Genomic DNA, 111,513 nt, shown 5'->3' with positions numbered 1-111,513 from the left:
ATCTCCAGGTTCATCTGCTCACGCGTCAATGCGTCCAGCGCGCCGAACGGCTCGTCCATCAGGATCAGCTTCGGATCGTGGATGAAGGCGCGCGCGATCGCGGTGCGCTGCTGCATGCCGCCGGACAGTTGCTGCGGGTATTTTTGTTCGTTTCCGGAAAGCCCGACCAGGTTGATCAGGTCGCGCGCCCGCTCGCGCGCCGCCTTGATCGGCAGGCCGACAATCTCGGCCGGCAGCATCACGTTGTCCAGGATCGTTCGCCACTTCAGCAGCAGCGCCTGCTGGAACACCATGCCGATGTCGCGGGTCGGATCGAACGGGCTGTTGGCGTTGCCGATTGTCACGGTGCCGCCGTCAGCGCCATGCAGGCCGGCCAAGATCTTCATCACCGTGGTCTTGCCGCAGCCGGACGGACCGACCAGCGACACCAGCTCACCCTCCTGCACGTCCATGGTGACGTCGGACACCGCAAGAAATTCTGCGCCGCCGGAGCGATAGACCTTGCGGACGCCGCGCAGGCTGATGAAGGGCTCCGCTGTCATGCCAGCCATTTGTTCAAGTTAGCCGCCACAAAAGCATCGTCGCTGAGATCGGCATGCTCGCGGCAGACGCGATCGATCTCGTCTTGCTGGCCGGGGCTCAGGCCTTCGTCCGGATCGAGGCACCACAGGCCCTGCATCAGGCCCTGACGCCGCAGCACCTCATGGCAGCCGGCGATGCAGCCGTGGAAATTGTTGGCGACGTCGAAGAAGGCACTGTTGCAGTCGGTGACGCGGGCATCAAGCGCGAGCAGGTCGGCCGGCACGCTGTCCTTGTGCCGCGCCGCCTTGCAGCGCTCGAACTGCTTGATGGCGCTCGCGGTCCACACCGACCAGTGGCCGAGCAGGCCGCCCTTGAAATAGGTCCGCGTGGTGACGCCGTTGTCACGCAGGTCGAACGGCAGCATGAGGTCGAGCAGGATGTGATCGTCATTGCCGGTATAGAGCGCGACGCGGTCGAGCGCGCCGGCCGCCGCGACGCCGCGCAGCACGTCGAGCGTCCGGTAGCGGTTGAACGGCGCGATCTTGATCGCGATGACATTGTCGATCGAGGCAAAGCGCTGCCAGAATTGGCTCGACAGGATGACGCCGCCGACGGCCGGCTGGAGATAGAATCCGATCAGCGGAATCTCGGCAGCAACTGCCGCGCAGTGCGCGATGATCTCATCCTCAGAGGCACTCTTCATCGCGGCGAGGCTGAGCAGCCCGGCATGATAGCCGATGTCGCGCGCGGTGCGGGCCTCGGCGGCAGCCTGCCGCGTTGGCCCTGCGAGCCCAGCAACCAAGGCCAGCGGCCGCCTGGTCCAGATCGCGGCGGTCTCGGCGGCGAGTTCGAGCACGGGACGGTAGAGGCCGACGTCGCGGATCGCGAACTGCGTCGTGTGCACGCCGACCGCGAGGCCGCCGGCGCCGGCGTCGATATAATAGCGCGTCAGCGCGCGCTGGTACTTCTTGTCGAGCGTGCGCGCGGCCGTGAGCGCGAGGGGATGGGCCGGCAGCACGGTGCCGTCGGCGATCAGCTTGCGGATCTCGCTGTTGATCTGGCTGTGGTGCATGATGTCCTATCCGAATTCAGGGCCGGCGACGGCGAATGGCAATTCCGCGCTCGCGGCAGGGGCGAGACCGAGCCGCATACGCTGGAACGGCCGTTCGATGGTCCAGCCGGCTTTGGTCAATCCCGCCAGGAACGCATCGTGCGAGGCGACGGCGTCAAGCAGAATCGGGCCGCTCTCCGACCGCGTGATGGCATCGACCAAGGCCAGCGCGCCGGTCGCGTCATTCGCAAACAACGGGCCGATGTGGCGCGCGGTTCTGCCGTCGCGGATCAGCGCAATGGCTCCGTTCGTCGAGACGATGCGCGAGCCCGGGCGCTGTGCGAAGGCGGAGAGGAGCGCAGTCCGATCGAAGCCTGCGGCCCTCCGGTCGCGGGCGCAGAGCGCGTCAAGCGGCGCCGCCAAAGGCGCCGGCGCAAAGCCCTGACCGGATGTCTCCAGCCGCAGCCGGCGCAATTGCAGCGTGGGCGAGAATCCGAGCGGACCGTAGACGGCAGCACCGGCCGGTGTCGCGTCGAGCCAGCTCGTCAGCCCGCGCTTGCGTGCCGTCTGAAGGCAGGCGTCGACGAGACGCGTCGCGAGACCGCGGCGGTGATGGCTTGTGGTCACCAGCACCATACTGATCCAGGCGTTGTCGTCGGAGTAGGGCAGCAGCGCGGCCGTCGCGACCAGTTGCGAGCCGTCGCGGATGCCAAGCACGACGCCCTCACGCAGGAAGAAGCGCCAGTCCTCTTCGCTCTGGTTCCAGTGTGCCTCGGTTGATAGCAGCAGGCAGGCTGGTGCGTCACCGAGGCCGAGCTGGACAACGCGCGGTCCGTCAGTAGCGTCCATCGCGTACCTCGTATTTGGTCGGCTTGCCGAGGCTCGGCATGGCGCGGGACACCCAATCCGCGGTCCAGGCGATCAACTGCTCGGTATCGACGACTGGCAGGCCGAACAGCGCGACCGCCTGCGACGTGTCGGTCAGCCACGCCGTCGGCTCCTCCTTGCCTGTTAGCACCGGCGCGCGGCCGAACCTTGCGCCGAATTTCGCGGCGAGATCGCGCACGCTGAGGATCTCATGGCCGCTGACATTGATCGGCGAGGTCGGCGTCGTGCAATGGGCAAGACAGCGCAGCGCCTGGGACGACGCATCACCCTGCCAGATGAAATTGACGTGGCCAAGGCTGACGTCGATCGGCGTGCCCGTGAGCACCTTGCTCGCGATATCGTGCAGCACGCCATAGCGCATGTCGATCGCATAGTTGAGCCTGAACAGCCGCCCTGGTGTTGCCAACTTGCGCGAAAAATATTCAAACATGCGCTCGCGGCCGACGCAGGACTGGGCATATTCGCCGGGCGGGTTCGGCGCCATCTCCTCGCTCGAGCCTTTGCCGTCGACGGGGACGAAGGGATAGATGCAGCCGGTCGAGAACGCCACGATGCGCGAGGACGGGAACGCCTGCGCGACCAGCGCCGGGACATGGGCGTTCATCGCCCAGGTCAGCGACAGATCGCCCTCGGCGCCGAATTTTCGCCCGGCCATGAAGACGATGTTGGGCGCCTTTGGCAGTGCGCGGATGGCATTCTCGTCCATCAGGTCGCAGTTGACGGTTTCGACGTCGCGCGCGTGCAGCCAGTCCTTGACGCTTGCGTCGCTGAACCGGGCGACGCCGATGACGCGGCGATCCGGTGCGGCGGCTTTCGCAAGACCGGCCAGCGTCGGGCCCATCTTGCCGGCGACGCCAAGGATCATGATGTCGCCCTCGACCTTTTGGAGGTCGTCGATCAGCGCCTGGGTCGGCCGGCACAGGAGATCGTCGAGCGCAGCGATGTCCGGGATCGTCTTCGGCAGCGTCTGGCGGGTGAGGAGCATCGGTCGTTCCTTGGTCAATTAAGTCTGCCGTTTTCAGCTTTGTCTGGCGTCGCCGACCACGAACATGCGTTCGAGGGCGAGGACCAGGCCGTAGAGAGCGACCCCGAGCAGCGTCAGCAGCACCACAGCCATCACCATCGCAGGCGTGTCGAGCGACGACTGCACCTGGATCATGAGGTAGCCGAGCCCGCGCTCGGAGGCGATGAACTCGCCGACGATGGCGCCGGCGACCGCGAGGATGGCGCCGACCTTCATGCCGGAGAACACGTAAGGCAGCGACCCCGGCAGCTGGATCTTGCGGAACAGCGTCCAGCGCGAGCCGCGCAGCGATTTGACGAGATCGAGCAGGTCGGGCTCGACCTCGCGCAGGCCGCGCGCGGTGGTGAGCAGGATCGGGAAGAAGCAGATGCTGAACGCGATCAGGATGTTCGACACGATGCCGTAGGAGAACCAGACGATCAGGAGCGGACCGAGCGCCACCTTCGGGATCATGTTCAGCGTGACGAACAGCGGCAGCAGCAGCAGGCTGACCAGCGGCGCCCAGCTGAAGATCACAGCCAGCGACACGCCGACGATGGCGCCGAGCGCGAAGCCGCCGAGGATCTCGATCGCAGTGACCAGCGTGTTGGCGCCCCAGGAATAGCTTGCGGTTCCCAACGTCTGCACGGTGGCCAGCGGCGAGGGCAGGATGAATCTCGGTACGTGGAAGGCGTCGACCGACACCTGCCAGAGCACGAGCACGGCAAGATGCACGACCAGGATGATCGCAAAGCTGCGCGCGGTGCGTGCTCCGTCACCTTCCACCGGTTGCTCCCTGTTGCTGTGGCCTCTCTACCGCGACCAACAGCCTAGCCGCCCTCGAGGAAAGTTTCAACCAGCTGGTTGATTAGGGCCGGAGCGACTGGAGCACGAGGTCGACGACGTGCCTGCGGCGGGCGCGGCGCTGGGCACGGCTCGACAGGTCCTTGCCGAAGATCGCCGACAGCGTCGATGTGTTGGAGAAGAAGAAATAGCTCAGCCCCGCGATGGAGATATAGAGCTGCACGGCGTCGATCCCCTTGCGGAAAACCCCGCTGCGCACCCCCTCGTGCAGGATGTGGGAGACGCTTTTCACCAGCGGCGAATGCATCGCCTCCAGCCGCGTCGAGCCGCGGACGTGGCGCGCGCCGCCGCGGTTCTCGTCGTTCAAAAGCACGATGAAATCAGGGTTCGCGGCCAGATGGTCGAACGAGGCCTCGATCAGCTTGCGGATCGCCTTGTCCGGTGCCAGGCCTTCGAGATTGAGCCTGCGCTCCTGCTCGCGGATGTCTTCATAGACCCATTCGAGCACGGCGAGGTAGAGCGCATCCTTGTCGCCGAAATAGTGATAGACCAGCTGCTTGTTGACGCCAGCGCGCTCCGCGATCTCGTCGACGCGGGCACCCGCAAAACCGTGCCGGGCGAACTCCAGGCGCGCCGCGGTGAGCAGTTTCCGGCGGGTGGCGACGGGGTCGCGCCGCTGCGGCACGGTGTCGCCAGATCGTTTTGCGGGCATTTCCAACCAAACAGTTGACAATCGGAGGAGGGGCTTGTTGCATTGGTAGCCTCACATGGGGAGAGCGACAAGCCGGGTCGCGGCAACGAGGAGAGATGCGATGAAGCGTTTGCAGGCGGCGGGCTTGGTTTTAGCCCTGATGCTCAGTCAGACAGCGGTGCCCGCGAGTGCCGGCGATGCGGTCAATCTGATCCTGAACTGGACGCCGACGGCCGACCATTCGCCGTTCTATTTCGCCAAGGCGCAAGGCTGGTACGAGAAGGCCGGGATCGACCTGACCATCGAAGTCGGCAAAGGCTCCGGCGTCTCCGCCGCCAAGGTTGGGTCGGGCGGCTCGCCGTTCGGCATCGCCGATCTCGCCACCATGCTGGTCGCGAAGAGCAAGGGCGCCGACGACGTCGCCGTCATGAGCATCTATGCCAATACCGGCCAAACCTTCTACTGGCTGAAGAGTTACGGCGTGAACGGAGTGAAGGATTTCGCGGGCCACAAGATAGGCAATCCCCCCGGCGATGCCTCGCGCGTGATGTGGCCGGCCTTCGCCAAGGCCGCCGGCCTCGCGCCCGACGCCGTCAGCTTCGTCAATATCGGCCCGACCGCGAAGATCGCCGCGCTGAAAAGCCACACCGTCGATATCATCAGCGATTTCTACAACGAGCACGATCTGAAGGCGATCGAGTTCGGCGCCGACCTCGGCTACGTCAACTGGAAGGACATCGGGCTCAACCCCTACGGCAATTCGCTGATCGTCAATGGCGCTTATCTCCAGAAGAACCCGAAGCTCGTCGAGGAGTTCGTCCGCATCTCGCAGAAGGCCTTCGCCGCCTGCGTCGCCGACGTCGCGCCATGCCTCAAAGCGCTGCTCGACCAGGTCTCCGGGCTCGACAAGGAGAACCAGGAGCGCCAATGGGAGCGCATCAAGTTTCTGATGACCGACGAGTTCACGACGACGAAGTCACTCGGCTGGATCGACGGCGAACGGATGAAGAAGGACTACGAGCTGGTGCAGACCTATCTCGGCATGGAAAAGCCGTTCGACGTCACCGCCGCTTTCACGACGAAGATGCTCGATCCCGCCATCAAGATGGATGCGAGCAAGGTGAAGAAGGAGGGGGCCCGGTAGTCGCCCCATCCACCGTCATTGCGAGCGTAGCGAGGCAATCCAGAATCTTGCGGCGGAGGCAGTCTGGATTGCTTCGCTGCGCTCGCAATGACGGTGTTGGGGGCAGTTGTGCCCCGCGTTGTCCGAATGCTGTCCCGGCGAGAGCGCCCTCCCTATCCACGTAACCCCACGGAGAAATTAACCGGCCGTTAACCATATCCGCCGCATCGTTAACCATTCAATAACAAGGACGAGTCGGCAGGCCATGGAGGCAGCAGCGAGACCTCAACGTCAATTGGTGCGCTTGCGCGGGCGCTCCTACGTGGCCTTCGTGTTCGTCCCGACGGTCCCGGTCCAGGACTGGCTCGCGGAGATCGATGCCACGATCGCGCGCTCGCCGGGATTCTTTGCCGGCCGCCCCGTGGTGATCGACCTGTCCTCGGTCGATCTCAGCCAGTCCGGCATCAGCCATCTGCTCGCCAGTCTCCAGGACCGTAACATCCGCGTGCTCGGCATCGAGGGGGTGGAGGTGGCGCGGCTGACGGCGGCGATGCCGCCGCTGCTCTCGGGCGGGCGCAGCTGCGTCGTCGAGCCGAGCGCCCCCAAGAAGGCCGAGACGAAGACTGGTGCCAAGCCGACCTCGTTGCTGCTCGAAAGCCCTGTGCGCTCCGGCCAGACCATCATCTTCCCCGAGGGCGACGTCACCATTCTCGGCTCGGTCGGTTCCGGCGCCGAAGTCGTCGCCGGTGGTTCCATCCACGTCTACGGCGCGCTGCGCGGCCGCGCCATGGCGGGCGTCAACGGGCACGCGAGCGCACGCATCTATTGTCAGAAGATCGAGGCCGAACTGCTTGCAATCGATGGGTTTTATCAGACTGCCGACGATATCGACGACGCCTTGCGTGGCCGGCCCGCCCAGGCCTGGCTGCAGGGCAACACCATGCGAATTACAGCGCTGAACTGACCAGCTAAGGAGGATAATTTAATGGCCAAGGTTCTGGTCGTGACATCAGGCAAAGGCGGCGTCGGCAAGACCACGACGACCGCCGCGCTGGGAGCCGCGCTCGCGCAACGCGGCGACAAGGTCGTCGTCGTCGATTTCGACGTCGGCCTGCGCAACCTCGACCTCGTGATGGGCGCCGAGCGCCGCGTCGTGTTCGATCTCATCAACGTGGTACAGGGCGTGGCAAAACTGCCGCAGGCGCTGATCCGCGACAAGCGGCTGGAGAATCTCTGGCTGCTGCCGGCTTCGCAGACCCGCGACAAGGACGCGCTGACGGAGGAGGGCGTCGGCAAGGTCATCGAGGACCTGCGCGGCCGCTTCGACTGGGTGATCTGCGACAGCCCGGCCGGTATCGAGCGCGGCGCCTCCATGGCGATGCGCTTTGCGGACGAGGCCGTGATCGTCACCAATCCGGAGGTCTCCTCGGTGCGCGATTCCGACCGCATCATCGGCATGCTCGATTCCAAGACGGTGCGGGCCGAGAAGGGTGAGCGCGTCGAGAAGCACATTCTCATCACGCGCTATGATCCCTCCCGCGCCGCGCGCGGCGAGATGCTGACCATCGACGACATCCTCGAAATCCTGGCAACGCCCTTGCTCGGCATCATCCCGGAGAGCCAGGACGTGTTGAAGGCCTCCAATGTTGGCACACCGGTGACGCTGTCGAACGCGGACGGCGCGCCCGCGCGGGCCTATATCGATGCGGCGCGGCGGCTGTGCGGTGACACCGTACCGATGCAGGTGCCGTCCGAACGCAAGGGTTTCATGGATCGTCTGCTGCGACGGAGGGCTGCATGAGCATGGGTCTGCTTCGTCTTCTCCGCGGCAAAAAGGCCTCTGCACCCGTCGCACGCGAACGGTTGCAGATCCTGCTTGCGCATGAGCGCGGACTGCGCGGCCAGCCCGATCTACTCGGTGTGCTGCGCGAGGAAATTCTCGCCGTTGTCTCCAGGCACGTCACGCTGGATCCGACCAAAGTGATCGTGCGGCTCGATCGCGGCGATGAGGTGTCGACCCTCGAGGTCGACATCGAGGTGCCAAACGACTTCGAGCGCAAGCGCGTGGCGGTTGCCTAGGAGATCGCGCCGAGAACGTCCGATTTGGGGTGGGTGAGAAGGCGGTCCGCTGGCAACAGCGGGCCGCCTTTGTCGTATGAACTCGGCTTCAAGCCACGCGCGATATCGGCCGATGTCATCGGCAGCAGAGGGAACCGGAGCTGCGGCGAGATGGTTGTAACGGCTCTTGGGGCAGTCAAGCGATTGGGACTGTAAAGCGATGCACAGCGGTTTCCGCCAAATGGGAGAGCGCCCATGATGTCCGAGGTCCAGGTCCACACCGTTGCGCGGCAGATGCTGGAACGGCATGGTTTCGCTGCGATTGCGAAGGCCGCCGAACAGGCGCAGGCCTGTGAAGGCCGCGGCGAGGCCGAGGAGGCCAAGGAGTGGCGTCATATCGCGGACGCCATGAAGATCATCCGCGGTCCGCACCAGAGCTGACGCGCCCGAAGCGGAAGCGTTTTTTTTAGCGCTCGTCGCGATCCGTTCCGTGCGCCGGCGGTCGATGCTGCGTTTGCGGTTGGTTCCGCTCACCTGTTTCCTTGCAGGGAAGCTGCGCCCAGGATCCATCCGGCGTCTGTTGATAGGCGCTGCATGATGATGAACTGGTTTTATCCTCGCCCTTCTGGGCGTCGGAATTCCTCGCCTGCGCAGGCGCAGTCAGCATCGCGGCGGCCGCGAGTGCACCGGCGAAAACGACATTGATTATCCGCATGGGGCTCCCTCGTTCGCGTTCGAGAAGGCCCGCATGCTGTCGAGGATTGTGACGATAATTAGCCATCGCGGTTCGGCCGCGGCTTGCTTAGCGCCGCGAAAAACCGGCTAGCCGCCCTTGCTGCGGATCAGGCCGGCAAGGTTCGTCTTCTGGGTTTCGCACCAGGTGGGCATGCCGAGACGGCGCTGGTCGAGATCGGTCGCCTGCGTTGCCACCGCGACCTCGGCCATCAAATCGTCGTCCTGCTTCTCGCCCATCTTGCCGCCGGTGTGCATCCAGGCGATCGCCTTGCGCACCTTCTCGGTGGTGCCGTCAGGCAGCTGCATCTGCTGCGCCTTCTGGACCAGATCCTGATAGATGACGTCGGTGTTGGGACATTCGACCTTGGCGGCGAAGGCCTGCAGGACCATCGTCACATAGCGTGACCGCGTCTCAGCGGCCTGGGCCGGTGCGGCCAACACCAGCAATCCAGCAATCAGAAAACCGTAGCGCATTCCTTCGACCTCCCCATTTTTCGGGAAGGCTAGCGGCTGCAGCGCTGCTCCGCAATGGGCGTGCGGCCGGGAAGGTGAACGACGGTCTAGCCGGTCCGTCGCCAGGCCGGCACGGGATCGAGCGGCGTGCGATAGAGCTCGTTGTGATCGCGATCGGTGACGCGCACCGCGCAACCCTTCTGCTGGAGCTCCGGCTTCACCTGCGACAGCTCGCTCGCAAGTTGATGGGCGCGATCGGATGCGACCTCGAGGTCTTCGAGGATAATGCCGCCCTGGTTCTTGAACTCTTCACCGACCACGAGATCGAAGTAGTAGTAAGGCATCGGAATTCCCCGGTGTGACGATCCAAGCTTGAACACGAGTCTCAACACGTGCGGATGGTACCACTGAGTCGATCTTTATCGAATGAACAGGCCGCGCAATCTCTGTGCTTATGGCGCAAAAATCATGTGCAGCACGTGCGTGTGTTAGGATTTTATTAAACATGTCGGCGCGATCATTAAGCATGGAATTGCAGCAGAACCGGGCTCCGGGAACCGGCAGCTGCAAGAGAAGGCCGGCGGCTTAGATCCCGACGGCCTTTTCTCTTTTCGTAACGCTGCTCAAACATCGCTCCCCGTAATCGCCCGGACTCAACGCCTCAAATCGACTCGGACAGCCTGCACCGCGCGCAGCGAGCAATGATGCTGCGTCTTGGTGTGGTGATCGTTCAGTGCACCGGCATCGGCGGTCGCACGACAGGTCCGTCGTCATCGGCGACGGCCTGCGTCGTGACCGCGGGCGGCGGCGGTGCGGCAACGACCTGTGGCGGAGGAGGTGCGATCGACGTCGGCGCATATGTCGGCGAGTAGGCCTGCGTCACCGGCTTCGGCTTGCGAACCGGCGGAGCGGTCGGCGGCCGCGGCGGCAACGCAGAGACTCGCGGACGCGGATCGGCCGGCTTTGCCTCGGCCACCGGCTTCGGCGCCGGTGTCTTCGCCATCTCGCGCGCCATCTGCTCCTGTCCGGCCTTCAGCTGGGCGATGTTGGCCTTGAGCTGTTCGATCTGCTGCGCCATCGCCGCAAGGTCGCGCGTCATTGATTGCACCGATTGCGCGGCATCGGGCGCGGCAGCGATGTCCTGAGCTGCAGGCGGCATGGCTGACGGGTCGGCGGGCTGATCAGGTGTCGCTTGTGAAACGGGCGCGGCGGCGGCTTGCTCGACCGCGACCGGCGTTGCCTGCGACGTCGAAGACGTGAGCGACGAAGACGTGAGCGACGCTAACGCCGGCCTCCATTCTGCAAGCATCTGCCAGGCGGTATCGCCGTGCTTCTCCCAGGCGATCGTTGCGGCGGCGCTGCCTCCGGCAAACAGCATCGTGACGAACGCGCCGCGAAGCCATTTGCCGACGGATGATCGCTTCTGCCGACCGCGAAGATCGCCGGCCGTGACGCGCACGGCGGTGTCGACCGACGGCGCCGCGGGCTGCGTCGCGGAGATGGCAGAGATCTTGCGCTCCGGCGCGAACTTCGGCTCGGGCGCGAACTTCGGTTCGAGCACGAACTTGGGCTCGGGTGCGCTCCTGGGCTCCGGTCGGCTCGCGATCTCCGGCGCCAGAGCGGGCGCAACGTTGTTCGGGCGTGAGGCCAGCACGATGTCGGGCGAAATCTGAACCGCATCGTGCGGGTCGTTGTCCCTGACCGCGTCCTTCACGATCTCATCGACGATTTGCTTGCTGTTCAGCGTCGCGAGCATTGCAGCTCCTTTGAAGCCTTGGTCGTTGAAGCCTTGGTCGTCCGCATTGGCGCGAGCCGATCGGTTGAAGTGAGCCCATCCCCAAGCCCGTGACGCACGAGTCCAGCCGGGTTTGACCAAAGCAAGGCGAGGAGATGGAGACTATGCGACGGTCTTTTGCCGTTTGTGGTGATGGAACCAGGCCTTTCCGAACACGGCCACGTGTTCCCTTTTGCCTTGTTTTGAGCACGATTTTGGCGGCATCTGGCGTTGCTGGGGGCGCTGTTGTTCCGCTATCGGGGGGGCCGGCGGTGCCAAGATCTGTTCGCGCTTTTCTCATTGTTGCGCTGCTTCCGCTCGGCGGCTGCATGCAGACGACGCTTTCGCCGGCGACCGACGCGAGCATGACGCCGCGCGACCGGCAGTTGCTGGCGCATACGCCTTACGCGCAGGCGAACGTGCCCGAGCAATATCTCCGTCACATCGTCGATTATCCGCGCAAGGAGCAGCCGGGCACGATCCTGGTCGATACCGACGCCCGCTATCTCTATTACGTGCTGCCGGAGGGCAAGGCGATCCGCTACGGCGTTGCGGTCGGCGAGGAAGCCATGGCGTTCTCCGGCGTGGCCCGGGTCGGCCGCCTGGCGGAGTGGCCGGACTGGGTTCCGACCGCGGACATCCAGGCGCGGCTCGGTCCTTATCCGGCGCGCGTGGCCGGCGGTCCCGCCAACCCGCTGGGGGCGCGGGGTATCTATCTCTACTCCGGCAACAAGGACACGCTCTACCGCATCCATGGCACCAACCAGCCCGAGTATATCGGGCAGGCAATCTCGTCGGGCTGCATTCGGATGCGCAATGAGGACGTGATCGATCTCTACGACCGGGTGAAGCTCAACGCGACCGTCGTGGTGCTGCCGCCCGGGCAGAGCACGCAGGCCGGGGCGGGGCCGAGCTGGCGCGGATGAGGGAAGCGATCCTGCTCGCCATCGCGCTCACTCAAGCGTGAAGGCGCGCACGATGCTCGGCCTTGCAAGGGTGAACTGCTTCACAGCCGATCCGCGCCGATTGCGCTATGCCTCGATGGCTCGTTGCCATTGGAGGCATCATGCAGAAATTCTTTTATCAATTGAATGAGTGCGACCGCCGCATTGTGCGGAAATGGCGGCTGGCCACGTTGGGCTTCTACGGATCCATCCTGGCCGGGATGCTCCTGTATGTGGCGCTGCATCTGAATCCGGAGGTGAACTATGCTTCGGCGGGTTCTCCGGCGCACGCGAAAGTCGTGAATTCGCAGAAGCATTGACCGCTACGCAGCGCCGCGCGCTATTCCTCAGGCCGTGCCACCCGCCATTGCATCGTCGTCGCAATACCATTGGCATCGCCAGGCGCCTTGTCAGCCGCTGAGGTGTAGAGCGGGCGATAGCGAAACGCCCACATCTTGGTGCCGTCCTTGCGGGTAATCGGCGTGAAATCGCCGACCGCCTTGGCATCCGCGGGAGCGGCCAGCGGAATCCAGCTCTCCGCGCATTTGCCGTCACAGCTCGATGTCTTGCCGCTGGTGTCTCGCTCATAGAAATAGAGCGTCATGCCCTTGAGATCGACAAGCTTGGAGCCCTGTTTGGTCAGAACGGCGCGAGCCGGCGAGGTCGTGGCGTCCGGCTTCGGCGGGGGAGGGGTGTCGCCGCCGCCATGTCCGTTCGCAACCGCTTGGCCGGTCGAGAGCGCGACCGCAGCGGCAAAAATGACGAACCTGGACATCCGAACCCCCCAACCGGCAAAGTTAATCACGCGTTAAAGCGCCGAATGAGGCCGACGGTAGCAGCCGAAGGTTAGCTCCAGGTTTCGCGGCGCTGCGGCAGTTTCGGGTATAATACGGCCTAGGTGGTGATATGCGGTCAGACGGCTTGCCAGGTCCGCCATGGCCTGACAGCGGATGAAAATTGCGCATCGCGCAGGGAAAGCTCTGCCGTCGTGACACACGGATGAGCCCGTCCGGGTAAATCTAGGTCCTCTCCCTACGAACTGTCGCTAGAAATCTGTTGAGGGCCTCGGATCGATTACTCTTTAGAAAAGCCATCCCCAAAAATGCTTTTGGCTGATGCGGGCCCTTTACGTTGCGGTAGACGACGCCGTCCATCTTCAATGACTTGAGGCTCTCGGGGACCAGAACCACGCCCATCTCCGCTGCGACGAGGCCGAGGGCTGATGTAATGCGGGGTGCCTGTTGGCCGATACGCGGGCTGTAGCCGGCGCCGCGACATGCCGCGATAGTTTCGTCATGAAGCCCGGTGCCGGGAGGCCCAATGAAGATAAAGGGCTCGTCCCGCAGCTGCGCGAGAGCGACCGACTGGCTTGAGGTTGTCGCTTTGGCGATTGCATGGTGGCTCGCTAGAGCCAAGACCATTGGCTCCTTGAGCAGCGGGATCGTGGTCAGATCGTCCGCATGAATGTCTGAGTTTCTGACGAATGCGACATCTATTCGCTGATTGATAAGGCCCGCTACAACCTCGTTGCTCAGTCCTTCATCGAGCGTCAACGTGACGAGCGGAAATGCTTTCCGGAAATTGCGGATCGCGCGCGGGACCAGTTTGTGAAACGGTGCGGTCGGGGCAATCGCCACGCAGAGATTGCCTATCTCGCCCCGGGCCGTTCGCCGCGTCCGATGTAGAGCTCGCTCGACGCGGGCCAGTATGTCGCGTCCTTCTCTCAGCAGCTCCCGGCCCGCTTCGGTTAACTCAACACCGCGCGGTTTTCGCTTGAACAGCTGGACCTGAAGTCCGGATTCGATCGCCTTGATCTGCGCGCTGAGCGGTGGCTGCTGCATGCCAAGGCGCTCCGCCGCCCGTGTAATGTGGCCTTCCTCGGCGACTGCGACGAAATATCGAAATTGCTTCAGTTCCATGGCATACGCCCTGCGTATGGATTTTGCGGTTTAGACAGTATGGCTCTTATGTGCGCCCAGCGCTACTAGGGTATGTCTGCATACCGGAGGCGAAGATGAAACGCCGCGATTTTCTGCTTTTAACCGCGGGGGCTGGCATTGCGCCCGTCGGATTTTCACCCACGATGGCCGCCGTTGATTATCCGGCGAAGCCGGTGCGGGTTATGGTTGGGTTTCCGGCCAACGGACCGGTTGATATCGCCGGGCGGGTGATCAGTGAATGGCTTACCGAGCGTCTTGGGCAACACTTTGCCGTTGAGAACAAGCCCGGAGAAAGCGGCAACACAGCCACACGCGAGGTGGTCCGGGCGGCTGCCGACGGCTACACGCTTCTGATCTTCGGCCCCGTCAATACGATCAATACGACGCTCTTCGGTGATCTCGATTTTGATTTCGGGCGAGACATCCTGCCAATTGCGGGCCTTTACCGGGTACCTTTGGTGGTCGAGGTCAATCCGTCCGTGCCGGTTAATAGCGCCGCGGACTTGCTTACTTATGCCCGCCAGAACCCCGGCAAGCTGAAGGTCGGGTATGGCGGAAAAGGAACCCCTCAACACATCGGTATCGAACTGTTCAAATGGATGGCTAAGGTGGACATGAAGCTAATGGCGTTCACTGGGTCGGCGCCGGCCCTACAGGCGCTGCAAGCAGGCGAGGTGGACGTGATGTTCGATCCGCTGCCGTCGTCGATCGGTCTCATTCGGGACAACAAGCTTCGGCCACTAGCAGTGACGACGCCCGTACGCTCACCCGTGCTGCCTGATATACCATCGATGAGTGAGCATGTGCCGGGTTACGAGGCTGGCTCCTGGTTCGGGCTTGGAGCGCCGCGCGAGACCCCTGTCGAGGTGGTTGCCAAGTTGGACGCGGCGGTTGGGGAGGGTCTTGCCGCTACAAAGATCAGGCTGAGGATCGAATCTCTCGGCGGTACGCCACTTTTGCTATCACAACGGAAACTAGCGCAGTTTGTGACGGCGGAAACGGAACGGTTCAGTTTGGTGATCAAGGCGGCCGGCATTGGCCGCTGATGTTCGCTGGCGGATGATTGGAAGATTTAAGTCGCGGCCTAGACCTGCACGTCGCGCAGCGGCGCGCGGCTGAGCTCGTTGCCGGCGGCGATCGCCTTGCGCAACAGCCGCATCAGTTCTTCGCCTTCCTTCGCGCTGAGGCCGCCCAGCATGATGCGCTGTGCGGACTCCACGGCCGGCGTAATCTTGCGTAGCGTGCGGCGGCCTTCGTCTGTGATCTCGAGCTCGCGGGCGCGGCGGTCGCGGCTCGAGGCGCGGCGCTCCGCAAGCCCTTTCTGCACGAGGCGATCGATCACGCCGGTGATGGTGGTGCGGTCGTAGGCGATCAGTCCGGCGAGGGTCACCTGGTCGAGCCCGGGATTGGCCTTGATGGTCGCGAGCGCGGCATATTGCACCGGCGTGAGATCGAACCCGGCATCCGCGACCTCGGCCAGAAACACCGCCACCGCAATCTGCTGGAACCGGCGCGCCAGATGCCCGGGCATGTCGTTGTTGTCTTTCACCGAATTCTCCTCAAGGGCCGCGAGGGCAGGCTCGTTGACAAGCATACTGATAGTCAGCATACTGAGCAATATCCAAACGAAACGTTGGCGGGAGAGGTGCTCATGCAATTCCATCTCAATGGATTCCAGCCGGGCGATCCTGAAATCTCCGATCCCGCCGAGCGCATTCAGGTCTCGGGCGCGCCGGGCACGGTGCCTGAACAGGTTGATGTCCTCATCGTCGGCTGCGGCCCCGCCGGCCTGACGCTCGCAACCCAGCTTGCGCAGTTCTCCGACATTAAGACCTGCATCGTCGAGCAGAAGCCGGAGCGGCTGCTGGTTGGCCAGGCCGATGGCATCGCCTGCCGCACCATGGAAATGTTCCACGCCTACGGATTCAGCGAGCGCGTCCTGAAGGAAGCCTATTGGGTCAATGAGACGACGTTCTGGAGGCCTGATGACCTCGCCCCCGGGAAGATCGTCCGCAGCGGCCGGGTGCAGGACGTCGAGGACGGCCTGTCGGAATTCCCGCATGTGATTCTCAATCAGGCGCGCATCCATGACGGCTTTCTCGACGTGATGCGCAAATCGCCGGCCAGGCTCGAGCCCTATTACAGTCGCCGGCTGCTCGACCTCGAGGTCGATCCGGCCGCGGGTCCGGCCGACCATGCGGTGACCGTCCGCCTCGAACGGATCGACGCCGCGAATGAGGGCAAGGTCGAGACGATCAAGGCGCGCTACGTCGTCGGCTGCGACGGTGCGCGCAGCACGGTGCGCAAATCGATCGGCCGCGAGCTGCACGGCGATTCCGCCAACCACGCCTGGGGCGTGATGGACGTCCTGGCGGTGACCGATTTCCCGGACATCCGCTTCAAGGCCCTGATCCAATCCGCGAAGGACGGCAGCCTGCTCATCATTCCACGGGAGGGCGGCTACATGGTCCGCATCTATGTCGAGCTCGCCAAGCTCGACGTGGGCGAGCGTGTCGCCAACCGCAACATCACAGCCGACGACGTGATCGCCAAGGCGCGGCGCATCCTGAAGCCGCATACGCTGGAGGTGAAGGAGATCGCCTGGTGGTCGGTCTACGAGATCGGCCAACGCCTGACCGACAAATTCGACGACGTGCCGGAGGCCGAGATCGCGACCCGCCTGCCGCGCATCTTCATCGCCGGCGACGCCTGCCACACTCACAGCCCCAAGGCGGGGCAGGGCATGAATGTCTCGATGCAGGATGCCTTCAACCTCGGCTGGAAGCTCGCCGTCGTCATCGGGAAGCGATGTGCACCGAGCCTGCTGCATTCCTATTCGGCGGAACGCCAGGCGGTCGCGAAAGAGCTGATCGATTTTGATCGCGAATGGGCGGGAATTCTAGCTTCCGCGGCCAAGGCCGGCGGCGCCGACGCGGCGAGGACACAGGACTATTTTGTCAGGCACGGACGTTATACCGCGGGCACCGCGACGCACTATCGTCCGTCGGTCCTCACTGGTGCGGCATCGCATCAGCATCTGGCGCAAGGTTTCGTCATCGGCACGCGCTTCCATTCCGCACCCGTGATCCGGCTGGCTGATGCCAAGCCGGTCCATCTCGGCCACGCCGCGCAGGCCGACGGCCGTTTCCGCATCTACGCGTTTTCGCGCGCCGAAGATCCCGCTGCCGCCGGCTCCGCCATTCGCGCGCTGTGCGACTTCCTCACCGAAGCAAGGGAATCTCCGGTGAAGCGATACACGCCGGCAGGCGCCGACATCGACAGTGTGATCGATCTGCGCGCCGTGTTTCAGCAGGATCATCGCGAGCTCGCCCTTGCGGCGATGCCACCGCTGCTTCTGCCGCGCAAGGGCCGTTACGACCTGATCGACTACGAGAAGATGTTCTGTTCTGACTTGAAGAGCGGCCACGACGTCTTCGCCATGCGCGGCATCGACCGCGAAGCCGGCTGCATGGTCGTGGTGCGGCCGGACCAATATATCGCGCAGGTGCTGCCGCTCGACGGCTTTGCCGGACTTGCGTCGTACTTCGACGGGTTCATGCTGCAAGCAAGGTGAGCGCCGAACATTCGCTTCGCCGATGAACGGCGGATGAATATCGAACCCGGCGTACGGCGCACATGCCGTACGTCTCAATCTTTCGACGGATGCGGCGACAGTGTGCGGAACGCTCGTTCCGCTCGGGCGTTCCGACCTGCAGAGGAGGAACACGCCATGAGACTCAGAAGCATTTTGGTTGCCGCATTACTGCTCGCCCCGACGGCTGCACTGGCTGCTCCGGGCATCGTCACCGTCTCGACTGGCTTGCGCGCCGGGCCGGGGTCGGGCTTTCCCCTGGTCGATCGCATCCCCGGGGGCGCCCGCGTCAACATCCATGGCTGCCTGCGCGGCAATGCCTGGTGTGACGTCAGCTTCGCCGACGATCGCGGTTGGGTGTCGTCGCAATATCTCGAATATCTCTACCGCAATCACTACGTCTATCTCCCCGACTATGTCGACGAGGTCGATGTGCCCGTCGTGCCCTTCGTGCTGACCTCGTACTGGTCGCGTTACTATGAAGGGCGGCCGTGGTATCGGCGGCACGCCTATTGGAATAACTACTGGACCTCGCATGAGCGCTTCGCGACGCGGATGACTCTCGATCCGCGCGCAGCCCGCATCGGCCGCGCAGCGACGCGCGATGCTGCGGTCGCGCTGGGGCGCAGCGGCGCGAACGTCCAGGGCCGTGCCGCAGTTGTCGGGCGCGACGCCGCGACGGCACGGCATGACGCCGCCATCGCAAAGCGCGACGCTGCGATCGCAAAGCGCGACGCTGCGATCGCGAACGACCGCACCCGCGCCGGGCGGAGCGAGCGTTTCGTACGCGAGCAGACTTCCGTGCAGAGCCGCAACCCGCGCGATGCGCAGGCGCGTGTGATGCATGACCATGCTGCGAACCGTGCAGCAGTGCGGACGCAACCGATGGCGCGTGCACATGAAGCCCCGCGTGTGTCGGCAGCGCCGGCGGCCCGGTCAGCGGCGCCGCATATAGCACAGCCCCATACGGCGCAGCCCCGTACGGCCCAGCCCAATGTTAGCCATGGTTCGCCGATGAATGCGCATGCCCAGATGCCGGCGCCGCGCGCGGCCGCGCCTGCCATGCCGCACCAAGGCGGCGGTGCCCCGCATATCAACGCTGCTCCGCATGGCGGCGGTGGTGGTGCGCCGGCCGGCGGCCCAGGCGGCCACCAGAAGCACTAGGTCTTGCGAGAGCCCGGCCTTCGAGCCGGGCTCTTTCTTTTGGCGGGCGCAAGTTCTTTCGGCGGGCGCAAGTCGCCTAAAGTTTGAAGCAGTTCTTCGCACGCAGATTTCATCGATCGTAATATCTATACCGAAAGGTGTAAGCATCCACTCGGGGCAGCGGGGCACGGGAGGATGACGATGAGACCGAGCCAGACGGAGACGCGTCGCCATAATGTCGCGAAGCGTTCGATGACCAAGGAGGCCAAGCAGCTGACCGGCCTGATTGCGGGTCTGCGCAAATCGCTCGACGGCATCCACAAGGAGCGGGCGAACCCAAAGCTGTCGGGCGCCGAGATGGGTTTGCTCGACGAACGGCGCAACAATCTGTTGCTTACTATCGCGGCCCTCGACGATCGCCTCTCGGCGGTGCAGGGGCTGATTGATCTTGGCCGTCCACACATCATCCGCGTTCACTAAGGAGCGCGCGCGTCGCGCCCTGTCGGTTCCGTCGCGGCGGCGATGGGCCCAGGCTCGGACGGCGGCACAATGCTGCCGCGGACGGCACCAAATTGCCATGCTCCCGGCGAATTGCCGCCAAAGCCCGCTGTCACGAGGGACGGGGCAGGGCAACGCAAGGGGATGCGCATTGGCCTACAAAATGATCGCAGAACGCGATAATGCGAAGTACAGTTTCGCCCGCGAGAGCCGGTTGCTCATCGTAGCGAAGGCCAAGGTTTGGGCGAGCGAGGGTTGGCGGGTCGTCATTACCGATCAAGACGGCAAGGCCTACGCGCCGCCGGAGTTCGATCAGTTGCTGGCGGCGTGATTGCAGGACGGGGCTAGGGGACGACAGTGACATCGTTATTTCGACCGGGGCGCGATCGGATCGCGTCTTCGGTGATTCTTGCAGTCGTTGCCGTGCTGACGACGACGTTCGCATCCGCGCAAAATCTCGACGCCGGCAAACCCGCCGCAAAGCTGTTCGCCGATGGCTGCTCGAGCTGCCATCGCAGCCCGCGCGGCCTTGCGAAGGGTCGCTTCAGCCTGACGCTGACCTGGTTCTTGAAAGATCACTACGCCACCAGCTCCGACTCGGCCAAAGCGCTTGCTGCGTATCTGGAGTCGGTCGATAGCGTCCCGCGTGCTGCGGAGAAGTCCGCCCCGCGTAAGCCGCGTCCGCCCCGGGCGGTTCAGGGCCAATAACCACGCTGCCCGGTGGGCGGAGGCGGTGGTGCCGATCAATGCACCGCTGTCTCCGAGAACAGGTTGATGACCACGACCCCGGATACAATCAGCGCGATGCCGACGAAGGCCGCGGCGTCCAGCATCTGCCGAAACAGCACGAACGAGACGGTCGCGGTCAGGATGATGCCGACGCCGCCCCAGATCGCGTAAGCGATACTCAGGGGAATCACACGGATCGCGACCGACAGCGCGTAGAATGAAGCCGCATAGAACGCCACCATCGCCAGCGTCGGCCAGGGCCGCGTGAACTGCGCGGACTGCTGCAGGAAGGCGGACGCCGTGACCTCGAAGACAATGGCCAGGGCGAGCGCTGTGTAGGCATTGAAGGGGGCAGTCATGACCGTCTCGGGATCGGGGCGCCGGGAAGATATCGCGCGGTAGGTACGTTCAGCACACACGCCGGACAGGGTTTTTCCCAGGAGCAGGTATCACGTGTGAGTGACGAGTCTGCGACACGTGGCGGATCGCAGCCTGGCCGCGGTGACGCGGACGCGCCGGGGTTCGCGGTTCTGTCGCCGAGAACGGGGAGCCGTCGCGCGATGAATCGTGCGGCGGCTCCGACGTGTTGCAGTAGGTCGATGCCCTAATTGATCCGCACGGAGAGTTCGACGTCTTCGGCGAAGGGCGTGGACATATATCCGCTTCGCGGCGTGCGTACGCGCGCCAGATAGTCGGGGCTGAAGTCGGCGTTGTCGGCGACAATGATGGCGCCCGGCCCGAGATGGCCTGCGACCAGGTCCAGGATCTCCGGGTAGAGCGCCTTGGCGCCGTCGAGCAGCACGAGATCGATCGGATCGGGTAGATCGGCGCTGAGCGTCCTCAGCGCATCGCCCTCGCGGATTTCGACGAGATCGATCAGCCCGCCGGCCGAGAGATTGTCCCGCGCTCGTGCCGCCTTGGACGGCTCGAACTCGGTGGTGATGAGGCGACCGCCGCCATTGTCGCGCAAGCCTGCGGCAAGGTGCAGCGTCGAGATGCCGAACGAGGTACCGAACTCGACGATTGTTCTGGCGCGGGAGCTGCGCGTCAGCATGTAGAGCAGCGCGCCGGTCTCGCGGGAGACCGCGAGCGGGGCGTCCTTCAGGCGTCCGTAGAGATCGCGGTAATCGGTCTTGCTGCGCATCATGCGGGCCCGGTCGGCATCGGACAAATCGGCGACGGCAGCGTGCGTTGTGCCTTGTGCTGCCTCGGCTTCGTCGAACAGACGATCGAGCAGAGGCGCAAGCGATACGATGGTCGGGATGTTCATTTGAGGGCTCCGGTTCGGGAGAAAGCGCGTGCTTGCGCGGAGGCTGAAATACGACTAATTCGTCGCGTTTCCTATTCGCATTGCCCGGGCGCGCCATGGCCGATCGTCGAAGTCGTTCAGTTTCCTCACGAAAACAGCCACAACAGGCCCGTTCCACCGGGCTTGTCGCGGCCATTCTGGATGCCGCTGTTCAGGTTCTGGCGAAGGAGGGTGCGCAGCGATTCACCACGGCGCGGGTGGCGGAGAGGGCAGGAGTGAGTGTCGGATCGCTCTATCAATATTTCCCGAACAAGGCGGCGATCCTGTTCCGCCTTCAAAGTGACGAGTGGCGGCGTACCAGCGAACTCCTGCGCAGCATCCTCGCCGATGGGACGAAGCCGCCATTGGCGCGGCTGCGCGCGCTGGTCCATGCCTTCATCCGCTCGGAATGCGAGGAGGCTGCGATCCGCACAGCCCTCAGTGACGCCGCGCCGCTCTATCGCGATGCGCCCGAGGCGCACGACGCGCGAGCCGCCGGCGAGGGTATTGTCGCAGCCTTCATGCGGGAGGCGCTGCCAAAAGCCTCCGATGCGACGCGCAACCTCGCCGGCGAGCTGATCACGACGACGCTGAGCGAGGTCGGCAAACGGTTCTCGGAGACGCCGCACGGCGAGGCGGAGATCGCGCGCCATGCCGACGGGTTGGCCGACATGTTCTGTGCCTATCTCGGGGAGCTTGCACGACGCCGAATTCAGTCCTGACATCTGCATTTGCGACCCGATGGCGCGAAGCGAAATCCGGGCTATCCTTGCCTCGTCCAGCGATTGACCTTACGGACCTCTGCATGCTCGTCATCTCCATTCAAAGCCAGGTGGTCCACGGCCATGTCGGCAACAGTGCGGCCGCCTACGCCATGCAGGCGGAGGGCGTCAATGTCGCGGCGGTGCCGACGACGCTGTTGTCCAACCACCCGCGCTATCCGACGTTGCGTGGGCGCGTGCTGGACGCCGAGCTGGTGGCGGATCTGCTCAGGGGCGTGGAGGAGCGCGACCTGGTCGACGAGGCCGCCGTGCTCGTCACCGGCTATCTCGGTTCGCCGGACAATGCCGTCGTGATCGCCGATTTCGTCGAGCGGGCGCTGACGCGCAATTCAAAGCTGCTCTATGTTTGCGACCCCGTGATCGGCGACGATGGCCGCATCTATGTCGTCGACGGCATCCTAGACGTGGTCCGGCACCGCCTGTTGCCGGCCGCGAGCCTGATCACGCCAAATCAGTTTGAGCTCGAGCTGCTCTCGGGCGTCAAAATCGCGGATGCGCAAGGCCTTCGCGCGGCGTGCGCGGCGATTGCGGGGAAGGGCCGGATCGACGTCGTCGCCACCGGCTGCACGCTCACCGACACGCCGACGGAGCAGGTCGAGACGATTTTGTGCGCGGCCGGCCAATTGTCGCGCTTTGCGACGCCGCGCCTGCCGATCCGTCCCTATGGCACCGGGGATCTGCTTACCGGCCTGATCGCGGCACATCTGGCCAAGGGCACGGCGATGGAGGCGGCGGTGCAGCTTGCGGTCGAGACCATCTTTGCCGTGCTCGTTCGCACCCAGGAGGCTGGCACGGCCGAGATGCGCCTCGTGCCGCTGCCCGTGCGAGGCGCGTAACGCCTCAGGTCGCCCGCTTCGCGGCGGATTGCGCCGACTTCTGCCGCTTGGCCGGGCTCTTCTGCTCGCGTGCGGCCTGCGTTTTCTGTGTCTTCGCGTTCGATGCCGCCTGCACCTTCTTCGGCTTGACGTTGGCGGCTTCCTTGCGGTCCGCGCTGCCGCGGCGCGAGATGTATTCCGGGCCGTCGACGGGACCGACATGCGGCGGATCGCGGCCGAGATAGGGCCGGCCGATGCCGAGTGCTTTGCCATTGGCATCGACCCATTTCCACAGCACTTCCGTCGAGACCCAGCGCTGCGCGCGGTTGTCACCCTTGGTGCTGACGATGTCGGCCGCCATGCCGTGTCCGTAGCCGCCGCGCGTGCTGCCGCCGTGATACGAGCGGTCCGAGGCCGCCTTCAGGCCGCTGGCGATCGACTGGCGATAGTCGTCGCGGAACGCGCTGGTGATGCCGGGCGACAGGCCCGCGGCTTCCGCCGCGAGCAGTGTGCGAAACAGCTTTCGCTTGAAGCTGCGGTCCATGCCGCCAATGACGTAATCCATCAGGGGCATGCCGGCGTGCTCGGCCGCCTTCGGATCCTTCCAGCCGAAATCCTCGTCGACCAGTTTGGTGAAGCTGCGCATCACCGTGACCGTCCTGCCCTTGCGCTTGACGGTGACGGCGCGGCGTTCCTGCACCTTGATCGAGTCTTCCTTCGCGGTGCGCTGATAGAGTGCCCAGAGATAGCGATCGATGCAGGCATCCATCACGAAGCATTCGTCGAGCACGGCAACGGTGTCCGCAGGCGGCGAAGCCTTGTCGGTGGCAACCACGGGTCCGCCCGCAATTGCCGCAGGCGACAGCGACTCGGTCGGCACGATGTCGCTGGGATCGGCGGATGCGAGTTTGATGGGAGCGTCCTGCGCGGGGGCGGCTTCGCTCGTGATGGGAGCGGGCTCAGGCGGAATCACCGATGGTGGCGCTTCCGCCGGCAACATCTGGGCGGGATCGGCGGAGGCGAGCTTGACGGCAGGTTCGGGCGTCACCGTGGCCTCGGTCGGCGGGCTCTGCGCCAGTGCCACGGCGGCGGCGATCTCCGCATTCTCGGCCAATTGATCTTCGAGGGTTACAGCGCGGGGAATTTCTGCGCGTTCGACGCGAGCGGCGTCTTTCGCGCTGGAGAGGACAGCCGCGTTGGCGCTGCTGTTTTCGACCAGGGCCGGGACATAGGCTGACAGGGAGATCGCCAGCCAGCCGACCAGAACGGCCGAGGGGCACGAGACCGCCACGATAAGAGACCGCTGATCGTTCATGATCCCTGCCTCCAAAAGGTTCTGGTCGAACCGATGTTGCACAGCCAAGCACGCGGTGCGTCAATTGTTCGGAGGATGGTGTGGCGGCGCAATGGCGCAATTTCGGGATGACGGGCTTTTCAGGCCGGTGTTGCCCGGCGGCAACGCTGGTTCCATTGCGGTTCCATGGGCCCCCGGAACCTGCAAATCGAAGCGTGGATTGTCGTCAAATTGAGCGACCCATATTTACTCAATCGTGGATTGTGGAGGTGCATGTCTCTCGCGCCGGCAACGTACGGCAGACTTGGGAAGGACACGATCTTGAAATTGAAATGCCTAATGGTCGAATTTGCCGCCGATGAATCTGGCGCCACGGCGATCGAATATGGCCTGATCGCAGCGGGCATCGCGCTCGCCATTATCGAAGTCATCTACGCGCTCGGCACCAACCTCGTTGCGAAGCTTGCGACTGCGCTGAAATAGCTGACATAGACACCCGTGTCCCGGATGCGCTGCAACGCTCTTCCGCGTTGCTGCGCAGCGCCGGACACGAGCGCAACCTTCCGGCCGGTGGTGCGTTTGATCGTCCATGACGCATTCCTCGCTTCGTCCGATGGACGCTTTCGATCCTACTGAACCCGCCATCCTGCACGATCGCGTCTCCGACACGATCATCACCTGGACCACCGACCAGGCCGACGACTATCGCCGCGCCAGCCGGCCGCGCGGGGATGGAACCGTGGCTTGGAAGGCCTACGTCTTCGACGGCTGGGGCAATGTGCTCGGCGGCTGATCCCCCACCCACAAGAGCTACGTCGTTTTAGGCGCGATTCGGCCAAGACATTGCGCGCGTTAAACATATCGCCATGCGCGGGGCGCGATATTGCAATGCAACAATGCGCATCGCAATGCAGCAAATCGCGCTTAAATGTGCTCCGAACTTTCCTTCCAGGAGCATCACCATGAACAAGAAGACTCTGTCGATCGCCGCCGCCATTTTGACGATCGCGGGCAGCACCGCCGCTTTCGCCGCCGAGCTGCCGAGCTATGAGGCCAATGGCTTCCCGGTCTCGCCGATGCAGGTGCGCGTGCTCGGTGCTGCGCATGTCCAGCAGCAGGAAGCGGCGCCTGCCGCGGTTGCCACCGTCCACCAGTCCAGCGTGCTGACGCCGCGCAAGGTGAATACCGCGAACGTCACGACGGGCGCTGCCCGCTAAGGCCTCCACGGCGTCATGGCCGGGCATAGCCGTCCGAGACGGCGTCGCTTCCGCTCGCCTATGTCCCGGCCATCCACGCGCGGCCACGCTGAACGAAGAACGTGGATGCCCGGGACAAGCCCGGGCATGACGACTTCATACTCGTAAGCGATTGCTCTGCACTCGCGATCGCGAGCGTTCATTCTCAAGCACGCGGCACTGTTCGCCGCCGCCGCGTTGTTCGTGTTCGTGCTGAGCCTGACCTACGGCCTCGATCTCAGCCCCGGTTTTTTCTGATAGCCGCGCTTCGCCGCGTGCCTGCCCTGCAACCGCGTGGGCGGGTCGGGGAACGATGGGTTTCGCAAGAGCTCTACCCATCCTGCGGTCCTACGCCTTTTTCACGAACTCCGATTTCAAGTTCATCGCGCCGATGCCGTCGATCTTGCAGGCGATGTTGTGGCCGTCGGTGGCGTCCTGGAGGCGAATGTTGCGGACCTTGGTGCCGCCCTTGACCACCGATGAGGAGCCCTTGACCTTGAGGTCCTTCATCACGATGACGCTGTCGCCGTCGGCCAGCGCATTGCCGTGGGCATCGCGCACGCCGGCCTCCTGCGGAGCCTCCGCCGCCGCGCCGGCCGCAGCGCTCCATTCATGGGCGCATTCCGGGCAGATCCAGAGATCGCGATCCTGATAGGCATGCTCCGAATTGCATTTCGGGCATTTGGTGGCGTCGGTCATGGCTGGTCTCGTCTCCGGTTCGTGCGCGGCGCACCGTAGGGGCGGGGAATGGGAATGCAAGGGAAAGCTGGGGACGCGACTGTCTGCCGGTGCGATATCACCGAAACAGCGCCACGAAGATCACGTAGAGCCAGCCCAGGATTCCGTGGATGATCGCCCACAGGATCGAATGGTTGTTGGTGTAGGAGATCGCAATCGCGAGCGCCGACCCGAAACCGACGCCGTATTTCGCGCCCTCGACGCGAACGCCGTAGTAGCGATTTCCGTTCATGCTGATCCTCCTGATCGTGAAATGGATCCCAGCGTATGCGATGTCGGCAACGCCGGCCATCGCGACTTGAGGCGCATCAACATCATCGCGCGCACCGCTCGATATCCTTTTTGAGGGGCCGATATGCAGAGGCGCGCGATGGACGATTCGATCAGACAAAAAATTCAGACCTTGCTGGATCAGCACCGCACCATGCGGATTGCGACCGTGCGGCCGGACGGCTGGCCGCAGGTCACGACCGTCGGCTATGCCAACGAAGGCTTCACCATCTATTTCCTGTGCGGCATCGACAGCCAGAAGGCGCAAAACCTGTCCCGGGACGATCGGGTCTCGCTCGCGATCGATGACGACCCGGAGCAGGTGATGGCGATCACCGGTCTCTCCATGGCGGCGCGTGCGCGAACCCTGACAGAGCCGGCCGAGATCGAGAAGGCGATCGGCCTGTTGATGTCACGCTATCCCGAGCAGAAGGCCGCCGGCCTGCCGATGCCAAATCCGTCCGAGGTGCGCCTGATCGGCCTGACGCCGACCGTGATCTCGCTGCTCGACTACTCCAAGGGATTTGGCCACACCGAGCTGGTGACTTGCTGAGCGCGGTTGGCTGGAGGACAAATCGCTTCACCCATCCTGTGGCTCTGCTGAGCTCTTGATACAGATCAATTTTGCCTGAGTGCGTCGGCCTACTTTCGCGCAGCACCGAAGCGAAGGGGAAGCATGGCGATGTCCCGCAGCGTTCGAATTTACGCCGGCCTCGCCATCCTGATGGCGTTGACGATGCTGTTTCTCGTCAGCGTCGTGCACAAGGCCGGCGGGGCATCCAGACCCGCCCAGCGCACCGCATCGGAGGGACATCGCCTCGCGCAAGCATGGTGCCAGACGTGTCACGCCGTCGAGCCGCATATGCCCGGACTGTTCGATCAGGCCCCGAGTTTCCAGGCCATCGCTGACCGGCACGGCACCACCGCGCTGTCACTCAAGGTGTTCTGGCGGACCAGCCACCAGACCATGCCAAATCTGGTGATCACACCAGAGCAGGCGGATGCGCTTGCGGCCTACATTCTGAGCTTGAGGAGTAATTAGAAGCGAAAATCCGGCCGCCGGCGCCGGGGCCCGAGGACGTCGACGCGACGTAGTGGAACCGCGCCAACATCAAAACATCGAAAACAACCCCATGCACAGTAGAAAACATCAGGGATTTCAAAGTTCTGCAATACCGAATCATTCGTGATCCGCCTTCGCTCTGCGAGCTACGGCGGACAAGTCGCTTCTCCGGGTTAAGCCTGCCCGGCCCGACTTCGGCGATACCGAAAGCCTTTTGACTTGTCGGGCAAAACAGGGGCATTATGGCATGGTGGCGAAGGTTGCGATGGCTGGGAGCCCCGCGCGTCGCCGGGCCGTGGGGCGACATGCCGAAGACACTGAAAAGTAAACCGACAAGAAAGCTGAAGACCTACCAGACCTCGCTCGGATTCTACGACCAGGCGGTCGCCGCGCCATCGATGAAGGCGGCGCTGGAGGCCTGGGGCGCCAGCTCCAATCTCTTCCATCAGGGCGCCGCGAAAGAGACCGACGACCCCGACATCGTTGCCGCGACCGTGGCGAGGCCGGGCGTCGTGCTCAGACGCCCGGTCGGATCGGACGGTCCGTTCACGGAGGACGCCGCGCTGCCGACCGATCTCGCCGGCGGCGAGGCCAAGCTCAAGTCGAAGAAGGCCAAGTCAAAAAAGCACGCGGCCAAAAGCGCGCCCAAACCGTCCCGCAAAATCGACGACCAAAAAGCCCGCAAGGCCGCCGCGGCGTTCGAGAAGGAAGAGCGGCGGCGAGAAGCCGAGCGCTGGAAGGAGGAGGCGGCACGGGCCAAGGAGCGCGCGCGTCGGGAGAAGGCGGTGGCCACAGCCCAGACCGCGCTGGACAAGGCAAGGCGCGAGCACGAGGCGCGGGCGGAGGAGATCGAAGCCGAACGCGTCGCGCTGGATGAACGGGCAGAGACCGAACAGAGCCGGTGGGACAAGCGGAGAATGAAGCTGGAGGACGCGGTGCGCCGGGCGCGCGAGTAGGGCTCCAGGAATCGGCAGGGATTCCTTTACCATGGCGTTGCAGTCTCGGCTGAGCTGCACGGCGTTTAGAAGTTACAGGACGTTTGTCCGGTATCTTCGCTCCATGACGGATGCGTCGGATACGCCGTTCGCCGCCGCAGGTCACGGGAGCTGTCATGAGCGATCATCGCGCCGCAGTCAGGCATCACACATTGCGGACCGGCATTGTCGAATTCGACAATGGCGCCGGCAGCATCATCCGCGTGCCCTGCACGATCCGCGATGTCTCCGGCACCGGCGCGCGCCTCGCCCTCAACTCGTCGCTCTGGGTCGCCGAGCAGTTTTCGCTGATCTTCCTGAGCGGTCTGCGCAAGGACTGCCGGGTCGCCTGGCGCAAGGGCAGGCTGCTCGGCAGCGCATTCACCGAGGGCTGCGCGAGCCCGGACGAGCAGGCGGTGATGATGACCGCGGACGAGCAGTCCCGCCACAGGCTCGGGATCGCTGCGCGCGTGAAAGCTGCGCGCGAGACCCGCGGTTACACCGAAGCCCAGCTGGCCGAGCGCATTGGCGTGGCGCCCGCCTTCGTGTCGCTGGCCGAAAACGGCGAGGCGGACATTCCGCTCTACCAGCTGATGCACATCGCCGATTTGCTGATGGTCAGTCTCGACGGGCTCGTTGCAGGTCCGGCGCCGAACGCCGAGGAATTCGACGCGGCGTAGGCGTGCGCCGGGCTTCGTGCTCCTTCTTCGTCATTGCGAGCGCAGCGAAGCAATCCAGACTGTCTCGGCGGAGAGACTCTGGATTGCTTCGCTGCGCTCGCAATGACGGTGGAGAGAGCCGACGGCTGTCATTCAAGCAAGTCGAGAGCGAATTGAGCTTGCCTTGCGTTGCGTCCTTTTGCACTCTGACGGGAAGGAGGCCATCGCATGAAGATGATGACGCTCGCGTGTACTCTCGGAACGGCCCTGGTGCTGTGCAGCCTTGGGATATCCGGCGCTGAAGCCCGGGCGCGGAAGGCCCAAGTCGTTCGTGAAGTGGTTCCTGAACCACGGCTGAGGGTGGACGTCCCGGTGATAAGGCCAACGCCGTGGGATTATAATATTGTTCCACGATATCGTTATCGCCCTGAAGACGACCGGGTCGATCCCTACGGCCCGCCGCTGGTGTCGTCGTTCGTCCGCTATGAGGGGTGGCGGTGGCCGTACTGGTGGTGAATAACGATCACGTTCTGGGGCATGTGATCGGCCATCGCCGGACGCAGAACTGACTGTCTCGCATTCTGCGCAAAGCGCCGCCCGATGTAAGGCGCCGCGCATCCGGGATGAACGTGCGGCACACCCCCTGATTTCACCACGCGCCACCGGGCTGCGCTCGCTCCACCGTGGGCTTGTTTGTCGCTCGACAGGTCGGGCTCTTGCGAAACCTACCATCTTCGCCAACCGCTACCAGGAGAGGTTGAACGCCGATAAGTCCATCGTTGCGTGCGGCATTGGCGGCTGTGAAAAAATGGCAAAGTTGAGACTGTCAAGGATACATGAGGGTAGAACGGGACTTATCCCCGTAATAAACCCAATGCTGTTTGGGGTTCTGGGTGCGTATTGGGAGGATCAATCATGGCAAGTGTTGAACAATTGCGCAGGCGGGAAGGAGTGAACTTGGTCCAACTCGAGGCGGACATTGCATCGGTACGCTCGGGAAGCTCTATTACTTCCATTGCTTTGCCCGATTACGTCGAGCACACCGCGGGCGTGACGCGCGTCGGCGCGCTCAGTGCAGAGGCGGTCGTTCGGGACTATGAGTCCGCTGCAAAAGAGATCGAGGCGATGGGCACCGAGTTGATCGACGCCGCGCAAAAATGCGAGGCGCTGACAGCCCAGGTCCATGATGCGATCGCCTTCATGCGAGAAACGGCGGCGGGGTATCGTGAAGAGGGACGGAAGATCTTCAAGCGCATCGAAGAATGCGCGCTGTTCACCGAAGACGTCCGCAAGACATGCGAACAGGTCAAGCGCAGGATGGTCGAAGTCTCGGTAGGCCCATCGTCCGAAGAGGAGTTTGCGTCGCAAGAGCCCGAGCTGAGCGGGATCGCCGCCAAGGTGTCGATGAGCGAGATACGGTGAGGCGGGCGTAGATCGTAGCTCGTAGGATGGGTTGAGCTCTTGCGAACCCGTCGTCGCGCGCAGCGTCGATGCGTATCGCTTCCGTCGAGCTACGGCGGACAAGTCGCTCCACTCATCCTACGGTCTGCGAATCCATCATCTAACCGCCGTCATCCGCCGCAAGGCGCAGAAATTGCCGCTTCATCGCGTTGACCCTGGCGATGTAGCTGGCGACGAGGTGATTGCCGCAGCGCTCGCCGGCCATCATCTGAAAGTGGCGGCGCGCGTAGGCTGTGGCGGGACCTGCGCCGCACAGATGAATGAAGGCGGCTAGATCCTGCTTTTGCTGCGCGGTGGCCTTCACATCGCCCGCGCGGGCGAGAACATCAGCCACATTGCGGTCCAGATACACCGATGCCAGCTCGATGGCGTGGCTCGGGATGGCGCGAACATAGAGGCTGGTAAACCCGCAAGCAGTCTCCGTGACCGCGTTGCCGCGGATACAGAACCGCGCGGCCTCGGTGATGGCCGGATCGGTCATCTGGAAGAGGCCGACGGCGCTGGAGGCGGGCCGGTAGATCGCGAGGGGATTGAGGCTCAATCGCCAGCGCCAATAGGTGCGCGCCACCGGATTGCCTGAACTCTCGACCTGCGCCAGCGCGGCCAGCAATTCGGGCGTGATCGCATCGGTGGAAAGCTTGCGGAACAGCGGCCCGTATTGCCGCCAAGTTCCGGCTGGTTCCTTGTCGAGCGCGTTGCCGACAAGGACAAACAGCTCGGTCGGCTTGCGGACCATTTGATAGACGATGTTCAGAAGCGCGATGGCCGCGAGCAGCATCGCCACGCCGCCCGCGATCCGAACCATTCGCGGCGCGCGGGCGAATGTGTTTCGCGCCCACCGGGCGCCCCGCCGGACACGGCGAAGGCGAGGGAGAGGGCGCTTGTGTTTTCCTGGCATGGGTCCTGGCGGAGTGGGCCGCGCGTCGGCGTCAACTTGGTCGAGGTCAAAATGTGAGTATTGTCAATAGCCTATCCAGCCACACCGTGACCCGAGTTAACGATGAAACGGACGCCGGTTGAGGCTTTCTCCGAATGGCACCATATTGCGGAGATGTTGAAAGATGCGTTCGAGAACCTGACTGCAGCCATTACGACGATCAACACGCCGATGCCTGACAGCATCGACGAAGGCACTCTACTGGCATGTCTGAAGGGGGAGATTTCCGAGCGAAAATGGCGCGTGTACGTGCAAGCATTGTTCGACGAGGTCGATGTTTCCGTCATCCACAATCTCGTCGTTGATCATATCGTGACGTTCGACGAGTTATTGAAGGCAATCGACGCCTGGCAGGTCACGGAGTCCGAGAATGAAAGATGGGTCAGGGAGATGGCTTCCTTCGAGGTGGGAAGATCTCCTGCAGAAGGCGCTGATCGCACTCGATAGTCTGGAGGGGGGCGCCGGACCGTGGACGTTCGGCGGTGGCACTGCCCTGGCGCAGATCCTGGGTCATCGGATCAGCTACGACGTCGATATTTTCCTGGATTCAAGCACCGCCTTGAGGAACCTCGCGCCAAACATGAACCCGGTGACGAAGTCGCTTTGTGATACGTGGCAATGGCCAGGCAAGTACCTGAAACTCATCCTGCGCGACGTCGGTGAAATCGATTTTCTGAACGCCCCGTCGTACACCGGCAATCCGACATATGAACTGAAACTTGGTGGGCGTTCTATTGCGGCGGAGCGGCCTGCAGAAATCGCGACCAAGAAACTGGTCTATCGCGCATCGACATACACGCCGCGCGACGCCTTCGATCTTGCTGCGATCCATTTGTATGATCGTTCAGCGCTAGGCGAGATCGCGCAATCTCCGGCAATCACCCATCAAGTCGTGTCGTCCGCGCTGAACCGGTTAAATCTCGCGAAGCACCAGTATCAATCGGACATGAGAAGCCTGATCAACGCGACTCCGCTGGGCGAGGAATTCATCGACAGATCCTGCGAAATGGCTTTGGAGGCCCTCGCGGAGATCAGGAATCTTATTCCCGAAAATGAAACCGAGCCAACTTCGAAGGATGGGTAGAGCGTAGCGAAACCCATCAATAGCCGTCATCGTAGGATGGATTTCGCTACGCTCTACCCATCCTACACGCTAGAAGCGACATCATGCATCGTGAAGCGTGCCGTTCCTGAGACGCGGATCGAGCTGCCCGCGGTCTCGCCGATCTCCGCGCGGATCAGCGATCTCATTCCCATGTCTTCGCCCTGGACGATGTCGATGGCGCCGCCATGCGGCCAGCCGATGTCGCGCAGATAGCCGGCGAACGCGGCGGCGGCGGCACCCGTCGCGGGATCCTCGACGACACCGCCGGCGGCAAACGCGTTGCGGACGTGGAAGAGTTGCGGCGTCTCCATGGTCACCAGCGCGACGGTGACCAGCCCTGCCTTTTCCATCAGGGCTCGGCCTCGTTCAAAATCATAGGTCATGCGTGCGAGCGCTTGGCGCGACTTCAGGGCGAGCACGACATGATCGGCACCACCGTGAATCCTGGCGGGCGGGATTTTTGGGTCGAGATCGTCAATGGTGTAGCCGAACAGATCGAGAAGCCCGTCACGGAGCGTCGGATCGACCGGCGCGCTGCGCGTCGGCGGCGATTGCAGCGCCGCCGCAATGGTGTTGGCGTCGCGGCGACCCGACACGGAAATGATCGCATCGTTCAAATGCAGCTCGAAGGTCCGATCGCCGTGCCGGTGTGCCAGCGCTGCCCCCAAAGCGATGGTCGCATGTCCGCAGAACGGCACTTCCATCAACGGCGAAAAGTACCGAACGCGCCACGCGCCACCCTGCGGCGCAGCAAAGGCGGTTTCCGAGAAGCCGACCTCGGCTGCAATCGCCTGCATCTGCGATGCATCGGGCAGCGCGTCGCCGATCCAGACGCCGGCGGGGTTGCCGCCTTTGTTGCCGTCTGAGAAGGCTGCGATACGGAGCACTGGGATCATGGGCGCGGCTGGCTCATTATGAACATTCGTTCAGGGGAACGGGGCTGGGCTCATTTCGTTGCATTGAGGGGGATATTGCGAGGAGGACGACATGAAGTCAAAGATCATCGCGCTCTCTGCTGCTATTCTCATGGCCACAGCACCAGCCGTGTTTGCTCAGGGCGTATCGAGCAAGACGCCGGGCCAAGAGATGCAGCAAATGGGTTCTAAGACGGGCGAGCCGGGCGCTTCCAGCTACGCTCCTGGACACAAGAAGCACCATGCGACGCACCACGCCAAGGCCTCGAAAAAGACCAGCGCCGGCGCGTCCACTTCCGCGCCCGGCCAAACCACCGGCACGAGCACAAAGTCTCAAACCACGGGCACGAGCACGACGCCAAAGTCGGGCACGAGCACGACGCCAAAGTACTGACGGGCACAACAGCAACCCGCCATTCGTGAGACCCGAATGGCGGGCTACGCCCTCGGCTAATTCCGGCTCTGCCAGATTGATGGGTATCGCTTCCACCTTCGCGCGTTGAGCGACGGCGGGCTACGCTTCCTGCAAAGGAGGATCCGATGAAATCGCTTTTGCTGCTCACGGCGAGCGGTCCGTTGCTCATTCTCACATCCCACGAGTCCCTGCACGACCAGAAGCTCCTTGAGGTGCTCAGACACAAGGGGATCCGCAAGTTCGTCGCGTTCGAGGTTCCCTTGTCGCTCGCCAAGGCGCGCTACGGCGGGCACTTTCAAGCCGTCGAAAGCAATCTGCAGGAGACCGATGATTTGAGAATCCTCGACTTCGACGGCCAGCGCATCTTTCAGCTCTTTCGTTTTGATGAGCTGGGTACACCAATCCTGAAAGAACCGTCGTGATTCGGTGATTGTCTTGCGGCAAGATCCGTTTTCGCGAAACCCATCATGCCGTTACAGCGGCGAAAGTGATCCAAATCGACAGGCCAGTTAAGTGCACTGTCACCGCAATCCACCGTAATCCGGAATAGCAGTTGTCGTTAGTGACGTGTTGCGCGGATTTCGAGCGTCGTCTGGGTGAGCCTGGCCACGAACCCCTCAAAATGCATGACCCTTTGTCTGGTCAATTGTTCATGCAACTCGGCGATCTTCTGAGATTCGGCGATCAACGATTCGCACACCTGTTTCGCGTACTCCATCTGAAGCTCAAAGGCCTCGACGGGTGAGCGCGCCGTCGCGAGCTTTCCCAGGAAGGTCCAGGCGTGCTCAAGCGACGTCCTCGTGTAGTCGCTATAAGCATCGGCAATCGCCTGCGTGCTGGCCTGGGAGGGTTCCACCGGTGCGACGGGCGCGCTTGCAGCGATCTCTATCCCGGAAGCCTCGCCCGGCAAGGCTGCAGCCGAGGGTATCTGCGCACTGATCTCTCGGCTCGTCTCTTGCCTTATCTCTTGCTCGGTCTCGTGCTCGGTTTCTTGCCTGTTCTCTTGGCTCATCTCCGCCGAGGCATCCGGCAATTGATGCGCTGCAGTTGCGTGTTGCTCGCCGGCCCCGGTCCGTTGCCCGCCCTTCTTCTTCCCGCCGCGCCGACCGGATTTTCCCGTTGGCTTATTTTCGATCGCACTCAACATTGCAAATGGCTCCTGAATATCGCTGAAGCCGCAAGCCTCCGTCGTGTTTGCGCTGAAATCGCGATTGTGGGTTGTCGCTTGCGTGGCGGCCATGTGGTGAGATTTTGCCGGGCATCGGCAAGGCCATCCATGCTCGCCCATCCGCGTCATCGATCTCGTCGTTGGCGAGATCGATGAGGGAGCGCTTGGTCGTTCTGTATGCAGTCCGCGCGAGCGCGGCAGTCAATTGAGCGGACTATCACCATAATTATCTACAAGTTGAATGCACTGTCACCGTAATTCCGTAATTCCAAATTGGTCAGCTAATTAAGTGCATTGTCACTTTAATAAATTAAGTGCACTGCCACTTTAATCGAAAACGTTATTTCTGGCGAAAACGGGCGGGGCCAGGTCCATCTTTGCCCGCACCTTGTTATATTTCGTGATTGAACTTGTGTAACATAATTTAATTAATTTAAATTTCAGCGACGATTTAATTTTAGGAATGATTTAATTTCAATGCTAGAACCATCAGGGGTCGCCGAGCCGGTTCCACCTTGGGGACGAAATCGCTGTGGTGAACGCGCAGCTCAATCGCCCGTTACGCCGGCATGTAGGCCGCCATATAGGGAGGGTCTAACCATGAGTGGCCTCCATAATACCCAGACTTTCCCGGCGGCCCCGCGATGGGCCGATCTCTTCAAATCAGGCAATGTCCCAGGGGCGGGCAGTTCATGCTGTGGAGCGGATGCTGCTGCTGTTGTTCTTCGCCACCGTTTAGAAGCGTTAGCTTCTCAGCTTGCCGAACTGGGGGCCCTTCGCGAACGAGTGCATCAGGCTGAGCAGAGGATCGGGCCAAAATGCACCCAACGAAACGAGACGATACCGGCCTCTGAAGAAGCGCGCGCGTTGGCACCTGCACGATTAATCGCGGATTGAGACGCGCGGATACACAAGCGAACTTCGCGCTGCCCGAAGCAATTGGAGGCAGATGTGCTCAGATCGGTGATCAAGTTTACTGTCGTAGCAACGTTGCTGATGACCCTGATTGCTCCTCCCGTAATCACCCAGGCCTTTGGCCACGGGAGCGGTGGGGGCGGGGGAGCTGGCGGTGGTGGTGCTGGTGGCGCTGGAGGTGCGGGAGCTGGTAGCGGTGGTGCCGGTGGTGGCGGTAGCGCGGGAGCTGGCAGCGGCGGTGCCGGTGGCGGCGGTGGTGCAGGAGCTGGCGGTGGTGGTGCTGGTGGCGCTGGTGCTGCGGGAGCTGGTAGCGGCGGTGCCGGTGGCGCGGGAACTGGTAGCGGTGGTGCCGGCGGCGGTGCGGGAGCTGCCAGCAGTGGTGCCGGTGGCGGTTATGGTGGGGGCGATCCTTATGCCGGTGAATACGGTTTGCCTTACCCGAACTGGCTGGGCACGCAGATCCAACGGAGCAAGGCTTGGTCTGTTGATGGCCGGCTTCGTGACGGTGCTTTTTATCCGTTCCGCGAACGCGCGCCCCGGCCTCGGTGGGATATGCGGAGACACGCGACGCCCGCTCCTTACCTCCACAAGGTTCACAAGGCTCAGCGGACGAAGCTCAAGCCGCACGAACCAATGCGGAAGATGCTGTCGGATCAGAAACCTGTGCGGCCGCTTGGAACCCCATTGGGCGCGCGTCCCCCGGGAAATGATGATGCGACGGCTGCCAGCCCACCGGTCAATCGCGCGCGGGATGAAGTTCAAGTCGCGCCACCATCCGACATCGAGCGCAAAGGCGAGCAAACGATCGGCGCGGCACCGGCAGATGCCTCGGCGGATGTCGTTCAGGTCACTCCGCCACTCGTAAGCGAGCGCAAAGCCGAGCAGACGATCGGCACGGCACTGGTAGGTGTCTCGGCGGATGTTGTTCAGGTCACGCCGCCGCGCATGATCGAACACAATGACGCGTCGATAACCAGATCACTCGACGGGTCGCTAGTGATGATGATGGTACTCGTGGCACTCGGCTTTATCACGTCATTGCTATTTCGCCGTAGCTATGCCGAACGCGTCTTAGCCTTTGCTGCCATGCGCAGCTCCGAAGCGCGAGCCGACGATGCTCGCCCAGTCAACTTACGGTCTCCACCGCAAATCGAAGCCGATCCCAATCCCTTATCTAGTCTAGAAGCGTCCGTGAAAAACGTCCTCAACACAATTAGGGAGGCTGAAGCCGAGATGGCTTCCTCACGACAGCTCCGAAAGCCCGCGTGAAGCCGAGCTAGCTCCCATCATGAACTCCGCAGGTCGCCTTGAGCTGAGGCAGGAACGCAATTACGGCGACAGGTGCATTCAAATTGATCAGCCAATTAAGTGCACTACCGTAATCTCCACTGTCCTGATGTGTCATAAAAGACGGATTGCTCATAGCCTGCGGCGTTCCAGGCTAAATTGGCTATCGGGAATGCGATAGACTCCGCCGTCGTGCCCAAATCCTCGATCAGGACGTCCGGGCACAGGATTTCCGGTGCGTCAAAAGGGACCTCACGTTCATATCCCCATTGCCTGCCACTCCCCATGAATCTGCCCTGCATGTTCAGCAGAGAGAGCATTGCAATGATCGGTGCATCTATTTGAAGTGTCTTATACAGTTTTACGGCGCCGCGTATCACACTCTGTATGCGTTCGTCGAAGTGTTGACCCGGCAAGAAGTTGTTGCCTTGTACATTCCATGGTGGAACGTGTTCAATTGCCTCGATCTTGCCGTCGCGGAAGAGTTGGACGTAGCTCGAAACCGCTCCTTTATCAACGTGAGCGGATGCAATGTATCCATCCAGGTTCACTGTAGTGCGCCCGCCTGACTCCAAGATCGACATCAAGGCAGCTGTGTCCCTCTTGAGTGGACTAAGATCGACTGCGGCTTCTGCTGCGAATGTTCTGGTAGGGACCAAGTGTAGAAGGATCTTCGATCCGGCCGGTAACTTGGCAGAACCTGTGTTGGAGATAATCTTCGCGAGGCGGTCCGCGCGAAAGGCTCTGACGCGATCAGTCAGCTCGGGCCCATAGCGAAATGCAAGGCGAAGAGCGTCAATATCTAACTGGTATTTTCCGTTTGAAGCGCGGCCAAAAAACCGAAATGAACCGGGTTGTCCGATCTGGTGGGGGCCGTTCCAACTCTTCGGAATTCGCATCGCAATGGCAGACTTGCCTGAACTTAGTGGAATAGCCCGTGTCGATATTCCAGTGATCGTGGGCCGCGCTCCGGTCCTGACGATTTGTTCAAGCCTCAGTATCTCCTGGTCCATATTGGATGCACTGACGCCGGGCAGCGCTGTCGGAATGCCGTTTGACTCCGCAATGCCAAACAAGATCTCGCCTCCAGCGGTGTTTGCAAAGGAAGATACGTCGGCCAGAAACTCGTACCGCTCTTTGTCGCCTGCACCGACAACGTCCTGCTTGTATTCTAGAATTGTATTTTTAGGGATTTTCTGCGCGATCAATGCGGCGAGATCGGATTCCGCAATAGCTTCAAATCTTAGGGCCAATAACGACATTGATGGATTCCGAGCGGTTAACTTTGCGAAAGCGCCCGATGACGAACGTTGATGTTGCCGGGCGCAGTTTAGTTCTTGGTTGAAGAGCCTGTCGGTGCGTCCGGAAGTGTAAAGGATTGTTGTAAAAAAGGAGCGGCCTTTCGGCCGCCCTTCGTGGATACCTGGGACAAGCCCCAGGCCTAATCATTGTCGCGATTTACCCCTCACGAACACCCCGTCGTGCTGCCGCACGTGTCGCACTTCATGCAGGTGCCATTCCGCACCAGCGTGAAGTTGCCGCACTCCGAGCACATCTCGCCTTCGTAGCCCTTGGCCTTGGCTTCCGCGCGGCGCTCGGCCTTGGAGGGCACTGCGGTTTGCGCGGTGCCGGCCTTGCTCCACTGCAACTGCTCGAGCTTCTCGGTGGGCGAGAGGTCGTGGCTCACTTCCTGCTTCAGCGCGACCGCGCCTTCCAGGACGTCGCCGGCACGGCTGGCGCCGTGCGAGGCCAGCGACGTCACCTTGGAGCCGCCGGCCGGCGCGCTGTCGTTGCCTTGGGCGACGGCGGTCGAGCCGCCGCGCATCACGACGAGATTGTCGGTGCGCGAGCGGGTGAGGCCGCGCGACACCAGCTTGGTGGCGCGGTGGTTCGCGTCTTCGTCCGGCTCCTTGCCTTCGTCGACGCCCTTGCCGAGCGCGTCGAAGCCGGTCTCGCTGGGATCGACATGGGCGAGGTCGAAGCGGGACAGGTAGCTCACCGCCAGCTCGCGGAACACGTAGTCCAGGATCGAGGTGGCGTACTTGATGCTGTCGTTGCCCTGCACGGGGCCCGCTGGCTCGAAGCGGGTGAAGGTGAAGGCGTCGACATATTCGTCGAGCGGCACGCCGTATTGCAGGCCGAGCGACACGGCTATGGCGAAGTTGTTGATGAAGGAGCGCAGCGCCGCGCCTTCCTTGTGCATGTCGATGAAGATCTCGCCGATGCGGCCATCGTCATACTCGCCTGTGCGGAGATAGACTTTATGCCCGCCGACCACCGCCTTCTGGGTGTAGCCCTTGCGGCGATCCGGCATCTTCTCGCGCTCGCGCATCACGATGATGCGCTCGACCAGCTTCTCGACGATCTTCTCCGAGACCTGGGCGGTGCGCGCGGCAAGCGGCTTGTCGTAGAGCTGCTCGACCGCATCGTCCTCGTCCTCATCATCGCTGATGAGCTGCGAGTTGAGCGGCTGCGACAGTTTCGAGCCATCGCGGTAGAGCGCGTTGGCCTTCAGCGCCAGCTTCCACGACAGCATGTAGGCGGACTTGCAATCCTCCACCGTGGCGTCGTTCGGCATGTTGATGGTCTTGGAGATCGCGCCCGAGATGAAAGGCTGCGCCGCCGCCATCATGCGGATGTGGCTCTCGACCGACAGATAGCGCTTGCCGATCTTGCCGCAGGGATTGGCGCAGTCGAACACCGGATAATGTTCTGCTTTGAGGTGGGGAGCTCCCTCCACCGTCATGGCGCCGCAGATGTGGACGTTGGCCGCCTCGATCTCGCGCTTGGTGAAGCCGACGGCCTGGAGCAGGTCGAAGCCGGGGGCGGCAATGGCTTCAGCGCCGATGCCGAGCTGGTCGCGGATGAAATCCTCGCCAAAAGTCCATTTGTTGAAGGCGAACTTGATGTCGAACGCGGTCGGCAGCGCCTTCTCGACCTTGGCGATGGCTTCATCGGTAAAACCCTTGGCCTTCAGCGTCGAGGCGTTGATCCCGGGCGCGTTGGAGAGCGAGCCGTGGCCGACGGCGTAGGCCTCGATCTCCGCGATATCGCTCTCGCGATAGCCGAGCGTGCGCAGCGCGGCGGGGACCGCGCGGTTGATGATCTTGAAGTAGCCGCCGCCGGCGAGCTTCTTGAATTTCACCAGCGCGAAGTCGGGCTCGATGCCGGTGGTGTCGCAATCCATCACAAGGCCGATCGTGCCGGTCGGCGCGATCACCGTGGTCTGGGCGTTGCGATAGCCGTGCTTCTCGCCGAGCTCGAGCGCGGCATCCCAGGCCGCCTGCGCGTGACCGACGAGATCGGGTTGCGGGCAGGAGACGAGGTCGAGCGGCACCGGGTTGACCGCGAGCGCCTCATAGCCGTTGGACTGGCCGTGGGCGGCGCGGCGGTGGTTGCGGATCACGCGCAGCATGTGCGCGGCGTTCTTCTTGTAGCCCGGGAAGGTGCCGAGCTCGGATGCGATCTCCGCCGAGGTCTTGTAGGTGATGCCGGTCATGATCGCGGTCAGCGCGCCGCACAGCGCGCGGCCTTCCTTACTGTCATAGGCAAGGCCCATGGTCATCAGGAGGCCGCCGATATTGGCGTAGCCGAGGCCGAGGGTGCGGAACTCGTAGGACAGCTCGGCGATCGCCTTGGACGGGAACTGCGCCATCATCACCGAGATTTCGAGCACGAGCGTCCACAAGCGGCAGAGGTGCTCGTAGCCCTCGACGTCGAAATGCTTCGTGCTGGCGTTGTAGAACGTCAGCAGGTTGGCGGAGGCAAGATTGCACGCCGTGTCGTCCAGGAACATGTATTCCGAGCACGGATTGGAGGCGCGGATGTCGCCGGACGCCTTGCAGGTGTGCCAGTCGTTCATGGTGGTGTTGAAGTGCAGGCCCGGGTCGGCCGACGCCCAGGCGGCGTAGCCGATCTTCTCCCAGAGGTCGCGCGCCTTCAGCGTCTTGGTGATCTTCTTGGTGGTGCGCCCGACCAGATTCCAGTCGCCGTCGGTTTCGACGGCGCGCAGGAAGTCATCCCGCAGCGAGACCGAGTTGTTGGAGTTCTGGCCGGAGACGGTGAGATAGGCCTCCGAATCCCAGTCGGTGTCGTAGACGTCGAACTGGATGTCCTTGTAGCCTTGCTTGGCAAACTGGATGACGCGCTTGATGTAGTTGTCGGGCACCAGGCTGCGGCGCGCGAGCTTGATCTCGCGGCGGAGCGCCGGGTTCTTCTCGGGGTCGAAACAGTCGTCGCCCGAACCTTCGCAGTTGACGCAGGCCTTCAGCACCGCCTTGAGGTGCTTCTGGTTGATCTTGGATCCGGTGACGAGAGCCGCGACCTTCTGCTCCTCCTTCACCTTCCAGTCGATATAGGTCTCGATATCGGGGTGATCGACGTCGACCACGACCATCTTGGCCGCGCGGCGGGTGGTGCCGCCCGACTTGATCGCGCCGGCAGCGCGGTCGCCGATCTTGAGGAAGCTCATCAGGCCGGATGAGCGGCCGCCGCCGGAAAGCTTTTCGCCTTCGCCGCGCAGGCGGGAGAAGTTGGAGCCGGTGCCGGAGCCGTATTTGAACAGGCGCGCCTCGCGGACCCAGAGGTCCATGATGCCGCCCTCGTTGACGAGGTCGTCGCCGACGCCCTGGATGAAGCAGGCGTGCGGCTGCGGATGCTCGTAGGCCGATTTCGACTTGGTCAGCTTGGCGGTGAAGGGGTCGACGTAATAATGGCCCTGGCCGGGACCGTCGATGCCATAGGCCCAGTGCAGCCCGGTGTTGAACCATTGCGGCGAGTTCGGCGCGACCATCTGCATGGTCAGCATGTAGCGCAGCTCGTCATAGAAGGTCTGGGCGTCTTCGTCGGAGGTGAAGTAGCCGCCCTTCCAGCCCCAATAGGTCCAGCAGCCGGCGAGGCGGTCGAACACCTGTTTTGCGCTGAGCTCGCTGACATAGCGCTCTTTCTCAGGGAGAGCGGCGAGGGCCTCGGTGTCCGGCACGGAGCGCCACAGGAAGGAGGGGACGGATTCCTCCTCGACCTTCTTCAGGCGCGCGGCGACGCCCGCTTTACGGAAATACTTCTGGGCCAGCACGTCGGAGGCGACCTGCGACCATTCGGTCGGCACCTCGACGTTCTCAAGCTTGAACACCACCGAGCCGTCGGGATTCCTGATCTCCGACGTGGTCAGCCGGAAATCGATTCCCGCGTAAGGTGACTGTCCCTGGGTGGTGTGGCGCCGCTCAATCCGCATGGTCTTGCCCCGTCCTAATTGTGACCGGACCGCCTCGGTTCAGGCGTGCCGGGTCGTCATTGCTCTTCGCGAGTCCTTGAACGGCCTTTGCCGGCCTTAAGGCTTCGCAGTTCAAGCCGGTGGATCCGGCCCAGTTTCTCCCGGCGCGATGGTTCGGTACGCGCACCTTGCATCCGCCGGCATGTCCACACCCATCCGCCCCCAAGGGGATGTGCGCGACATGCGTTCAACGCCCCAACGACACGTCTTCTTCCAACGTGGCGTCTTCTAACAATGCCATCCGAGCCTGTTGCCGGCCCGTTCTGGCGCCCGAAAAGTCCGCTTCCGAGGGCAGACAAGCCCTCATCCCGCTGCCTCTGTCTGGCGTGGCGGAGTGCCGTTTTGCGGACCCTTTGGGGAGTGCCGGCGGGACGCAAACACACTCGCGCCGAACGGACCGAAAGCTAGGACTCTCCGTTGCGCCCGTCAAGAACTAGTGCGAGTTCCTGAATCAAATACTAAATATGGTGGACAGCGGGGGAAAACAGGGGGCAAGCCCGCGCCTGTTGTGGAGGCAAGTATCAGTGAGTCCTCAGGGATTCCCAACCGAAAAAAATTGCATCCGGTGATGCTGCACGTGCTTCATCCCGCTGTTCACAGGGCAGGTATATTTTTAGGCAACGGGGTTGCCTAAGCGGGACTCACGTAGGGCTACGGAAGGTGAGGGCAGGCATGCCCGCGGAGGTGGTGGTCGGGGGTGCGAATCCGCGCCAGGCTGACCCCGTTTTCTGCCGGGTACCCCACATGCTTGATTCGACTCGGCCGGTGCTGCGGCCGCGCATCGCGCCGGCCGGCCTGATGTTCCTCGCCATCACCTCGGTCGGCTGGGGCTTCAACTGGCCCGTGACCAAGTTTCTGCTGGCCGAGCTGCCGCCGCTGACGCTGCGCGGGGTGACCGGCGTGCTCGGGGCGGTGCTGCTGGCGGCGCTCGCCCTGATCCGCCGCGACAGCCTGAAGGTTGCGCCACAGATCTGGCCGCGGCTCCTGGTCGCGGGGCTGCTCAATGTCACCGGCTGGATGGTGCTGATGGGGCTGGCGCTGCTCTGGCTGCCGGCCAGCGAAGCGGCGCTGATCGCCTACACCATGCCGGTCTGGGCCTCATTGATCGCCTGGCCCGTGCTCGGCGAGCGGCCGACGGTTCTGCGCACCATCGCGCTGATGATGGCCTTCGCGGGCCTTGCCTCGATCATGGGCGGCAACGGTTTTGCCGCCAGCGAAGAGAAGCTGCCGGGCATCGTCATGGCGCTGGCGGGCGCAGCCGGCTTTGCGCTCGGCACGGTGCTCCTGAAGAAATATCCGATCCGCCTGCCGCCGATCACGGCCGCGGCCTGGCAGATCGGCATCGGCTGCCTGCCGGTCGCGGTTGTGGGTCTCCTGGTCGAGACCTCGCATCTGGAGCTGGTGACGCCGATCGGCTGGTGGCTGCTGGTCTATTCGACAGTGGTGCAGTTCTGCATCGCCTATGTCAGCTGGTTCGCCGCGCTGTCGCGCCTGCCGGCCTCCGTCGCCGCGATCGGCACCATGGCGGTGCCGGTGATCGGCGTGGTGGCCTCGGCGATCGCGCTCGGCGAGCCGCTCGGTCCGGGCCAGATCGCAGCGCTGATCTTCACGCTGGCGGGCGTGGTGCTGGCGACGCGCTAGATTCCTGTTTGACTAACCCGCCACGCCGCCGCCGTTCAGCGCCTTGCGGATCATCTCGGCGAGCTGGTTGCGGCGGTAGGGTTTGGTCAGCAGCATCACGCCGTCGTCGAGCTTGCCGTGATGGACGATGGCATTGTCGGTGTAGCCGGAGGTGTAGAGCACCCTCACGCCAGGCCGCCGCTTTGCCACCTCTTCGGCGAGCTCGCGCCCGCTCATGCCGCCGGGGATGACGACGTCGGTGAAGAGCAGATCGAAGGCCTGGCCGGCTTCGATCAATTGCAGCGCGGCGCGGCCGTCGGGCGCGGCAACCGTCTTGTAGCCGAGGCTCTGCAGCTGCGCGGTGACGAAGTTGCGCACGAGATTGTCGTCCTCGACAACGAAAATGGTCTCGGCACCGCCTTCGGCCGGCAGCACGGCGGAGATGGCCGCCTCGGGCGCGCCTTCGCCGGGCGGCAGATAGAGCTTGATCGTGGTGCCGTGGCCTTCCTCGCTGTAGATCTTGATGTGGCCGCCGGACTGCTTGACGAAGCCGTAGACCATGGAGAGGCCGAGGCCGCTCCCCTTGCCGACCTCCTTGGTGGTGAAGAACGGCTCGAACGCCTTTTCCTGGACATCGGGCGGCATGCCGGTGCCGGTGTCGCTGACCGCAAGCATCACGTAGGGACCGGGCCGCACCTCCGCATTGGCCTGCGCATAGGCCTCGTCGAGCACGACCCGGTGGGTCTCCAGCAGCAGCTTGCCGCCGTTCGGCATGGCGTCGCGGGCGTTGATGGCCATGTTGAGCACGGCGTTGGTGAGCCTGGACGGATCGATGTGCGAGGTCATCGGCTCCTGCTCAAGCACGGTCTCGACCTGGATCTGCTCGCCGAGGGTCGGGCGCAGCAGCTTTGCGATGTCCGCTATCGCTGCGTTGATCTCGACATTGCGCGGCTCGAGCGGCTGCCTGCGCGCGAACGCCAGCAGGTGCTGGATCAGCTCGGCGCAGCGCTCGGCGGCATCGTCGATCAGGCGCGCCGTACGCTGGAGCTCGGGCTGCTCGTTCAGGCTCTCCACCAGCGTCTCGGTGTTGCCGGAGATCACGGTCAGCATGTTGTTGAAGTCATGCGCGACGCCGCCGGTCAGCTTGCCGATGGCATCCAGCTTCTGCGACTGCTGCAATTGCCGCTCGGTCTCTCGCGAGATGGTGGCGTCGTGATAGACCAGCACCGCGCCGGAGATCGCGCCTTGCCCGTCCCGCATCGGCCGGCCGCTGATCATGAGATGACGGGTCTGATTGCCGCTGTGGGGGCGGACGATCATCTCCAAATTCTCGAACTGCTCGCCGCGCAGCACGCGCGCCGACGGCAGCTCTTCGGGCTTGAGCGGCGTCGTTCCGTCGCCATGGAAGACGTCGGACAGCGCACGCAAATTGCGAAGGTTCATTCCGGTCCGATGCAGCAGCATGCGCTCCGCCGCCGGATTGGACAGCAACACGTTGCCTTCGGTGTCGATGACCAGCACCGCCTCCGCCATGCTGTGAAACGTGCTCTGGAGCACGTTGACCGACAGCCGCAGCTCGTCATGCGCGGTGACGAGATGCTCGGTGCGTTCGGCCACCGCCGCCTCGAGCATCTCCTTGGCGGCCGTGGTCTCGGTCAGCGTGCTCTGGAGCGCCACTTTTGTGCGCTGGCTTTCGCGCATCAAGAGCGCGACCAGGAGCAGGATCAGCATGGCACCGGCGACGTCGATGCCGAGCAGCACGATGCCGGTGCGGCGCGAATCCGACGTGCGCACAGTGAGCTGCCTCTCTTCTTCCGCGCTCAGATGGTCGAGATTGGCCATCACCGCTTCCATCAGGCCGCGGCCCTCGGCCTTGGCCTGGAGGGCGGCAATGCCGGCGTGGTCGTTCTCGGCGCGCAGCCGCATCGCTTCGGCGGCAATCTCCATCCGGCGCTGTGCGAGGGGTTCGGTGCCCTCCATCAGCGCGACATGATCGGGCTTGTCGCGGACGGCCTGCTTGAGGTCGGCCAGTGCGGGTGCGATCCGGGCGCGGGTCGCCTGGAATTCATCGCTGAAGCCCAGGGTGCGGTAGATCTCGTAGCCGCGCGCGGCGCCCTCGGCGCGGCGGAGCAGGACGCGCACGTCGGAGATCTTCTTCAGGACCTCGATTGTGTGATTGACGGAGGCCGCGTCGGACCGCGACTTGACGTCGAGTCCGATCGAGGCTGCGGTGATGATCAGGAGGATGGCAAGTCCAGCACCGAGAATGACGCGCTGCGTTGGAATCAAGGGGCTTCTTTCTTGTCCATCGGCTGTGCGCGCCCGCCGGGTCCGGCGATGCATTCCCGGATCGTGGTCAGCAGCGCATCCGGCGTGAACGGTTTGCGCAGGCAACGCGTCGCGCCGAGCTCCAGCGCCATGCGCAGAAAGTCGGGCGAGGGCGAGGCCGCCGCCGCGAAGGCGTAGCCGGACATCGCGATCAGGGGAATCGCGGGAGCACGTTCGTGAAAGATGCGGATGGATTCGAAGCCGCGCATATGCGGCATGAAGATGTCGACCAGCATGACGTCAAATGTCTGCGCCTCGAGCGCAGCAAGCCCAGTCTCTCCGCCGTCGGCAAGCGTGACGTCGAAGCCCTGACGTTGGAGGAGGACCTCGATGGTCGCGCCGACCATCGGATCGTCATCTACCACGAGGATACGCGGCATGACATTTCCCAGTAGATCGAAGTCCCCATACTGTTGGTGATATAGGCGAATCGTGTGCCGGGTCAATTTTGGAGTGGACAGGATTAGGTATGCACGATGAAGTGCATAGCTGAGGCTAGAAAGTTCCAGTCCGCACCGTGAACAGGCGCGCAGTTCGAGCCGGCGAATGGGTTCCAGTCTATTCCAGGCAGCGGCGCAATTGGGTCTTGATCGTTGACGATGCCACGCCGGGCATTGCAGGCATCTGCGCGCCGGAAACACGAAGTCGTCCATCCGCAAACCTCCGGCCAAAACGCATGGACGGCGCCGATGATTTCGGCGCCGCCCCGATCGATGGCGGATCGTTTGCTTCAGGCCGTGTTACGGGCAGGGATGACGCAGGCCGTCATAACCGAGATAGGTGCCTGACGCCGGGTCATACGATTTGTAGCGCTGGGCGCAGTAGGCCGCGGAATCGCCGCCGGTATCGGGCACGACTGCCACTGTCGGCTCGTCATAATAGGTGTCGCCATAGTAGTAGGGATCGTCGTAATAGCCGCCGCCATAATAGGCGTACGAGCCGAGGCCGCCGATCGCCGCACCCGCCGCGAAGCCTGGCCAGAAGCCGCCGCCGCGATGATGATGACGCCAGCCGCCGCCCCAATTGCCGCCACCCTGCCAGTTGCCCGCGGTTGCGACGCTGCGGGTACCGCCGAAGGACGGCGAGATCGCGGGTCGAGTCACCTGGCCAGCTGCGAAGCTGCCGCCGCTCGGACGTACCGCTGTGCCGGCTGCGAAGCTGCCGCCGCTCGGACGTACCGCTGCGCCGGCCGCGAAATTGCCGCCGCCACCGTGGAACGCCGCGCCGCCACCGCCCATCCGTGCGCCACCGCCGAAGCCGCCGCCACCCATGCGCGCGCCGCCGCCCCCGAAATGAGCGCCGCCGCCACCGCCGCCGACATGGGCACCGGCGCCTCCGCCCAAGGCGGGACGATTCTGTGCGAAGCTCGGGGTCGCCAAGGGAAGAACCAGCGCCACCGCCGCGGCGGCACTCAAAACCTTCAGACTTTTCATGATGAAACTCCTTTCCCGGAAGCCAAACCCCATCACAGCGTGGTGGTTCCTGGATCACGCTCGTTTGCGTGGGTGCAGCCAACCTCTCATCCGGCCGCTGTACCCAGCATGAACGGACCGCGTCCGATTTGCGGCGCCGCCATGCCGGTATCCCGCGTTTCGGCGCTGGGGCACAGCCGCGCCCGCCGAACTGGACATTTCGGTGCCCGGATGGCATCAGGACCTCACGAAGCAGGGCCCTTGCCGCATGAAACAGTTCTTCCTCAAGTTATTCACCTGGTGGAATGGCCAGACCTTTGGCACCCAACTCTGGACCAGGCGGTACGGAGAGCTGGTGGGCGAGGACGAGCAGGGCAACCGCTATTATCGCACCCGCGGCGGGGCGATCGATCCGACGCTCGGCTTCGAGCGGCGCTGGGTGATCTACAACGGCTACGCTGAAGCGAGCCGCATTCCGCCGTCCTGGCACGGCTGGATGCATCACACCGTCGACGTGCCACCGACGCAGGACAACTACCAGCCGCGCGAGTGGGAGAAGCCGCACCAGCCGAATCTAACCGGCACGGCCAAGGCGTACCGTCCGTCCGGTTCGACCCTCGCCAGCGGCAAGCGGCCGAAGGCGACCGGCGACTACCAGCCCTGGACGCCCGGCTAGACTCGCGCACGTCCCGACGTTTTGATCGCTTGCGTTGGATGCATTCGCATCCGACGGATGCCGCTGTGGACAACGGGAACAGCGGGGACGCCGTCTGCGCGACCATTGCGCCCACGCGAGCGATGCGGCTCAATGATCCCATCTTACGGAGATAGGAGACCATCGCGTTCGGTTCGGGCAACAGTTCGCGACTGTCCCGAAATGCAGCGGCCGCCGACCAGGACTCGATCGGGAGATAGGCCCCCGGTCTGGAAGCTCCGAAATCGCCCGATGAAATGTGCAGCCGCCGTAAGACAGGAAAGGCCGCTCGGAAAACCGAGTGGCCTTTTTCTGTTGTGGCGCGCCGCGTCAATTCCGCCGTGTCCCGGACGCGGTGCAGCGTGTAACGCTGCGCCGCTGAGCCGGGACCCAGGGGCTGCAATCCGACGTGCCACAATCTGGGTCCCGGCTCAGCGCAGCAGCGCAAAGAGCGCTGCAGCGCGTCCGGGACACCGGAGCGGAAGCTACATCACCCGTTCTGCCGCGCGCTTGACCGCTTCGAGGCGGCGAGCCTGGTTTTGCGCGCCGCGCTCCCTGAGCAAGGCCAGCACCTCGGCCGGCGCCGTCTCAGGCGAGCCTGAATTGAACGGCGGTGCCGGATTGTATTCGAGCTGAAGCTGGATCGCTTCCGCTGTGGTGCGGTCGACCAGGATCGATACCAGCGTCAGTGCGAAATCGATTCCTGCGGTGACGCCGCCGCCGGTGATGCGGTTGCGGTCGATGCAGACGCGGGACTTGGTCGGCGTCGCGCCGAATTGGCCAAGCATCTCCATGGCGCTCCAATGGGTGGCGGCGCGGTAGCCCTTCAACAGGCCGGCGGCGCCCAGCGCCAGCGATCCCGTGCAGACCGAGGTGACGTATTTTGCGCCTTCGGCCTGCCTGCGCAGGAAATCCAGCACCTCCTCGTCATTGAGCAGATCGTTGGTGCCGCCGCCGCCGCCGGGCACGCAGATCACGTCCAGCTGCGGGCAGTCGGCGAACGTCGTGGTCGGGGTCAGCGTCAGCACGGAATCGCTCGGCACCGGCTCGATCCGCTTCCAGATCAGGTGCAGTTTTGCGCCGGGCACGGAAGAGAACACCTGCAACGGACCCGTGAAGTCGAGCTGGGTGACGCGCGGAAACACCAAAAGACCGATCTGGAGCGGTGACGACATCGAAAGATCCCTCAATTCTGACCTTGACGCCGTCAGGGTGGCATGATGCCATTCCGTCCAAAATGGCGTAATTCCCTCAATTTCGGACATGACCATGATCGGCATCCTGATCTTCCCGGACTTCCAGTTGCTCGATGCGGCCGGCCCCATCTCGGTGTTCGAGATCGCGGCGCGCTATCTCGGCAAAACGCCGGCGATCCGCGTGCTGGCGCTGAACGCGGGGCCGGTGCGCAGCTCGTCCGGCGTCGAGATGATGGCGCGCGATTTCAAGTCGGCCAATGCGATCACCACGCTGGTGGTTGCGGGCGGCGCGGGCGTGACGGAGGCGGCGAGCTGCGAAGTCACGCGCGCCTTCGTGCAGCGGCTTGCGCGCCGCGGCGTGCGGGTCGCCAGCGTCTGTTCGGGAGCCTATGTGTTGGCCGAGGCCGGCCTGCTCGACGGCCGCCGCGCCACCACGCATTGGGGCCGCACGCGCGATTTCGTCGCGCGCTATCCGAAGGTGAAGTTCGAGCCGGACCAGATTTTCACCCGCGACGGCAATGTGTGGACGTCCGCGGGCATCACGGCCGGAATCGACCTCGCGCTCGCGATGGTCACCGAGGACCATGGTGAGGAGATCGCGCAGCAGACCGCGCGCCAGCTCGTGCTCTATCATCGCCGCAGCGGCGGCCAGTCGCAGTTCTCGTCACTGCTGGAATTGAAGGCGCCGAACGGCCGGTTCGGCGCGCTGCTGTCATGGGCGCGGGAAAATCTCGATGCACCGCTGACCGTGGAAGATCTCGCCGATCGCGCCGGCATGAGCGCACGGCATTTTGCCCGCGCCTTTGCCGCGGAGACCGGCACGACGCCGTCCAAGGCGATCGAGCGGCTGCGGATCGAGGTCGCGCGCGAGCGCGTGCAGTCCTCGCGCGAGGCGATCGAGCTCGTAGCCGAGGCGACCGGTTTCCGCGACCCCGAGCGAATGCGCCGCGCTTTCATCCGCGCCTTCGGTCAGCCGCCGCAGGCGCTGCGGCGCGCGGCGCGGGCGGGCTAGAGCTTGCTCATGCAGCTACGATATGAGCACTTGCTCACCAGAAATTCGTCCGGCTACGATGCCGGCATGGCTAAGGCGGAGACCCTCGAGAGCAAGAGCTGCCGTGCCGATGGAGTGAGCGAATGAACCGACGCGACTTCGTACGGATACTCGGCACCGGAGTCGCGGCGGTGATCTTCGCGAATTCGACGCCGGCCGTGAGCGGAGAGAAAGTTCCTCGGATCGCGGTGATCAGCCTACACGCGCCGGCGCTCGCCGCCGAAGTCGATGGTATTCGGGAAGAGCTGAAGAAGCTCGGCTATGCGGAAGGCAAGACGATCGCGATCGAATCCTACTTCACAAACGGCGACAAGCAGCACACCCGCGACATTCTCAGGACACTGATCGACAAGCAAGTCGACATCATCGTTCCCTGGACAACGGCGACCGTGCAGCTCTCGATGGAGATGACGCAAAGCATTCCCCTCGTGATGATCGCCTCCGACCCGGTACAGGCAAAGCTGGTGCATAGCCTGTCCCGTCCCGGTGCCAATGTGACCGGCGTGTCGATGTCGGGACCAGATTTGGCTGGCAAGCGGCTCGAATTGTTGCGCGAATTGGTGCCGGGCGTCCGAAAGGTGGCCTTCCTGAGCTTTGCGCCTAGTCCTGGCGCGACCGCCTTCATCCGCGAGAGCAAGGCGGCAGCCGACAAGATCGGCATAGAACTGGTCCTCCGGTCGGTCAACCAGCCCGACGAACTCGACGATACGTTGTTCTCCGACCTGAAAACGGAAGGCGCGCAGGCGCTAGTGGTGCAGCCCTTCTTCAGTGGCCATGCGGAAAAGCTTGCACAGCTCGGCTTGAGCTTCGGCATCCCCGTCATCTCCGACTATCCCACCTTCCCCGTCGCGGGCGCGCTTGCAAGCCTCGGTGTGGATCTGAGCAAGCGCGTGCGGCGGACGGCATATTTCATTGACCGGATTCTGAAGGGCGCGAAGCCCGCCGACCTGCCGGTCGAGGAGCCGACCGAGTTCGAACTGGTGGTCAATGTCAGGGCGGCGAAAGCCCTCGGCATCATCGTCCCAACAACATTGCTTGCCCGCGCGGACAAAGTGATCGAATAGATCAACCCAGTCCGCCCTCTGGCCTCTAGCCGACTCGCAAAAGCCATTTGAACTCGTCCGATTCCAAGCACCGAGCGGACAAAGCGTGCTTTGCGTGACGGTCAACGCGAGGAGGTCGTTCCGCGCGGAGCCGCCGCGCCTCCGGTTTGCGCGCGCGCCGTCAGCCGCCGCGCGATCGGCGTGAGGATGTATGGCGCAAGGTGAATCGGAAACTGCGTGAGCGCGAAATACAGCCACGTCGTGGCCGGCAGCGCGCCCGCGGTCGCCGCCAGCATCAGCCCGAGATTGCGCTGTGACACCATCAGGCCGATCGCGAAAGCGCGCTCATAGCCGACGCGGCGGAAGAGCAACGTCGTAACAGTGAGCAGCGTGAAGTAGACCGCGAAGGCCAGCAGCGCGACGCCGATCGTAAACACGGGATCGGCGATGAGGTCGCTCGCGACATCGCCCATCACCGCGGATGCGAACACCATGAGGATGACGATGTTGAAGCCGTCGATCGGCCGCTTGTGGCGCAGAATCGCCTCCGCGCCGAACAGGCGGCGGATGATTGTTGCTGTAAGCAGCGATGCGGCGAGGACGCCGAGCAGCTTGAGGCCAAGTGCGAGCGGCGAGATGCTGAGCATGCCGTCGAGAAACAGGTTTGCGAACAGCGACGCGGTGAAGGGCACGAGCGCGGTCGAGGCGACCAGCGTGACCAGCACCAGCGTGGCATCGAGGCCCATCAGTGCGGCGAGCGCGGGCGCAGCCATCATCGGCGAGGCCATGCCTTGCAGCATCAGCGCGAGGAACAGGCCGGGCCAGCGGTCGGTGAGACCGGTCGCATGGGCGATCAGTCCGACCATCAGCGGCACGCCGATCGTGGTCCAGGCCGTTGCGCTCGCAACCAGCGCCGGCCGGCGCAGATGTCCGTAGAGCGCGACCAGATCGACGCGCATGAAGGAGATACAGAGCAGCAGGAAGATCGCTTCGGTGACGTAAGGGCGCAGCAGCGCGCCAAGCGGGGGCACCGCCACCGCGATGAACGCGATCGCCGCCACCGCGCGGGTGCCCTGGTCGCCGAGCCAGGTCAGCCAGCGCAGGGGAAAGGCGAAGAGGGTTGGAAGGATGGAAGCCATGTGGAGCGGCGACTCAGCCCAAATCCTGATAGTCGCGCGCTTCCGGTACGGTCAGGGTTTCGCAGGCGAGGAGGCCGGCGTCCTGGAAAACCTTGTAGACGGCGTCGGTGTCGGGATCGAGCGCAACCGGCATGGGGGCGACCTCGGGGCTTTCTAGTTCTGATTGGACGCGTTTTCGGAGGCGATGCCGGCCCCGACCCCGGGAGGGGCCCGTTGACTATCCCATCCGGCCGCCGGTCTGGCCAGCAGGCAGCAGGCGGGGCAGGGATGCCGCCCTTCCCCCGCCGTATTCGCCGTGTTAACCGGTGCCCTGCGAGCGGCGGTACCCCTGTAGAATGTCCAGCAAGCCCGATTCGCTGTTGAAGCCGCGCGAGATGTTTCGAACCATTACCTTGACAGGTCTTGCGGCGCTTCTGGCCGCCACCGCGATGACGGTTGCGACGCCGGCACAGGCGCAGATCGGCACGATCTTCTCCGATCCGCCGCCGTTGCGGCCGCCCGGCAACATTCCGCGTGGCCAGCCACAGCCGCCGCCGCAGATCCCCGACGACGACGAAGAGGTGCCGGAGCTGCCGCCGCAGGGCCGCGTGCTGCCGTCGCGCCCGATGGCGCCGCCGCCGGGACGGCAGGGCAACGTCATGCCGGGGCCGGTCGAGACGCAGCCGCTGGCGCCGCCGCCCGGCAGCACCGTCGCTCCGCCGAACCAGCCGCCCTCCGTGGCGGTCGCGCCGCCCAATCCGCAAGGAGCGCCGCAGCCGGGTGCCAATCCAGCCGCGCCGGGCCAGCGCCCGCCCCAGCAGAAGGGGGCCGTGCCGCAGACGCCGGCGAGCCTTCAGCCGGGCGACGAGGTCGTCACCGAGCCGCCGGCGCAGAAGATCGTGAACAAGAAGGCGACCTTCTCGGGGCTCGACAAGATCACCGGCCGCATCATCAATTTCGACGAGGATATCGGCGAGACCGTGCAGTTTGGCGCGCTTCGGGTCAAAACCAACGCCTGCTACACGCGGCCGGCGACGGAAGCCGCCAACACCGACGCCTTCGTCGAGGTCGACGAGATCACGTTGCAGGGCGAGGTGAAGCGGATCTTCTCGGGCTGGATGTACGCCGCAAGCCCCGGCCTGCACGGCGTCGAGCATCCGATCTACGACATCTGGCTGACCGATTGCAAAGAGCCGCAGCAGACCATCGCGACCGCAGCACCGGATCCCGCGAACAAGCCCGCGCCGCCGCCCCCGGCGCAGAAGAAAACCGCGCCCAAGCAGGCCGTGCAGCAGCGTCCGCCGCAGCCATTGCCTCCACCGCAGCAGCCGCAGGCGGCTCCGCCGCCTTCGCCGCCACCGCAGCAGCCTGGCCTGTTCAATTTCCCCGGGTTCGGCCGCTAGTGCATGATCCGGACCCGAAGGGCCGCGTTAGCGCAAAGTGTGAAGCGGTTTTCCCTCGCGACAAACGCGGAACGCGTTGCGCGGAGATCATGCTCAAACAAATGAGCCAGCTCATCGACTATTGCCGTGAGGCGATGATCTCGAGCGCGCGTGCGCCCGGGACCGGCTGGTCCGCCGGCAGCTTCAGGAAATCGCCGGGCTCGCCGGCGAGCGCCTTGTCGAGCAGGGCCGTATAGCGCCGCCGGGAAACTTCGGCCGCGCCAAAGCTCTTCAGATGCTCGGTGACGTATTGCGTGTCGAGCAGCTCGAATCCGCCATGGATAAGCCGCGCGACCAGATGCACCAGCGCGACCTTGGAGGCATCGCGCGCGGTGTGAAACATGCTCTCGCCGAAGAAGGCACGCCCGAGGCTCACGCCATAGAGGCCGCCGACGAGATCGTCGCCCTGCCAAGCCTCGACGCTGTGGCAATGGCCGAGCTCGTACAGGCCGCCATAGAGATCGCGGATGCGCTTGTTGATCCAAGTGTCCTCGCGTCCGGCCGCGGGCGCGGCGCAGCCGGCAATCGTCGCCTTGAAGGCGGTGTTGACGGTGACGCGAAAAAAATCCGAACGCACGGTGCGCGCGAGCCGCGAGGCCACGCGAAAGCCGTCGAGCGGGATGACGCCGCGCATTTCCGGCTCGACCCAGAACAGCGTCGGGTCGTCCGCGCTCTCGGCCATCGGAAAGATGCCGCAGGCATAGGCACGCAACAGCACGGCCGGCGTGATTTCAGACGAGGCGGAATCGCGCGAAGTCATGGCTTGCGACAATAGCAGGATCGCGCCGCACTTGCGATGGGGCAGGCGAACTCGCGCCGATCAGCTTGCCGGGGCGCTGTTCGTCCTGCCCGGGGACGGGGCCGCGCGGCGGAACTTGAGGATGATGCGGGTTCCGGCATGGGCGGGATCACGCTCGACCGAGGCATCGAGCTTGGTGGCCATGGCCGCGACGATGCGCTGACCCATGCCGGTGGAGTGCGGATCGGCCTTGGCGTTGTCGCCGACGCCGTCGTCGGCGATCGACAGCATGAGATCCTCGCCCTGCGAGGTCAGCTCGACATGGATCGGGCCGGCACCGTCGGGATAGGCGTATTTCACCGCGTTCATCACCAGCTCATTGACGATGATGCCGACGGCGACGGCGCGGTCCGGATCGATCTCGATCGGCTCTGCCTTCAGCGTCAGGCGCGACATCCGGTTGCCTTCGGCCGAGCGGCGCAGGTCCTCGAGCAGGGAGTCCAGATACTGGTTCAGGACCACGCTCTTGAGATCCTGCGAGGTGTAGAGGCGTCGGTGCACCTGGGCGACCGCGGCGACACGGCCCATCGCATTGGTCAGCGCCGCCTTGACCTCCTCCTGCGCGGCGGAGCTTGCCTGGAGGTGCAGCAGCGAGGCGATGATCTGGAGCGAATTACCGACGCGGTGGTTGACCTCGCGCAGCAGAAGTTCGCGCTCTGCGGCAAGGGCGGCGTAGCGATCGCGCGAGGCATGGATTTCCGCCTCGGCCGCCTCGCGCGCCTTCTGCAATTCGGCCTGACGCAGCGCGCCGTCGGCGGCGACCTGCAGGAGCGGGATGAAGTCGCCCTTGACATCCTTGACCAGGTAATCCGAGGCTCCCGCCTTCAGCGCGGTCACCGCGATGTTGGAATCCTGCGATGCGGTGACGAACACCACGGGAGGCGCGTTCGGGATCGCCATGATCTGTTCGAGCGTCTCGAGGCCGTCGAGACCGGGCATGTACTGGTCGAGTGCCACCACGTCGATGCAGTCTTCGATACTTGCTTGGGCATCGGCATGGCGGATGCGCTCCAGGCCTTCCTCGCCGCTCGCGGCATGAACGACCTTGTAGCCCCGGCGCGTCAGGCCGCGTTCGACCAGCCGCGCGAGCGCAGCGTCGTCGTCGATATAGAGCAGTGTTGGTGTTCGCTGGTTCATGAGGCGGCGGGTGGGACCTGGATGACCGAGAAGAACAAGCCAAGCTGCCGGATGGCATTGGCGAAATTCTCGTAATTGACGGGCTTGGTGATGTACACGTTGCAGCCGAGTTCGTAGCAGCGCTTGATTTCCTGGGAGTCATCGGTGGTGGTCAGTACCACCACGGGCGAGGCCTTGAGATGATTGTTTTCCTTGATCCGCTTCAGAATGTCGATTCCGCTCATGTCGGGAAGGTTGAGGTCGAGCAGGATCAGGAGCGCACGGCCTTTGTGCACCAGGCCGCTTCCATCGGCGCCGAACAGATGCCTCATGGCGTCGGTCCCGTTCGCAAACGGGACGATCTCGTTGTTGACGCCGGAACGGCGGATGTTCCGCTCGATCAGGCGAGCATGTCCTTCGTCGTCCTCGATCATGATGATGGTGACGGGCTGGGTCATCGATGTTCTTCGTTCCGGTTGCTGGCGTTCCATTTGATTGGCAGCGTGATGGTGAATGTACTGCCGACATTGAGTTCCGACGATACCGACATTGTTCCCCCCAGTCGGCGCACCAGGGCGCGCACATGGGCAAGGCCGATGCCCTGGCCCGGCTTGTCCTGGGTTCCCGCGCGCCGGAACAGGTCGAAGATGCGCTGATGATCCTTCGGATCGATGCCGCGTCCATTGTCGGTAACTTCGAAGATCGCATAGCCGAATTTGGTCCGGCCGCGGACCGTGATCGCGCCGGGAACTCCGGTTTTGAGGTACTTGATGGCGTTGTCGATCAAATTGGAGAAGATCTGCTCCAGAGCAAGGCGGTCGCTGACAATATCAGGCACTTCGCCGACGTGAATCTCGGCCCGCGCCTCGGCCGCCTGGTGTGCGACCGTGGCGGCGATGGCTTCGATCAGCTCGCGCGTGTCGATGCGGACCGGCTCGAACTCGCGCCGTCCCTCGCGCGTCAGATCGAGGATGGCCGAGATCAGGCGATCCATCTTGCCGATCGATGATTTGATGAAGCCGAGTGCCTCGGAAAAATCCTCCGCGAGCTGCTTGTCGGCGCCGTCGAGCGCGACGTCGGCGCCCTCGACCTGAGGGCCGTCGGCCGGCGCACGCGCAAGGCTGCCGATGCGGCGGAAGATGTCGCGGCCCAGTTCCTCGAGCTCGCTCGTAAAGCCCATGATGTTGACCAGCGGCGAGCGCAGATCGTGGCTCACGATATAGGCGAAGCGCTGGATCTCGTTGTTGGCTTCGCGAAGATCAGCCGTGCGTTCGTCGACCGTGGCCTCGAGATTGGTATTGGCGTCGCGCAGGCGCGCCTCGGCGTCGTCACGGACGCCTGCAGAGCGGCGCACCAGCCAGGTCGAGAGCAGGGCGAGCACGACCACCAGGCCGGAGCCGATGCCGGTGAGCGAGGCCGCGAGCGTCTGACTGCGATCGGCATTTGCGGAGCGCAACGAGAACAGCCGCTCTTCCTCCGCAGTCATTGACGCTGCCACCTCGCGGATGGTGTCGGTCGAATTGGATGCGGCCGCCTGGCGGAGCAGCGCGGCGGCACTGTCCGGTTCGCCCCGCTTGACAAGGTCCATTTCGCGCGAAAATTGCTCGAGCCGGGCTTGGACCGCTTCGTGGAGCTTGGCTATGCTTGCACGTTGTGCCGGATTGTCGCCGATCTGGCGGGTGAGCTTGTCGAGCGCCTGCGGGATGGTCGCCAGCGCCGCGTCATGATCGCTGAGGAATTCGGGGCCGAGGGTCAGAAGGTAGCCGCGCGCGCTGCTCTCGGCGCGGCGAACCTCCAGAAGCAGGGCATTGACCTGGTTTTCCACCTCGATGGTGTGGATCACCCACTTGCTGTCGTCCCGCGCCTTGTTGACGAGGTAGACGGACCCCGCACTGATCCAGGTCAGCACCAGGAGGCCCGCCGTGAACAGCAGGATCTGCCAAAACGCGCGCCGTCGTTGCGCATCAGCTGTCACGACGGTCTCGCCTTGTTATGATCAGTGAATGCAAAAGGCCCCCCTGGAACTGCCCAACCGTCCAGAACGCGATCGGGGCCAGAGGGTTCCTTGAGGAGACGGGAAATTATTTCGCGGCGAGTTCCGTCTGGCCGGCCAGATACTGTTCGAGCCAGTGGATGTGGTAGTCGCCGTCGATGATCGCGGGCTCGCGCACCAGCGCACGGAACAGCGGCAGCGTGGTCTCGATGCCCTCGACCACCATCTCGTCGAGCGCGCGGCGGAGCCGCATCAGGCATTCGCCGCGGGTCTTGCCGTGGACGATCAGCTTCCCCACCAGTGAATCGTAATAGGGCGGGATCGTGTAGCCCTGATAGACCGCGGAATCGATCCGGACGCCGAGCCCGCCGGGCGGGTGATATTGCGAGATCCGGCCGGGCGAGGGACGGAAAGTCTGCGGGTTCTCGGCGTTGATGCGGCACTCGATGGCGTGGCCGATGATCTGAACCTCGCTCTGCTTGGCGGGCAGTTCACCGCCGGCGGCGATGCGGATCTGCTCCAGCACGAGGTCGATGTCGGTAATGCTCTCGGTGACGGGATGCTCGACCTGGATGCGCGTGTTCATCTCGATGAAGTAGAACTCGCCGTCCTCGAACAGGAACTCGATGGTGCCGACGCCGAGATATTTCATCTCGCGCATCGCCTTCGCACAGGTCTCGCCGATCTTGGCGCGCGCGGCGGCGGCCAGCACCGGCGAGGGGCCTTCCTCCCAGACCTTCTGGTGACGGCGCTGCAACGAGCAATCGCGTTCGCCGAGATGGATCGCGCCGCCGCGGCCGTCGCCGAGAATCTGGATCTCGATGTGGCGCGGCTTCTGGAGATATTTTTCCAGGTAGACCGAGGCGTCGCCGAAGGCGGATTTGGCCTCGTTGGCAGCGGTCTGCAGCGCCACCGCCAGGTCAGCCTCGCTTTGCGCGACCTTCATGCCGCGGCCGCCGCCGCCTGCTGCCGCCTTCACCAGCACGGGAAAGCCGATCTCCTTCGCGATCGCCATCGCGTCGTCTTCGGGGCCGACGCCGCCGTCGGAACCAGGCACGACCGGGATGCCGAGCCGCTTGGCGGTTTTCTTGGCCTCGATCTTGTCGCCCATCAGGCGGATATGCTCGGCCTTCGGGCCGATGAAATGCAGATTGTGCTCGGAGAGGATTTCCGCGAAACGCGCGTTCTCGGACAGGAAGCCGTAGCCGGGATGTACCGCGTCCGCGCCGGTGATCTCGCAGGCGGCAAGCAGCGCGGGCACGTTGAGATAACTGTCCTTCGACGGCGGCGGCCCGATGCACACGCTCTCGTCCGACAGGCGCACATGCATGGCGTCAGCGTCGGCGGTGGAGTGCACGGCGACGGTCGCGATGCCGAGCTCCTTGCAGGCCCGCAGGATGCGAAGGGCGATCTCGCCGCGATTGGCTATGAGGATCTTGTCGAACATGGTGCCTCAGCGGGCGAATAGGGAGTGGCGAATGACGAGTGGCGAAGAGCGAGCAGGGAACGGTGAGACCATTCGCTATTCGCTACTCGCCATTCGCGTTACTCAATGATCACCAGCGGCTCGCCGAACTCGACCGGCTGGCCGTCCTCGACCAGGATCTGCGTCACCGTGCCGGCGCGCGACGAGGGTATCTGGTTCATGGTCTTCATAGCTTCGATGATGAGCAGCGTCTGCCCAACCGCCACCTTGCTGCCGACCTCGATGAACGGTTTTGCACCCGGCTCCGGCGCCCAATAAGCGGTGCCGACCATTGGCGAGGTCACGGCGCCCGGATGCTTCGACAGGTCGGCGGCCGCGGCCGCAGGGGCGGCGGCGACCGGCGCGGCCGCGGCGTGGGCCATCGGAACGGGCATGGTTGCGGCAACGCTGATGTTGCGCGCAACGCGCAGGCGCAAGCCCGCACGTTCGATCTCGATCTCGGTGAGGCTCGTCTCATCGAGCAGCAACGCAAGCTCGCGGACGAGCGCGGAATCCTCGCTGGAAAACTTTGCGGCTGCTTTGTCGTCTGGCTGGCGCGCCATGTTGCTTGATCCGAATGTTCTGTTGAAAGGGGGCGTCAGGCTTTGGACTTGATGCCGAGCTTGGCGGCAAGACCTTGGATCGCGAGGCGGTAGCCCTCGATGCCGAAACCGCAGAGCGAGGCAAAGGCCGCGCGCGCGGTGTAGGAGTGGTGGCGAAAACTCTCGCGGGCGTGGATGTTGGTCACATGCACCTCGACCGTCGGAATCTGCACCGCGAGCAGCGCGTCGTGCAGCGCGATCGAGGTGTGCGAATAACCGCCGGCGTTGATGATGATGCCCTTCATCTTGCGGGCATGCGCCTCGTGGATGAAGTCGATCAGCTCGCCCTCGCGGTTGGACTGCCGGCAGTCAGCCTCGAGGCCGAACTGCGCCGCGGTGTCCCGGCACAGCTTTTCGACGTCGGCCAGCGTGGCATGGCCATACGTCTCGGGCTCGCGCGTCCCCAGCATGTTGAGGTTCGGCCCGTTGAGAACGAGGATGGTGTCGGTCGCTGGTTCAGCCATTCCAATCCCGGAAGAGGTGCTTCGGCGTGGCGGGGTTATAGGTAACAAAGCGCCCCAGGGGAAGCCTTGAAGGGCCTTCCAGGCGGCTTCAAGCGCCTCATCCAGTGTGCAAAAACCTGTGTGGAAGCTACGGAAATTGCTTGTTAACCAGTCCGAAGCATGGCTGCCGGCCCAATGCAGAAGGGCGGGCATCTCTGCCCGCCCCCGAAGCGTCTCGTCCACCGTGCCTTAGGCGTTCAGGACGGCCACGATTTCAAAGGTATTCGGGTCGATGATCACGATCTCCTCGCGGACCACGATATACTTGTAGCTCCGCCACTCCGGATAGATCGTCACGACACGGGACGGCAGGGCGTGAAGCGTGATGCCCTCGCGCGGCACGCGGGTACCGACCGAAATATTGAAGTTCACGTTGGTCGCAGGCGCTACCTTTTCCTCGCGGATCACCGAGGTGATCTGGGTGCGCTGCTCGGTCGAGAGCTTGGCTCCAGCGCCAGCCTGACCGGTGGTCTGGGTCGAGGTACCAGCCTGGCCCTGTACGTTGGTGCCGGGCTGACCCTGGCGGCTCTCGCCGGTGGTCGTGCCGGGCTTGGTCTGGCTCTCCGAGCTCATGCCCTTCGACTTGTCCTGCTGGCCTTGGGCGCGTTCGTCGGTGCGCTGACCCTTCGTTGCACCTGACTTCTCCTCAGCCGTCGGATTCTTGTGCATCGTGCCCGAGGACTTCTCGTCCTTCATCGCACCCGAGGACTTCTCCTCGGCGCCGGACTTCATGGATCCACCAGCCTGTCCCACGGTGCCCTTTTCCTTGCCCGTGGAATCCTTGTGCATCGCTCCGGACTTCTCGTCCTTCATGGCGCCCGAGGACTTCTCCTCCGCGCCGGACTTCATGGAGCCGCCAGCCTGACCTACGGTGCCCTTCTCCTGGCCCGCGGAGTCCTTGCCCATCGCGCCGCCGCGTTCGGCGGCGCCGCCGGAAGGTTGCGAGTGCTGCGTCGACTGTGCGCCGGCGCCGCCGCTGTCGCGGTTCATGGTGCCTTGTGCGTTCGCCAGGCCGGTGCCTGCGACGAGCGCGAGTGCGGCAACCGAAATCATAAAGCGGTTAGACATGGAATTCTCCTCACGGGATCATTTGCGTCATTGCCCGCGCCGACAACGAAAGGAGATTTGAGTTGTTCCGGAACTTCGGTGGTTCCGCGGCTTTTGTTTGTTGAATGCCTGATGAATGGCTCTGCACGATCTTGCCGCGATTGCCGCAAGAAAAAAGGCCGACTGTTAAGCCGGCCTTGTTTCATGTGCGATGCGTTACAAGTCGCGATCAACAAGTCGCCTTGCCGCAACGGGCGACGCCGATCTTCTCCTTGAGGCTTTCCACGCCGACGGCGCCGATCACGACCTGCTTGCCGATCACGTAACTTGGCGTGCCGTTCATGCCCATGGCTTCGGCGAGCTTGAAGTTCTCCTCGATGGTGGCGCGCACCTCGGGGCTGGCAAGGTCCTTCTCGATCTTCGCGGTGTCGAGGCCGGCTTCCTTGGCCGCTTGAAGCGCGCGCGCCTTGTCGGCGGCGCCACGACCGCCGAGCAGCTTCTGGTGGAAGTCGAGATATTTCTTGCCGGTCGGATCCTGCATGCGTACGGCGACCGCGACCTGCGCGGCTTCGACCGAGCCCTGGCTCAGCACCGGAAACTCCTTGAGCACGACCTTCAGCTTGGGATCGGCCTTCATGAGGTCGAGCATGTCCGTCATCGCGCGCTTGCAGTAGCCGCAATTGTAATCGAAGAACTCGACGAAGGTGACGTCGCCGTCCTTGTTGCCGAGCACGACCTGGCGCGGCGAGTTGAAGATCGCGTCCGCGTTCTGGGCGATGCTGGCCTCGTGCTTCTGCGTTTCGGCCGCGGCCTGGCGCTTGCTGAGCTCGGCCATGGCCTCCTCGAGCACCTCGGGATGGCTGACGAGGTAGTTCTTGACGATCGCTTCGATGTCGGTGCGCTGACCCTCGGAGAAGCTGTCGGCCGAAGCGGGCACGGTTGCGCCAAACATGGCGAGTGCAAACAGCGCGGGAGCAAGCAGGCGCAGCGAAGGCATGGGCAAATCCTCTTATCGAAAGCAGGTTTCGGGAAACGTCCCGGCGGACTTAGGCGCGGTATCGTGACGTCGTGGTATCAGGCTTCGTTCTAGTTGCGCGGCGGCTTGGCCGCCACGATGTCGTCGGCCTTGACCCATCCGGGCGTGCCGACGGCGAAACGGGTTTTCGCGCGCGTGGCGAGCTCGCGGGCGGTCTTGTTGTCGCCGCGCAGATATGCGGCTTGCGCCGATGCCAGATCGGCCTCGGCATAGTCCCCCTTCCGGCCATAGGCCATCGCGAGCTGCATATAGCCGAGCGGCGCCTCAGGCTCCCGCGCCACCGCGGCACGGAGAATCCGGATGGCGTCGTCCGTGTAGGCCTTATTATCGGTTCCAACCAGAGCCTGCCCAAGTAACATCTCGATGAGGGGGGAGCTGTTCGAAAGCTGCACCGCCTTGCGCAGGGCCGGAATGGCCTCGGCAGGCTTGCCGCTTTCCAGCAGGGCCTGGCCGCGCACCTCGTAAAAATACGCATTGTTCGGCTGCACCTGGATCAGCGCATCGATCTGGGCGAGCGCGCTGCGCAGGTCGCCGTGCAGATAGGTGCTGATGGCGCGGGCATAGCGCGCGGGCAGGCTGTCGTTCGACTGCGGATAGCGGCGGTTCACGGTCTCCGGCCGCTCCATGAAGGCGGAGATCTTGGCGCGCACCATGTCGTGGCGGAGCTGGAGCGCGGGATCGTCCTTCTTGTCCCAATAGGGGCTGGTGCTGGCGAACTCCTGGAGCGCTGCGACGCGCTCGGCGGGCATCGGGTGCGACTGCAGATAGGGATCGGCGCCGCGCGCGGCGAACAGGCTCTCACTGGTGAAGCGCTTGAAGGTCTCGTACATGCCCTTCGGCGATTGCTGGGTTGCGGTCAGGAATTTCACGCCGGCGCGGTCGGCGTTCTCCTCCTGCTGACGCTGGTAGGACAACAGCGAGCGGCGGATCATCTCCTGCGGCCCGGCGATCGCGGCGGCGCCGGCATTGGCAAGCCCGTTGTTGCCCGCGCTGCCGCTGCCGCGTGTGCTGCCTGCGACCATCGCACCGGCACCGAGCAGCATGGCGATGATCATCTGGGTCTGGGCGTTGGCGAGCTGTTCGCGCAGCTTCGACAGATGGCCGCCGGCCAGATGCCCGGTCTCGTGCGCGAGCACGCCGATGATCTGGTTCGGCGTGTCCGATTGGAGGATCGCGCCGTAATTGACGAAGATGCGGCGACCGTCGGCGACGAATGCGTTGAACGAGGCCTCGTTCAGGATCACCATCTGGATGTTCTGCTTTTCCAGGCCGGCGGCGCGCAGGATCGGGCGGGTGTATTCGCGGAGCAGCTGCTCGGTCTCGGTGTCGCGCAGGACAGGCAGCCCCTTCTGCTGCGCCTGCGCCGCCGGTAACGCCGACAGCATGATCGACGCCGCGGTCACAACGGCGGTGAGGGCAGAGGCCTTCTTGCGCAATGCGATCTGGAACGACATCAAACGGTCTTGGTCAAACAGTCCCGGCAAGCGGATTTGGAGGGCGGTTTCGTGATTGGTTTTGGCGATTGGCGGCGCACCGGATACGCGATATGCCCTTATGAGCCGTACAATGCGGCCAGTCTGGGGCGCAAGCGCCCGGTTTTCCGGACCGAACGGAGCGGTCCGCCAGCGAATAGCAGAAATCGATGCAGAACGCGACATTGAGGAACCGGGTGGGGCAGTGGCTCGAACCGTCCCGCCGCAGCGATGTTCCCCCGTTCATGGTGATGGACGTGATGGCCGCAGCAGCCCGAATCGAGGCGGCCGGAGGCCATGTCATTCATATGGAGGTCGGCCAGCCCGCGGCCGGCGCGCCCAAGACCGCGATCGCGGCCGCGCATGCGGCGCTCGCAGCGGGGCGGATCGACTACACCTCCGCGCTCGGCATCCCCAGTCTGCGCGAGCGCATCGCGCGGCATTATCGCGATGCGTATGGCTGCGCCGTCAGCCCCGAACGGGTAGTGGTGACGACAGGCTCCTCGGGCGGTTTCATCCTGGCCTTTCTGTCGATGTTCGAGCCCGGCGATCGCATCGCCGTGACGGTGCCGGGCTATCCGCCGTACCGCCATATCCTCACCGCGCTCGGCTGCGAGCCGGTGCTGATCGAGACCAGCGATGAGACGCGCCACGCCCTGACCGGCGAGGCGCTGCTCTCCGCCCATCGCAAGGCGCCGCTGAAGGGCGTTTTGATCGGCAGCCCCGCCAACCCGACCGGAACGATGATGTCCAGGGAGGCGCTTTCCAGTCTGATCGCGGCGGCGGAGGACGCCGGCATCCGCTTCATCTCCGACGAGATATATCACGGGCTCGACTATGCGTTTCCGGCGGTGACGGCAGCCGCGCTGTCGCAGCACGCGCTCGTCATCAATTCGTTCTCGAAGTATTTTTGCATGACGGGCTGGCGCGTCGGCTGGATGGTCGTGCCGGACATGCTGGTGCGGCCAATCGAACGCCTGCAGCAGAACCTGTCGATCTCGGTGCCGTCGCTGTCGCAGATCGCGGCCGAAGCCGCTTTCGACGGGACGGCCGATATGGAGGAGATCAAGCATGGCTATCAGGAAAACCGCCGCATCCTGATCGAGGGACTGCCCAAGGCCGGATTGACGAGGTTCCTGCCTGCCGACGGCGCCTTCTACCTCTATGCCGACGTCTCGGACTTCACGTCGGACAGTTTCGAGTTCGCCAAGCAGATGCTCGAACAGGCCCATGTCGCGGCCACGCCAGGCCTCGATTTCGATCCCATCCATGGCCGCTCGTTCATACGATTGTCCTACGCGCGCTCGCCTCAAGAGATGCGCGAGGCAGTTGACCGGATCGCTCACTGGCTTAAATAGCCGCCAGTTTTTCACGAAGCCTTCCGGAGTTCATCTTGTCTGACAGATCCGTCCCATCCGCCGCCGCACCGCATTTTCCTCTCGCCGCAACGTTGTGGCCGTCGCAGACGGGCGAGGCCGCCGGCGCGCTGCGCGCCTTCGTGCTGGTCGCGCTCGGCACCGCCTTGATGGCGCTGTCGGCCAAGGTGAACCTGCCGCTGCCTTATGTGCCCATGACGTTGCAGACGCTGGTCGTGCTGATGATTGGCGCGGCCTACGGCTGGCGCCTTGGCAGCGCAACCATGATCGCCTACCTCGCCGAGGGCGCGATCGGGCTGCCGGTCTTCGCAGGCCCGGTAGGGGGAATTGCGCCGCTGGTCGGCCCGACCGCCGGCTACCTGTTCGGCTTCGTTGCCGCCGCCTTCGTCACCGGCTGGCTCGCCGAGCGCGGCTGGGATCGCAGCGTGGTGTTGCTGTTTGCGGCGATGGCCGTTGGCCACCTCGTCATTCTGACCGCCGGGTTCGGCTGGCTGGCCTTCGGCCTCGGCCTTGGCATGCCTAAGGCCTGGCAGGTCGGCATCGTGCCATTCATCGCCGCATCGTTGGTCAAGAACGCGCTTGGGGCGACGCTGATGCCGGCGGCGCGCCGGCTTCTCGACCGCCGGTAAAGCGCGCAAGTCCGAGCAGTTCCAATTGACAGGGCCGGCCAAGTTGATCTTGGCTGGACCGGAGTTTTAGGGGGAGTGAAACAATGACAACAACAACGATGGCGGGAGTGCCGGATACACCGGCCGCCGCCGCCAAGCCGTGGTATAGAGTTCTCTACGTCCAGGTGCTGATCGCGATCGTGCTCGGTGCCATCGTCGGCTGGCTGTGGCCGTCGGTCGCCACCAACGAATGGATCAAGGCGCTCGGCGACGGCTTCGTCAAGCTGATCAAGATGGTGATCGCTCCGATCATCTTCTGCACCGTGGTCTCGGGCATCGCCCACATCCAGGACGCCAAGAAGGTCGGCCGCATCGGCGTCAAGGCGCTGGTCTATTTCGAAATCGTCTCGACCTTTGCACTGGTGATCGGCCTCGTCATCGGCAATCTCGTCAAGCCGGGCGCCGGCTTCGGCAGCGCAGCCGCAAACGCGCAGGCCGTCGCCAACTTTGCCAAGCAGGCTGAGGGCCAGAAGAGCGTCGATTTCATTCTGCACATCATTCCCGACACCGTGGTTGGCGCCTTCGCGCAAGGCGAGATCTTGCAGGTGCTGCTGTTCTCGGTGCTGTTCGGCTTCGCCCTCATGGGCCTTGGCGAGCGTGGTCATACCATCCGCAGCTTCATCGACGACGCCGCGCATGCCGTGTTCGGCGTCATCTCCATCGTGATGCGCGCAGCACCGATCGGCGCCTTCGGCGCGATGGCCTATACTATCGGCAAGTTCGGCACCGGTGCGATCCTCAATCTGATCGGGCTGATCGCGACCTTCTACGTCACCGCGGCACTGTTCGTGTTCGTCGTGCTCGGCATCATCGCGCGCCTGGCCGGCTTCTCGATCTTCAAGTTCCTGGCCTATATCAAGGACGAACTGCTGATCGTGCTTGGTACCTCGTCCTCGGAAAGCGCGCTGCCGTCCTTGATGGAGAAGCTGGAACGGCTCGGCTGCTCCAAATCGGTGGTCGGCCTCGTGGTGCCCACGGGCTATTCGTTCAACCTCGACGGCACCAACATCTACATGACGCTGGCGACGCTGTTCATCGCGCAGGCGCTGGGCGTCGATCTCACCTTCGGCCAGCAGCTGACCATCCTGATCGTGGCCATGCTGACCTCGAAGGGCGCTTCCGGCATCACCGGTGCGGGCTTCATCACGCTGGCGGCAACGCTTGCCGTGGTCGATCCGCGCCTCGTGCCGGGCATGGCGATCGTGCTCGGCATCGACAAGTTCATGAGCGAATGCCGCGCGCTGACCAATCTGTGCGGCAACGGCGTCGCCTGCGTGATCGTCGCCTGGTGGGAGGGCGAGCTCGACCGCGACAAGCTCAACGCCAACCTTTCCAAGCAGATCGATCCGACCGACATGGAAACGGCTGTCACGACGGACTGAGCTGCAAGCCAGATCGGACGACGCCGATCGCCGTCAGGTCCCGAAGTAACAGGGCTGGTCGAGATCCTCGACCAGCCCTTTTTCTTTCCGCGAAGGCCGAGAGCTAGAAGCGCTCGGGCCGGTATGGCGTCGGATCAATCGACGGCGTCTCGCCGCTCATCATCTCGGCGAGCAGACGTCCCGTCGCGGGGCCCAGCGTGAAGCCCTGGTGGCCGTGGCCGAAATTCATCCAGAGGCCGGAGTGGCGCGGGGCAGGGCCGAGCACCGGCAGCATGTCGGGCGTGCAGGGGCGAGTGCCGAACCACGGCTCCGGCTCGACCCGCGCGCCGAGGTCGATCAGCTCCCGTGCCGAAGCTTCGGCGCTGGCGAGTTGCACCGGGGTTGGCAGCGCCTCCGGGCCGGTGAGCTCCGCACCGGTGGTGATGCGGATCCCCTTGGCCATTGGACCCATGGCGTAGCCGCCGCCTTTGTCGACCAGCGGCAGATCGAGCGAAGAGCCGCCGCTGTAATGCATGTGATAGCCGCGCTTGCGCACCAGAGGAATGCGATAGCCGAATTTGTGCAGGAGATCGGGCGACCACGGCCCGAGCGTCACCACGGCGGAGCCGGCGTCGATGCGTCCGTTGTCGGTGTCGACCGACCAGCCGGTGGCGGTCTGCTGCAAGGTCTGGGCGTCACCGAGCCGAAGCGTGCCGCCGAGGCGCTCGAACAGGCCAGCATAGGCCGTCACCAGAGCACCGGGATCGGACACGGTCCACGTATCGAGCCAATGGATTGCGCCGGGAAGATCGTCGCGCAGGATCGGCTCGGCCTTCGTCAGCTCGCTGCCCGAGAGCACGCGAAAATTCACGCCGAATTCGCGCCGGTCTTCTTCCGCCGTCTGGATCGCGAGGTCGAATGAAGCGGGGTCGCGGTGCAGCACGCGATAGCCCGCGCGGCGGATCAGATTGTCGGCGTGCGCCTCGCGGATGAGGATGTCGTGCTCTGGCGTCGCATACGCAATCAGCCGTGCCCAGGCTTCGATCGCCTCGCGATGCCGCTTCGGCGCCGAATGCCACCAATAGCGCAGCAGCGGTTCGACGTGGCGGTGGAGCGAAGAGAAGCTGTAGCGGACGTCGTTGGTGCGGCCGGTCGCGATCTTCAGGAGCGTGGCCAGATCGCGCGGCATCGGATAGGGCCGCACCGCCTCGGCTTGTATCATCCCGGCATTGCCATAGCTGGTCTCGCGGCCCGGCTCCCGGCGATCGACCAGGGTGACCGACCAGCCGCGCTGCTGAAGATGCAGCGCAGCCCCGACGCCCACCATGCCGCCGCCAAGAACGATCGCGCTTTGCATTGGCGGAATTCTCCTGTCAGGCCGGCTTCGGTGCAAGCGTCGGCTGGGCCGTGCTGATGGTTGCGGCAACCACGACGGACAGCGCGGTCATCGCCACCAGGAAGCCGAAGGCCGCATCGAACGATCCGGTTCCGGTCACGATGAAGCCGATGGCGACAGGAGCCACGAAGCCCGCGCTCTGGCCGCCGAGATTGACCATGCCGACACCCGATCCGATCTGGTCGTCACGGAGTAGCTTTGTCGGAAGCGCAATCACCGAGGCCAGCACGAAGGATTTGAAGAAGTAGACCACCGACTGATAGGCGATCAGCATTGTGATCGTCTCCGCCTTGTACATGGCGTAGAGGAAGATGCCGGTCAATGCGGAGCTGCCGATCAGGAGATATTTCTCGCGCTCGTTGAAGAATGTCGTCATCACCCAGCCGCCGATCGCGGTCGCAATGGTCGCCATCACGAACGGAATCGGTGCGACCACGCCGACGGTCTTGAGGTCGAGCCCGCGCTGCTGAAGCAAATAGAGCGGCATCCAGGAATCCAGGCCCTTGTTGACGCAGCTCAGACCGAACCACACCACCATCAACTGCCACAGCAGCGGATTCTTCATGAGCTCGCGCATCGGCGCGCGGTTTTCAGCCCTAGCCGACGATGCGCCTGCGCCGGTCTCGATCGAGCGTCCCAGATGCGGGATGAACACGAAATAGAGCACTGCGAAGACAAGGCCGGCAATGCCGATCGCGTTGAAGGCATGGCGCCAGCCCAGCCAGAGGATGAGCGGCGCCATGATCAGCGGCGCGAGCATGCTGCCGGCATAGTTCGATGACAGCAGCAGCGACGACATCTTCGGCCGGCTGTCCTTCTTGAACACTTCCGCGATGGCGCGGATGCTGGCCGGCGGAAAGCCGCCCTCGGCGATGCCGAAGATGAAGCGGATCGCGATCAGCGAGGCAAGCGACCAGGCAAGGCTCGTGAACGCCGTGAACAGCGACCACATCACGATCGTGACGATCACCACATATTTCGAGCCGAAGCGATCTGCGAGCCAGCCGCCCGGCACCTGCATCGCGGCATAGCCGAGGAAGAACGCGCTGATGACGATGCCGAGATCGGCGGCCTGGAGATTGAAGTCCTTGCCGATCTGGGCCAACGCCAGCGAAATCGCCGCGCGGTCGATGTAGGAGATGCAATAGGCGATATAGAGCAGGACGAAGGTGACGATGCCGGTCTTCCGTTTCGAGAGCAATTCGGTCATGCGCGTCTCCGATTTGCCGGCGATCCGGCGTTCCAGCCAGCTTGTCTTGATCTATTCCCAGGTGAGGAAGCCTGGCGCGTCGGACAGCGGCGGTGCCACGGCCAATCGCGCCAGGTCGGGCACCGGCCGGCACATGTGCATGTCACCGGCGAACGCAGCCTCGAGACTCGCGGCCACCGAAAGCACAATGGCGTCGCCGCCACGCGGGCCGACGATCTGGAGGCCGAGCGGCAGGCCGGCTTCATCGAGGCCGAGCGGAATGCTGATCGCGGGGTGTCCTGCGAGCGTTACGGCGTAGGCGAGCGCGAGCCAGTGGAAGTAGGATTTCGTCGGCGCCCCGTCGATCTCGGCCGGATAGAGCTCGGACCAGGGCCGCGGGCTCAGCGTGATGGTCGGGCTGATCAGCACGTCGCAGCTTTCGAAGAAGCTCTGATAGGCACGATAGATCCGTGTCTGCGTCGTGGCGGCGCGCGAATGGTCTTCGAGCGTATAGTTCAGGCCTTCTTCGACATTGGCGCGGACGTTGGGGCCGAGCATCTCGGGACGCTCTTTGTAGTTCTTGCCATGCATCGCCAGGAACAATCCTGCGCGCAGCACGGCAAAGGCATCGTCCGCCCCCGCGCAGTCCGGCGCCGCCTCGCGGCATTCGGCGAACAGAGGCGCAAGTCTCTTCACGCGATCGCGGAACGTGCGGCGGATGGCCTGCTCGGTCGGTGCGAAGCCGAAGTCTTCAGTGAAGGCGAGACGCAGCTTGCCAAGCTCCGCCGGGCGCGGCGCGGCCCAGCGCTCGGCGCGCGCGCGCACGGGCTCGCCGGGCAGGGTGTAGGCGAGCGGATCGCGGGCATCGTCGCTCGCCATGACCGAGAGCATCAGCGCGGTATCGGCGACATTGCGCGCCATCGGCCCGTCGGTCGACAAATTAGACCAGCCGAACGCGCGCTTTTCGCTCGCCACGAGGCCGTAGGACGGACGCATCCCAACGATGCCGGCGAAGCCTGCGGGATTGCGCAAGGACCCGCCGGTGTCCGAGCCCGAGGCGAGCGAGGCCATGCCGCAGGCGAGCGCCACTGCCGAGCCGCCGGAGGAGCCGGCGGCCGAGCGCATGGGATCGAAGGGATTGCCGGTCGCGCCGAAAACGGGATTGCGGGTGTTGCCGCCCGCCGCCCATTCCGGCGTGTTGGTCTTGCCGATGATGATGGCACCGGCGACGCGCAGGCGAGCGACCGAACCCTGGTCGGCCGCCGGTACGTGGTCTCGCAACAGGGGGCTGCCATAAGTCGTGCGCATCCCCGCGGTGTCCTGGGTGTCCTTGATCAGAACGGGGAGTCCGTGCAGCGCGCCGCGATCTTCGCCGCGCAGGATGGCAGCCTCGGCCGCTTTCGCGGCGGCGCGCGCGCCGGGCTCGTCCAGCGTGACGACCGCGTTGACGGCGGGATTGATGGTGGCGATGCGCGACAGGCAGGCGTCCAGCAGTTCGACAGGCGAGATCGCCCGCGCAGCCAACAGGCGGCGCAGATCAACGGCGCTGGAATCGCAAAGTCCAGACATGCCAGTTCCTTTCAAATTATGAAAATAATTTAGCATATCGGAAAGTAAGGCTCGCGCACGTATATTCGTCAAAGCGAGGCATTTCGTGCACAAATCTTGGAAATTCTGCTCAGTGGAGGGTCAAATGGGACGCTTCTGGGCCCTTTCACCGAAAAGATTAGATCGATCGGTCAACAATTTCTCGGCCGCCGTGGTACCGTTGCCTTATGAGCGAGATCGCGACGTCCGAAGGGCCCAATTCGCAGCTTGGCCAGTGCCTCAAGGCGGCTCGCCAGGCGCGCGGCCTCACGCTCAAGCAGGTGGCCGAGCGGACCGGCATGGCGCTCTCGACCCTGTCCAAGGTCGAGAACGGCCTGATGTCGCTGACCTACGACAAGCTGCTGCAGCTGACCTCAGGCCTGAAGATGGAAATCGCCGAGCTGTTCAATCCGGCGATCTCTGTTCCTGCGCAGGGGCGGCCGGTCACGGCGCGGCGCAGCATCAGTCGGGCTGGGCAGGGCCAGGTGATCACCACGAAATTCTATACTTACAGCTATCAATGCACGGACCTGATCGGCAAACGCATGGTGCCGATCATGGCCGAGGTCCGCGCGCGCTCGCTGGACGAGTTCGGTCCGCTGCTGCGACATGCCGGCGAGGAGTATTTTCTGGTGACGAGCGGACGCGTTGCCGTCCACACCGAGTTCTACGCGCCGGAAATCCTTGGCGAAGGCGACGGCATCTATCTCGACAGCACCATGGGCCACGCCTACCTCAACGCCGGCGATGCGCCTTCCGCCACGGGTGTCTGTCTCTGCACCAGCGAGGCGCCCGATCTCTACGACCAGCTCCGCCAGATCGCATCGCGCGACGTGGCGCCGCCTGGTGACGGCGAGCCGGCGCAATAGCGCTATGGTGTGCACTGAAACGAAAAACGCCCGGCCATGCCGGGCGTTTTCTGTTTGCTGTCGGGCCTATTCGCCGCCGCCGAAACGGCGCGACCACCAACCTGCGCGACGCGGTGCGGCAGGCGTTTCGGCTGTCCTCTCCGCTGCGGGTTCGGGAGCCGGCGCGGGTGGGGCAACTGGCTCAGGCGCTGACGCAACCGGTGTCGCCGGCTCGGGCTGGCCGCTCGACAGGAAGCTCACCTTTTCCCGGACCGTAGAGCGGCGGCGCGCCGCCTTGTCGTCGGATGCGGTGTCGTCCGATGTGGCAGAAGACACCGGCTCGATGTGAGCTGGCTCGGCCTGAGCCCGTTCGATCTGAGCGGGCGTATCCGCCCGCACCTCGTCGGAGCGCGGCTCGGATTGGGTGGCCTGCATATCCCCCGCTGCCTCGGTGTGCGCGATGGACGGCGAAGACTGCGGCGAGAAGTCGTCGAAATCGGCAACCGCATCGGTCGCCTCCGACGGCGGGCTGGCTGCGAGCTCGTCACCGATGGATCCGGCAAGACCCTCCTCGCCACCGCCGCGCCGACGACGTCCGCCGCGCCGGCCGCGCCGGCGCCTGCTGCGATCGCCGGCACCCTGCTGGTCGCCGCGGGCCCGCTGTTCTTCGCTCTCCTCGCCATCCTGCTCGGATTCCGCGTCCTCGTCTGCTTCGCCTGCAGCGAGTGCCGCCTCGGGAAGGGCGGGGGCGCTGTCCTCGCGCAACTCGCCGTCACGCTGGGCACCGCGACCGCGCCGACGCCGGCGGCGCTTGCGACGCTGGCCATCCTGTTCGGTTGCGGCTTCGCCGGTCTGCTCCTCGGCGAGACCTTCGGTCTCTTCAGTCTCGACCTCGGATTCGAGTTCGGAATCGAACTCCTCGTCGTCATAGGCCTCTTCGGCGATGGGCGGCGGGCTTGCGGCCGCCTGTGCAGCCAGCAATGCCTTGGCGGCCTCGAGCGTATGCACCTGCTCGCCGCGGTCGATCAGATAGGCCTGCGGTCCACTGACGCTCGGATCGGCGATGACCGCCAGCGTGACCTTGAAGCCGTTTTCGAGGTCGCGCAGATGACCGCGCTTGTGGTTCAGCACATAGAGCGCGACGTCGGTGCGAGTGCGGACCACGAGATTGTGGGTCGCGCCCTTCATCAGGATCTCTTCGAGGCCGCGCAGCAGCTGGAGCGCAACCGAAGACACCGAACGCACGTGACCGGTGCCGCCGCAATGCGGGCAGGGATCGGTCGAGGATTCCAGCACGCTGGCGCGGATGCGCTGGCGCGACATCTCCAGCAGGCCGAAATGCGAGATGCGTCCGACCTGGATGCGCGCGCGATCCTGCCGGAGGCAGTCGGACAGCTTGCGTTCGACCGCCCGGTTGTTGCGCTTCTCGTCCATGTCGATGAAGTCGATGACGATCAGGCCGGCGAGGTCGCGAAGCCGAAGCTGGCGGGCGACCTCTTCGGACGCTTCCAGGTTGGTTTTGAGCGCGGTGTCCTCGATATGGTGCTCACGCGTCGAGCGGCCGGAGTTGACGTCGATCGAGACCAGCGCCTCAGTCTGGTTGATCACGATGTAGCCGCCGGACCGCAACTGCACGGTCGGCGAGAACATCGCGTCCAGCTGGCTTTCGACGCCCATCCGCGAGAACAGCGGCTGGCCGTCGCGATACTGCTTCACCGCGCTGACATTGGCGGGCATCAGCATCTTCATGAAATCGCGCGCTTCGCGGTAGCCGGATTCGCCGGCGACCTGAATTTCGTCGATCTCCTTGTTGTAGAGGTCGCGCAGCGAGCGCTTGATCAGCGAGCCTTCCTCGTAGACGAGCGTCGGGGCCTGCGACTTCAGCGTCAGGTCGCGTACCGTCTCCCACATCCGGATCAGATATTCGAAGTCGCGCTTGATCTCGGGCTTGGTGCGGGCAGCACCCGCCGTGCGCAGGATGATTCCCATGCCCTCGGGAACGTCGAGATCCTGAACCACTTCCTTCAGGCGCGAACGGTCCTGGGCGCTCGTGATCTTGCGGCTGATGCCGCCGCCGCGCGCGGTGTTCGGCATCAACACGGCATAGCGGCCGGCGAGCGACAGGTAGGTCGTCAGCGCTGCGCCCTTGTTGCCGCGCTCTTCCTTGACGACCTGCACCAGCATCACCTGGCGGCGCTTGATGACTTCCTGGATCTTGTACTGGCGGCGCGGGCGGAAGGTGCGCTCCGGCACCTCCTCCAGCACGTCGTCGCCGCCGACGGATTCGACGACTTCATCTTCGGCTTCCTCGCCTTCTTCATCCTCGTCGTCGTCTTCGTCGGCCCTCGCTTCGGCTTCGTGATGCGGAGCCTCGACGGTCTCGCCGGCCGTGTATACGGCGTCGGCCGGCTCAGCGGCGGCTGTCACGGCTTCGGCCAGAGCCTCGGCTTGCGCTTCGGAGACAGCGGCTTCCTCGGGCTCGGCAGCGACCACGGGCTCGGCGCCAATGGCTGCGACGGGCGCGGGGGATTCGCCGGTGTGATCATGGTCGTGGCCGTGGTGATCGTGGCCACCTTCACGGCCATGGTCATCATGATCGTGTGCGTGATGGTGGTCGTCATCGTGAGCGTGATGATGATCGTCGTGCCCATGATCGTCGTGATCATGTTCGTGATCGTGAGCTTCGTGCTCGCCGTGATGCTCCGTCTCGGCGTGCAGATGCTCGCCCTCCGCGTGCTCCGGCAGCGCCTCGCCCTCGATCGGCTGGGCAGCGGGATCGGCACCGGCCTCGAGGCCTCCGACGATGTCGCTCTGGACGCGCTCACCGTGGCTGCGGCGGCGGGAGTTGCGGTGGCGCGAGCGGCGGCGGCCGTGGGAGCGGTTCTCGCTCTCCTCCTCGGCCTCGCGGTGGGCCTGCTCCTCGGCTTCGATCAGCGCCTGCCGGTCGGCGACCGGGATCTGGTAGTAGTCGGGATGAATTTCGCTGAAGGCGAGGAAGCCGTGGCGGTTGCCGCCATATTCGACAAAGGCGGCCTGGAGCGAAGGCTCCACCCGGGTGACCTTGGCGAGGTAGATGTTCCCGCGCAGTTGCTTGCGTTGCGCGGTCTCGAAGTCAAACTCTTCGACGCGATTGCCACGGACCACGACGACCCGGGTCTCCTCCGGGTGGGTGGCATCGATCAACATCTTGTTGGGCATGTCTTAACTCTTGGCGGCGGCGGGCGCGATTCACCGTGGGCGCGATGAGCGCTGCCGGGTGACGCGACGGTCCACCTGATTCGGGGGTGAGGGGAAGGCCGAAACGCCGTCTCTCGCGCCTTGCCGAATCGGAAGCTGGAGGGCCAAGGCGGCGCGCGGGAGTTTTACTCCGCAGCGTCGCGAATGATCCTTCAGAATTCGTCGGCACAGTCTGGCGCATCAAGCGTCGGCCCGTATGAAACATTGGGCGGCGAGGCCGCCCCTCAATCAGTTGCTGCTGGCCAGGCGTGGCGCGGAAGCGCTCATCCCGAAGATTGAACCGCTCCCTTGGGATTAAGGGATCGGGTAATGGGCCACGTCGCTGTCAGAACTGTCCCGGAAACACAGGGGTAACCGGGAACCGTCTGCCGCCGGGGCTTGACCCGATCCACCGCCCTGCCGCGCACCGCGCTGGCCTTCGGGGGGAACGGAAAACGCTGGAATTCCCAAACCTTGAGAGTTCCGGCGCAGCACCGGGAGGCTGAATGCGACACAACCGGAAATAATGGCCGTCAGCACCTCGTACATACGAGGAATGGGCCGGCCGTGCAAGGGACCGTCGCAAGCCGGTCACAGTCAGCGAGTTTCGCATCTCCGTCATTAAGGATCGATTAACCCTGTGGTTCTATTGCGTTAAAAGGGCTGCTCGGAGGCACGGAATCGGTGGCGGGCCGCGCAAGTCAAAGGGTTCTGCTGGGGTGTGCACTTCTGTGCGCCGCAGCCTTGCCATGTGCCGATTCCTCGCGCCTCAGCGCGGCCGAGAGTCCGTCGCAACCCACTGTTGCCGTAACGAATTTTCCGATCGCCTCGGCCGCCCGGCTGGCCGGCGACGGCAGGCAGACCCGCTTCATTCTCGACCTCGATCAGACCGTCAGCTTCCGCGCAGTGACGCTCGCCGATCCGTACCGCGTGGTGGTCGATGTGCCCCAGCTCAATTTTCAACTGCCCTCGGGCACGGGGACCGGGGGGCGAGGGCTCGTGAAGGCGTTCCGCTATGGGCTCGTGATGCCCGGCGGCTCGCGAATCGTGTTTGATCTGGCGGGACCAGCCAAGATCGCCAATTCCTACGTGCTGGAGGCGGCCAACGGACAGCCGGCCCGACTCGTGCTGGAGCTGGAGGAGGTCGACCGCGCCGCCTTCGTGCAATCGCTGGCCCCGGAAAACCGCCCCGAGCTGCGGCCCGCGGTCGGCGAGGCGCCGCCTGCCGCGGTCTCGACGGCCGCAACGCCGGAAGCCGTCCAGCAGAAGGCCGATGGCCGTGCGGTGGTCGTGATCGACCCCGGTCATGGCGGCATCGACAATGGCACGCAGTCGAGCGGCGAAAGCGAGAAGAACCTGGTGCTGGCCTTTGGCCGTGCGCTGCGCGACCGGCTGGAGAAGACCGGCAAATACCGCGTAGTGATGACGCGGGACGACGACACCTTCATTCCCCTCAACGACCGGGTCAAAGTCGCCCGCAGCCTGAAGGCCGCGCTGTTCGTCTCGATCCACGCCGACGCGCTGCCGCGCGCCGAGGGCGACGCGCAGGGCGCCACGATCTACACGCTGTCCGACAAGGCCTCGGACGCCGAGGCCGAACGGCTCGCGGACGCGGAAAACCGGGCGGATGCGATCGCCGGCTTTAACCTCGCCGAGGAGCCGACCGATGTCGCCGACATCCTGATCGACCTCACGCAGCGCGAAACCCGCACCTTTTCAAATCGTTTCGCTCGTCTGTTGATGGGCGAAATGAAGTCGACGGTGCGGATGCACAAGCATCCCCTGAAGTCGGCCGGCTTCCGGGTGTTGAAGGCGCCCGACGTGCCGTCGGTGCTGGTCGAGATCGGTTATGTCTCCAATAAGGGAGACCTCGAGCATCTGGTCTCCGAGGGCTGGCGGTCCCGCGCCGTGACCTCGATGGCGCAGGCGATCGACGGGTTCCTGGCCAAACGGATGGCCACAGCCGGGTCTTCAAATTGAAAGGGTTTTCCGGTCCTGCCGTCAAAGCCCTAGTTTGGCCACAGCGGGCGCTTTATAAAAACGCCGCAGGGGGTTCCGGAATCGACGAGAATCCCGTTCGGCGAGCGTCTTCAGGTCCGGCACTGATGTGATCGAGTAGGCCGGTGGATTCGCGACGTGAGGTTGGCGCCTGTTTTGGGCGTCGTGGGCTGGCTTTGGGCTGATCTTAGACTGATCTCGGACTGATCTCGGCTGATCCAGGGATTGAACGGATAAACAGATAATGCGCTTGCTGGTGCGGTTCATGGGCTTCCTGTTCGCCGCGGGAACGGTGTTGTTCCTTGTTGGTGTCGGGGCCGTGGCAGGCCTGATCTGGCATTTCTCCAAGGATTTGCCGGACTACTCTCAGCTTCAGGATTACGAGCCGCCGGTGATGACCCGCGTGCACGCGGTCGACGGCTCGCTGCTTGGCGAATACGCCAAGGAGCGGCGGCTGTACCTGCCGATCCAGGCGGTGCCGAAGCTCGTGATCAACGCCTTCCTCGCGGCCGAGGACAAGAATTTCTACGAGCATGGCGGCATCGACTACACCGGCATGGCGCGCGCCGGCCTGGTTTACATCCAGAACTACGGCTCGAACCGGCGTCCGCAGGGCGCTTCCACGATCACGCAGCAGGTCGCCAAGAACTTCCTCCTGACCAACGAGGTCTCGTTCGCCCGCAAGATCAAGGAAGCCTTGCTGGCGATGCGGATCGAGAAGACCTATTCGAAGGACAAGATCCTCGAGCTGTATCTGAACGAAATCTACCTCGGCCTCGGTGCTTACGGCATCGCAGCCGCGTCGCTGGTTTATTTCGACAAATCGGTGAACGAGCTCACGGTTGCCGAAGCCGCCTATCTCGCGGCGCTGCCGAAGATGCCGGCAACCCTGCATCCGGTGCGTAACCGCGACCGCGCCATCGAGCGCCGCAACTACGTGGTCGATCGCCTCCAGGAGAACGGCTGGATCAAGCAGGCCGACGCCGAGAAGGCGCGCAAGGAGCCGCTGGCCGTCACCAACCGCGCCAACGGCGCCCACACCTTCGCGGGCGAATATTTCGCCGAGGAAGTCCGGCGCGACATCTTCGAGCGCTATGGCGAGAAGAAGCTCTATGAGGGCGGCCTGTCGGTACGCACCACGCTGGATCCGAAGATCCAGGTCATGGCGCGCAAGACCATGGTCACGGGCCTGGTGAACTATGACGAGCAGCAGGGCTATCGCGGCGCGATGAGCAAGCTCGATATTTCGGGCGACTGGGGCGTGAAGCTCGCCGAGATCAAGTCGCTCTCCGACATCTCGCCATGGCGGATGGCGGTGGTGCTGGAAACCAGCGACCAGTCGGCGCGGATCGGCTTCCAGCCGGGCCGCGAGCTCGGCGGCGCCGTCAGCAAGCAGCGCGAAACCGGCCTGATCACGCTCGACGGCATCAAATGGGCGAGGGCGGCCGCGGGGCCCGCCAAGGGCAGGGCGGCGAGTGCGGTGTCGCAGGTGCTGCAGCCCGGCGACGTGATCTATGCCGATCCGCTCTACAAGGACGGCACCCCCGTCGAGGGCCAGTACCGTCTGCGCCAGATCCCCGAAGTGTCCGGCGCGATGGTGGTGATGGATCCCTTGACCGGCCGCGTGCTCGCCATGGTCGGCGGCTTCTCGTTCGACCAGAGCCAGTTCAACCGCGCCACCCAGGCCTACCGGCAGCCCGGCTCGTCGTTCAAGCCGATCGTCTATTCGGCGGCGCTCGACAATGGCTACACGCCCTCGACCGTGGTGCTCGATGCGCCCATCGAAATCGACCAGGGCCAAGGCGCCGGCGTGTGGCGGCCGGAAAACTTCTCCTCGGGCAAGTTCCAGGGGCCGGTGACGCTGCGCAACGCGCTGCGGCAGTCGCTCAACACCGTGACGGTGCGCCTCGCGCAGGATATCGGCATGCCCCTGATCGGCGAATATGCCCGCCGCTTCGGCGTCTATGACGAGCTGCCGAACTATCTGTCCTACGCGCTCGGCGCCGGCGAGACGACGGCGATGCGCATGGTGACGGCCTATTCGATGCTCGCCAATGGCGGCCGCCGCGTGAAGCCGACGCTGATCGACCGTATCCAGGATCGCTATGGGCGCACCATCTTCAAGCACGACCAGCGTGAATGCCGCGGCTGCGACGCGCCGGGTGGCTGGAAGAGCCAGACCGAGCCGCAGCTGATCGACCGCCGCGAGCAGGTGCTGGACTCCATGACCGCCTACCAGATCACCGAGCTGATGGAAGGCGTGGTCCAGGCCGGCACGGCCACCGTGGTCAAGGAGGTCGGCAAGCCGATCGCCGGCAAGACCGGCACCACCAACGAGGCCAAGGACGCCTGGTTCGTCGGCTTCTCGCCGGACGTCGCGGTTGCGATCTACATGGGCTACGACAAGCCGCGTCCGCTCGGCAAAGGCAACGCCGCGACCGGTGGCCATCTGGCCGCTCCGATCGCGCGCGACTTCCTCAAGCTCGCGCTCGCCGACAAGCAGGCGGTCCCGTTCAAGGTGCCCGCCGGCATCAAGCTGGTTCGCGTGGTGGCCAAGACCGGCATGCGCGCCGGCCCCGGCGAGACTGGCGGAACCATTCTCGAAGCCTTCAAGCCGGGCACGGCGCCGCCGGACAACTACTCGGTCATCGGCGTTGCCGACGCCGACGGGCGCGCGTCGCAGCAACAGCAGCCGCCGGATTCCGGCTTCTTCATGCGTCCGGGCACCGGCGGGCTGTACTAGCGGATAACGCCGGCGTTTGGGTAGCGGGCGGTTGCGCTTTGCAGCCGCCGCCGCTACATCGGCATTGCACTTAGACGCGGGAACAATTCCGCGAGACCAGAGAACGACATGCGCGCCGAAATCGAACGGTTGGTAGAAGAGATCAAGCAGTCAGTCGGGCTGCTGAGGAGGCATCTTTGACGTCGAGAAATCGACGGCGCGCCTCGCTGAGCTGAACAAGCTCGCAGAAGATCCCAACCTCTGGAACGATCCCCAGAAGGCCCAGAAGCTGATGCAGGAGCGAACCTCGCTGGAGGATTCGCTCTCGGGCATCGGCAAGGTCGAGCAGGAGCTCGAGGACGACATCGGCATGATCGAGCTCGGCGAGGCCGAGGGCGATGCAGGTGTCGTGGCCGAGGCCGAATCCGCACTGAAAGCCCTTAAGAAGGAAGTGGCAAGGCGCGAGCTCGAGGCGCTGCTGTCGGGCGAGGCCGATAGTTTCGATTCCTATCTCGAAGTCCATGCCGGCGCCGGCGGCACCGAGAGCCAGGACTGGGCGCAGATGCTGCTCCGCATGTACACGCGCTGGGCCGAGACCCACGGCTTCAAGGTCGAGGTTATGGAGGAGTCCGACGGCGAAGAGGCCGGCATCAAGTCCGCAACCATCCAGGTCTCCGGTCGCAACGCCTATGGATGGCTCAAGACCGAGGCCGGCGTGCATCGCCTGGTGCGGATCTCGCCGTTCGATTCCAACGCGCGGCGGCACACCTCGTTCTCGTCGGTCGCCGTGTTTCCGGTCATCGACGACAGCATCAAGATCGACATCAAGGAATCCGACGTCCGCACCGATACCATGCGCTCGGGCGGCGCCGGCGGCCAGCACGTCAACAAAACCGAGTCGGCGGTGCGGCTGACGCATATCCCGACCGGCGTTGCCGTGGTCTGCCAGGCCGGTCGCTCCCAGCACAAGAACCGGGCGCAGGCCTGGGACATGCTGCGCGCGCGGCTCTACCAGATGGAGCTGAAGAGGCGCGAGGAGAAAGCCGCCGCCGACCAGGCCGCCAAGACCGATATCGGCTGGGGCCACCAGATCCGCTCCTACGTGCTCCAGCCGTACCAGATGGTGAAGGACCTGCGCACGGGCGTGCAGACCTCGGACACATCGGGCGTGCTTAACGGCGAGCTCGATGATTTCATGGCCGCGACGCTGGCGCAGCGCGCGTTCGGCACCGCCACCGGCGAGATCGAGGACGTGGACTAGCATGACCCGCGTCGCCTTCATCGGGCTTGGACGGATGGGCCATGGCATGGCCGGCCGCTATCTCGATGCCGGCTTCACGGTGACGCTCTGGAATCGCAGCAAGGCCAAGGCGGAAGACCTGATCGCGCGCGGCGCGCTTTGGGCGACCTCGCCGGAGGATGCTGCGATCGATGCCGACGCCGTCGTGACCATGGTTGCCGACGACGAGGTCTCGCGCGCGGTCTGGCTCGGGCTCAAGGGCGCGGCCAAGACGGCAAAGGCCGGCACCATCGCGATCGAATGCTCCACAGTTTCTTATGATCATGCGCGCGAGATGGGCCGCGAGCTCAACGCGCGCGGCCTCATCTACATCGACTGCCCGGTGACGGGATTGCCGGATGCGGCGGCCAGCGGAAAGCTGACACTGCTGGTCGGCGCTGACGCGGCCGATCTTGAGCGCGCGCGGCCCTATCTCGAACCGATCGGCTCGACCATCCGCCATTTCGGCGCGGTCGGCTCCGGCACGGTCTACAAGCTCATCAACAATCTGATGGGTGCGGTCCAGATCGCCGGCCTCGCCGAAGGGCTCGCGATCGCCGAGCAGGCCGGGCTCGACATGAACCTGGTGCTGGAGTCGATCCAGGCGGGCGTGGCCGCAAGCCCGCAGGTGCAGCGCCACTCCAAGCGCATGGTCGCCCGCGATTTCAGCGGCGCGACGTTCACGGCGGCGCTGCGGCACAAGGATGCCGCTTATGCCGTGAAGCTCGCCGAGAGCCTGCTGGCCGACAAGCCGCTGGTCTCGAGTGCTGCGGTCGAGGCCTACGATCGCGCCAAGGCCGTTGCACCCGATGATGACGAAGGCAAGATGATCGAGCTGGTGTCGCGGCCAAAGAAGCCTTCCTAGCCGGAGCTGCGACTCGGGCGGCTCTGTCGCTTGATATGTCCGAGTGCGAGATCCCAAAAGACTCATCGGAAATCGGGTGGCGTCTCCTGCCGAACTTACCTAGGCGGTAGGGCCTGACCGGAATTTGGACGCCATGCCCCCGAACGACAACCGGATCGACGCGCAAGACTGGTCGCTGCTCGTGGTGCTCTCGATCCTCTGGGGCGGCTCGTTCTTCTTCAACGGCGCGGGCTTACGGGAATTGCCGCCGCTGACGCTGGTGTTTCTGCGCGTCGCGCTTGGCGCGGCCATTCTGCTGCCGCTGCTCCGTATCCGGGGCATCAGCTTTCCCAAGGGCCTGATCGGCTGGAGACCATTCTTCGCGATTGGATTGCTCAACAATGTGATTCCGTTTTCGCTGATCGTGATGGGGCAGACTTTTATCCCGAGCGGATTGGCGTCGATCCTGAATGCCACCACGCCACTGTTCACGGTGATCGTGATGGCGGCGGCGGGAGAGGAGGCGTTGCAGATGCGGCGCCTGGCCGGCGTGGCGCTGGGGCTGGTTGGCGTGATCATTCTAAGAGGATGGGGCGTGGAGACGCGGACGGGGCAGGGGCTCGGCATTCTGCTCTGTCTCGGCGGGGCGCTTAGCTATGGCTTCGCAGCGCTGGCGGCGCGGCGATTGCTGAAGGGCGCAGCCCCATTGGGCACGGCAACGTTTCAACTGATGGCATCGACACTCATGATGGCTATCGTCGCCGCTGCGATGGAGCAGCCATGGCATCTGCCGATGCCCGGCCCGACGACCTGGCTCGCGGTGCTCGGCCTTGCCGGCCTGTCGACCGCGCTCGCCTACATCGTCTTCTTTCAGATCCTGCAGCGCTCGGGCGCGACCAATGTCATGCTGGTGACACTCCTCATTCCCGTCACTGCCATTCTTTTGGGTTGGTTGGTGCTCGGTGAGCCGATCACGATGCGTGAGATCACAGGCGCAATCGTCATCGGCAGCGCCTTGCTCGTGATCGATGGGCGTATATTGAGGCTGCCGCGTCGCATCGCATAGGTTCCGGACCTGCCGTTTCACGTCGCGGAAAATCCAGACGCTTGCCAGCGGCAAGCCTGCTTGCGACACTCCCTCAAAACAAGAACTACAAAATATCCGGGAGAGAACGATGCCGGGTCGTCGCGAAAACCTTGCTGCCCTCGCCATGCTTGCTGCCGGTATGTTGGCCATGACACCGGCCTCGGCGCAGAAGCAATACGACCCCGGAGCGAGCGACACCGAAATCAAGATCGGCAACATCATGCCCTATAGCGGGCCGGCGTCGTCTTATGGCGTGATCGGCAAGACCGAGGCCGCCTTCTTCAAGATGATCAACGACCAGGGCGGCATCAACGGCCGCAAGATCAACTTCATCAGCTATGACGATGCCTATTCTCCGCCGAAGGCGATCGAGCAGGCGCGCAAGCTCGTGGAGAGCGATGAGGTATTGTTGATCTTCCAGCCGCTCGGCACGCCCTCCAATTCCGCGATCATGAAATACATGAATGCCAAGAAGGTGCCGCAGCTCTTCGTCGCCTCCGGCGGCACGAAGTTCGGCGACCCCAGGAATTTCCCGTGGACCATGGGATTCCAGCCGAACTACCAGAGCGAGGGGCGGATCTACGCAAAATACATTCGCGACAATTTCCCCAACAGCAAGATCGCGGTGTTCTGGCAGAACGACGATGCCGGCAAGGACCAGTTCAAGGGGCTGAAGGACGGGCTCGGCGACAAGGCCGGCATGATCATCGCCGACAAATCCTACGAGGTCAGCGATCCCTCGATCGACTCGCAGATTGTCGCCTTGCACGATTCCGGCGCCGACATCTTCTTCTCCTGGGCCGCGCCGAAGGGCTCCGCGCAGGCGATCCGGAAGGTCGGCGAGCTCGGCTGGAAGCCGAAGTTTTTTCTGGCCAACACCGCGACGTCAGTCGCCTCAGTGCTGAAGCCTGCGGGCCTCGACTATTCCAAGGACATCATCTCGACCGTCTATCTGAAGGACCCGACCGATCCGACCTGGGACAAGGATCCCGCGGTGGTGAAATGGCGTGAGTTCATGGACAAATATTATCCGGACGGCGACAAGGCCAAATCCAACAACGTCTACGGCTACGTGCAGGCCGAAGCCATGGCGCAGGTGTTGAAGCAGTGCGGCGACAATCTCACGCGCGAGAACGTCATGAAGCAGGCCACCAGCCTCAAGAACTTCCACACCGATCTGATGCTGCCGGGAATCATGGTGAACACCTCGGCCGACGATTATTTCCCGATCGAGCAGATGCAGCTGATGCGCTTCAACGGGCAGGCCTGGGAGCTGTTCGGCGACGTCATTACCGGCGAGGTCGGCCACGAGCGCGGCCAGTAATCAGGGCGTGCTTGCAATCGGAGGTCCGGCAGTCGCTCGGGATGAAAAGCGCGCGTCAACCGCGCGATGAGCGGCTTAAGCTACCCCGCGCTCAGGCGCACGCCGGCGCGCAGAAACTTCTGCGGATCGACTGCCTCGCCCTCGATGCGGGTTTCATAGTGCAAATGCGGGCCGGTCGAACGTCCGGTCGAGCCGACGAGACCCACCACCTGGCCGATCTTCACGATTTCGCCGACCTTCACATTGATTTCGGAGAGATGGCCGTAGCGGGTGGCAAGTCCATTGCCGTGATCGACCTCGATCATGCGGCCGTAACCGCCGGACCAGCCGGCCGACACCACCTTGCCGTTGGCAGTGACGCGAACGGGATCGCCGGTGGCCGCGCGGAAATCGAGGCCGGTATGCATCGCGGGCCGCCCGAGAAAGGGATCGCTGCGCACGCCGAAGCCCGAGGTGAACTCGACCTCGCCGATGACGGGCTTGCGATAGGGCACCAGCGCGAGCGTGCGGTTGAGCCGGTCCATCTCGGCGCGGGTGACGTTGATGCGATAGAGCTGCTTCTCGAACGGCCCGGAATTGGCCGTCAGCTTGACCGGTACAAATGGGCCGCCCATGGCTGTGCGCGGCACAGCAGATTCGAGGTTGGCGAGGTTCAGGCCGAGATCGCTGACGACGCCGCGCATTCGGCGCATGCGAGAATCCATGCCTTCCTCGACGGCGCTGAGCGCCGCCATCTGGCGACGCTCGACCTGATCAAGCGCGGTCTGGAGGCGGACCAGGACGTTGTCGAAACCCTGGTTCTTGGCGAATTGACTGACCGGCGGGGCCGCGACGGTCGGAGCCCGCGATTCAAGGCGCGCTTCGCGATCGGGCGGAGCTACGAAGATCACGGTGTCGCTGATCGGCGACGGCTTTGGCGTACCCTGCGTCGGGCTCTGGCTCGAATCGCTGCGCTGCGGGGCCGAACGGGGGATGGATCCGGTCACGTCGGGCATGGCGCCAAGCGCCGTGGCCCGGGACTCCAGCGCCGTCTGGCGCTTCATGATCTGGTCGAGCTTCTGGTCGAATTGTTCCTGGTCGAGCAGCTGCCGGCTGGTGGTGCGGTCGACCTTGGCGCGCAGCTCGGCGATGCGGTCCTCGTAGGCGTATTGCATCTCGGCCTGCCGCGCGATCAGCCGGGTCAGGACGTCGTCGCGGAAGGCGAAATAGGTGGCGGTCGCAGCCGACCACAGCCCGAGCAGCACCACGGTGCCGACCACGATCCAGAACACCACGGGTCCGAAGCGGACCTGCTTGCCGGCATGGACGATGGTGTAGGCGTCGTCGGTCGCGGGAAGGGGTGCAGCGACGGCTACCGCAGTGGCGGCAGGACGCCGGTGGAAGGCCCGTCCGTGATCGTGGGAATGATGTTGGGGGTACTGCGAATATTGGGCAGAACTTTTCGACATCGGCACTCCCGCGCCGGTCGGATGAGTCCGTACGGCCTTAACTGCCGCAGCAATCTGGGCCGGTCATGGTTAATTTTCCGGAAATGGGAACGCTCAAACTTAAAGAGCTGGTTAAAGACTTCTTGCCGCCGCCAGCACCTCGTCGGCGTGGCCGTCGACGCGAACGTTGCGCCAGACCTTGGCCACCCTGCCGTCGGCGCCGACCAGCACCGTGGTGCGAAGAATCCCGAGGAAGGTCTTGCCGTACATGGATTTTTCGCCCCAGGCGCCATACGCCTCCAGCATCTCATGTTTCTCGTCCGAGACGAGGGGGATACCGAGACTGTGCTTGTCACGGAACTTCTCCTGCGCCTTTAACGGATCCGCGGAGATGCCGAGCACGGCAGTACCGGCGGCGGCGAAAGCGTCCGCCAGCCGGGTGAAGTCGATGGCTTCCCTGGTGCAGCCCGGCGTGTCGGCGCGGGGATAGAAGAACAGGACGACCTTCCGGCCGGCATAATCCGACAGCGTGACCACGTCGCCGCCGTCGCGGGGCAGGCGGAAGGCGGGAGCCTTGCGGCCTTCGGCCAGGGTGGATTTCGTCGCTGCGGGCGAGGAGGCCGATTCGGAAGAATTTAACTGTTTCGATGCGGCCTTATGCGATGCTGCTTTTGCTTTTGTCCTGGTTGATTTGCTTGCCGGCGTCCGCTGTGTTTTCGCGGACTGGGTTTGAGTCGATGCCCGCGTTGTCGGGGCCTTCTTTTTAGCCGTCGGACTGCCGGAGGGCGTTTTGGACGATTTCTTTCGGGATTTCTTGGACATACGCCTTCCTTTCGTCGCTTTCGGCGGGTCAACCAAAGCGGTATTGCAGCTCTCGTCCGGTCAGCCGGATTTGCGCCCTTGGCTGGGCAAGTCTGACGACGCCGGAGTATGGTTACAAGGAATTCCACGCAACACCCCACTGCTCGTTGAACGCGCTGCCGGGGCGAAATGACGAACAGCAGGAATATTCGAGGTATGGCGGCAATGCCGGGTGGGGGAGCTTCGATCCCCGCCGACGGCTGCGGTCCCGGCGGCGCTCAATCCTATGACGGGCGCCTGTATCGAGAGGCAATGGCAAGGAATACGTCGCCCCAGGATCACAATCGCGATTTCGATCGGCGCGGTGGCGGACAAGAGCCGCCGGAATGGGAGGCCGACTGGGATGCGGATCAGGAAGCGGCGGCGGGCCATCGGGCGCGCCGGCTGTTGTCCCGTTCCAATTCGGGCATCCATCGCTTCGGTGACGGCTTTGGATCGTTTCGGCGGTGGCTCGCTGCTGACCGCTGGCTCAAGCGGCTGGCCATCGTCGTCGGTGCCCTCGTCGTCATCTTCGTCGGCTGTTTCGGGGCGCTGTGGTGGCGGCTCGGTGCCGGTCCCATCAACCTCGACATCGCGACGCCCTGGCTGGCCGCGGCGATCGAGGACAATATCGGCCACGGCAATACCGTTGAGGTCGGCGGCACCCAGATCGAGCGGGCCGGGCGGGTCCGGATCGCCGTGCGCATCCGCGACATCGTCGTCCGTGACCACGACCACGCCATCGTCGCCAGCGCGCCGAAGGCGGAGGTGAAGCTGTCGGGTGCGGGGCTCCTGACGGGTCACCTGCGCGCCGAAAGTCTCAATCTCGTCGATGCCGAGCTTGCGATTCGGATCGCGCCCGACGGGACCGTCACGGTCTCGGCTGGGGACACTGCAAAGCCGCTCGCGACCGGCGTCGCGTCCAAGAAGGACGCGGGCCTGCCACCGACATTCCCGCGCAATGGGGTTCCGCCGCCGCCTTTCGCGACCGCGCCTGCGAGCCCGGACGCATCCCAAGCCGCCCCACAGACAACCGCGCAGAGCGGAATTCTTCAAGGCCTCGACTGGCTCGACAGTCTGAGCATGACCGGCCTCGACGGCCAGAACCTCAACGAGATCGGTCTGAAGAACGGCAATCTGATCGTCGATGATCAGCAGCGCGGCGGCAAATGGGCCTTCGAGAACATCAGTCTCAGCCTGCGCCGGCCGAGCCGCGGCGGCGTGACGCTCAGCCTCGGCGAAGAGGGAGCGCATCCGTGGTCGCTGCGCGCCACGATCGGTCCCACCGAGAACGGCGTGCGCTCGGTCGACATCCGCGCCGACAAGGTCTCGACGTCCAACATTCTCCTGGCCTTGCGGGTGAAGGACCTCACCTATACGGCCGACCTGCCTCTGACGGGCGAACTCAAGGGCGAGCTCGGCCGTGATGGCGTGCCGACCTTCTTCCGCGGCAAGATCGCGGTCGGCTCCGGCAACATCATCGACACCGACACGCCCGACTATCCGATGGCGATCGACTCGGCCGAGATCAATGTCGAATGGGATTCGAACCGGCGGGTGCTGATTGCCCCCTTCAAGATCCTCTCGGGTGCCAACCGGGTCACGCTGCTCGCGCATCTCGAGCCGCCGAACGGCAACATCAACGACTGGCAGCTCGGCTTCAGCGGCGGCTCGATCCTCCTCGGCGGCATCGACAACGAGCCGCCGCTCGTCTTCAACCGCATCGCAATCGGCTTCCGTTTCGACACCGACCACAAGCGGCTGCTGCTGACGCAGGCCGATATATCCAATGGCGAGATCGGCGTCGCCGGCACCGGCGCCATCGACTATTCCGGCGAGCCGCGGCTGACGCTGGGCTTTGCGGGAACGCCGATGTCGGCCTCCGCACTGAAGCGGATGTGGCCGACGCTCGTAGTTCCCGAGCTGCGCGAATGGGTGATCGAGCGGATCGAGCGCGGCACGCTCCAGCGCATCGAGATCGGCGTCAATTCGCCGGTGAAGAACCTGCCGCGCAAGGGCCCGCCGATTCCGGACGACGGCCTGTCAGTCAACATCGTGGCGAGTGGCGTCGCGGTCCGTCCCGTCGACGGGATGCCGGTGGTGCACGACGCCGATCTGAAGGCCCATGTGACCGGGCGCACCGCGACCGTGAATATCGGGCAGGGCATTGCCGATACGCCCGCAGGCCGCAAGATCACGATCTCCGATTTCACCTTCGAGGTGCCGGACATGGCGCCAAAGCCCTCGCCGTCGCGGAGCAAATTCCGCGCTGATGGACCGGTCGCGGCGGCCGCCGAAATTCTGTCCAATGATCGCCTGAGCGATCTGTCGGCGACCTTCGTCGATCCCAACACCAGCAAGGGGACGTTCTCGGCGAACATCCAGCTCGGCCTGCCGGTCAAGGGCGAACTGACCAAGGCCGACACCAGCTACACCGTCAGCGCCGAGCTCAACGGCTTTGCCGCCGACAAGCTGGTGATGAACCAGAAGCTGGAAGCCAACACACTCAAGATCGTCGCCAACAACCAGGGCTATCAGGTCAAGGGCGACGTCAAGATCAACGGGCAGGCAGCCTCGCTCGACTATCGCAAGCCGACCGAGGGCGATGCGGATGTCAGATTGCAGGCGACGCTGGACGACGCCAGCCGCGCGCGCCTCGGGTTCGACCTGAGCCCTGCCGTCAGCGGCTCGTTGCCGATCAAGCTCTCGGGCAAAATCGCCGGCGGCGCCGACCAGACCACCAAGCTCGGCGTCGAGGCCGACCTGACCTCGGTCAAGCTCGACAACATCTTGCCCGGCTGGGTCAAGCTGCCGGGCAAATCAGGCAAGGCCAGCTTCAAGGTGGTGCCGACGGCGCAGTCGACGCGTTTCGAGGACATCGTGATCGAAGGCGGCGGTGCCTCGATCAAGGGCTCGCTCGAGGTTGACCCCAATGGCGACCTCATGAACGCGAACTTCCCGACCTACTCGCCGTCGGACGGCGACAAGGCCTCGTTGAAGGTGGAGCGCGGTCAGGATGGCGTGGTCAGGGGCACCATGCGCGGCGACGTGTTCGACGGCCGCGGCTTCCTGAAGTCGGCGATCTCGGGCAATTCCAAGGACGACGGCAAGAGCAAGCTGAAGAACGTCGATTTCGACATCGACGTGAAGCTCGGCGCGGTCGCCGGCTTCAACGGCGAAGCGATGCGCAGCGTCGATGCCAAGATGTCCAAGCGCAACGGCGCCATCAAGGCCTTCACGCTGAGCGGCAAGATCGGCGGCAACACGCCAGTGGCGGCCGACCTGCGCGGTGGCCGTGCGCAGGGCGCACGCGAGGTGATCTATCTCCAGACCAACGATGCCGGCGCGCTGCTGCGCTTCACCGATACCACCAACAAGGTCTTTGGCGGCCAGCTGGTGGTGGCGATGGAACCGCCGACGTCAGAGCCTGTGTCCAGGGAAGGCTTGATCAATGTGCGCGATTTCACGGTCAAGGGAATGGATCAGCTCGATCGTGTTGCGGCGGGCGGTCCCAACGGCGCGCAGAGTGGCGTGTCCTTTACGGCGCTGCGCGCCGAGTTCACGCGGCAGAACGGCGCGCTCACGATCCGCGACGGCGTCATCAAGGGGCCGATGATCGGCGGCACCATCGAGGGCTCGATCGACTATCCCGGCAATCAGGTGTGCATGAGCGGTACCTTCGTGCCGATGTATGGCGTCAACAACATCTTCGGCCAGATCCCGCTGTTCGGCATCTTCCTCGGCGGTGGCAACAATGAGGGATTGATCGGCGTGACCTATGAGGTCGTCGGCACGCCCGCCGCGCCGGTGATGCGCGTCAACCCGATCTCGGCGATGGCGCCGGGCCTGTTCCGCAAGATCTTCGAGTTCAACACCGGCAAGCAGAACTCGCCATTCGAAGAATTCCCCTCGCAGTCGAGCGACGGCTCGACCGGATCGACGCGGCAACTATCGAGCGGCTGCACCCTCGCGCGGCGATAGCGCGAAGCGCTCCCACCTGAGACTCATTCGAAAACGAAGATGGCTGGCGGTTTGCTTGCGGCCATCCTTCGAGACGCCCGCTTGGGGCGGGCTCCTCAGGATGAGGTCTTGTACTGCGGCGGAAATCTTAGACCCTCATGGTGATCGCCCTAAGCGGGCGTCTCGAACCATAAGGCCGAGCGCGCGCCCGCAACCTTGCGGGTGTGCGACGGCCCCACACCCTGCGTAGAGATAGATAGGCAGCCATTGCGCTGCCTACGCAGCGCGCACGCCGGCCAAGAAGGTGCCGACTTCGCCGGAGAGCTGCTCGGCCTGCTTGGAGAGGCTTGAGGCCGCCGCGAGCACCATGCCGGCGGCGTTGCCGGTCTCGTTCGCCGCGGTGCTGACGACGCCGATATTGGTGGTGACTTCCCTGGTTGCTTCGGCGGTCTGGGAGACGCTGCGGGCGATCTCGGCGGTGGCGGCGCCTTGCTCCTCAATCGCGGCGCCGATCGAGGTCGCGATCCGGCTGACTTCTTCGATCGTTGCGGTGATGCCGCCGATGGCGTCGACCGCTTCCTTGGTCGCGCCCTGGATCTGGGCGATCTTGTCGCCGATCTCGCGGGTGGCTTCCGCGGTCTGGCTGGCGAGCGACTTCACCTCGGAGGCCACCACGGCAAAGCCGCGGCCGGCTTCGCCGGCGCGTGCCGCCTCGATAGTGGCGTTGAGCGCAAGCAAATTGGTCTGCGCGGCAATGCTCGAGATCAGCTCGGCGACATGCTCGATCTGCTGGGCGCCGTCGGACAGCGCGCGCACGATGGTGTCGGTGCGGCGTGCGCTGTCTACCGCGCGGCCGGTGACTTCGGCCGACTGCGCCACCTGGCGGCTGATCTCGGTGATGGAGGAGGAGAGCTCCTCGGCAGCGGCCGCCACGGTCTGGACCCGCTGGCTGGCCTCGGTGGCGGCCGAGCCGACCACGGCGGCGCGGCGGTTGGTGCCCTCGGCGGTTGACGACATCGACTTGGCGGTGGTCTCCAGCTCGCCGGAGCCCGAGGCCATCAGACCGACGAGCTGGCCGACGGAGGCATCGAAGCGGTCGGCCAGCGCGATCAGGGCGTCGCGTTTGTCCTGCTCGCTGCGTGTCTTGATGGCGACCTGCTCGGCCTCCAGGTTACGCGCAGTCAAAGCGGTCTGCCGCAGCACTTCGAGCGTCTCGGCCATGCGGCCGATCTCGTCGCCGCGGCCGGTCTCCTCGACCGGCTTGTCGATGGCGCCTTCGGAAATCTCCTGCATGCGGTTCTTCTGGCGGTCGAGCGCGCCGAGCACGTCGCGGGCGATCAGCCAGGACAGGGCGGCCATCAGCAGCATCAGGCCGATGCCGATCGCGCCGAGCTCCAGCGTCAAGGCCCGCACGTCTGTGTCGATGTCGTCGACATAGAGGCCGTAGCTGATCGTCGCGTTCCAGGGCGCGAATTTGCGCGCGAAAACGGTCTTGCGGACCGGCTCGGTTTGGCCGGGGCGGGGATAGAGATAGGAGGTTACGCCTCCCTGCGGGGCTTGGTTGCCGGCCCTTATGATCGCATCGGCAATGAGGATGCCGTTGGAGTCCTTCGCGCCCGTGGTCTTGCCTTCGAGCTGCTGGTTCGCGGCGTTGACCAGGATCGAGGTATCGGCGTTGTAGACCACGGGATAGCCTTGGCCGCCATTGAAGCTCATGCGGCGGCCACGCAGATGGAACTGGACCTTCGCTTCAGCCTGGGTCAGCTTGCCGGCGCCGACATCCTCTTCAAGCGATTGGGCGAGGTTGTAGAGCATATCGACCGCGGTCCGCATCTGCTCGGCGCGGTCCTCCAGCATGCGGCTCTTGCTGAGAACGGACGACACCCCGATGATGGCGGTAATCGTAAGTGCCGCGAGACAGACCATGCTGGCGAGCTTGGTGCGGATCTTCAGATGACTCAGCAGCTGCATCACGGCCTCGACGATACGGTTGTTATTACCCGCGTCGGTAGCATGAAGTTCTTACCAATCATGAATGGACGCGTGCGGCGTGCTGCCGCGCGTGCAGGCAAAGGCCGTGTGCCGGCCTGCGCCCAGTCATGCATCGGAGCAGAATGATCTTGGATTTGTGTGGCTACCCAGCCTGGCCGGAGCGGCAATGAACCGATTCGTTCATCGCATCATCATGTCCGTGCTGCTCGTCGCAGTGCTGGCCATCATCTGGAATGTGCTGGGGACGCGCTGAGCCGGCACCGGCAAAGCTGCCGGTGCCATTACGATTCGCGGGTTAATTGCCCTCGCGTCAGCGCCGTGCGTAGGCGTCGCCCGCCGCGTCAGTTTCCTTGCCCGTCAGCGCATCGACGCTAACCGAGCCGCCGCCGGCCGCCGAGAGATAGAGGCAGGCGAAGCAGAACACGATCGCGGCGGTGCCGCCATTGAGCAGCGGCAGGAACACCGGCGAGCCGCTCTTGAACATGTGGCCCATGAAGTAGGCGAAGGCCATTTCGCCCGACAGGATGAAAGCCGAGAGCCGGGTGAACAGGCCGAGCATCAGCGTCGCGCCTAGCACCAGCTCGAGCGTGCCGGCCGCGTAGATCAGCGGCGGGATGTCGGCGAAGTAGGGAAGCGCCGGAAACTTGAACAGCTTGGCCACGCCGTACTGGAACAGCAACAGGCCGGTGACGAAGCGAAACAGGCTCAGGAGAACCGGTTCGTAGCGAGAGAGAAAGGTAAAGTTCATTGGTTTGTGCCTCCATCCAATGCAGCGACTTGGACCGCATTCGGTTCCACCCCGCAAGCCGCTCAAGCTCGATTCGGACTGACATTTTCGTCATGTCAGACAAAACACCGCAGGCTGGGATTTCAGCCCAACGGAATCCCAATTTTTGCGTGAGTTCCGCGTCGCCTCAGTCGGTATTTTTCCGGTAACGCGTGTGCGTGAAGGTTACCTCTGGGAAACCTAGCGCCGCAAGGCGGGCACGACCAGGAACGGGATCATCCCGAGCACCACATTCGCAAGCGCGAAAATGAGCAGCGCGTTGTATCCATGAGTCGCGTCGTGGATCAGGCCGCCGCTCCATGAGCCGAACGCCGAGCCAAGTCCGCTGCCGATCGAGATGGTGCCGTAGATAGTCCCGACGCGCTTGCCCCCAAAGATCTTCATCGCAGTCGCCGTGATCAGCGGGCCGCGTGAGCCCATCATGCTGCCGAAGCAGACGACGAAGCCGGTGAGCAGGACGAGATTGGTGGAGTATTGCAACAGCCAGAGCAGGAAGATGCCGACGATCGAGATCGCGTAGCTCAGCAGCACGGATGGCCGGCGCCCGATCAGACCGTCGAGCGCGGAGACGCCGAGCATGCCGAACACCAGCACCACGCCGGAAAAGCCCCAGGCAGTTGCGGCCTGGAGCGGCGGAAAGCCGGCATCGATCAGATAGGCCACGATCTGCGCGGCGATCGCATACATGCCGACGGCGGTGAAAAAGAAAGTCGAGAACAGCGCCCAGAAGGCGTGGTGGCGCATCGCGCTTGGAAGCGTCCAGCCGTGATCGACGAAATCCGGATCGGTCTTCTTCGCGACATGCGGCGAGCCCGAGGCGAACAGCCGCCATGGCAGGAGCATGAGTGGCACCAGCAGGCTTAGCGCAGCGAAGCCGAACAGCTGGTAGGTCTCGCGCCAGCCGAGATGGTCGATCAGGAGCTGCGAGGCCGGCAGCAGCGCCAGCACGCCGCCGCCCATCGCCGAATAGACCACCGCCATCGCGGTCGGCAGCCGTGGCCCGAACCAGCGGCCAAGCAGGATCGAGTTCGGCACGTTGCCGATGAAGGCGACGCCGATGCCGACGCACAATCCGATCGAGAGCTGGAATTGCCAGAGCGACTGCGCGCGGCCTGCAATCAGGAAGGCCGAGCCGAGCAGCAGGAGGCCGAGCGCATAGACGATGCGCGGACCGGAATGGTCGAACAGGCGTCCGACCAGCGGCGCGGTCAGTCCGCTGACGAGCCACGTCAGCGAATAGATCGAGACGATCTGGGCGCGATCCCAGCCGAAATTTTCCGAGATCGGTTTCAGGAAGACGGTGAAGCTCTCGCTGAGGCCGCGGCCGAGCACGGCCAGCGTGAAGCAGAGCGCGAGCACCACGAGCGCGGTGCGCACCGCTCCTTGCGGCGTCGCAGCCGCGCGCTCCTCGCTCGTTTTCTTGGCCGTTTCCCTGGCCGTTTCCCTGAGCGTGTTCTGGTTCATTGCCGATCAGGGAGCGCGCTTCGGCGCACCCTGACAAGCAGCGAAAAGCTCATACGCCTATGCAGGCTTGAGCAGGACGTGCTTCTTCCTGCCGAACGACAGCTTGATCACGCCTTCCGGCGTGAGGCTTGCCGGCGTCAGGGTCATCTTCTCGTCGGCGACGGAGTCGTCGTTGACGCGCAGACCGCCGCCCTTGATCTGGCGTCGCGCCTCGCCGTTGGAGGCGACGAGGCCCGCTCTGACGAAGGCGTTGAGCACGCCGACGCCGGCGTCCAGCTCGCCGCGCGGAATTTCGACGGTCGGCAGGCTCTGGGCGAGGGAGCCTTCCTCGAACGTGCGGCGCGCGGTTTCGGCCGCTTCATTGGCGGCGTCGCGGCCGTGCAGCAGCGCGGTCGCCTCGGTGGCGAGCACCTTCTTGGCCTCGTTGATCTCCGAGCCCGCGAGCGCCTCGAGCTTCCTGATCTCGCTCATCGGCAGTGTCGTGAACAGTTTCAGGAATTTGCCGACGTCGGCATCCTCGGTGTTGCGCCAGTACTGCCAGAAATCATACGGCGAGAACTGATCGGCGTTGAGCCAGACCGCGCCCTGCGCGGTCTTGCCCATCTTGGCGCCGGAGGCGGTCGTGAGTAGCGGCGTCGTCAGCGCGAACAGTTGGTGGGTGCCCATGCGGCGGCCGAGATCGACGCCCATGATGATGTTGCCCCACTGGTCCGAGCCGCCCATCTGCAACTGGCAGCCGGTGCGCCTCGCAAGCTCGACGAAGTCGTAGGCCTGGCAGACCATGTAGTTGAACTCGATGAAGCTCATCTCCTGCTCGCGCTCGAGGCGCAGCCGCACGGAGTCCATGGTGAGCATTCGGTTGACCGAGAAGTGCCGGCCGACGTCGCGCAGCATCTCGATATAGTTGAGTTTGGTCAGCCATTCGGCATTGTCGAGCATGATGGCGTCGCTCTTGCCATCGCCATAGCGCAGCACCTTGGTGAACACGCCGCGGATCGAGGCCTTGTTCGCCTCGATCTCGGCGACGGTGCGGATCGCGCGCGTCTCGTCCTTGCCGGAGGGATCGCCGACCATGGTGGTACCGCCGCCCATCAGCGTAATCGGCTTGTTGCCGGACTGCTGGAGCCAGTGCAGCAGCATCATGGTCAGATAGTTGCCGATATGCAGCGAGGGAGCGGTGCAATCGTAGCCGACATAGGCGGTCGCCTCGCCCTTGGCGGCAAGCGCATCCAGCCCCTCGAAATCGGAGCACTGGTGGATGAATCCACGTTCCCTGAGGGTATTGAGGAAATCCGATTTGAATGCAGTCATTTGTCGGCCAGCCTGACAATTCTTGGTTTACTGTTTTGGGAGCAATTTAAGGGTCTTACATCGGAACCTGATTGCAGCCCGCCACTTGGCGCTGTGGCATTATAAGATGTGTCCCTCTGGCACAAGATCGGCATGCCAGAGCGGTCTATTGAGGACGCTGACCCAAGATGATGTTGACGGCACTCGGTTTGATGAGCGGCACCTCGCTTGACGGGGTGGACGTCGCGCTGATCGAAACCGACGGAAAGCAGGTGAAGGCGTTCGGGCCGACCGGCTACAGGCCCTACAGCCCGGCCGAGCGCAATCTCCTGCGCCAGGCGCTTGGCGAGGCCGTGAACCTGCCGCAGCGCGATGCCCGGCCGGGAATTCTGGCCGAGGCCGAGCGCGCGGTGACGCTGGCGCATGCGGAGGCGGTGGCCGCGTTCGTTGCCCAGCACCGGATGAAGCCGGAGGACATCGACATCGTCGGCTTTCACGGCCAGACCGTGCTGCACCGCCCCGAGCGGCGGCTGACCGTGCAGATCGGCGATGCGCCGGCGCTTGCGAAGGCGATCCATATCCCCGTGATGCACGATTTCCGCGCCGCCGACGTCGAGGCGGGCGGTCAGGGCGCGCCGTTCGTGCCGGTTTACCACCGGGCGCTGGTCCATTCGCTGGAGCGCGAAGGGCCGATCGTGGTGGTCAATATCGGCGGCGTCTCCAACATCACCTATATCGACGGCAACGACACGCTGATCGCCTGCGATACCGGGCCCGGCAACGCGCTGCTCGACGATTTCATGTACCGCACCATGAACCAACCGTTCGACGCGGAAGGTAAATTCGCAGCGCTCGGCAAGGTCGACGAAGCCTGGATCGCGCGGGCACTGGGGCTGCCGTTCTTCGCAGCGCCGCCACCGAAATCGCTCGACCGCAACGATTTTGCCGCGCTCAGGCTTGGCGAAGTGCAGCCGGCCGACGGCGCCGCGACGCTCACCGCGTTCACCGCAGCCGCGATCGCCCGCATCATCCCGCTGCTGCCGCGGCGGCCGCGAAGCTGGATCGTCTGCGGCGGCGGCGCGCGCAACCTCACCATGCTGCGCATGCTGCGTGAGCAGGTGGGCTCGGCGACCGTGGAGGCCGCCGAATTGCTCGGCTGGGCCTCCGATGCGATCGAGGCGCAGGCTTTCGGCTTTCTCGCCGCCCGCGGCCTGAAGGGTCTGCCGCTGTCTTATCCGGCCACCACGGGCGTGCCGATGCCGATGACCGGTGGGGTGATGGCGCGGCCCTGAGGTCCAAGCCTTGAGATGAATGCCGGTTGATGCAAGTGCATTGAACTTGACAAGTACATGCAAATGCATCTATCTTGGCGCAGTTGTCTCCAACCGCCGGGATCGTTGCCATGACCGCCTCGCTCAAACTGATCAGCCACAAGCTTTGCCCGTACGTCCAGCGCGCGGTGATCGCACTCAACGAGAAGGGGGTGCCGTTCGAGCGGGTCGACATCGATCTGGCCAATAAGCCGGGTTGGTTCCTCAAGCTCTCGCCGCTTGGCAAGGTGCCGGCGCTGGTGGTTGCGACGGACAAGGGTGAGGTCGCCTTGTTCGAGAGCAATGTGATCTGCGAGTACATCGAGGACACGCAAGGAGGCGTCGCGTTGCATCCGGTGGACGCGCTGACGCGCGCCGAACATCGTGCGTGGATGGAGTTTGGCTCGGCGACCCTCGGTGACCTCTGGGGGCTGGAGACCACAACCGATCCGGCGATCTTTGAGAGCAAACGCCAAGCCGTGGCGGCAAAATTCGCGCGTGTCGAGGCCGCGCTCAGCGCAGGCCCATTCTTCGCCGGCGATGCGTTCAGCCTGGTCGACGCCGTGTTTGCGCCGATCTTCCGATATTTCGACGTGTTCGATGAACTGACCGAGCTCGGCATCTTCAGGGATCTGCCGAAGGTGCAGGCGTGGCGAGCCGAGCTTGCGAAGCGTCCGAGCGTGCGCAACGCCGTCGGCGCAGACTATCCGCAATTGCTGCGCGCGTTCCTGGCGCGTCACGATGCGCACTTGTTGAAACTCGCGGCCTGAACGTACGCCGATGTCGCCGGCTGTGGCGTGGTTCATGCTGCTCGTCGCAGGCATCCTCGACGTCGGCTGGGCGATCTCGATGAAATATGCGGAAGGTTATACGCGGCCCGGCTGGAGCATCACTTCGCTCATGCTGCTTGCCGCTTTTGTCTTCCTGCTCGGGCGGGCGCTAAAGGTGCTCGAGGTCGGCGTCGCCTATTCGGTCTGGACCGGCATCGGCGCCGCCGGCACCTTCGTGATGGGCGTCGTGCTGTTCGGCGAGGCGCTAAGCGCGACGAAGATTGCAGGCATCGCGCTCGTATTGATGGGGATCGTCGCGCTCAAGCTGGCCTAGGGCTCAGAGCTCGGCCGCCATCTTCGCCAGTGTTGCGATCGTGTTCATGTTGCGCGCCGTGCCGGTCTTGGCGGCGGGTATGACCAGCTTCGACCTCCCAATGCCGTCGCCATAGTGCACGTAGATCTCGCGGCGGCCGAGGCGGACCTCCTCGTTGTTCTGACCGCGGATGCCGGCCAACGCGTCTGCAGGCGGCGCAGTGTCGAGAAAGATCGCGACGGTGCGGTTGGGCGCAGCCTTCGGAAAAGGATTTTCGGCCAAGATTTGTGCCATTTCGGCTGCGCTGCGTACGAGCACGCCGAGCGGCGCGCCGGCATAGGTGTGCAGGCGCTTTTCGAGCGCTGTTTTAATTGCTGCTTCGGACTTGCGGCTGGTGAAGACAACATTGCCGCTGGCGATGTAGGTACGCACGGCGGCGAAGCCGAGCTCCTCGCACATCGCCTTGAGCTCGCCCATCGGCAGCTTGCCGGTGCCGCCGACATTGACGGCACGCAGCAAGGCTACGAACGCGCCCATGAGCGGCCTCAGCGCACGTTGGCGAGCCGCATGTCGAGATAGGCGGTGATGGTTTCCATCAACGGCTCGAGCTTGGCGTCGAAGAAGTGATTGGCGCCGGGGATGACCTGCTGGTCGATTACGATGCCCTTCTGTGTCTTCAGCTTCTCGACCAGCGTGTTGACGTCCTTGGGCGGCACTACCGCATCCTTCTCGCCATGCACAATCAGTCCGGAGGACGGGCAGGGCGCAAGGAACGAGAAGTCGTAGAGGTTGGCTGGCGGCGCGATCGAAATGAAGCCCTCGACCTCGGGGCGGCGCATCAGCAGCTGCATGCCGATCCAGGCGCCGAAGGAGAAGCCGGCGACCCAGCAGGCGCGCGCTTCGGGATTGATGGTCTGTGCCCAGTCGAGCGCGGCAGCGGCATCCGACAATTCACCGGTGCCATGGTCGAACGAGCCCTGGCTGCGGCCGACGCCACGGAAGTTGAAACGGAGCACGGAGAAACCGCGATGCGCGAAGGCGTAGTAGCACTGGTACACGATCTGATGGTTCATCGTGCCGTGGAACTGCGGGTGCGGATGCAGGATCATCGCGATGGGCGCGTTCTTCTGCTTGGCCGGATGGTAGCGGCCTTCGAGACGGCCAGCAGGGCCGGTGAAAATGACTTCGGGCATGGATGATCTCTTGATTGATTCCTTGAAGACGGTCCTCAGCAACCAATCGATTGTGCGGATTTCATCGGCAGATGTGCCGACTAAACCGCGAATGGAAGGGTGGAGCGGCGCCCTCGGATGATGCGCGAGCGGCGCGCGGTGAACTGACGCGCGCGTTCTAACATGAGGCGTGGGTCAAAAAGCAAGCATCTTCGGCATCTCTCAATGACCTCAAGAACTTAGCTGGTCGTGGCGATGTCATGAGCGGCGCGGCGCGCGTGCTCCTGCCGCTGTCATGCGGATCAGGAGCAACGGTGAAGGCCGCCGTTGAGTTCATGTGATTCGGTCAAGTAATTGGAATCACGTGGGTTTATCGTCCGTCGGACGATCCCCGGGCGACTCACGCGGATGCCGCGCGGCCCCAAGCGAGGCGACTGCCGGCCGGTAGCGGCGGCTGCCCCCAAGCGTCTGCCCGTTATCGAAGGTGAGCTCGAAATCCCCCGATGGCTTGAGGTCGACGCTGCTCACCCGGTCGAGATTGGCAAGCTTTGTGCGGTGGACGCGAACGATGCCGAGGCGCGACAACTCGGTCTCGGCCATCGCGAGCGTGCCGCGGATCAGGTGCTGGGTACCGTCAGCGAGACTGTATTCGATATAGTTGCCGGCGGAGGCGACCCACAGGATATCGCGGGGCGCGACGCGAATGCGGCTCGTGCCGTCTCTGAGCCAGATCAGATCGGGACGCAGGGATTGTTGCGGGCCGGCTGGCGCAGGCGGGATGGCCGTTGCAGCCCTTTTCAGCTCGCGCCGGCTTTCGAGCAGCCAGAGCGTGCTGCCAATCAGGAAAACGGCCACGCTGTCCTTGCGAAATTCGTACAGGGTGGTCGCAAGCGAGAAATGGAAATCGTAGGCGCTTCCGGCAAGCCAGAGCGCGAGCTTCCGGATCCAGACCATGCCGGTGATGTGGAGGGCCGAGAAGCCGAGCAGGGCGGCGGCGCCGATCCCGACCCGCATGAGGCCCGAGGCGCGGCGCATGCGCCGCACGGCGAGCATGAGGATCGGCACCAGCAGCAGGATGACGGCGATGCTCGAGAGCTCCCAGAAAAGCCGCCGGCCGATGTCGGAACTGTCGCCGCGCCAGGCGGCATCCTGCGCTCCGGAGAGTGCATTCACGATTCCGATCGCGAGCGAGACCGCGGCGATCGCGACAAACATCGTCCAGTCGCTGCCGCTGGTCCCCGAAGCCCCGCCGCTCGTCCCCGCGCGCGGCACTTCATCCCTTGGCTCCTGGTCCTGATCCCAAACCGGCTCGACGCGCTCGGTTTGTGAGGCATTTTCAGTGTCAGCCATGGCCGAAGAACCGTGTTTGGCGTCCCCTCAAGGAGCAGAAAACCATGTCAACACCACAGCAATTCTCGACCTCGGAACGGCGCATCGATCTGGATTGGGTACGGATTTTAGCCTTCGGGCTTCTGATCTTCTATCACGTCGGCATGCTCTATGTGTCCTGGGGATTTCACATCAAGAGCGTGCACCGGCTGAGCTGGCTCGAGCCCCTGATGCTGGTCATCAATCCCTGGCGGCTGTCGCTGTTGTTCCTGGTTTCCGGCGTCGCCACCCGCTTCATGCTGGGCAAGTACAACCTCGGTGCCTTCGTCGGCGCGCGCTCTGCACGGCTCCTGATCCCACTGATCTTTGGCATGTTCGTGATCGTGCCGCCGCAGTCCTACCTCCAGATCGTTGAGAGCCTCGGTTATCCCGCTGGCTTCGCCGATTTCTACCTCCGGCATTATCTGGCGTTCGGCGCGCAATTCTGCCCGAACCCCTGCATCGTGCTGCCGACCTGGAACCATCTCTGGTTCGTGGTCTATCTGTGGGTCTACACCGTCGCGCTGGTCGGCGTGCTCTGGCTGTGGCCGGTGCTGGCCGATCGGCTCGGTGCGAGACTGGCTTTCGTGCTCACCGGACCCGGGCTGCTGGTCCTGCCGTGCCTTTTGTTTGCGGCCTGGCGCCTGTTCCTGTTCCCGGCCTTCCCGTCGACGCACGCGCTGTTCGGCGACTGGTACAACCATGCGGACCATGCGACGGCGTTCCTGATTGGCTTCCTGCTGGCGAAAGAAGGCCGCATCTGGCGCGACATCGAACGTCAGCGGTGGATTGCGCTCGCCGTCGCCACAAGCCTGTTCGTCGTGTTCATTCTGCTTCGTGCCGGCCTGTTCGAGCCGTCGTCGATGCTGAGGTGGTTCGCGAGCTTGGCGTATGGTTGTTATCAATGGCTGGCGATGGCCGCTGTGCTGGGCTTTGCGCGGCGCCACTTCACCGCCGAAGGCGCCGTGCGCCGCTACCTGACAGACGCGATCTTTCCCTATTACATCGTGCACCAGACCGCGATCATCGTGATCGCGCACGCACTAAAGGGCAGCGGTTTGTGGGCCGGAAGCGAGGCCTTCGTCGTCATTGCCGGCACCGCGCTTACCTGCGTGGTCACCTATGAGGTGGTACGGCGGATCGCCTGGCTGCGGCCGCTGTTCGGTTTGCGGATGGAGCGGCGCCGCTCGGCCGCGATCGCGCAGCAGCAGCCGGCCTGATGCGAACCGGCTTCCGATTGGCGCAAGGACAAAAGGTGCTAAGAGGGCGGCATGCCGACCCGCGTTTATCTCGATTGGAACGCGACCACGCCGCTGCGCTCCGAGGCGCGGGCGGCGATGGTCGCCGCCTTCGATCTCATCGGAAACCCGTCCTCGGTCCATGCCGAGGGGCGGGAGGCCCGGCGCCTGGTCGAAGAGGCCCGCGCGGCGCTTGCGAGCGCCGTCGGAGCCTTGCCGCGGAACGTTGTCTTCACCTCGGCCGGGACCGAGGCCAATGCGCTGGCGCTCTCGCCTCGGCTCAAAGGGCCGTCCGGCGGCCCGGTGCAGCGGCTCCTGGTGTCGGCGGTCGAGCATCCCTCGGTGCTGGCTGGACGGCGGTTCCCGGCCGATGCGGTCGGGCAGATCCGGGCGACGCGGTCAGGCGTGGTCGATCTCGGACATCTGAAGGAACTGCTCGGCGGCGGCCCGCCAGCGCTGGTTTCCGTCATGGCGGCCAACAACGAGACCGGCGCGCTTCAGCCCATCGCCGAGGCCGCACGGATCGTTCACGAGGCTGGAGGCCTCCTGCACGTCGATGCGATCCAGGCGCTTGGAAAAATACCATTCAATATCAAAGCTATAGACGCGGACCTTGCAACCTTTTCTGCGCATAAGATCGGCGGTCCCAAGGGGGTCGGCGCGCTGGTCGTGGCTGAGGGGCTTACCGGCTTGGAACCGGCGCTGCGCGGCGGCGGGCAGGAGCTCGGTCGGCGGGCAGGGACCGAGAATGTCGCTGGTATTGCCGGCTTTGGTGCAGCGGTGAAAGCGGCGCTTGTGGCTCTGCCAGAGGATGCGGAGCGGATGACAACCCTCAGAGATCGTTTGGAAAATGATCTGCGGGCGATTGCCGGGGCGACGATCTTCTCGCAGGATGTTGCGCGGTTGCCGAATACCACGCTGTTCACGGCACTCGGCTTGAAGGCTGAGACCGCCGTCATTGGCTTCGACCTCGAAGGGGTCGCGGTGTCCTCAGGCTCGGCCTGTTCCTCCGGGAAGGTGCAGCCGTCGCACGTGCTCTCGGCCATGGGGTTCGATCCCGCCACCGCCCAGGGAGCGGTGCGCCTCAGTCTGGGCTGGTCCACGGGACCAGCGGACATCAATAGGGCGTTAGAGGCTTGGCGAAAGCTCGGGAATACCCTACTTAAGGGCTAAGCGACGAAACACGCCTTGAACGGTTCTAAGCGCGTGCTTCGCGCCAAGAAACATCGTAATAGTCGTCCAAGTTTGATGATCCACCGCGGTCCTTGAAACCGCGAGCGGAGGATGGAATGCCAGCCGTACAAGAGACGGTCGAGCGCGTGAAGCGCATCGACGTCGACCAATATCGTTATGGGTTTGAGACCCTGATCGAGTCCGACAAGGCCCCCAAGGGACTGTCGGAAGAGACCGTCAAGTTCATCTCCGAGAAGAAGAACGAGCCCGCCTGGATGCTGCAGTGGCGGCTCGAAGCCTATCGGCGCTGGCTGACCATGACCGAGCCGACCTGGGCGCGCGTCGACTATCCCAAGATCGACTTCCAGGACCTGTATTATTACGCAGCGCCGAAGCCGAAGAAGACGATCACCTCGCTCGACGAGATCGATCCGGAGATTCTCAAGACCTACGAGAAGCTCGGCATTCCCTTGCGCGAAGTCGCCATGCTCGAAGGCGTCGAGCCGAAGGTAGGCGAGGAAGATCCGGCCCGGCGCAAGATCGCGGTCGATGCTGTCTTCGATTCGGTCTCGGTTGCCACCACCTTCAAGGCGGAGCTGAAGAAGGCCGGCGTGATCTTCATGCCGATTTCGGAGGCGATCCGCGAGCACCCCGAGCTGGTGCAGAAATATCTCGGCTCCGTGGTGCCGACGTCGGACAATTTCTACGCGACGCTGAACTCGGCGGTGTTCTCCGACGGCTCGTTCGTTTACGTGCCGCCGGGCGTGCGCTGCCCGATGGAGCTGTCGACCTATTTCCGCATCAACGAGCGCAACACCGGTCAGTTCGAGCGCACGCTGATCATCGCCGACAAGGGCTCCTACGTCTCCTATCTCGAAGGCTGCACCGCGCCGCAGCGCGACGAGAACCAGTTGCATGCCGCCGTGGTCGAACTCGTCGCGCATGACGATGCCGAAATCAAATATTCGACGGTGCAGAACTGGTATCCCGGCAATTCGGAAGGCAAGGGCGGCATCTACAATTTCGTCACCAAGCGTGGCGACTGCCGCGGCAACCATTCGAAGATTTCCTGGACCCAGGTCGAGACCGGCTCCGCCATCACCTGGAAGTACCCGAGCTGCATCCTGCGCGGCGACAATTCCCGCGGCGAGTTCTACTCGATCGCGATCTCCAACGGCTATCAGCAGGTCGATAGCGGCACCAAGATGATCCATCTCGGCAAGAACACGTCGAGCCGGATCATCTCCAAGGGCATCGCCGCCGGCACGTCGCAGAACACCTATCGCGGTCTCGTCACCGCGCATCGCAAGGCGACCGGCGCGCGCAACTTCACCGCCTGCGATTCGCTGCTGATCGGCGACAAATGCGGCGCGCACACCGTGCCGTACATCGAGGCCAAGAACTCGTCGGCGACGTTCGAGCACGAGGCGACGACCTCGAAGATCTCCGAGGACGTGCTGTTCTACTGCGTCCAGCGCGGGCTTTCCCAGGAGGAAGCCGTCGGCCTCGTTGTCAATGGCTTCGTCAAGGACGTGCTCCAGCAGCTCCCGATGGAGTTTGCGGTGGAAGCGCAGAAGCTGATCTCGATCTCGCTGGAAGGATCGGTCGGTTAGCTCCGGCCTCATCCTGAGGAGGCCGCAAAGCGGCCGTCTCGAAGGATGGCATCCGAAAGATTGTTGGCCTCATCCTTCGAGACGCGCCTTCAGCGCCCCTCAGGACGAGGGGATAGATGGAACAGAACAATGGCTTTGCTTGAAGTGAAAGACCTGAAGGTGCGTGTCGAGGAGCGTGAGATCCTCCACGGGCTGACGCTGACCGTGAACGAGGGCGAGGTGCATGCCATCATGGGGCCGAACGGCTCCGGCAAGTCGACGCTCTCGCACGTCATCGCCGGCAAGCCCGGCTATGAAGTCACGGACGGCCAGATCCTGTTCAAAGGAGAGGACCTCCTGGAGATGGACCCGGATGAGCGCGCCGCCAAGGGCGTGTTCCTGGCGTTCCAGTATCCGGTCGAGATCCCCGGTGTTGCCACCATGACGTTCCTGCGCACGGCGCTGAACGCACAGCGCAAGGCGCGCGGCGAGAGCGAATATTCGACGCCGGACTTCCTCAGGAAGGTCCGCGAGGTCTCGAAGGCGCTGAACATCCCGCAAGACATGCTCAAGCGCGGCGTCAATGTCGGCTTCTCCGGCGGCGAGAAGAAGCGCAATGAGGTGCTGCAGATGGCGCTGTTCGAGCCGAGCCTGTGCATCCTCGACGAGATGGATTCCGGCCTCGACATCGACGCGCTGCGCATCGCGGCCGATGGCGTCAATGCGCTGCGCTCGCCCAAGCGCGCGATGGTCGTCATCACCCATTATCAGCGGCTGCTTAACTACATCGTGCCTGATTTCGTGCACGTGATGTCGCGTGGTCGCGTCGTGAAGAGCGGCGACAAGGAACTGGCGCTTGAGCTGGAAGCGTCCGGCTACACCCAGTTCGAGGACGCTGCGTAAGGAATTTTGCAATGAACGTTGCTGTGGCAAAGACCGGAAAGGGCCGCGCGGTGAGCGATCTCTTCACCAGCGCCGAAGGCCGGCTGCCGGGTTCGCCCGCGGTGATCGCGGCCCGCCGCGAGGCGTTCGAGACCTATGAGCGTCTCGGCCTGCCGCACCGCCGGATCGAGGAATGGAAATACACCGATCTGCGTGCGCTGGTCGGCGAGGTGCTGCCGCTGGCGGCAGCGCCCGATGCCGCGGCGTTGGCGAGCGCGGCCGACGCCGTGAAGGCGCATGCGGTCGCCGGCGCGCGCAAACTGGTGCTGGTCGATGGCGTGTTCGCGGCCGGTCTGTCCGACGTGAAGGCGCTCGCCTCCGAGGTGGGCTTCAAAACTCTGCGAGAGACATTGGAGAAAGACGCCGGTCTCCTGAAGACTGCGGCGGTCGATGCCGTGATCTCCCTCAACGCGGCCATGGCAAGCGATGGTGTCGTGCTGTCGATTGCGGATGGCGCTCAGCTGTCTGCGCCGATCCAGATCATTCATGTCGCGACTACTGATTCGGCCTCGGCCTTCACCCGCTCGCAGGTCGCGATCGGGAAGGGTGCCCGCGCCACCATCATCGAGAGCTTTGTCGCTGGCGCCAAGGCCTACCAGGTCAATGATGCCGTCATCGTCTCGATTGGCGACGACGCCGACGTCGCGCATATCCGCCTGCTGGACGATGCGCCTGACGCGGTGAACATCACCTCGCAATTCGTCACCGTCGGCGCCAACACCAAGGTCAACTTCTTCAACATGACCAGCGGCGCTGCGGTCAGTCGGCTCCAAGGCTTCATCATGTTTGCAGGCGAGGGCAGCGAACTCTCGATCAATGGCGTCAACCTGTTGCAGAAGACCGAGCATGGCGACACCACGCTGGTGGTCGATCACGCCGTGCCGAATTGCGTCAGCCGCGAGATCTTCCGCGCCGTGGTCGACGATCGGGCTCATTCGGTATTCCAGGGCCGCATCATCGTCCGTCCCGACGCGCAGAAGACCGACGGCAAGATGATGACCCGCGCGCTGCTGCTCTCCGATGAAGCCGAAGCCGACAACAAGCCCGAGCTTGAGATCTTTGCCGACGACGTCTCCTGCGGCCACGGCGCCACCGCCGGCGCGCTCGACGATAACCTGCTGTTCTACCTGAAGGCACGCGGTCTGCCGGAGAAGCAGGCCCAGGCGCTGCTGATCCAGGCCTTCGTCGGCGAGGCGATCGAGCAGATCGCCGATGATAATCTGCGCGAGCACGTGATCGGCATCGCCGAGCGCTGGCTGGAGCGGCGGTCATGAGCACGCATCCTGCAGTCAAGAACGGAGCCTATGACGTCGCGCGCGTGCGCCAGGACTTTCCGGCGCTCGCCATGAAGGTCTACGGCAAGCCGCTGGTCTATCTGGATAACGCTGCCTCCGCGCAGAAGCCGCAGTCCGTGCTCGATCGCATGACGCAGGCTTATGTATCCGAATACGCCAACGTGCATCGCGGCCTGCACTACCTCGCCAATGCCGCGACGGAGGCCTACGAGGGCGCGCGGGCAAAAGTCGCGCAGTTCGTCAATGCGAGCCGCACCGAGGAGATCATCTTCACCCGCAACGTCACCGAGGCGATCAACCTCGTGGCGTCGTCCTGGGGCGAGCCGAACATCAAGCAGGGCGATGAGATCGTCCTCTCGATCATGGAGCATCATTCCAACATCGTGCCCTGGCATTTCCTCAGGGAACGCCACGGCGCAGTGATCAAATGGGCGCCCGTGGATGACGAAGGCAACTTCCTGATCGACGAGTTCGAGAAGCTGCTGACGCCGAAGACCAAGCTGGTCGCCATCACGCAGATGTCGAACGCGCTCGGGACGTTCGTTCCGATCAAGGAGGTCGTGCGGCTGGCTCACGACCGCGGCATTCCGGTGTTGGTCGACGGTGCGCAAGGCGCGGTGCACCTGCCCATCGACGTGCAGGACCTCGACTGCGATTTCTACGCGTTCACCGGTCACAAGGTTTATGGTCCGACCGGCATCGGCGCGCTCTATGCCAAGCACGAGCACCTCGTCGCGATGCGGCCTTTCAACGGCGGCGGCGAGATGATCCGCGAGGTCGCGAAGGATTGGGTCACCTATGGCGACCCGCCGCACAAGTTCGAGGCAGGCACTCCGCCGATCGTCGAGGCCGTCGGCCTCGGCGCGGCCATCGACTACGTCAACTCGATCGGCAAGGAGCGCATCGCCGCGCACGAGCACGACCTCGTCACCTACGCCCAGGAGAAGCTGCGGGAAATCAACTCGCTGCGGCTGATCGGCACGGCGCGGGGCAAGGGCCCGGTGATCTCGTTCGAGCTCAAGGGCGCGCATGCCCACGACGTCGCCACCGTGATCGACCGCCAGGGCATCGCGGTGCGCGCCGGCACCCATTGCGTGATGCCGCTTTTAGAGCGGTTCAACGTAACCGCCACATGCCGGGCGTCGTTCGGCATGTATAATACGCGGGAAGAAGTCGATCATCTGGTTCAGGCGCTTTTGAAGGCGCGGGATATGTTCGCATGAGTGATACGGCCGAAATCAAAGCCAATCCGATGGAAACCCAGTCGGCGCTGCCGCCGGAGGAGACCGAGCGTCTCACCACCGAGATCATTGCCGGACTGAAGACCGTGTTCGACCCGGAAATTCCGGCCGACATCTACGAGCTCGGCCTGATCTACAAGGTCGAGATCAAGGACGACCGCTCCGTCGACGTGCAGATGACGCTAACGACGCCGAACTGCCCGGCCGCCGGCGAGCTGCCGACCATGGTCGAGAACGCGGTTGCCAGCGTCCCCGGTGTCGGCGTGGTCGACGTCAAGGTCGTCTGGGAACCGGCCTGGACGCCCGAACGCATGAGCGACGAGGCCCGCCTCGTGCTTAACATGTGGTAAGTGCGGCGAAACGCGCGTTGGCATTGAACTTGCTGGATTGAAATCGCATCCGAACGGACCACATAACAGACATGACCCAGGTATCATCAGCTCCAGTCAAGCCGAAGCGGCCCCGCCCGCAGGTGATGCGGCTGACGGACGCTGCCGCGCAGCGAATTACCGAGCTGACCCAGCGCGCCGATTCCGAGATCGTGGGCCTGCGCGTCGGCGTGAAGAACGGCGGCTGCGCCGGGCAATCCTACACGGTCGAATACGCCCATGACGTCCGCCCGACCGACGAGGTCGTCGAGGACAAGGGCGTCAAGATCCTGGTCGATCCCAAGGCCGTGCTGTTCCTGCTCGGCACCGAGATGGACTACAAGGCCGACAAGATGCAGGCCCAGTTCGTCTTCAACAACCCCAACCAGATCTCCGCCTGCGGCTGCGGCGAGTCGGTCGAACTGCGGCCGGCGAAGATCGACGGGTAGTTCTCCCCGTCATTGCGAGGAGCTCGCGACAAAATTGCGGAGCAATTTTGCGCGGATGCGACGAAGCAATCCAGGCTGTCTCTGCGGCGGCAGTCTGGATTGCTTCGCTTCGCTCGCAATGACGGCGGTGGTATGAAGGCTCGCCTGCTCGCTCCGGGAAGCCCCTCATGGACCGCGAATTCCTGATCGACCTCTTCGCCGATTTCGGCCCCGTCACCATCCGAAAAATGTTTTCCGGCTACGGCATCTCCGCCGACGGCATCAACTTCGCGCTCGCCTTGCGCGCCGGCCTGTTCTTCCGCGCCGACGAGCAGACCATCCCGGGCTATGAGGCCGAAGGCTCAAAGCCGTTCCAGTACCAGACCCGCGCCAAGACGGTCACGGTGAACTCGTACTGGCAATTGCCCGCGCGGCTGTTCGACGATTCCGAGGAGCTTGCGCAATGGGCGAGGGCGGCTCTCGCCGCCGCCGGGCGCGCCAAGGTGAAGAAGCGGCCCAAAGCGAAGAACACGGCGAAGAGTACGGCGAAGAAAGCAGTGAACAAGCCGACGAAGAAGGCCGCCAAGCCTGCGAAAGCGCCGAAGAAGGCCAGCACAAGCCCGCTTCGCAAGCCAGCCAAGCGGAGCGCTTGACCTCATCCTGAGGAGCGCGCTCTTGCGCGCGTCTCGAAGGATGGCCGCCGGTGAGAGCGGGGCCTGCATGGTTCGAGATGCCGCTTTGCGGCTCCTTACCATGAGGGTCGTGCGCTTGTGCAGGAAACGTCACGCCACCCGGTTGTGGGTCTCGATCGCGTATTCCGGATCGGCTTCGCAGATCACGCGGTTGCGGCCGTTGCGCTTGGCGGCGTAGAGGCAGGCATCCGCGCGTTCGATCAGCGCGTCGGTGTCGTCACCCTGCTTGAGCATGGAGACGCCGACGGAGATGGTGACGCGACCGAGGATCTCGCCGGTCGATTTCTTCTTCAATTCCTTCGCCATTACGGCGCGGCGGATGTGATCGGCGACCGTGAGGGCCTGGCGCAGCGCGGTGTTGGGCAGCAGGACGGCGAACTCCTCGCCGCCATAGCGCGCGGTGATGTCCTGGCCCTTGATGGTCTGTTTCATGGACAGTCCGACCAGGCGCAGCACCTGGTCGCCGGTGAGATGGCCAT

The 111,513-nt window shown here is 64.1% G+C and carries 110 protein-coding genes and 1 pseudogene (2 of these 111 only partly in view); 58 read left to right on the top strand and 53 right to left on the bottom strand.

Translation table 11 applies throughout. The features are described from left to right. The 6 genes from GWG65_RS22470 to GWG65_RS22445 form a co-directional block, all read right to left on the bottom strand. Positions 1-551, bottom strand: the 5' portion of a protein-coding gene (locus GWG65_RS22470) for an ABC transporter ATP-binding protein (RefSeq protein ID WP_275197752.1). 232 nt of this gene lie to the left of the window's left edge; only the first 551 of its 783 coding nucleotides appear in the window; the start codon lies at positions 549-551; its stop codon lies beyond the left edge, outside the window. Then, positions 539-1,594 (bottom strand): dihydrodipicolinate synthase family protein, encoded by a 1,056-nt coding sequence (locus GWG65_RS22465; protein ID WP_275197751.1) that lies wholly within the window; start codon positions 1,592-1,594, stop codon positions 539-541. Before GWG65_RS22465 ends, GWG65_RS22470 begins: the two co-directional genes overlap by 13 nt. A gap of 6 nt (positions 1,595-1,600) precedes the next feature. After that, positions 1,601-2,422 (bottom strand): GNAT family N-acetyltransferase, encoded by an 822-nt coding sequence (locus GWG65_RS22460; RefSeq protein ID WP_275197750.1) that lies wholly within the window; start codon positions 2,420-2,422, stop codon positions 1,601-1,603. After that, positions 2,409-3,446 (bottom strand): NAD(P)-dependent oxidoreductase, encoded by a 1,038-nt coding sequence (locus GWG65_RS22455; protein WP_275197749.1) that lies wholly within the window; start codon positions 3,444-3,446, stop codon positions 2,409-2,411. Before GWG65_RS22455 ends, GWG65_RS22460 begins: the two co-directional genes overlap by 14 nt. Positions 3,447-3,479: 33 nt before the next feature. After that, on the bottom strand, positions 3,480-4,250 hold the full coding sequence (locus GWG65_RS22450; protein ID WP_275197748.1) for an ABC transporter permease: 771 nt from the start codon (positions 4,248-4,250) through the stop codon (positions 3,480-3,482). Positions 4,251-4,332: 82 nt separating this feature from the next. Next, positions 4,333-4,980, bottom strand: coding sequence for a TetR/AcrR family transcriptional regulator (locus GWG65_RS22445; RefSeq protein ID WP_275197747.1), 648 nt, complete (start codon positions 4,978-4,980; stop codon positions 4,333-4,335). Positions 4,981-5,080: 100 nt separating this feature from the next. Here GWG65_RS22445 and GWG65_RS22440 point away from each other — a divergent pair, with 100 nt between their 5' ends. The 5 genes from GWG65_RS22440 to GWG65_RS22420 all read left to right on the top strand — a co-directional run bounded on the left by GWG65_RS22440 (position 5,081) and on the right by GWG65_RS22420 (position 8,581). Beyond that, a complete protein-coding gene (locus tag GWG65_RS22440) occupies positions 5,081-6,103 on the top strand; it encodes an ABC transporter substrate-binding protein (protein WP_275197746.1) in 1,023 nt (340 codons plus the stop codon). 244 nt (positions 6,104-6,347) lie between these two features. Beyond that, a complete protein-coding gene (gene minC, locus GWG65_RS22435; RefSeq protein ID WP_275197745.1) occupies positions 6,348-7,046 on the top strand; it encodes a septum site-determining protein MinC in 699 nt (232 codons plus the stop codon). Positions 7,047-7,067: 21 nt separating this feature from the next. Further along, complete coding sequence (minD, locus tag GWG65_RS22430; protein ID WP_275197744.1) at positions 7,068-7,883, top strand: septum site-determining protein MinD; 816 nt, start codon at positions 7,068-7,070, stop codon at positions 7,881-7,883. Next, positions 7,880-8,161 (top strand): cell division topological specificity factor MinE, encoded by a 282-nt coding sequence (gene minE, locus GWG65_RS22425; RefSeq protein ID WP_247346707.1) that lies wholly within the window; start codon positions 7,880-7,882, stop codon positions 8,159-8,161. The genes minD and minE overlap by 4 nt, the downstream gene beginning before the upstream one ends. 234 nt (positions 8,162-8,395) lie before the next feature. Next, on the top strand, positions 8,396-8,581 hold the full coding sequence (locus GWG65_RS22420; RefSeq protein WP_275197743.1) for a hypothetical protein: 186 nt from the start codon (positions 8,396-8,398) through the stop codon (positions 8,579-8,581). Between the two features lie 25 nt (positions 8,582-8,606). On the opposite strand, the gene GWG65_RS22415 is transcribed toward GWG65_RS22420, so the two are convergent. From GWG65_RS22415 to GWG65_RS22400, 4 genes are all read right to left on the bottom strand, one after another. Beyond that, on the bottom strand, positions 8,607-8,855 hold the full coding sequence (locus GWG65_RS22415; protein WP_275197742.1) for a hypothetical protein: 249 nt from the start codon (positions 8,853-8,855) through the stop codon (positions 8,607-8,609). Between the two features lie 107 nt (positions 8,856-8,962). Beyond that, a complete protein-coding gene (locus tag GWG65_RS22410) occupies positions 8,963-9,349 on the bottom strand; it encodes a hypothetical protein (protein ID WP_275197741.1) in 387 nt (128 codons plus the stop codon). Positions 9,350-9,435: 86 nt separating this feature from the next. Further along, complete coding sequence (locus GWG65_RS22405) at positions 9,436-9,672, bottom strand: hypothetical protein (protein ID WP_275197740.1); 237 nt, start codon at positions 9,670-9,672, stop codon at positions 9,436-9,438. A gap of 386 nt (positions 9,673-10,058) precedes the next feature. Continuing rightward, positions 10,059-11,084: a hypothetical protein gene (locus GWG65_RS22400; protein ID WP_275197739.1), complete on the bottom strand. Its 1,026-nt coding sequence runs from the start codon at positions 11,082-11,084 to the stop codon at positions 10,059-10,061. Positions 11,085-11,431: 347 nt separating this feature from the next. Between GWG65_RS22400 and GWG65_RS22395 the strand changes: the two genes are divergently transcribed. Together GWG65_RS22395 and GWG65_RS22390 are read left to right on the top strand one after the other, a co-directional pair. Continuing rightward, on the top strand, positions 11,432-12,028 hold the full coding sequence (locus tag GWG65_RS22395; RefSeq protein WP_275197738.1) for a L,D-transpeptidase: 597 nt from the start codon (positions 11,432-11,434) through the stop codon (positions 12,026-12,028). 140 nt (positions 12,029-12,168) lie between these two features. Next, positions 12,169-12,366 carry a hypothetical protein gene (locus GWG65_RS22390; RefSeq protein ID WP_275197737.1) on the top strand — a complete coding sequence of 66 codons (198 nt, stop codon included), beginning with the start codon at positions 12,169-12,171 and terminating at the stop codon, positions 12,364-12,366. A 20-nt stretch (positions 12,367-12,386) separates the two neighbouring features. On the opposite strand, the gene GWG65_RS22385 is transcribed toward GWG65_RS22390, so the two are convergent. Together GWG65_RS22385 and GWG65_RS22380 are read right to left on the bottom strand one after the other, a co-directional pair. Next, complete coding sequence (locus GWG65_RS22385) at positions 12,387-12,821, bottom strand: hypothetical protein (RefSeq protein WP_275197736.1); 435 nt, start codon at positions 12,819-12,821, stop codon at positions 12,387-12,389. A 244-nt stretch (positions 12,822-13,065) separates the two neighbouring features. Continuing rightward, entirely contained in the window at positions 13,066-13,965 is a 900-nt protein-coding gene (locus tag GWG65_RS22380) for a LysR family transcriptional regulator (RefSeq protein WP_275197735.1), read from the bottom strand. Between the two features lie 95 nt (positions 13,966-14,060). On the opposite strand from GWG65_RS22380, the gene GWG65_RS22375 reads away from it, so the two are divergent. Then, on the top strand, positions 14,061-15,032 hold the full coding sequence (locus GWG65_RS22375; protein WP_275197734.1) for a tripartite tricarboxylate transporter substrate-binding protein: 972 nt from the start codon (positions 14,061-14,063) through the stop codon (positions 15,030-15,032). A gap of 38 nt (positions 15,033-15,070) precedes the next feature. Here GWG65_RS22375 and GWG65_RS22370 read toward each other — a convergent pair whose 3' ends face one another. Continuing rightward, entirely contained in the window at positions 15,071-15,535 is a 465-nt protein-coding gene (locus GWG65_RS22370; RefSeq protein WP_275197733.1) for a MarR family winged helix-turn-helix transcriptional regulator, read from the bottom strand. A 102-nt stretch (positions 15,536-15,637) separates the two neighbouring features. Between GWG65_RS22370 and GWG65_RS22365 the strand changes: the two genes are divergently transcribed. From GWG65_RS22365 to GWG65_RS22345, 5 genes are all read left to right on the top strand, one after another. Continuing rightward, positions 15,638-17,560 carry an FAD-binding monooxygenase gene (locus tag GWG65_RS22365; protein WP_275197732.1) on the top strand — a complete coding sequence of 641 codons (1,923 nt, stop codon included), beginning with the start codon at positions 15,638-15,640 and terminating at the stop codon, positions 17,558-17,560. A 156-nt stretch (positions 17,561-17,716) separates the two neighbouring features. Next, positions 17,717-18,742: an SH3 domain-containing protein gene (locus tag GWG65_RS22360; RefSeq protein ID WP_275197731.1), complete on the top strand. Its 1,026-nt coding sequence runs from the start codon at positions 17,717-17,719 to the stop codon at positions 18,740-18,742. 180 nt (positions 18,743-18,922) lie between these two features. After that, on the top strand, positions 18,923-19,201 hold the full coding sequence (locus GWG65_RS22355; RefSeq protein WP_187435990.1) for a hypothetical protein: 279 nt from the start codon (positions 18,923-18,925) through the stop codon (positions 19,199-19,201). 169 nt (positions 19,202-19,370) lie between these two features. Further along, positions 19,371-19,550, top strand: coding sequence for a hypothetical protein (locus GWG65_RS22350; RefSeq protein WP_148740847.1), 180 nt, complete (start codon positions 19,371-19,373; stop codon positions 19,548-19,550). Between the two features lie 71 nt (positions 19,551-19,621). Continuing rightward, positions 19,622-19,927 carry a hypothetical protein gene (locus GWG65_RS22345; protein WP_275197730.1) on the top strand — a complete coding sequence of 102 codons (306 nt, stop codon included), beginning with the start codon at positions 19,622-19,624 and terminating at the stop codon, positions 19,925-19,927. A 35-nt stretch (positions 19,928-19,962) separates the two neighbouring features. On the opposite strand, the gene GWG65_RS22340 is transcribed toward GWG65_RS22345, so the two are convergent. Then, positions 19,963-20,307 (bottom strand): multidrug efflux SMR transporter, encoded by a 345-nt coding sequence (locus GWG65_RS22340; RefSeq protein WP_275197729.1) that lies wholly within the window; start codon positions 20,305-20,307, stop codon positions 19,963-19,965. A 245-nt stretch (positions 20,308-20,552) separates the two neighbouring features. Then, a complete protein-coding gene (locus tag GWG65_RS22335) occupies positions 20,553-21,218 on the bottom strand; it encodes a class I SAM-dependent methyltransferase (RefSeq protein WP_275197728.1) in 666 nt (221 codons plus the stop codon). Positions 21,219-21,313: 95 nt separating this feature from the next. Here GWG65_RS22335 and GWG65_RS22330 point away from each other — a divergent pair, with 95 nt between their 5' ends. Further along, on the top strand, positions 21,314-21,958 hold the full coding sequence (locus GWG65_RS22330; RefSeq protein ID WP_275197727.1) for a TetR family transcriptional regulator: 645 nt from the start codon (positions 21,314-21,316) through the stop codon (positions 21,956-21,958). An 83-nt stretch (positions 21,959-22,041) separates the two neighbouring features. Continuing rightward, positions 22,042-22,854 carry a pyridoxal kinase gene (gene pdxY, locus GWG65_RS22325; RefSeq protein ID WP_275197726.1) on the top strand — a complete coding sequence of 271 codons (813 nt, stop codon included), beginning with the start codon at positions 22,042-22,044 and terminating at the stop codon, positions 22,852-22,854. A gap of 4 nt (positions 22,855-22,858) precedes the next feature. Here pdxY and GWG65_RS22320 read toward each other — a convergent pair whose 3' ends face one another. Continuing rightward, positions 22,859-24,148, bottom strand: a complete 1,290-nt coding sequence (locus tag GWG65_RS22320) for a hypothetical protein (RefSeq protein ID WP_275197725.1) — start codon at positions 24,146-24,148, stop codon at positions 22,859-22,861. 306 nt (positions 24,149-24,454) lie between these two features. Between GWG65_RS22320 and GWG65_RS22315 the strand changes: the two genes are divergently transcribed. From GWG65_RS22315 to GWG65_RS22305, 3 genes are all read left to right on the top strand, one after another. Continuing rightward, positions 24,455-24,610, top strand: a complete 156-nt coding sequence (locus GWG65_RS22315; RefSeq protein ID WP_275197757.1) for a Flp family type IVb pilin — start codon at positions 24,455-24,457, stop codon at positions 24,608-24,610. 106 nt (positions 24,611-24,716) lie between these two features. Continuing rightward, positions 24,717-24,920 (top strand): hypothetical protein, encoded by a 204-nt coding sequence (locus GWG65_RS22310; RefSeq protein WP_275197724.1) that lies wholly within the window; start codon positions 24,717-24,719, stop codon positions 24,918-24,920. A gap of 169 nt (positions 24,921-25,089) precedes the next feature. Beyond that, positions 25,090-25,344 (top strand): hypothetical protein, encoded by a 255-nt coding sequence (locus GWG65_RS22305; RefSeq protein ID WP_275197723.1) that lies wholly within the window; start codon positions 25,090-25,092, stop codon positions 25,342-25,344. Between the two features lie 366 nt (positions 25,345-25,710). Here GWG65_RS22305 and GWG65_RS22300 read toward each other — a convergent pair whose 3' ends face one another. Further along, positions 25,711-26,061, bottom strand: coding sequence for a zinc ribbon domain-containing protein YjdM (locus GWG65_RS22300; RefSeq protein WP_275197722.1), 351 nt, complete (start codon positions 26,059-26,061; stop codon positions 25,711-25,713). 97 nt (positions 26,062-26,158) lie between these two features. Next, positions 26,159-26,332, bottom strand: a complete 174-nt coding sequence (locus tag GWG65_RS22295) for a hypothetical protein (RefSeq protein WP_018644642.1) — start codon at positions 26,330-26,332, stop codon at positions 26,159-26,161. A 138-nt stretch (positions 26,333-26,470) separates the two neighbouring features. Between GWG65_RS22295 and GWG65_RS22290 the strand changes: the two genes are divergently transcribed. From GWG65_RS22290 to GWG65_RS22265, 6 genes are all read left to right on the top strand, one after another. Next, positions 26,471-26,923: a pyridoxamine 5'-phosphate oxidase family protein gene (locus GWG65_RS22290; RefSeq protein ID WP_275197721.1), complete on the top strand. Its 453-nt coding sequence runs from the start codon at positions 26,471-26,473 to the stop codon at positions 26,921-26,923. Between the two features lie 129 nt (positions 26,924-27,052). After that, complete coding sequence (locus GWG65_RS22285) at positions 27,053-27,412, top strand: c-type cytochrome (RefSeq protein ID WP_275197720.1); 360 nt, start codon at positions 27,053-27,055, stop codon at positions 27,410-27,412. A gap of 326 nt (positions 27,413-27,738) precedes the next feature. Further along, a complete protein-coding gene (locus GWG65_RS22280) occupies positions 27,739-28,389 on the top strand; it encodes a cell envelope biogenesis protein TolA (protein ID WP_275197719.1) in 651 nt (216 codons plus the stop codon). A 155-nt stretch (positions 28,390-28,544) separates the two neighbouring features. Further along, on the top strand, positions 28,545-29,087 hold the full coding sequence (locus GWG65_RS22275; protein ID WP_275197718.1) for a helix-turn-helix transcriptional regulator: 543 nt from the start codon (positions 28,545-28,547) through the stop codon (positions 29,085-29,087). A gap of 207 nt (positions 29,088-29,294) precedes the next feature. After that, entirely contained in the window at positions 29,295-29,582 is a 288-nt protein-coding gene (locus tag GWG65_RS22270; RefSeq protein WP_275197717.1) for a hypothetical protein, read from the top strand. A gap of 399 nt (positions 29,583-29,981) precedes the next feature. After that, positions 29,982-30,488, top strand: a complete 507-nt coding sequence (locus GWG65_RS22265; RefSeq protein ID WP_275197716.1) for a hypothetical protein — start codon at positions 29,982-29,984, stop codon at positions 30,486-30,488. A 139-nt stretch (positions 30,489-30,627) separates the two neighbouring features. Here GWG65_RS22265 and GWG65_RS22260 read toward each other — a convergent pair whose 3' ends face one another. Further along, a complete protein-coding gene (locus tag GWG65_RS22260) occupies positions 30,628-31,425 on the bottom strand; it encodes a transglycosylase SLT domain-containing protein (RefSeq protein ID WP_275197715.1) in 798 nt (265 codons plus the stop codon). A 102-nt stretch (positions 31,426-31,527) separates the two neighbouring features. Here GWG65_RS22260 and GWG65_RS22255 point away from each other — a divergent pair, with 102 nt between their 5' ends. Both GWG65_RS22255 and GWG65_RS22250 read left to right on the top strand, forming a co-directional pair. Continuing rightward, positions 31,528-31,911: a hypothetical protein gene (locus GWG65_RS22255; RefSeq protein WP_275197714.1), complete on the top strand. Its 384-nt coding sequence runs from the start codon at positions 31,528-31,530 to the stop codon at positions 31,909-31,911. Next, on the top strand, positions 31,835-32,548 hold the full coding sequence (locus GWG65_RS22250; protein ID WP_275197713.1) for a nucleotidyl transferase AbiEii/AbiGii toxin family protein: 714 nt from the start codon (positions 31,835-31,837) through the stop codon (positions 32,546-32,548). Before GWG65_RS22255 ends, GWG65_RS22250 begins: the two co-directional genes overlap by 77 nt. 62 nt (positions 32,549-32,610) lie before the next feature. Here the strand turns inward: GWG65_RS22250 and GWG65_RS22245 are convergent, their stop codons facing one another. Further along, positions 32,611-33,462, bottom strand: coding sequence for a PhzF family phenazine biosynthesis protein (locus GWG65_RS22245; RefSeq protein ID WP_275197756.1), 852 nt, complete (start codon positions 33,460-33,462; stop codon positions 32,611-32,613). 94 nt (positions 33,463-33,556) lie between these two features. Here GWG65_RS22245 and GWG65_RS22240 point away from each other — a divergent pair, with 94 nt between their 5' ends. Continuing rightward, complete coding sequence (locus GWG65_RS22240) at positions 33,557-33,877, top strand: hypothetical protein (RefSeq protein WP_275197712.1); 321 nt, start codon at positions 33,557-33,559, stop codon at positions 33,875-33,877. Between the two features lie 146 nt (positions 33,878-34,023). After that, positions 34,024-34,320, top strand: coding sequence for a cytosolic protein (locus GWG65_RS22235; RefSeq protein ID WP_275197711.1), 297 nt, complete (start codon positions 34,024-34,026; stop codon positions 34,318-34,320). Positions 34,321-34,457: 137 nt separating this feature from the next. Here the strand turns inward: GWG65_RS22235 and GWG65_RS22230 are convergent, their stop codons facing one another. Further along, positions 34,458-35,138 carry a phasin family protein gene (locus GWG65_RS22230; RefSeq protein WP_275197710.1) on the bottom strand — a complete coding sequence of 227 codons (681 nt, stop codon included), beginning with the start codon at positions 35,136-35,138 and terminating at the stop codon, positions 34,458-34,460. A gap of 997 nt (positions 35,139-36,135) precedes the next feature. Between GWG65_RS22230 and GWG65_RS22225 the strand changes: the two genes are divergently transcribed. Further along, positions 36,136-36,846, top strand: a complete 711-nt coding sequence (locus tag GWG65_RS22225; protein WP_275197709.1) for a hypothetical protein — start codon at positions 36,136-36,138, stop codon at positions 36,844-36,846. A 508-nt stretch (positions 36,847-37,354) separates the two neighbouring features. Here the strand turns inward: GWG65_RS22225 and GWG65_RS22220 are convergent. Together GWG65_RS22220 and GWG65_RS22215 are read right to left on the bottom strand one after the other, a co-directional pair. Beyond that, a complete protein-coding gene (locus GWG65_RS22220) occupies positions 37,355-38,530 on the bottom strand; it encodes an ATP-binding protein (protein WP_275197708.1) in 1,176 nt (391 codons plus the stop codon). A 203-nt stretch (positions 38,531-38,733) separates the two neighbouring features. Next, positions 38,734-42,501, bottom strand: coding sequence for a vitamin B12-dependent ribonucleotide reductase (locus GWG65_RS22215; protein ID WP_275197707.1), 3,768 nt, complete (start codon positions 42,499-42,501; stop codon positions 38,734-38,736). A 783-nt stretch (positions 42,502-43,284) separates the two neighbouring features. Between GWG65_RS22215 and GWG65_RS22210 the strand changes: the two genes are divergently transcribed. Continuing rightward, positions 43,285-44,181 carry a DMT family transporter gene (locus tag GWG65_RS22210; RefSeq protein WP_275197706.1) on the top strand — a complete coding sequence of 299 codons (897 nt, stop codon included), beginning with the start codon at positions 43,285-43,287 and terminating at the stop codon, positions 44,179-44,181. Between the two features lie 12 nt (positions 44,182-44,193). Here GWG65_RS22210 and GWG65_RS22205 read toward each other — a convergent pair whose 3' ends face one another. The 3 genes from GWG65_RS22205 to GWG65_RS22195 all read right to left on the bottom strand — a co-directional run bounded on the left by GWG65_RS22205 (position 44,194) and on the right by GWG65_RS22195 (position 47,921). Next, positions 44,194-46,449 (bottom strand): CHASE3 domain-containing protein, encoded by a 2,256-nt coding sequence (locus tag GWG65_RS22205; RefSeq protein ID WP_275197705.1) that lies wholly within the window; start codon positions 46,447-46,449, stop codon positions 44,194-44,196. Then, positions 46,446-46,868: a response regulator gene (locus GWG65_RS22200; RefSeq protein ID WP_148744021.1), complete on the bottom strand. Its 423-nt coding sequence runs from the start codon at positions 46,866-46,868 to the stop codon at positions 46,446-46,448. The genes GWG65_RS22205 and GWG65_RS22200 overlap by 4 nt, the downstream gene beginning before the upstream one ends. Before the next feature lie 360 nt (positions 46,869-47,228). Further along, positions 47,229-47,921, bottom strand: a complete 693-nt coding sequence (locus GWG65_RS22195) for a BA14K family protein (RefSeq protein WP_275197704.1) — start codon at positions 47,919-47,921, stop codon at positions 47,229-47,231. A 247-nt stretch (positions 47,922-48,168) separates the two neighbouring features. Between GWG65_RS22195 and GWG65_RS22190 the strand changes: the two genes are divergently transcribed. Further along, positions 48,169-48,576, top strand: a complete 408-nt coding sequence (locus GWG65_RS22190) for an NADH:ubiquinone oxidoreductase subunit NDUFA12 (protein ID WP_275197703.1) — start codon at positions 48,169-48,171, stop codon at positions 48,574-48,576. 503 nt (positions 48,577-49,079) lie between these two features. On the opposite strand, the gene GWG65_RS22185 is transcribed toward GWG65_RS22190, so the two are convergent. Then, the gene (locus tag GWG65_RS22185) at positions 49,080-49,769 is read right to left on the bottom strand and encodes a DJ-1/PfpI family protein (RefSeq protein WP_275197702.1); all 690 of its coding nucleotides are present in this window, start codon (positions 49,767-49,769) and stop codon (positions 49,080-49,082) included. A gap of 94 nt (positions 49,770-49,863) precedes the next feature. Here GWG65_RS22185 and GWG65_RS22180 point away from each other — a divergent pair, with 94 nt between their 5' ends. Together GWG65_RS22180 and GWG65_RS22175 are read left to right on the top strand one after the other, a co-directional pair. After that, a complete protein-coding gene (locus tag GWG65_RS22180) occupies positions 49,864-50,802 on the top strand; it encodes a GlxA family transcriptional regulator (RefSeq protein WP_275197755.1) in 939 nt (312 codons plus the stop codon). A 122-nt stretch (positions 50,803-50,924) separates the two neighbouring features. Next, positions 50,925-51,905: an ABC transporter substrate-binding protein gene (locus tag GWG65_RS22175; protein WP_275197701.1), complete on the top strand. Its 981-nt coding sequence runs from the start codon at positions 50,925-50,927 to the stop codon at positions 51,903-51,905. A 101-nt stretch (positions 51,906-52,006) separates the two neighbouring features. Here GWG65_RS22175 and GWG65_RS22170 read toward each other — a convergent pair whose 3' ends face one another. Both GWG65_RS22170 and GWG65_RS22165 read right to left on the bottom strand, forming a co-directional pair. Then, positions 52,007-53,023 carry a Na+-dependent transporter gene (locus tag GWG65_RS22170; protein ID WP_275197700.1) on the bottom strand — a complete coding sequence of 339 codons (1,017 nt, stop codon included), beginning with the start codon at positions 53,021-53,023 and terminating at the stop codon, positions 52,007-52,009. A gap of 28 nt (positions 53,024-53,051) precedes the next feature. Beyond that, a pseudogene (locus GWG65_RS22165) lies at positions 53,052-53,156 on the bottom strand (alpha/beta hydrolase); the annotation flags it as partial. Positions 53,157-53,358: 202 nt separating this feature from the next. Between GWG65_RS22165 and GWG65_RS22160 the strand changes: the two are divergent. Beyond that, the gene (locus tag GWG65_RS22160) at positions 53,359-54,405 is read left to right on the top strand and encodes a DUF2155 domain-containing protein (RefSeq protein ID WP_275197699.1); all 1,047 of its coding nucleotides are present in this window, start codon (positions 53,359-53,361) and stop codon (positions 54,403-54,405) included. Positions 54,406-54,523: 118 nt separating this feature from the next. Here GWG65_RS22160 and aat read toward each other — a convergent pair whose 3' ends face one another. The 10 genes from aat to GWG65_RS22110 all read right to left on the bottom strand — a co-directional run bounded on the left by aat (position 54,524) and on the right by GWG65_RS22110 (position 64,459). Beyond that, a complete protein-coding gene (aat, locus tag GWG65_RS22155; RefSeq protein ID WP_275197698.1) occupies positions 54,524-55,204 on the bottom strand; it encodes a leucyl/phenylalanyl-tRNA--protein transferase in 681 nt (226 codons plus the stop codon). A 60-nt stretch (positions 55,205-55,264) separates the two neighbouring features. After that, positions 55,265-56,380, bottom strand: a complete 1,116-nt coding sequence (locus GWG65_RS22150; protein WP_275197697.1) for a histidine kinase dimerization/phosphoacceptor domain -containing protein — start codon at positions 56,378-56,380, stop codon at positions 55,265-55,267. After that, a complete protein-coding gene (locus GWG65_RS22145; RefSeq protein WP_275197696.1) occupies positions 56,377-56,817 on the bottom strand; it encodes a response regulator in 441 nt (146 codons plus the stop codon). The genes GWG65_RS22150 and GWG65_RS22145 overlap by 4 nt, the downstream gene beginning before the upstream one ends. Then, a complete protein-coding gene (locus GWG65_RS22140) occupies positions 56,814-58,334 on the bottom strand; it encodes a CHASE3 domain-containing protein (protein ID WP_275197695.1) in 1,521 nt (506 codons plus the stop codon). The genes GWG65_RS22145 and GWG65_RS22140 overlap by 4 nt, the downstream gene beginning before the upstream one ends. 106 nt (positions 58,335-58,440) lie before the next feature. Continuing rightward, the gene (accC, locus tag GWG65_RS22135; RefSeq protein WP_275197694.1) at positions 58,441-59,799 is read right to left on the bottom strand and encodes an acetyl-CoA carboxylase biotin carboxylase subunit; all 1,359 of its coding nucleotides are present in this window, start codon (positions 59,797-59,799) and stop codon (positions 58,441-58,443) included. 98 nt (positions 59,800-59,897) lie between these two features. Further along, on the bottom strand, positions 59,898-60,380 hold the full coding sequence (gene accB, locus GWG65_RS22130) for an acetyl-CoA carboxylase biotin carboxyl carrier protein (RefSeq protein ID WP_275197693.1): 483 nt from the start codon (positions 60,378-60,380) through the stop codon (positions 59,898-59,900). A 35-nt stretch (positions 60,381-60,415) separates the two neighbouring features. Beyond that, positions 60,416-60,883, bottom strand: a complete 468-nt coding sequence (gene aroQ, locus GWG65_RS22125) for a type II 3-dehydroquinate dehydratase (RefSeq protein WP_275197692.1) — start codon at positions 60,881-60,883, stop codon at positions 60,416-60,418. Positions 60,884-61,111: 228 nt separating this feature from the next. Next, entirely contained in the window at positions 61,112-61,990 is an 879-nt protein-coding gene (locus GWG65_RS22120) for a DUF1236 domain-containing protein (RefSeq protein WP_275197691.1), read from the bottom strand. A 208-nt stretch (positions 61,991-62,198) separates the two neighbouring features. Next, the gene (locus GWG65_RS22115; RefSeq protein WP_275197690.1) at positions 62,199-62,966 is read right to left on the bottom strand and encodes a DsbA family protein; all 768 of its coding nucleotides are present in this window, start codon (positions 62,964-62,966) and stop codon (positions 62,199-62,201) included. Between the two features lie 89 nt (positions 62,967-63,055). After that, positions 63,056-64,459: a M48 family metalloprotease gene (locus GWG65_RS22110; protein ID WP_275197689.1), complete on the bottom strand. Its 1,404-nt coding sequence runs from the start codon at positions 64,457-64,459 to the stop codon at positions 63,056-63,058. A gap of 188 nt (positions 64,460-64,647) precedes the next feature. Here GWG65_RS22110 and GWG65_RS22105 point away from each other — a divergent pair, with 188 nt between their 5' ends. From GWG65_RS22105 to GWG65_RS22095, 3 genes are all read left to right on the top strand, one after another. After that, the gene (locus tag GWG65_RS22105) at positions 64,648-65,835 is read left to right on the top strand and encodes an aminotransferase class I/II-fold pyridoxal phosphate-dependent enzyme (RefSeq protein WP_275197688.1); all 1,188 of its coding nucleotides are present in this window, start codon (positions 64,648-64,650) and stop codon (positions 65,833-65,835) included. 92 nt (positions 65,836-65,927) lie between these two features. Then, positions 65,928-66,482 (top strand): biotin transporter BioY, encoded by a 555-nt coding sequence (locus GWG65_RS22100; RefSeq protein WP_275197754.1) that lies wholly within the window; start codon positions 65,928-65,930, stop codon positions 66,480-66,482. An 83-nt stretch (positions 66,483-66,565) separates the two neighbouring features. After that, entirely contained in the window at positions 66,566-67,903 is a 1,338-nt protein-coding gene (locus GWG65_RS22095) for a dicarboxylate/amino acid:cation symporter (RefSeq protein WP_275197687.1), read from the top strand. A 103-nt stretch (positions 67,904-68,006) separates the two neighbouring features. On the opposite strand, the gene GWG65_RS22090 is transcribed toward GWG65_RS22095, so the two are convergent. From GWG65_RS22090 to GWG65_RS22080, 3 genes are read right to left on the bottom strand one after another with little or no spacing between them, the layout of a single operon-like run. Next, a complete protein-coding gene (locus tag GWG65_RS22090; RefSeq protein ID WP_275197686.1) occupies positions 68,007-69,239 on the bottom strand; it encodes an FAD-dependent oxidoreductase in 1,233 nt (410 codons plus the stop codon). Positions 69,240-69,255: 16 nt separating this feature from the next. Further along, positions 69,256-70,488, bottom strand: a complete 1,233-nt coding sequence (locus tag GWG65_RS22085; protein ID WP_275197685.1) for an MFS transporter — start codon at positions 70,486-70,488, stop codon at positions 69,256-69,258. Between the two features lie 51 nt (positions 70,489-70,539). Next, on the bottom strand, positions 70,540-72,036 hold the full coding sequence (locus tag GWG65_RS22080; RefSeq protein WP_275197684.1) for an amidase family protein: 1,497 nt from the start codon (positions 72,034-72,036) through the stop codon (positions 70,540-70,542). Between the two features lie 206 nt (positions 72,037-72,242). Here GWG65_RS22080 and GWG65_RS22075 point away from each other — a divergent pair, with 206 nt between their 5' ends. Next, positions 72,243-72,923, top strand: coding sequence for an XRE family transcriptional regulator (locus tag GWG65_RS22075; RefSeq protein ID WP_275197683.1), 681 nt, complete (start codon positions 72,243-72,245; stop codon positions 72,921-72,923). Positions 72,924-72,989: 66 nt separating this feature from the next. On the opposite strand, the gene GWG65_RS22070 is transcribed toward GWG65_RS22075, so the two are convergent. Then, on the bottom strand, positions 72,990-76,100 hold the full coding sequence (locus GWG65_RS22070; RefSeq protein ID WP_275197682.1) for a ribonuclease E/G: 3,111 nt from the start codon (positions 76,098-76,100) through the stop codon (positions 72,990-72,992). A gap of 702 nt (positions 76,101-76,802) precedes the next feature. Here GWG65_RS22070 and GWG65_RS22065 point away from each other — a divergent pair. The 6 genes from GWG65_RS22065 (at position 76,803) to GWG65_RS22040 (ending at position 85,372) form a co-directional block, all read left to right on the top strand. Beyond that, entirely contained in the window at positions 76,803-78,098 is a 1,296-nt protein-coding gene (locus tag GWG65_RS22065; protein WP_275197681.1) for an N-acetylmuramoyl-L-alanine amidase, read from the top strand. Between the two features lie 262 nt (positions 78,099-78,360). After that, the gene (locus GWG65_RS22060) at positions 78,361-80,859 is read left to right on the top strand and encodes a penicillin-binding protein 1A (RefSeq protein ID WP_275197680.1); all 2,499 of its coding nucleotides are present in this window, start codon (positions 78,361-78,363) and stop codon (positions 80,857-80,859) included. A 108-nt stretch (positions 80,860-80,967) separates the two neighbouring features. After that, a protein-coding gene (prfB, locus tag GWG65_RS22055) for a peptide chain release factor 2 (RefSeq protein ID WP_275197679.1) occupies positions 80,968-82,099 on the top strand; the annotation gives its coding sequence in 2 pieces (ribosomal slippage) (positions 80,968-81,036 and positions 81,038-82,099; 1,131 coding nt in all). 1 nt (position 82,100) lies between these two features. Next, positions 82,101-82,982 (top strand): NAD(P)-dependent oxidoreductase, encoded by an 882-nt coding sequence (locus GWG65_RS22050; RefSeq protein WP_275197678.1) that lies wholly within the window; start codon positions 82,101-82,103, stop codon positions 82,980-82,982. A 133-nt stretch (positions 82,983-83,115) separates the two neighbouring features. Continuing rightward, positions 83,116-84,027: a DMT family transporter gene (locus GWG65_RS22045; RefSeq protein ID WP_275197677.1), complete on the top strand. Its 912-nt coding sequence runs from the start codon at positions 83,116-83,118 to the stop codon at positions 84,025-84,027. Between the two features lie 109 nt (positions 84,028-84,136). Next, positions 84,137-85,372 (top strand): ABC transporter substrate-binding protein, encoded by a 1,236-nt coding sequence (locus GWG65_RS22040; RefSeq protein WP_275197676.1) that lies wholly within the window; start codon positions 84,137-84,139, stop codon positions 85,370-85,372. Between the two features lie 80 nt (positions 85,373-85,452). Here the strand turns inward: GWG65_RS22040 and GWG65_RS22035 are convergent, their stop codons facing one another. Together GWG65_RS22035 and GWG65_RS22030 are read right to left on the bottom strand one after the other, a co-directional pair. Next, a complete protein-coding gene (locus tag GWG65_RS22035) occupies positions 85,453-86,820 on the bottom strand; it encodes a peptidoglycan DD-metalloendopeptidase family protein (RefSeq protein WP_275197675.1) in 1,368 nt (455 codons plus the stop codon). Between the two features lie 111 nt (positions 86,821-86,931). Then, positions 86,932-87,621, bottom strand: a complete 690-nt coding sequence (locus GWG65_RS22030; RefSeq protein ID WP_275197674.1) for a peroxiredoxin — start codon at positions 87,619-87,621, stop codon at positions 86,932-86,934. Between the two features lie 195 nt (positions 87,622-87,816). Here GWG65_RS22030 and GWG65_RS22025 point away from each other — a divergent pair, with 195 nt between their 5' ends. Further along, positions 87,817-91,620, top strand: a complete 3,804-nt coding sequence (locus GWG65_RS22025) for a DUF3971 domain-containing protein (RefSeq protein WP_275197673.1) — start codon at positions 87,817-87,819, stop codon at positions 91,618-91,620. 255 nt (positions 91,621-91,875) lie between these two features. On the opposite strand, the gene GWG65_RS22020 is transcribed toward GWG65_RS22025, so the two are convergent. After that, a complete protein-coding gene (locus tag GWG65_RS22020; protein ID WP_275197672.1) occupies positions 91,876-93,570 on the bottom strand; it encodes a methyl-accepting chemotaxis protein in 1,695 nt (564 codons plus the stop codon). Positions 93,571-93,634: 64 nt separating this feature from the next. On the opposite strand from GWG65_RS22020, the gene GWG65_RS22015 reads away from it, so the two are divergent. Next, on the top strand, positions 93,635-93,844 hold the full coding sequence (locus tag GWG65_RS22015) for a hypothetical protein (protein ID WP_275197671.1): 210 nt from the start codon (positions 93,635-93,637) through the stop codon (positions 93,842-93,844). Between the two features lie 57 nt (positions 93,845-93,901). Here the strand turns inward: GWG65_RS22015 and GWG65_RS22010 are convergent, their stop codons facing one another. From GWG65_RS22010 to tyrS, 3 genes are all read right to left on the bottom strand, one after another. Further along, a complete protein-coding gene (locus GWG65_RS22010) occupies positions 93,902-94,339 on the bottom strand; it encodes a DoxX family protein (protein ID WP_275197670.1) in 438 nt (145 codons plus the stop codon). 219 nt (positions 94,340-94,558) lie between these two features. After that, complete coding sequence (locus tag GWG65_RS22005) at positions 94,559-95,842, bottom strand: MFS transporter (protein WP_275197669.1); 1,284 nt, start codon at positions 95,840-95,842, stop codon at positions 94,559-94,561. A gap of 57 nt (positions 95,843-95,899) precedes the next feature. Further along, positions 95,900-97,153 (bottom strand): tyrosine--tRNA ligase, encoded by a 1,254-nt coding sequence (gene tyrS, locus GWG65_RS22000; RefSeq protein ID WP_275197668.1) that lies wholly within the window; start codon positions 97,151-97,153, stop codon positions 95,900-95,902. Between the two features lie 167 nt (positions 97,154-97,320). On the opposite strand from tyrS, the gene GWG65_RS21995 reads away from it, so the two are divergent. The 3 genes from GWG65_RS21995 to GWG65_RS21985 all read left to right on the top strand — a co-directional run bounded on the left by GWG65_RS21995 (position 97,321) and on the right by GWG65_RS21985 (position 99,546). Continuing rightward, positions 97,321-98,424 (top strand): anhydro-N-acetylmuramic acid kinase, encoded by a 1,104-nt coding sequence (locus GWG65_RS21995; RefSeq protein ID WP_275197667.1) that lies wholly within the window; start codon positions 97,321-97,323, stop codon positions 98,422-98,424. A gap of 110 nt (positions 98,425-98,534) precedes the next feature. Beyond that, entirely contained in the window at positions 98,535-99,212 is a 678-nt protein-coding gene (locus GWG65_RS21990) for a glutathione S-transferase family protein (protein WP_275197666.1), read from the top strand. Between the two features lie 10 nt (positions 99,213-99,222). Next, positions 99,223-99,546, top strand: a complete 324-nt coding sequence (locus GWG65_RS21985; RefSeq protein ID WP_275197665.1) for a multidrug efflux SMR transporter — start codon at positions 99,223-99,225, stop codon at positions 99,544-99,546. A 3-nt stretch (positions 99,547-99,549) separates the two neighbouring features. On the opposite strand, the gene GWG65_RS21980 is transcribed toward GWG65_RS21985, so the two are convergent. The 3 genes from GWG65_RS21980 to GWG65_RS21970 all read right to left on the bottom strand — a co-directional run bounded on the left by GWG65_RS21980 (position 99,550) and on the right by GWG65_RS21970 (position 101,969). Further along, positions 99,550-100,062, bottom strand: a complete 513-nt coding sequence (locus GWG65_RS21980; protein WP_275197664.1) for a DUF1697 domain-containing protein — start codon at positions 100,060-100,062, stop codon at positions 99,550-99,552. Between the two features lie 8 nt (positions 100,063-100,070). Further along, on the bottom strand, positions 100,071-100,718 hold the full coding sequence (locus tag GWG65_RS21975; RefSeq protein ID WP_014495555.1) for an alpha/beta hydrolase: 648 nt from the start codon (positions 100,716-100,718) through the stop codon (positions 100,071-100,073). Between the two features lie 339 nt (positions 100,719-101,057). Further along, positions 101,058-101,969 (bottom strand): LytTR family DNA-binding domain-containing protein, encoded by a 912-nt coding sequence (locus tag GWG65_RS21970; RefSeq protein WP_275197663.1) that lies wholly within the window; start codon positions 101,967-101,969, stop codon positions 101,058-101,060. Between the two features lie 122 nt (positions 101,970-102,091). Between GWG65_RS21970 and GWG65_RS21965 the strand changes: the two genes are divergently transcribed. The 9 genes from GWG65_RS21965 (at position 102,092) to GWG65_RS21925 (ending at position 110,995) form a co-directional block, all read left to right on the top strand. Continuing rightward, complete coding sequence (locus GWG65_RS21965) at positions 102,092-103,285, top strand: acyltransferase family protein (protein WP_275197662.1); 1,194 nt, start codon at positions 102,092-102,094, stop codon at positions 103,283-103,285. Between the two features lie 51 nt (positions 103,286-103,336). Next, positions 103,337-104,476: a cysteine desulfurase family protein gene (locus GWG65_RS21960; RefSeq protein WP_275197661.1), complete on the top strand. Its 1,140-nt coding sequence runs from the start codon at positions 103,337-103,339 to the stop codon at positions 104,474-104,476. A gap of 116 nt (positions 104,477-104,592) precedes the next feature. Beyond that, positions 104,593-106,089 (top strand): Fe-S cluster assembly protein SufB, encoded by a 1,497-nt coding sequence (sufB, locus tag GWG65_RS21955; RefSeq protein ID WP_275197660.1) that lies wholly within the window; start codon positions 104,593-104,595, stop codon positions 106,087-106,089. A 129-nt stretch (positions 106,090-106,218) separates the two neighbouring features. After that, positions 106,219-106,971 carry a Fe-S cluster assembly ATPase SufC gene (sufC, locus tag GWG65_RS21950; RefSeq protein WP_275197659.1) on the top strand — a complete coding sequence of 251 codons (753 nt, stop codon included), beginning with the start codon at positions 106,219-106,221 and terminating at the stop codon, positions 106,969-106,971. Positions 106,972-106,982: 11 nt separating this feature from the next. Beyond that, complete coding sequence (gene sufD, locus GWG65_RS21945; protein WP_275197658.1) at positions 106,983-108,284, top strand: Fe-S cluster assembly protein SufD; 1,302 nt, start codon at positions 106,983-106,985, stop codon at positions 108,282-108,284. Continuing rightward, on the top strand, positions 108,281-109,528 hold the full coding sequence (locus GWG65_RS21940; protein WP_275197657.1) for a cysteine desulfurase: 1,248 nt from the start codon (positions 108,281-108,283) through the stop codon (positions 109,526-109,528). The genes sufD and GWG65_RS21940 overlap by 4 nt, the downstream gene beginning before the upstream one ends. Then, on the top strand, positions 109,525-109,896 hold the full coding sequence (locus GWG65_RS21935) for an SUF system Fe-S cluster assembly protein (protein WP_007591551.1): 372 nt from the start codon (positions 109,525-109,527) through the stop codon (positions 109,894-109,896). The genes GWG65_RS21940 and GWG65_RS21935 overlap by 4 nt, the downstream gene beginning before the upstream one ends. 125 nt (positions 109,897-110,021) lie before the next feature. Beyond that, a complete protein-coding gene (locus GWG65_RS21930; protein WP_038970205.1) occupies positions 110,022-110,363 on the top strand; it encodes an iron-sulfur cluster assembly accessory protein in 342 nt (113 codons plus the stop codon). A 167-nt stretch (positions 110,364-110,530) separates the two neighbouring features. Continuing rightward, positions 110,531-110,995, top strand: a complete 465-nt coding sequence (locus GWG65_RS21925; RefSeq protein WP_275197656.1) for a TfoX/Sxy family protein — start codon at positions 110,531-110,533, stop codon at positions 110,993-110,995. Between the two features lie 129 nt (positions 110,996-111,124). On the opposite strand, the gene GWG65_RS21920 is transcribed toward GWG65_RS21925, so the two are convergent. Next, positions 111,125-111,513: the final stretch of a GGDEF domain-containing protein gene (locus tag GWG65_RS21920; protein ID WP_275197655.1), read on the bottom strand. The gene runs 679 nt beyond the window's last position; the window shows 389 of its 1,068 coding nt (coding positions 680-1,068); its start codon lies beyond the right edge, outside the window — the gene reads right to left on this strand; it ends in the stop codon at positions 111,125-111,127.

The organism is Bradyrhizobium sp. CSA207, assembly GCF_029051685.1.
Lineage (GTDB): Bacteria > Pseudomonadota > Alphaproteobacteria > Rhizobiales > Xanthobacteraceae > Bradyrhizobium.
This window is presented reverse-complemented; position numbering and strand designations above follow the sequence as displayed.

Bases quoted from the DNA above. Each gene is read 5' to 3' on its own strand.
- GWG65_RS22230 (WP_275197710.1), bottom strand. From the start codon at position 35,138: ATGGCCGCCACGCAAGCGACAACCCACAATCGCGATTTCAGCGCAAAC.
- GWG65_RS22280 (WP_275197719.1), top strand. From the start codon at position 27,739: ATGCCGAAGACACTGAAAAGTAAACCGACAAGAAAGCTGAAGACCTAC.
- GWG65_RS21930 (WP_038970205.1), top strand. From the start codon at position 110,022: ATGCGGCTGACGGACGCTGCCGCGCAGCGAATTACCGAGCTGACCCAG.
- GWG65_RS22200 (WP_148744021.1), bottom strand. From the start codon at position 46,868: ATGCCGCGTATCCTCGTGGTAGATGACGATCCGATGGTCGGCGCGACC.
- GWG65_RS22035 (WP_275197675.1), bottom strand. From the start codon at position 86,820: ATGTCGAAAAGTTCTGCCCAATATTCGCAGTACCCCCAACATCATTCC.
- GWG65_RS22265 (WP_275197716.1), top strand. From the start codon at position 29,982: ATGGCAAGTGTTGAACAATTGCGCAGGCGGGAAGGAGTGAACTTGGTC.
- sufC (WP_275197659.1), top strand. From the start codon at position 106,219: ATGGCTTTGCTTGAAGTGAAAGACCTGAAGGTGCGTGTCGAGGAGCGT.
- GWG65_RS22270 (WP_275197717.1), top strand. From the start codon at position 29,295: ATGAAGATGATGACGCTCGCGTGTACTCTCGGAACGGCCCTGGTGCTG.
- GWG65_RS22220 (WP_275197708.1), bottom strand. From the start codon at position 38,530: ATGTCGTTATTGGCCCTAAGATTTGAAGCTATTGCGGAATCCGATCTC.
- GWG65_RS21940 (WP_275197657.1), top strand. From the start codon at position 108,281: ATGAGCACGCATCCTGCAGTCAAGAACGGAGCCTATGACGTCGCGCGC.
- GWG65_RS22240 (WP_275197712.1), top strand. From the start codon at position 33,557: ATGAAGTCAAAGATCATCGCGCTCTCTGCTGCTATTCTCATGGCCACA.
- GWG65_RS21925 (WP_275197656.1), top strand. From the start codon at position 110,531: ATGGACCGCGAATTCCTGATCGACCTCTTCGCCGATTTCGGCCCCGTC.
- GWG65_RS22440 (WP_275197746.1), top strand. From the start codon at position 5,081: ATGAAGCGTTTGCAGGCGGCGGGCTTGGTTTTAGCCCTGATGCTCAGT.
- GWG65_RS22115 (WP_275197690.1), bottom strand. From the start codon at position 62,966: ATGCCTTCGCTGCGCCTGCTTGCTCCCGCGCTGTTTGCACTCGCCATG.
- GWG65_RS22045 (WP_275197677.1), top strand. From the start codon at position 83,116: ATGCCCCCGAACGACAACCGGATCGACGCGCAAGACTGGTCGCTGCTC.
- GWG65_RS22170 (WP_275197700.1), bottom strand. From the start codon at position 53,023: ATGGCTTCCATCCTTCCAACCCTCTTCGCCTTTCCCCTGCGCTGGCTG.
- accC (WP_275197694.1), bottom strand. From the start codon at position 59,799: ATGTTCGACAAGATCCTCATAGCCAATCGCGGCGAGATCGCCCTTCGC.
- GWG65_RS22105 (WP_275197688.1), top strand. From the start codon at position 64,648: ATGCAGAACGCGACATTGAGGAACCGGGTGGGGCAGTGGCTCGAACCG.
- GWG65_RS22175 (WP_275197701.1), top strand. From the start codon at position 50,925: ATGAACCGACGCGACTTCGTACGGATACTCGGCACCGGAGTCGCGGCG.
- GWG65_RS22195 (WP_275197704.1), bottom strand. From the start codon at position 47,921: ATGAAAAGTCTGAAGGTTTTGAGTGCCGCCGCGGCGGTGGCGCTGGTT.
- GWG65_RS22395 (WP_275197738.1), top strand. From the start codon at position 11,432: ATGCAGACGACGCTTTCGCCGGCGACCGACGCGAGCATGACGCCGCGC.
- GWG65_RS22260 (WP_275197715.1), bottom strand. From the start codon at position 31,425: ATGCCAGGAAAACACAAGCGCCCTCTCCCTCGCCTTCGCCGTGTCCGG.
- GWG65_RS22390 (WP_275197737.1), top strand. From the start codon at position 12,169: ATGCAGAAATTCTTTTATCAATTGAATGAGTGCGACCGCCGCATTGTG.
- GWG65_RS22290 (WP_275197721.1), top strand. From the start codon at position 26,471: ATGGACGATTCGATCAGACAAAAAATTCAGACCTTGCTGGATCAGCAC.
- sufB (WP_275197660.1), top strand. From the start codon at position 104,593: ATGCCAGCCGTACAAGAGACGGTCGAGCGCGTGAAGCGCATCGACGTC.
- GWG65_RS22420 (WP_275197743.1), top strand. From the start codon at position 8,396: ATGATGTCCGAGGTCCAGGTCCACACCGTTGCGCGGCAGATGCTGGAA.
- GWG65_RS22375 (WP_275197734.1), top strand. From the start codon at position 14,061: ATGAAACGCCGCGATTTTCTGCTTTTAACCGCGGGGGCTGGCATTGCG.
- GWG65_RS22445 (WP_275197747.1), bottom strand. From the start codon at position 4,980: ATGCCCGCAAAACGATCTGGCGACACCGTGCCGCAGCGGCGCGACCCC.
- minD (WP_275197744.1), top strand. From the start codon at position 7,068: ATGGCCAAGGTTCTGGTCGTGACATCAGGCAAAGGCGGCGTCGGCAAG.
- GWG65_RS21935 (WP_007591551.1), top strand. From the start codon at position 109,525: ATGAGTGATACGGCCGAAATCAAAGCCAATCCGATGGAAACCCAGTCG.
- GWG65_RS22360 (WP_275197731.1), top strand. From the start codon at position 17,717: ATGAGACTCAGAAGCATTTTGGTTGCCGCATTACTGCTCGCCCCGACG.
- pdxY (WP_275197726.1), top strand. From the start codon at position 22,042: ATGCTCGTCATCTCCATTCAAAGCCAGGTGGTCCACGGCCATGTCGGC.
- GWG65_RS21980 (WP_275197664.1), bottom strand. From the start codon at position 100,062: ATGGGCGCGTTCGTAGCCTTGCTGCGTGCCGTCAATGTCGGCGGCACC.
- GWG65_RS22415 (WP_275197742.1), bottom strand. From the start codon at position 8,855: ATGCGGATAATCAATGTCGTTTTCGCCGGTGCACTCGCGGCCGCCGCG.
- GWG65_RS22285 (WP_275197720.1), top strand. From the start codon at position 27,053: ATGTCCCGCAGCGTTCGAATTTACGCCGGCCTCGCCATCCTGATGGCG.
- GWG65_RS22300 (WP_275197722.1), bottom strand. From the start codon at position 26,061: ATGACCGACGCCACCAAATGCCCGAAATGCAATTCGGAGCATGCCTAT.
- GWG65_RS22310 (WP_275197724.1), top strand. From the start codon at position 24,717: ATGACGCATTCCTCGCTTCGTCCGATGGACGCTTTCGATCCTACTGAA.
- GWG65_RS22460 (WP_275197750.1), bottom strand. From the start codon at position 2,422: ATGGACGCTACTGACGGACCGCGCGTTGTCCAGCTCGGCCTCGGTGAC.
- GWG65_RS22405 (WP_275197740.1), bottom strand. From the start codon at position 9,672: ATGCCTTACTACTACTTCGATCTCGTGGTCGGTGAAGAGTTCAAGAAC.
- GWG65_RS22030 (WP_275197674.1), bottom strand. From the start codon at position 87,621: ATGTCCAAGAAATCCCGAAAGAAATCGTCCAAAACGCCCTCCGGCAGT.
- aroQ (WP_275197692.1), bottom strand. From the start codon at position 60,883: ATGGCTGAACCAGCGACCGACACCATCCTCGTTCTCAACGGGCCGAAC.
- GWG65_RS22335 (WP_275197728.1), bottom strand. From the start codon at position 21,218: ATGAACATCCCGACCATCGTATCGCTTGCGCCTCTGCTCGATCGTCTG.
- GWG65_RS22320 (WP_275197725.1), bottom strand. From the start codon at position 24,148: ATGAACGATCAGCGGTCTCTTATCGTGGCGGTCTCGTGCCCCTCGGCC.
- GWG65_RS21975 (WP_014495555.1), bottom strand. From the start codon at position 100,718: ATGCCCGAAGTCATTTTCACCGGCCCTGCTGGCCGTCTCGAAGGCCGC.
- GWG65_RS22190 (WP_275197703.1), top strand. From the start codon at position 48,169: ATGAAACAGTTCTTCCTCAAGTTATTCACCTGGTGGAATGGCCAGACC.
- aat (WP_275197698.1), bottom strand. From the start codon at position 55,204: ATGACTTCGCGCGATTCCGCCTCGTCTGAAATCACGCCGGCCGTGCTG.
- GWG65_RS22040 (WP_275197676.1), top strand. From the start codon at position 84,137: ATGCCGGGTCGTCGCGAAAACCTTGCTGCCCTCGCCATGCTTGCTGCC.
- GWG65_RS22110 (WP_275197689.1), bottom strand. From the start codon at position 64,459: ATGTCGTTCCAGATCGCATTGCGCAAGAAGGCCTCTGCCCTCACCGCC.
- minC (WP_275197745.1), top strand. From the start codon at position 6,348: ATGGAGGCAGCAGCGAGACCTCAACGTCAATTGGTGCGCTTGCGCGGG.
- GWG65_RS22215 (WP_275197707.1), bottom strand. From the start codon at position 42,501: ATGCGGATTGAGCGGCGCCACACCACCCAGGGACAGTCACCTTACGCG.
- GWG65_RS22410 (WP_275197741.1), bottom strand. From the start codon at position 9,349: ATGCGCTACGGTTTTCTGATTGCTGGATTGCTGGTGTTGGCCGCACCG.
- GWG65_RS22250 (WP_275197713.1), top strand. From the start codon at position 31,835: ATGAAAGATGGGTCAGGGAGATGGCTTCCTTCGAGGTGGGAAGATCTC.
- GWG65_RS22330 (WP_275197727.1), top strand. From the start codon at position 21,314: ATGGCCGATCGTCGAAGTCGTTCAGTTTCCTCACGAAAACAGCCACAA.
- GWG65_RS21990 (WP_275197666.1), top strand. From the start codon at position 98,535: ATGACCGCCTCGCTCAAACTGATCAGCCACAAGCTTTGCCCGTACGTC.
- GWG65_RS22380 (WP_275197735.1), bottom strand. From the start codon at position 13,965: ATGGAACTGAAGCAATTTCGATATTTCGTCGCAGTCGCCGAGGAAGGC.
- GWG65_RS22005 (WP_275197669.1), bottom strand. From the start codon at position 95,842: ATGAACCAGAACACGCTCAGGGAAACGGCCAGGGAAACGGCCAAGAAA.
- tyrS (WP_275197668.1), bottom strand. From the start codon at position 97,153: ATGACTGCATTCAAATCGGATTTCCTCAATACCCTCAGGGAACGTGGA.
- sufD (WP_275197658.1), top strand. From the start codon at position 106,983: ATGAACGTTGCTGTGGCAAAGACCGGAAAGGGCCGCGCGGTGAGCGAT.
- GWG65_RS22025 (WP_275197673.1), top strand. From the start codon at position 87,817: ATGGCGGCAATGCCGGGTGGGGGAGCTTCGATCCCCGCCGACGGCTGC.
- GWG65_RS22180 (WP_275197755.1), top strand. From the start codon at position 49,864: ATGATCGGCATCCTGATCTTCCCGGACTTCCAGTTGCTCGATGCGGCC.
- GWG65_RS22295 (WP_018644642.1), bottom strand. From the start codon at position 26,332: ATGAACGGAAATCGCTACTACGGCGTTCGCGTCGAGGGCGCGAAATAC.
- GWG65_RS21965 (WP_275197662.1), top strand. From the start codon at position 102,092: ATGTCAACACCACAGCAATTCTCGACCTCGGAACGGCGCATCGATCTG.
- GWG65_RS22120 (WP_275197691.1), bottom strand. From the start codon at position 61,990: ATGTCTAACCGCTTTATGATTTCGGTTGCCGCACTCGCGCTCGTCGCA.
- accB (WP_275197693.1), bottom strand. From the start codon at position 60,380: ATGGCGCGCCAGCCAGACGACAAAGCAGCCGCAAAGTTTTCCAGCGAG.
- GWG65_RS22185 (WP_275197702.1), bottom strand. From the start codon at position 49,769: ATGTCGTCACCGCTCCAGATCGGTCTTTTGGTGTTTCCGCGCGTCACC.
- GWG65_RS22010 (WP_275197670.1), bottom strand. From the start codon at position 94,339: ATGAACTTTACCTTTCTCTCTCGCTACGAACCGGTTCTCCTGAGCCTG.
- minE (WP_247346707.1), top strand. From the start codon at position 7,880: ATGAGCATGGGTCTGCTTCGTCTTCTCCGCGGCAAAAAGGCCTCTGCA.
- GWG65_RS22255 (WP_275197714.1), top strand. From the start codon at position 31,528: ATGAAACGGACGCCGGTTGAGGCTTTCTCCGAATGGCACCATATTGCG.
- GWG65_RS22095 (WP_275197687.1), top strand. From the start codon at position 66,566: ATGACAACAACAACGATGGCGGGAGTGCCGGATACACCGGCCGCCGCC.
- GWG65_RS21960 (WP_275197661.1), top strand. From the start codon at position 103,337: ATGCCGACCCGCGTTTATCTCGATTGGAACGCGACCACGCCGCTGCGC.
- GWG65_RS22465 (WP_275197751.1), bottom strand. From the start codon at position 1,594: ATGCACCACAGCCAGATCAACAGCGAGATCCGCAAGCTGATCGCCGAC.
- GWG65_RS22305 (WP_275197723.1), top strand. From the start codon at position 25,090: ATGAACAAGAAGACTCTGTCGATCGCCGCCGCCATTTTGACGATCGCG.
- GWG65_RS22145 (WP_275197696.1), bottom strand. From the start codon at position 56,817: ATGACCCAGCCCGTCACCATCATCATGATCGAGGACGACGAAGGACAT.
- GWG65_RS22150 (WP_275197697.1), bottom strand. From the start codon at position 56,380: ATGAACCAGCGAACACCAACACTGCTCTATATCGACGACGACGCTGCG.
- GWG65_RS21995 (WP_275197667.1), top strand. From the start codon at position 97,321: ATGATGTTGACGGCACTCGGTTTGATGAGCGGCACCTCGCTTGACGGG.
- GWG65_RS22210 (WP_275197706.1), top strand. From the start codon at position 43,285: ATGCTTGATTCGACTCGGCCGGTGCTGCGGCCGCGCATCGCGCCGGCC.
- GWG65_RS22080 (WP_275197684.1), bottom strand. From the start codon at position 72,036: ATGTCTGGACTTTGCGATTCCAGCGCCGTTGATCTGCGCCGCCTGTTG.
- GWG65_RS22085 (WP_275197685.1), bottom strand. From the start codon at position 70,488: ATGACCGAATTGCTCTCGAAACGGAAGACCGGCATCGTCACCTTCGTC.
- GWG65_RS22060 (WP_275197680.1), top strand. From the start codon at position 78,361: ATGCGCTTGCTGGTGCGGTTCATGGGCTTCCTGTTCGCCGCGGGAACG.
- GWG65_RS22400 (WP_275197739.1), bottom strand. From the start codon at position 11,084: ATGCTCGCGACGCTGAACAGCAAGCAAATCGTCGATGAGATCGTGAAG.
- GWG65_RS22070 (WP_275197682.1), bottom strand. From the start codon at position 76,100: ATGCCCAACAAGATGTTGATCGATGCCACCCACCCGGAGGAGACCCGG.
- GWG65_RS22090 (WP_275197686.1), bottom strand. From the start codon at position 69,239: ATGCAAAGCGCGATCGTTCTTGGCGGCGGCATGGTGGGCGTCGGGGCT.
- GWG65_RS22355 (WP_187435990.1), top strand. From the start codon at position 18,923: ATGAGACCGAGCCAGACGGAGACGCGTCGCCATAATGTCGCGAAGCGT.
- GWG65_RS22365 (WP_275197732.1), top strand. From the start codon at position 15,638: ATGCAATTCCATCTCAATGGATTCCAGCCGGGCGATCCTGAAATCTCC.
- GWG65_RS21985 (WP_275197665.1), top strand. From the start codon at position 99,223: ATGTCGCCGGCTGTGGCGTGGTTCATGCTGCTCGTCGCAGGCATCCTC.
- GWG65_RS22455 (WP_275197749.1), bottom strand. From the start codon at position 3,446: ATGCTCCTCACCCGCCAGACGCTGCCGAAGACGATCCCGGACATCGCT.
- GWG65_RS22235 (WP_275197711.1), top strand. From the start codon at position 34,024: ATGAAATCGCTTTTGCTGCTCACGGCGAGCGGTCCGTTGCTCATTCTC.
- GWG65_RS22020 (WP_275197672.1), bottom strand. From the start codon at position 93,570: ATGCAGCTGCTGAGTCATCTGAAGATCCGCACCAAGCTCGCCAGCATG.
- GWG65_RS22160 (WP_275197699.1), top strand. From the start codon at position 53,359: ATGTCCAGCAAGCCCGATTCGCTGTTGAAGCCGCGCGAGATGTTTCGA.
- GWG65_RS22385 (WP_275197736.1), bottom strand. From the start codon at position 12,821: ATGTCCAGGTTCGTCATTTTTGCCGCTGCGGTCGCGCTCTCGACCGGC.
- GWG65_RS22275 (WP_275197718.1), top strand. From the start codon at position 28,545: ATGAGCGATCATCGCGCCGCAGTCAGGCATCACACATTGCGGACCGGC.
- GWG65_RS22050 (WP_275197678.1), top strand. From the start codon at position 82,101: ATGACCCGCGTCGCCTTCATCGGGCTTGGACGGATGGGCCATGGCATG.
- GWG65_RS22015 (WP_275197671.1), top strand. From the start codon at position 93,635: ATGGACGCGTGCGGCGTGCTGCCGCGCGTGCAGGCAAAGGCCGTGTGC.
- GWG65_RS22340 (WP_275197729.1), bottom strand. From the start codon at position 20,307: ATGACTGCCCCCTTCAATGCCTACACAGCGCTCGCCCTGGCCATTGTC.
- GWG65_RS22075 (WP_275197683.1), top strand. From the start codon at position 72,243: ATGAGCGAGATCGCGACGTCCGAAGGGCCCAATTCGCAGCTTGGCCAG.